Origin of the sequence: Chitinophaga sp. OAE865 (assembly GCF_040546735.1) — a bacterium.
GTDB lineage: Bacteria > Bacteroidota > Bacteroidia > Chitinophagales > Chitinophagaceae > Chitinophaga > Chitinophaga polysaccharea_A.
The window spans coordinates 5,782,145-5,897,487 of the sequence record NZ_JBEPOF010000001.1; the positions used below are offsets into that span (position 1 = coordinate 5,782,145).

Sequence of the window (115,343 nt, forward strand, 5' to 3'; positions counted from 1 at the left end):
TGGCTAAAGAATAAAATGATCTTCCGTGCTGCAAGATTCCGCGACATTGCGAATGAACTGCAACGAAAATTCAATGTAGATATCTATTTCAGTGATACTACATTCCAGGATATCCGCCTCACGGTAACATTTTCAGAAGAATCTATCCAGGAGATCCTTTCTGCATTACAACAAACTATTCCTTTTCATTATACTATTTCAGGCAATAAAATTTATATAGAACAATAAACACCAGCTGTGCAGGCACTAACCCTCACGGCAGTACGATTTCTTAACTGCAACTTCTTTTATAAATAAGATACGGCGAACGTCATGAAGTCCGCAGGTATCCGCTTTTACCTATTATGTTCATTTTATAAACCAAAATTTACATGAATTTGAAAAAATTCTGCAAGCTACTGCTGTATCTTGGCGTGATGCTATGCTTATGCCCCGCCCTCCGGGCTTATTCACAGCAGGTGAGCGTTCCCGCCGGTAAAAAGTCGATCCGGGAAGTGCTGGAATATATCGAAAGAACCACTTCATACAGGTTCCTTTATACGGAAGACCCGGCATTCGACCGGATCGCAGCCCCTTACGAAGGAAAAGGCGGCAACATCACTACGGTATTAACCGCCATCCTGAAAGAAACCGATATCTCCTTCCGTGTCAATGCCAATAAACTGGTGTCGCTACAAACACCGCGCTCTGCACTGCTGTCAACAAGAGACAGCAGCGGTTCAAACGTCACCGTTTCCGGTACCATTACCAATCTTCAGAACCAACCGCTAACTGCAGTCAGCATTTACCTGAAAGAAAATCCACTGGTAGGAACAGTTTCAGATAAGAACGGGTATTTTATCCTCAGTAATATTCCCCGGTATTCCACGCTGATGTTTTCATCAGTAGGATACCGGTCCCAGGAAGTGGATATTAAAACAATCCCGAATGCCAGTCTCCGGAAATTCCCCGTACTGATGGAATCAGAAAGCGTTACAAAAGACGAGGTAGTAGTAACCGCCATGGGCGTGCAGAAGAAAGTAAGCGTAGTAGGCGCCATCACTACGGTAAACCCTACAGAGTTAAGGGCCCCCACCCGCTCCCTGACCACGCAACTTGCAGGAAGAGTGGCCGGCGTTACCTTTGTACAGCAATCCGGTCAGCCAGGGCAGGATGGCGCCTCCTTCATTATCAGGGGTATCAACTCCGTTACCGGCAACACCTCCCCTCTCATCCTTATCGATGGTCTCCGCAGAAATATCGACGACGTTGATCCAAACGACATTGCTACTTTCTCCATACTGAAAGATGCATCTGCCACTGCAGTTTATGGCCTCGAAGGCGCTAACGGCATCATCATTATTACCACCAAAACCGGTAAGATCGCCTCTCGCCCTACCATCCGCCTCTCGGCATCATCTTCCATCAACAACGCGTCATACAAACCACAATGGGTAGATGCGCCTACCTATGCCCGGATGAAGAACGAAGCGCTCGCAGTACGCGGTAAACGCCCTTTTTATACAGATGAAGAAATTGCAAAGTTCGCCGACAATGATATGGATTTTTACCCGGATGTAAACTGGTACAAAACCATGGTGAAGCAAAACAATCCCGCCAGTAAAGCCAACTTCAATATCAGCGGAGGTGGTAATGCAGTTACGTATTATATGTCCGGCGGTTTCTATAATGAAAAAGGCATGTTCAACAGCAAAGGCGCCTCCAATGCCAATTACAATCAGTTTAACTTCCGCTCCAACCTGAAAGCGGATCTGTCGCCCACCACCACACTGGGCATCGGTTTCGACGGAAGATATAACACAACCACGGAACCCGGGCAGGGAGTAGACAAACTGCTCGATATCATGAACATGATCAACCCTACCCTGTTCCCGGCAGAGTATTCTAATGGCACCGCCCCGGAAGAACCTATCGGGATCGTGAATCCCTACTCCCTCCTGAATAAAACAGGCTTCATCAAGCGATACGCCAATTATATGTCGACCAACGTAAACGTAACCCAGAAGCTGGACTGGATTACCAAAGGACTATTTCTTAACGGGATCGCATCTTTTACTAAAAGCAATTTCTATGCGCATCAGTATATTAAAGACTACCAGCGGCATGCACCCGATTTTGCCAACAGCTACATGGGCTCCGGCAGGGATAAAGACGGCAACCTGGTCACTATCAATAAAACACCGGATCTCGATGATAAAATGCGCTTTAACTATGTAGCTCCCACCGGCAACCGGGTGATAGAACTCCAGGGCAGTATGAATTATGCACAAACATTTTTTAAGCGCCTGGCTGTAACAGGGTTATTACTTTACAAGCAACGTGAATTCCTTACCGATGCCCCGGACGGCAACGGCGCCACCTTACTCATTAATGCCTTGCCAGCCCGTGAACAATCCGTGGCTGGGCGGTTAACATTAGGCTGGGCCGATAAATATTTTACAGACGTGAACTTCGGCGCATCCGGATCACAGATGTTCACGCCTGATAAACGATGGTCCACCTTTCCTTCCATCGGCTTCGGCTGGGTACCTTCCGGGGAGAAGTTCTGGGGCAACATTGCTGAAGTGGTCGACTTTCTCAAATTCAGGATATCATACGGCACAGTAGGCGCACCCGGCAATGCCACCCGCTTTGGCTATATGGCCACCACCGGCCCGGTTGCCGGTTACACCTTCGGCTTTGGACAAGCCGCAGGCAGCGGCACTTTCATCCCCGGTGTGGGGGAATCAAGACTGGAACAACTGAACCTTACCTGGGAACGCAACCAGAAACTGAATTTAGGCGCTGAAATAGGGCTCTTCAGGGAAGTGAAAATAGTGATAGATGCATACCAGTATGTGAACAATGATCAGCTCATCGATTTAAGCCGGCTGCCTGCTACCCTGGGTTTACCTGCTGTACCAAAAGCGAACCTCGGGAAAACGAGATCAAGAGGCATCGACTTCGATATCACCTACGCCAGATCATGGAATAATTTCAGGATCAATTATATCAAAGGCATTATCAGTTATAATACCAACACCATCCTGGAAAACGGGCAGCTGGACCCTAAAGTGGCCTACCAGAGCGGTATTGGGCTCGACTATGGCCGTGACCTCAATTATATTGCGCTAGGTTTGTTTAAAGATGAGAAAGATATCGATAACAGCCCGGTGCAAACCTGGAATAAAGTGATGCCCGGGGATATTAAATATAAAGACATCGACGGTGACGGGGTGATCACACCCAACGACAGGATCTGGACCGGCAATATATACCCCAAATGGAGCTACTCCCTTGCTATTGATCTCCGCTACAAAAAATGGACATTGGCCACCCGCGCCATCGGCAAGTTCAATATGTATAGAAGCATTACCGGTGGAAGGATACCTTTCAATCCCTACAACGGGGGCGGTAACGAAAACGGCGCGGTGTATACGGCTGCCGTTAAAAACCACTGGACACCAGCCTCCTACTCCGGTAACACAGCTACAGAAAATTTTGATGCCACCTATCCCCGCCTCGGTTTTGGTACAGATAACCAGAACAACGCCCAGCGTTCCACCTTCTGGCTCAGGGAAGCGTCTTACCTCCGCATAGCCGATGCTGAACTGGGTTACAACTGGACGCCCCGGTCAAAGAAATCGCCGTTCAAAAGTATTTATTACTACGGAAGATGCGATAACGTGATCACTTTCTCCAGGTTTAAAGACTGGAATCCTGAACAATATTCATCGTATGCGTATCCGCTGAAAAGAACGCTTTCACTGGGACTGGAAATAGGATTTGATCTTTAAAAAGTTATTCATGAAAAATAATACATCAAAATTGCTCATCCTCCTGCTGCTCGTTTTTCCTGCTTTCAACTGCCACTACCTGGAAGCCGATGAATACCTGCACGAGGTAAATAATCTCAACAATATCTGGACACAAAGGATAGATATCCGCAAGGCCTGGGCGGCCTGTTATGGCGGCATTCCCAATTATACAGATATGGTGGGATCATGGCCGTTTAATACCAATTACGATGAAGGCCACGGTGGACTCGACAATTACTCCAATCTCATTTTTGCCCAGGGAAAATTCAATGCAGATAATCCTATCTATAATTTCTGGAGTAACTATTATAAGGCGGTCCGCACCTGCAATCTTTTCCTGGAAAATTATCATAAAGCAAACGACAAGCTGCTGGTACAGGGCGAGGTAGAAGGATACGCTGCAGATGCCAGGTTCCTGCGGGCATTTTTTTATTCGCAGATGCTGGAACTATATGGGCCTTTTCCCATCGTCAGCAAAACGATCGATTATTCCAAAACCGAAGAACTACCTACCAACAGGAATACACAGGAAGAATGTGTGAATTTTATTATTGCGGACCTGGATACCTGTATAAAACAATTGCCGGTTAAAGAAGATATTCTCAGCTCCGAACTGGGCCGCCCTTCCCGCGAAGCCGCCATGGCCCTCAAAGCCAGGGTACTGCTGTGGGACGCAAGCCCGCTGGTAAACGGTAACCCAGATTATAGTGCCTTTAAAGACGCTAAAGGAAGGCCCTATTTCTCCCCCGCCGCCGATCCGCTGAAATGGAAGAAAGCCGCAGACGCTGCAAAGGCGGTGATCGACCTGGGAAAATTTGAATTGCATACCGTTCCTGCCAATAACGGTTATACCACGGTTCCACTTGGCAACTTCCCCGGCAACAATGTGGCCTGGCCCAACGGGCCCGCCGGTATTGATCCCTACCGCTCCTTTAAAGGATTGTTCAGCGGCGGCAAATCATACTGGAATAAAGAAGCGATATGGATAGTGAATTTACCCGATCAAACCTTTAACCTGTCCATTCTCGGGTTCCCCAGGAATTATAACAACGGGGAAGGCGCATTGTACACCGCGCGCGTATGTGCCACGCAAAAACTGGTGGACGCATTTTTTATGAACAACGGGGCAACCATTGAAGAGGAGAACAGGAAATTATACAACGATATGGGGGTATCCGAAAACGGCGATAACTTTTATATTAAAGGATCTGGCAAAGATCCGTCAACTCCCCTTATTACCGGCTTCCATCTTTCAAATACCAATGCCAAAGTGCCTAACCGCTGCCTTAACCGCGAAGCCAGGTTTTATGCCACCATCGGCTTTATAGGACGCGGGTATGAGCAAAATAACGGCACGCTGTACTACGCCGATTATAAAGCCAATGCACTCGATGGCTTCCTGCAGTCCGACAGGCCCTCTACCCGCTCAGGCTATCCCATTGTGAAGTGGGTGGCAGACGATGATCAGAAAGCCGGCGGCAGTTCCGATAAACCCTATCATGTAATACGGCTGGCAGAAATTTACCTTTCCTATGCAGAAGCTTTGAATGAATATGCTCCCGGTGACGCCGATGTGTTAAAATACCTTAACCTGGTACGGTTCAGGGCCGGATTGCCAGGGTATTCCCCGGCCAGCAAGGAAATCATGCGGGAGAGAATTAAACGGGAAAGGTATGTGGAATTTGCTTTCGAAGGGAAACGGTATTTCGATTCCCGCCGCTGGAAAGACGCCGCCAAAACCACCCGCGATACCTGGGGCAACAGTACCGGCATGGGCGGCCTTGTATACGGATGCAACTTCACGGCAGCCGATGGCAGCTTCTACGACAGGGCCGTTATAGACGGGTATGTTTTCAGACCCAAAAACTATTTCTTACCTATTCCCTTCCAGGAAGTAGCCAACTACTGGGGCACACTCACTCAAAATCCCGGATGGTAGATCACTTAAACTCAGATATCATGAAACGCATTCCCGCTATATTCTTTATCACAACAGCTACTGCAGCCCTGAACAGCTGCGGTAAACCCGACTACGAAAACAAGGAGTTCTACAAACAGGAAGCCTATATTATTTCCTCCGCATCCACCTCCGCCACAGAAAGGGAAATATCCGACCTGCCGGCACATACTTTTGTAGACACATTGAAGTATATCAATGCCCAGTATGATTCGGACACCATCATCGACAACAAAACATTTACAGCGCAGGTGAAATTCAAAATAGGCATAGGCGGTTCGCTACCCGCTGCCCAGGATGTACGGCTGGTAGTGGGCTTCGACCAGGAAGCCCTGGATGATTACAATATCCTGAAAAATACAGTCAGGGAAATTCCTCCCGCATCGGCCTTCACATCCAATGTCCCTTACAACGAAAAAGAAAAAGGATTTGTGATAGACATCAAAAAAGGATCTTCTTCCACATCACTGATCTTCGACGTACCTATCGAAAGGGAAAAGATGAATATCTACGAAAACTTTGCCTTTCCATTGAAAATACTCCGCGCGGATAATGTGCCCCTGAGCAGGCAATACACCGGTTTCATGATAGCCGGCCTGCTGGTTACAAAAGATAAAACAGTAAACTGGTCAGGCTTCCCTATACCTAAAATTCCCGCGGGAAAATACTTCTCCGTACAATTAGCCAGTAACGCGGCAGAGAACAGCCCCGACGGAAGAACCCGGAAGTATAAATACATCACCCCGATGAGTATCACAGATGATCCAAAGCTCAACGACAAATACATCATCTGGGGTACCAGCGCATGGAGCTTTGAAGTATTTGGCTTCCATGGCGCAGGCTGGATGTATAATGTACTAAGCCTGGTAGATAAAGACTTCGGCATCTACCGGGTGGAGCCTGTGCTGTCCGGCAACAGCAACTTCCCCGCGCCAACATTTGCCTACTCAACAGTACAACAACCGAGCGAAGACAACTTTTATGATCCCCGGCTCAAAACACTCACCATCCACTATAAAAACGTGATCGGCCAGGATTATACAGATGTGCTGACCTTTGAGAGCGCCGATTTCACACTGGATGTGGTCCGGAGCGGCGGACCGGCCCCCCAGAGCTGGGCACAGGTAAAAAGTAAAGGATTTAATTACTGGCTGCCCCTGTAAAACGAATGAAGTGATGAGAGAAGATAAAATCATAAAGCCGCTTTCCAGCGGCTTTTATTTTTGACACAATTTAACTTATTATCAAAATTTACCCATTTCCTGGCCGACAATAAAAATATCTGGCAACAATTTGTCCAAATACCGGTTATCGATTGTTATATTATATACAACATACTCACATTTCAGTATGAAAAAAACAAATAATACAACTGCCGCAGCCACTATCTCTGCTGATACCGGCGCCGGAGAAATGAATAACCGTATCAGCTTACTGGAAGCAGAACGCCGTATACTCCTGGAACTGGGAAACGAAATTACCAAGGCCCGGGAAAAAAACGACCTGATCACTATCTTTTCCTCCAAGATCAGGGAAATGTTCCCGTTTTCCCATACCATCGTTACGCTTATAGACCATGAAGCAGGCACCTACACCCCCTTCCTGCTGGACCCGGAATCATCTCCCATCCAGGGCCATGAGCTATACCCAATGCTGGTGGAAGCCCGGTTCCCCCTGTATGAGCCTTTTATCCAGAAAGTGCTGACAAACGGGGAACCTACCCTTTATAAAATGGAAGACATTGTAGATGCCCCCGGAAGCCCGGTATTCCTGAAAGTGAATTACGAAGCGGGTATCAGGGTACTTTTAATGACGCCGCTGAAAGACAATGACCAGGTAATCGGCTTCCTGCACATCTACACAAAAGATCCCGCCGGGTTCACCGCAGAATTTATAAATATCATTGCCAGTATCGCTCCGCAGATCTCCAGCGCCGTGGCAAATATCAGGAATAACGAAGCGATGAGCCATGCCGAATCCATCAACGAAGTGCTGCTGGCGCTGAGTAATGAAATGGTGAAGGCGAGAGACCGGCAGCAGCTCCTTAAAGTGATCAGTTCGGGGCTCAGGGACATCGTTCCTTTTTCCGGCAGTATGATCACCATTATGAATGAAAAGGAAGAATACTATAAAGCCTGCCTGATCGATGCAGAATTGAAGCTGAAAGAGCTTACAGATACCGGCAACGCCCTCCGCCTGAGCTCCCCCGCCGAAGACGGGATCTACGATGTTGCCTCCCTGTACTACAAGCCCCTGGTTTTTGACATGCGATCATTTGAACCGGAAAATACCCCGCTTTGGTTCAGGCTGCATTATGAAGCCGGCGCCCGTGAAATGATAGTAAAGATCCTGGGCACCAACGGCCCTTCACAATACAGCCTGATGCTGTTCGCCAACCAGGCAGGTACCTTTAACGCGGAAGCCGTTAATATCGTGAACCGCATTTCCAGCCAGCTGTTTGCCGCCGTGAGCAATATTTCCGCCAATGAGGAGATCCTGAAACGGGAAAATGAAAAATCATTCCTGCTGGATTTCAGCAATGATATAGCTGCGGTAAGAAGCAAGAACGACCTGGCCGAAGCCGTACGCAAAAGCCTTAAAAAACTGGATGCACTGAAGGGTTATGTGATCCGCAGGATCAATGAAGACCAGCTTACCTCTACTACTTATATTTATGATGAAAGTATGGTAACCGGGGAAGATGAGCTGGTACAGGAGATGCTTACCGCAAAGTTGCCTGTCAACGACGGGCTTCAGAACAGGGTACTGAACAGCAGCATTCCCCTGTTCTTCAGCGTGAATACTGAGATCAGCCGCGGCAACCAAACGGCGCCCTACCTCGCGCTCTGGAAAAAAACAGGATTTAAAACCGTTATCGGCACTCCCCTCCGTACCGGAGATGTAACCCTCGGCATTTTGTGGCTTGGTCTCGAAGAAATAAATATGCCGCTGTTACAGGGCATATGCGCCCAGATCTCTATCGCCATGTATAACATCATTGCTAACGAGGAAATACTGCGCCGCGAAAGGGAACAGACCTTTCTCCTGGAATTCAGCCGGGACATTGCCGCACTGCGCTCAAAAGAAGACCTGCAACACGCTATATCAAATGTGCTGAAGAATGTATTGAATATTAAACTTGCCATTATCCGGGTGATAGAAGACGACGGCGTTACACTCAGTCCCTACATGGTGGATGAAAGCATGTTTGAAAACGGGAACACCGGGTTCAGGGAAGTGACCTCGCGGAATATAGACATACATGACGTATTAAACGCCCGGGTACTTAAAAACGACGGACCTGTTATTTTTAATGTGGAAGAAGAAATAGCAAACGGTAATAATAACCCCGTAGTGGTATTCTGGAAAAACACAGGGCTGAAAAGCGCTTTCGGAGCGCCATTGCGCGCGGGCAATACCAACCTCGGCACACTCTGGCTGCTGATGGATGAGGTAAACCTTACCATCCTGAAAGGCATCTGCGCACAGATCTCCATTGCCATCTCCAACATACGCGCAAGTGAAAAAATTCTGGCTTACAAACAAAAACTGGAAAATGAAAACGACTACCTGAGAGAACAGATCAAAACCATCTATAATTTTTCCGAGATAGTAGGCAATGGTACTGAAATGCAGAAAGTATACCGGCTGATAACCCAGGTGGCAGCATCTTCCTCCACTGTGCTCCTGCTTGGCGAAACCGGCACAGGTAAGGAACTGATTGCACGCGCCATACACAACGCCTCTCCCCGTAAAAGCAAGTTAATGGTAAAAGTAAACTGCGCCGCCCTGCCTCCGCATCTCATCGAAAGCGAATTGTTCGGGCATGAAAAAGGCGCGTTCACCGGTGCTATTGACAGGCGCATAGGCAAATTTGAACTGGCCAATAACAGTACCCTTTTCCTGGATGAAATTGGCGAGATGCCACCAGAGCTACAGGTAAAATTATTACGCGTGCTCCAGGAACGCGAGCTGGAAAGAGTGGGCGGAAAAAATACAATCAAGATAGATGTGCGCATTATTGCAGCCACCAACCGAAACCTGGAAGCAGAGGTACAGGCAGGGCGCTTCAGATCCGATCTCTACTACCGCTTAAATGTATTCCCTATTCACCTGCCTCCGCTCCGCGACAGGCTGGAAGATATTGAACCGCTCGCCAATGCATTTATTGCCAAGTTCAGTAAGAACATCGGGAAAAAAGTAACAGGTATATCGGCCAAAGTATTGAAACAGTTAAAAAGCTACGACTGGCCCGGTAATGTGCGTGAACTGGAACACCAGATCGAAAGAGGTATACTGCTCAGTGAAGACGATACACTCAAAGAAATACATCTGCCCCAGCGGGGGCACAACGGGCAGGAAGGACAGGCCCCACCCGTTTCAGCAAGAACACTGGAACAGATAGAACGGGCCCATATTATAGAAGTATTGAAACGGTGCAGCGGCAAAATCTCCGGCGTTGGAGGCGCCGCCGAAATACTTGAGATCCCCGGCACCACCTTACATTCCAAAATGAAAAAACTGAAGATCTCAAAAGCAGATTACTTTATCAGTTAAGCAGGGATAAATAAAAAAGGCCGGGGCACATTTCGCTGTTCCGGCCTTTTTTATTTATCCGTAATAATACACGGTATTTCGTGAAACCCGGGCCAATCCGCTGTATTACGTGAAATAAAAAAACATGAATTCATCTTAACAAAGTGATTAACATACAATTATATGGATGGCACTTCACTTGCCTGTTAACCTGCAAAGAAGAAGACCAGTAAAGCGATTAAAAACTTATTTAACCACCGCCTGCACGCAGGCATTATAACATGCAAAACCATGAAAATTGTAGTTATCGGCGGGACCGGCCTTATCGGGTCCAAAACAGTGGAAAAGCTCCGCCTCCTGGGCCATGAAGTGATTGCCGCTTCCCCGGCATCCGGTGTAAACACTATCACCGGTGAAGGATTGGCCGAAGCTTTAACGGGCGCCCACATTGTGATAGACGTAGCCAATTCCCCTTCTTTTGAAGACAAAGCCGTGATGGAATTTTTCCGGACTTCCGGCAACAACCTGCTTACAGCAGCCGCCAACGCCGGTGTTAAACACCATGTTGCCTTATCGGTAGTAGGAACCGACCGCCTGCAGGAAAGCGGTTATTTCCGCGCCAAGGCAGCACAGGAAGAGCTGATCAGGAAATCAGGCATCCCTTATTCTATTGTTCATTCCACGCAGTTCTTTGAGTTCCTTGGCGGTATTGTAAAATCGGCAGCGCAACAGGAAGCCATTCATTTATCACCCGCGCCAATACAGCCTATCGCATCAGACGATGTGGCGGCAGCCGTTGCTGACGTTGCACTTGGAACGCCGGTGAATGGAATAGTTGAAATTGCAGGCCCTGAAAAGTTCCCCCTCTCCGCCCTTGTAACAGATTATTTAAAAGCAACCAACGATCCGCGCACCGTAATTACTGATCCCGAAGCCAGGTACTTCGGCGCCATGCTTAATGAACAGTCGCTGGTACCCGGCGCCAATGCACGTTTAGGTTCCATCAATTTCAAAACATGGTTTGCCGCTCAGTCTGTAAAAGCATAAGGCGGCAAGCCAGGAGCGTCCCGACAACAATATGATCATCTTTCAAAAAATAAAAACAACATGCAAGAATTCCTTTTAGTGATCCACAGGGATCTTACCAGTGATAACCCGGTGCCTACGCCCGAACAAATGAAAGAGGCGCTTAAGCCTTACCAGGAATGGGTAGCGGGAATTGCTGCCGAAAACAGGCTGGTGGCGCCTCCCAAACGTTGGGATGCCGATGGCAGGGTGATCAGGTTTGAAAAAACGAAGGAGCAGGTACACAACGGTCCTTATGTGGAAGGCAAAGCATCTATAGGCGGCCTGTTCCTGATCCGCGCAAAAGATTATGATGATGCTGTAGAGGTGGCAAAAGGCTGCCCTATTATCCGGTATGGCGCCATCGTTGAAGTACGTATGGCCGTACCCGTAGCCTAAATACGGAAATGAAACTGCACGTTAAAGCCCTTGCGATATCGCAAGGGCTTTAATATCTCCGGTAATTAATTACAAAAGACTTTTGATATAGAATACTACCGGCATCGATGCAAAGGCCAGCGGGATAATCACTGCAAAAAGCCATATACCGGTAGATTGTATGATGGGCGTATATCTTTGATGTACCAGTCCTGCCGTCCGGAAGGCGCTTTGAAAGCCGTGGTACAGGTGATAGGAAACTGCCACCATAGCCGCCAGGTAAAGCAGTACATACCAGAGCAGGCTAAAGCTGTGCGTCACTATCACATACAGGTCTTTTACCCTTACTATTTCGGTATTGCCTTCTGTTGTTACCGCGTACTCAAAATCAGGTGAGGCCGGCACGTATACAGAAGACGTTAGCTTACCGGTTAACAGCTCTTTCCGGTACTCACGGTAAGTGCCTTCTGTAAATTTATATCTTCCCCAGAAATTACTCATATGGATCACAAGGAACAGGAAAATAATACTGCCCAGCAGGCCCATGTTCAGGGATGCCCAACGCACCGGCGTTCTGGGCGCCACCGCATATTTCACCGGTCGTGCTTTCCGGTTTTTTAATGTTAATGTTAATGCGTAAAACGCGTGTACAAGTATAGAAATATACAGCGTATAGGCAGCTATTTCCACCGGTGGGAAATGCGTCATAAAGTGCGCATAAATATTAAATGTGTAACCCTCATCCCCGGCAAACAACGTGAGGTTGCCGCCCAGGTGTACAATAAGGAACAGGCAGAGGAACAGACCAGTCATAGACATGATGAGTTTTCTGCCCACTGAGGAGCGGAAAAATTGTTTGAAGTTAAGCATGATAGTAGTTCTTTTGATTAATTATTCAGCCTGCGTTTTATTTGCCCGATATTTTTTTCTATCAGGGCGATGTCTGCGGGAGTAGTAGCCATCTTCAATGCGGTTTCATAGTGCTGCACCGCCTTCCTGTCGTCAATATCTGTATAAAGATTACCTAACAATGCGTAATAAAAATAGTTATCCGTCAGTTGCAGTCTTTCCGCTGCCATGATAGCCTCCTGTTTGCTTCTTGCTTTGGCAATAGCATAGGTCCGGTTCAATGCAGCAATGGGTGAATACTCCAATATCAGTAGCTGGTTATACAGGTCCAGGATATTATTCCACTTTTCGCTGGAATCTTCCTTGTGCGTATGCCACCAGGCGATAGCCGCTTCCAGGTGATACCTCGTTAACGCGGAACTGCTGCCGGCCTGGTTCAGGTAATATTCTCCCCTTTCGATCAGCTCCCGGTTCCAGCGTGTTTCGTCCTGCTCCTGGTAAAGGATCATTTCCCCCGTGTCATTTACCCGTGCATCAAAACGGGAAGCATGAAAACACATCAGGGCCAGTAATGCGTTCACAGCCGGCTGGTTGGTTTGCGGCTGCTCTATCAGCAGGTAGTTAAGCCGCATAGCTTCCACGCACAAATCTTTACGCAATACGGTATTATGGGAAGTGGAGTAATAGCCTTCGGAAAAAAGAAGATATAAAGTTTTCAGTACAGTTTCCAGCCGGTCGTTTATCTCTGTAAATGTAGGCTGCCGGATCTTTATACCTGCTTCTTTCAGTTTCTCTTTTGCCCTGCTGAGCCGTTTATAAATAACTGTTTTTGTAGTGAGATAGGCATCCGCTATTTCCTGTGTACCAAACCCGCAGAGCAGGTTCAGTGCAAGGGCCACCTGCGATTCAGCAGGAATGGCCGGATGACATACCGCAAAGATCATGGCCAGCTGACTGTCTGTAATATTGCGGGCGGAAAGATCTATTTCTATTTCTTCTCCCTCCGGGAGATTATACCGGAGGTCCGACAATAATTTCTGCTGAAAGAAGGTGTTTCTCTTCAACCAGTTCTTCGTTTTATTCTTGGCTACCGCATATAGCCAGGCGGTTGGATTTTCGGGCAATCCTTTCGCGCTCCACGATTCAGTGGCAGCCAGGAAAGTATCGCTTACAATATCTTCCGCCTGTTCTATATGCTCGATGCCAAAAAGGGAGCCTAACACCGACACCATTTTCTGATACTCCGTTCTGAATAAGTGCGGTAATAATTCTTTCCCATCCATGCTACAAATAATAATGCTGTTACAAAAGTAAGAAAGGCATTCTTATTTGTTGCTGTGTTATCCCACTGCCATACGTATCTCCACCGTTCCTCCAAGTTCCAGGATCGGCGCTTCACCGGCTATTTTCACCGCTTCGTCATAGCTCTCTGCCCTGATCACAATAAACCCTCCGATAGATTCCTTGATCTCCGCATAAGGGCCATCCGTTACGCTCTTGTCGTGCTTCACTACCTTTCCTGCACCTTCCCACGGCTGGAGCGGCCTTGCAAGCACGTCGCGCGCCTTCAGATCATCAAACCATTCCCTCCACCTGCTCAGATGCGCCTGCAGTTCTTCCGGTGATGGCTGCACTTCCTTTGTTTTGTAGTCTCTGCGGAATACCAATAAGAAATCATTCATATATCATGGGTTTTAATATGCCTTGGCGATGCTTCACCCGAACTGTCCTACCTGGTAAGTACCAACAAAGGCAGGCGTGGTGAAAGCAATGTTAAAACGGTTCCAGGTATTGATGGTGGTAACAGCCAGCGTCAGGTCTACCAGTTCCTCATCAGTGAATTGCTCTTTTACCCTGGTATACACTTCATCCGGTACATGGCAGCTGGTTACCGCCTCCGCCCACGCCAGCGCGGCTCTTTCCCTGGTGGTAAAGAACGGTGTTTCCCTCCATGCGTTTAAAGCATATAAACGCTGCTCTGTTTCACCATGGGCGCGTGCATCTTTTCCATGCATATCAAGACAATAAGCGCAGCCATTGATCTGCGATACCCGGAAGGAAACCAGTTCCTGTAATTTCTCCTCTATAGAGGACTTTTTCAGATACGCACCGGTATGAAAAAGTGTTTTCACCGCCCCCGGTCCTTTTTCCTGAAAGTTAATTCTTTGTTCCATTTTACTTTATTTGATTTATTGGTTTATTATCTTAATAACAACTGACTTTTCCGGATTAGACAAATTCCAGGATTTTTTTTTCAGAGATGAATATTAAACAAGGATATCATTCTGCGGAGCTACCGGAGCCGGCAGTTCAGTTTCGCCCAGCATCTCCCGCAGATCTATTTCAATGGCCCTGCAGATCTGCGATATAGGCACATCATTGGCGCTCCCTTCAAACGGGTATTCCGTGCTTTCCCCTACCTGCTCCAGGGAGGTATACATCCAGGATACGATCACGCAAAAAGGGATCAGCAGCCAGATCATATGTCCTTTCATCAACCCTGTTACCGCGGCATTCAGCTGGTCAAACTCCTGCAGCAAACCATACGGCAGCAGGAAACAGAACATGCTCACAAAAATGGTATTGACGATCGAGTACTGCCGCGGGTAGGGCGTATCTTTAAGCGATTCACATAATCCCTGCTGCGTAATAAAGCCATTAATAGTACGTTGCAGCTCCGCATATTGGGCCACTACTATTTCCTGCTTCTCATATACTGCTTTAAGCGCCTGGCTTTGCAGGGCCAGTAACTGGATTCCCTGGCTGCGGGTTCCTGCAACGTAAGACCACTCTTCTGCCGTTATATATTTCAGGATCTCGTCTTTGAAGGCATGCTTCCGCTCCGGGATGGTGTAATAACGCTGGTACTCCGCATTGTAACGGGCATCCGCCACTTCCCATACCCGGCCTTCCCGCATCTGGTAACGCAATACCGTAAGCCACGCAAAATGGCGATACACCAGCAGGCGGACAAATTCCCCGTCCTTAAAATAATCACGGCACAACATTCCCCAGCTGATACTAAGATTGCGGATGTTGGTCCATATATCATGGCCATTACCGGTACGGTTATACGTTTGTGTGTTTTTAAACCCTACTATAAAGGCGGTAGCTGTGCCCAACAGCGCCACCACTACCCATGGAACCACCAGCCACTTTATTCCCACGAGCTGGTAAAGTACCACCGGTATGGTGTCCAGTATGATCAGTGTATAAATCCTTCTCCTTGTCCAGAAGAGAAAATCAACCAGCTTATATGATTTACCTATATGCATGTACCTTTCATTAAGAAACCTGTGGATTTACTTCTCCTTCTTCCTGGTCATCTTCCCTGATAAGATCATCCAGGAATTCGCCCCCCTGGTAGGTATCCTTTTCATGAGTGGGTTCCAGGGCTGTTTGCACCGTGATAACCGGCGCCTTTACATCGTCGCGCGAAAAGAACCGCTGCAGGATCTGAGGAAGAGCTTTCATGTTGTTTGTTTTTTGTGATAACGCAACACTATTATTGCAACATGGGATTTACAACCCTTGTGCCACCAGGTTAACACATTTCAAATCAATCATTTAATCAAAAGCGCCGGTATATCGTGTCACGATATATCGCCAGTAAACGGATTTTACGCGGTATTTAGTGAGGTTTATGGACGGGGTACTAAACGTACACGCCGTGTTGCAGAATCTGCAACACGGCGTGTACGTTATAATTTATGATAATGCTATCTTCAAAACTCTTCCCAGCCACCATTCTGCGGGTCATATTTTTCAAATTCCCCGCTATCTGTAAATTCAGAGGCGGCCATCCCTGCTTCAAAAATATTCTCTTCGCCCCAGCCGGCGGTGAAATATAATCCCCTGCCGGTGAGCAGTGCACTGATGCCATATTCTGCATGCCTGAACGTTAACCCGTTCTTATCTTCTCTCTCCAATATATAATCATAATTTATTAACCTGTCTTTTAACTGTTGAACCTGTTCCTTACTAAAGGGCACAAGGTTATCTTTATTGTCGAGGAAATTCTTGTCGCCTGACTGTTGTTCCTTCGCTTTGGTTTCGCTGCTGTATAATTGTATATCATAGCTCATATTGGTTACGTTTAATTGTTTCTGTTTAAAAATAACACAAGAGGAAGGTAACAATTTTATTCATGATATATGTCCGGATATTTTATCTTTAAAAGATAAATAACAGACAGTTATTCATGATAATTTAACACTTAAAGTATAATGAAAAAATACCTGGTACTGGCAACAGGCATTATTGCCTGCCATACTCCTGTTAAAGAAAAGCTCCATACGATAGATTATGTTACAGTAGGCAAAATGATGGATACTATTAAGCCGCCTTACATCATTGACCTGGCTAATAAAGATAAGCGGCTGGTATTTATTGGCTGTGACCACAACAGGGATTCTACCCATCCACAATTTAAGGCGATAGAACAATACTTTAATGACCTGAAACCCGGGATCACCTTTAATGAAGGAGGACAAATGCCGGACAGTACGCACTTTTCATCGCTGAATGACGCGGCTTCGCGGAGAGGGGAACCGGGCTGCCTGAAATACCTGAGCGATAAAGCAGGCATCCGGATGATGAACGGTGATACAGAGGATAGTGTTGAATTTTCCATCACCCTGAAAAGATACCCGCAGGACCAGCTGTTGCTTTACTATATAATGGAACGCCTGGTAATCCCTTACCTGTATGGCGCCTACGGCAATGAGCCTTTTGAAACAGTTTACAGTAAAGCCATTGAGGACTGGTTTGTAAAAGAAGGCTTCCCGGTAACCGCCCAACAAAAATCATTCGGAGGTTTTAAACAGTTATACCAGCAATACACCGGAGTGCCGTTTGAGGCTAAGCTCACACCGGAGATAGAAAAATTTGACTACATCAACGGGGGCGATTGCAGGTTCTGCGCCATAGGCCGTACCTCGAAAATGGTGAGGGACAGTATACTGCTCGACAAAATAGACCATGCGCTGGATAAATACAACCGCGTGATGGTCACCTTCGGGCATGGGCACGCCCTGGCGCTGAAACCTGCATTGCAACAAATAATGGACAGAAAATAATTCCCTACTCCGCACCAAATTTCACTTCATTGGCCCAATGCGCTTTCCAATCGGGATGAAAGGCTCTTGCATTCCGTTTTGAAACGCTACGCTCCTTCGCCAGTTCCATGCAGCTGCCCGGCGCACCGTTATCATTCACCCGGAACGATAACTTCACCGGCTGTCCTTTGTCAATGGCGGCTTTTACATCCGGCAGCTCAGACCAGGGAATAGCGCATTCCGTGATCAGGGTATTGCCTTCTCTCCGCACTGCAAGGCGGCCGTTCTTCACCGGTCCCTCGCCGTCCGACTCAGGCTGCCTGGGGAAAAAGTGTTTCCGGTTCAGGCCCGGGGCCAGCAACCGCCAGATCTCAGTACCGCCGCCATATTCCGGCGCTACCTGGTTAAGCGCATATTCATAATCGGTACATTTGTACCCGGTATAACGCGGCATGGTGCCGGGCGGATATGCCAGCATGCCATCCTTTCCTTCCGGCAACACATTAAAGGCCAGCAACACATTATCATAAGCGTATCCCAGGCCGGAATTATCCGGCGTTACAGGATTTTTACGGTAAGTATAATGCCGTACGCCGGAGGGCCATATCAGCGGAAATTTCACCGGTTTATCTACCAGCGATAACGTTACTCCATCCGGTAATTGCGGCGGAGCACCCACTATATAATGCCCTGCCCTGCCGTATACACCTTTCCAGTTGCCCCGGGTGTCAAGGTCTTCTTTCACAAAAATATCCCTGGTGGCAAACGGTGCATCAAACATCAGTGCGGCCAGTTTGGGTGTATACCACCAGCCGTTGCTGTGCAGTACAATCCGCACTTTGCCCTGCAGCTGCAATACCTCCCAGGCGCCGCTCCAGAGGTTGGTAATGTTACGCTGCAACAGGCGGCGGTTGTCACTATACACTTCCAGCACCAGGTTAGGCACCCGTAGCGCCGGCAGGTATAATGCTACCTGCGTGGGCGCATCCAGCTGAAGATCCACACCAAAGGAATTGGTATTATCACTGCTTTCCAGGTAATGCATAATGCGGCCATCGCCGGTGGGCAGCTGCAATGCGGAAGCCCCTTCTGCCGGCGCGTTGCCTTCTTTGCTGATCAGCGACTCCTGCATGTCCATGGCATAAGCGGTATCGGGATAAAAGAACTCGTCGTCCGGGCGATGCTCAAAACGGTAAGTACCCGGATGCGGCGTACTGTCGGCCGCTTTAGCGGCAAAATAAAAATAGTGGTCATCGTAGGCAAAATAGCCGTTGGCATAACCATTGGCCCGGGTATCGAAATTTGCGAAAGGGTACCAGGCAGCTTCCGTTAAAGTAACAGCTGCATTGCCCTGGCTGCTTACTGTTTGGGGCAATGCCGTTTTCCAGTCGTCCAGCTGCCCGTCTACGTGTATACTTAACCGTGAGATAAGGTTTACGTGCATATCTTCATAATGCACTGCGGAGCCATCCGCTCCTGCATCAAAGTGAACGGACAACGGGTAGGTATTATTTACCGAAGCAGCCCCGCTTTTTATCTTTACAGGAATAGTAATGGTTTCATGCGGCGCCAGTTTCACGGTAGCCGGCGCTTCAACACGCAGGTTGCCCAGGCTTACCTGTAAACGGCCCTGTACCGGGCGGTTCAGGATATTGGTCAGTTGTAACGGCATCACCGGTTGTTGCTCAATACGGGCCGTCATATCTTCCGGGATGATCTCCACCGGTTCATATCCTTCTATGCGCGCGGTTTTCAGCGCAGCAAGCATAGCGGCAAAGGAACCTTTGGCGCCATTGGTGCGAAGATAATATCCCTGGCTGTTCAGCGGTATTTCCAGCTTACCCGCTACCGGTAAAACAGGATTGCCATAAAAATCAAACAACCGGAAATTGGCTGGCAGGATCATCTTCCCGCCCGACAATGGCTCATAAGGCGTTGGCTGGCCGGCGGCCCGCAGCTTTTCAGCCGCGGCCGTTTGTGCAAGTCCGCGCACTTCCCTGAACAGCACCTGTTCCGGGCCAAATGCCTCGCCTATGTCGCCACATATCACTACGGTGCCATCATCCGCATTCTTTTCCAGGCCGTCGAACACCATTACCCAGGGCAGGCCTTTGGTAAACAGCAGCTGTTTAAAATCCCGCTCCCCTATCAGGTGCTGCACTGCGCCCAGGGCAGCGGCCTGCGACCAGGTATCAGGAATGCGCGTAATCTCTTTCACGCCGGAAGGCGTATATATTTTACGGGTAAAATGTTCGCTGCCCCTGCCGCCGGTATACATGTATCCCGCGTAAATGCCCATGGAACGGTCGTATCCTGCGGAGCGGTTAGTGGCTACGGTAAGGCCTATACGATCGTCGGTATTGCCTACCCAGCTTTCTGTGTCCCAGATCTTTACCCGGCCATGAGGCGATTTGCGGTTCACCCATTCGGGATAAAGAGCGGGCGACTCCATCCCCTGGTAGTGAATGGAACAGAAATCGAAGATGGGCAGGAACGTCATTTTTCCATCTGCAAAAAGTTTATCCCAGGCATTGGAATTGGAATCGCCGCCGCCTACCAGCACATCAGCCCCCTTTTTACGGGCGTCCAGCACGGCATCCGCCATTACGGTATATATTTCGCGATAACGCAGGATATCCGATTGCCACCCGGAAATAGACAATCCCTCCCAGGGCTCATTCCACAGAGAAACAGCCGTAACCGGTCCTTTGGGCCAGCCATACTGCACACAGAGACGATGCACAAATTCCCTGAAATCATTATCAGACGAAGGCATCCATACCATGTCCTGCTTGGTTTTCTTCATCACCCCAGCGGAGTCGAGAAAAGAACGTGGCCTTCCAAAAGGCTGAGGAGCGGTGCCTGCACCAAACATCAGCAATACGGTAATATTCTTCTCTTTATATGCTTTTAACTTACGGTCTATCTCTTTCATTTTTGCCGTATAGTCTTCCGCGTTAGCAGGCGTATAATCCACTCCCATACGGATAGCCTGCACGCCTACTCTTTGCAGGAAATCAGCGCCCATATCATCGAGCGATTGTTTGGGATACTGGATACGTTGCGGATTGGCAGCGAAGGTGCGTACCAGGCTGGTAATAAAACGACGACCGTATTTACCGAGGTCCATCACCAGCGCATAACCGCCAAAGCGGGGTGGTATAATGGGAAGATGATCGATATTGATATATCCTTTCGGAGAGATATTCACTTTCACCGGGGTAGTGCTGATAGTGGCAAACTTTACCATCTCCGGCAGCCATATATCGCCAGGACGGCCTTTGGTACCATAGCTGATCAGCTCTATTTTTCCTTCGGCAACCATTGGTTCATCCAGCCGGTTCACCACCTGTATGGTGTAGGAAGGCTGCTCACCGGGCCATAACACGTTGGCAGGATTGGATGCACCTGCCAATACCACATCATAATCATAATGCCGCTGGTTATTTCGTACGCCCATTACCGTTTCATAGTTCACCCAGTCTTCCGGCGCTTTCATCTGGGCCATACCACTCCCTGCACTGATCATCATCAGCGCTGTAATCCATAAATATTTCATCTGTTATTGCTTTATAAACTTACGCTGGCCTATTATCCGGCCATTACCCGCATCTGTGATCACCAGTATGTAGGCGCTTTGCGGCAGGCTGCTTACATCTATGTTCCATGGCCCGTTGCTTTTTGCTGCGGTTGTTTTCACCACTTTCCCGGAGAGATCATAAATGCTGATCATACATGCTGTGGGCTTTGCCAGTTTGATGTTGATGTTCAAGGTGCTCACTACCGGGTTCGGATATACGCTTAGCCCGGAGGTAGCGGGCAACAGTTTTCCGGCGGCAAAGCCGCCTGAATCTGCTGCTGCGGCTGGCGGTGTCCACAGGTACAATACTATCTTGTTGGCGTTGTAATCGTCTTTGGTGATCATGTATTCACCGGTGGACCGGTGATAGGCTTTGATCCCATACTGCGAGTCCACGTCATTGCCCACGTATACATTGGGATTGCTGCTGTTCATGGTAAGTACCAGTGCGCCGGTGCTAAGGTCAAATACATCGATATCAGGAATAGCATAATAACCCACAAAAAGATAATTGCCCGCAGCCGACATCGACTTCGCCTGGGCCCTGCTGAGCGTAATAACGGTATCGGGGGTACGATTTCCGGCCAGCCAGCCATGATATACTTCTATGCGGTTACCGATCAGTGTCCAGTCGGTGCTGCCGCCGGCCAGTACCATTACATCGCTGGCAGGGATGTATTGCAGCTGGTTCAGCCGCGCAATGGAAGCAGGCGTAGGTGTTGAGATCACTGGTCCCCAGATGGGTTTTCCGTTAGCCGCAAATCCTGTAAGCGGGTAATGCTGGATGGCATTTGTTTTATCCTGTGAGATCCAGATATCTCCCAGGGAATCCAGGCAAAAGCCGTTCCTTACTTTCGTGATCGTATCGCCGGGGATAGCGATATATCCGTCTGTAGCAGGATTGAAATAATAGGTATAGAAAACATCTGCGTTCTGGTTATTGGCCACCAGGATACGGTGCCCTCCTACATTGGCGAGGTGCCCAAAATGTTGGCCCCGCGCGCGGTCGCTCATCTGGATGCGCGCATCCCAGGGGTAACGGTATGGGTCAACAGTGTTGGCCACATAAGCCCCACCGTCGGTACCGGTATAGGAGTAAATGATATTGCCGCTGTAAAGTAATTCGCCATCTGTGCCGGCATCTGCGGCGGCGCAGCCTTCAAAGTTAAGCGCCTGCAGGGTCCACATCAGGGCGCCGCCGGTGCTGTAGCAATGAATATCGGTAGCGCCGTTGCGGCCCAGGTCCCAGGTGCCTCCCCATGGATTATTCAGTACATATAGTTTTCCGGAAGCATCGCGTCCAATACCCACTACCCTTGTGAAACGCTTGTCGCCCGTGGCGCCGCGGATACCGCCGGTTTCATTGAGATAACCGCCTGACGCGCCGAAGGTGCTGCTCAGTACGGGCGTTCCCGTTAGGTTTGTATAAATTTTGATATTCATATCCGGTCCCTGGTCGCCCACCAGTAGTTGTCCCCGGGCGCTGTCGGCATACAACGCCGAGAGGCGGGATGTGGTACCCACATTCAACACGATGCCGGCCACGCCGGTGGAGTCGAACCGGCGGATGTTGCCGCTACCCAGCTGCACTACCCATACCGCGCCGGAGCTATCGATAGCAATGGGGCCGGGCGAGGTAACCGCCCATTGCCTTATCAGTGCGCCGCCGGTGGTGAATACTGCCACCCGGTTGCCGCTGGAGTCGCTTACAAACACGCGGCCGGCCGAAACAGCAATGCCTGTAATGGCATCGCCCGTGCCTGTACTGGCGGTAAACAACAGGTCGCGCAGTTTGGTGCTGCGGTTGTAACGGCCTATTTTACCACTGTTGGGGGCCTGCTGTGCGGTGAATATATAGGTGGCATTGCCGCCTATAGCGCTGCCCTGCGATTCTTTGGTACCGCCCATGCCTCCAATGGTAGCTCCGTTCTGATAGATACCTATATTGCGGCCTTTCTCATCCCATAAGGACGCTGTATATATTACTCCCTCCGGCGATACCCACATAGAGCGGGCGCAATTGCCTACATAGTGGGTAACATCAGAAAAAGTATTACCCACCCAGGTAGTGGTATACTGTGCATAGCTGAAACCGGCTGTTAACAACAGCCATAACGTGGAGATAATATGTTTCATCTTTATCAGTTTAGATGTTAGTATCCGTTATTCTGTACCAGTCGCGGGTTACGGCCTATTTCCCTCAAAGGAACGGGCCACAACGTCTGGTTGGCCGTAATGCCTAACACGGCTTCTGCCCTGCCGGTGCGCACCAGGTCATAAAAGCGGTGCCCTTCAAAAGCCAGTTCCTTGAAGCGTTCATTTTCTATTGCCAAGGCAAGATCTGTTTCACCGCCATAAGGAAAATCGTGCATGCCCGGTGTGGTCAATGGCTCCGCGAAAGCCCTGCGGCGTATGATGTTCAACGCTTCAATAGCCTCGGCTGTTTTCCCCAGGTTGTTCAGCGCTTCTGCTCTTACGAGGATAATATCTGCCAGCCGCAACGCAATAATATCAGGCTCTGTGCCGCTGGTTAAGCGGGTATATTTATTTACGTAGGGCAGCGCAGGATCAGAAGTGGTGAGCCCCAGGGCGGCATTCTTCCGGATATCGCCGGTTTCATAGGCGTTAATGATCTTTGTGGTGGGCGTTATCTGGTAACTGCCCGGTTGTATGCCTGCGGGAATACCATTCACGGGCACGTATAAACTAAACAGTCCATTGGCCTGCGAAGAGGAGCTGACAAACTGTATTTCAAATATCGCTTCGGTGCCGTTTTTACCACTGGGAGAAAACATATTACTGTAGGCAGTGCTGCCACTTACCAGTGTGTACACGGGGCTGTTCATTACTTCAAGGGCTTTGGCGGCTGCAGCGTCATAATTCTTTATACTCAGGTAAGCCTTTGCCAATAACGCTTTAGCCCCACCCTGGCTGGCCCTTCCGCGGGTGGCTGAAGCAGCCGCGAAGGTAGCCGGCAACATGGCTTCGGCCTGTTTCAGATCCGAAATGATCTGCCCGAAAACACTGTCAACCGATGAGCGCGGCACCGTAAAATCAGCATTGAAAGAAGTATAAGGTTCCAGCACCAGTGGTACAGGACCGTATGCCTTTACCAGGTTAAAATAAAAATATGCCCGCAGGAAATAGGCTTCTCCCAGCAACTGCTGTTTCCTTCCGGCTACAAACAGGCTGTCTTTCATACCGGGCACATGTTTCAGCAAATCGTTAGCGCGACCAATACCCGTGTAATTATTCTGCCAGTAACTGGCCACAAGAGGGTTATCTACCGGGATACCGTGATTGGTAAAAGGACTGTAATTGATCAGTAAGGCCGTAGTAGCATCAGACGCCGCATCGAAAGCTACGGGGAACTGCATGGCCATACTTTGTATGGCCGGGTAAATGCCTACTGCAGCGCTTTCCGCATCGTTGGCGGTTTGCCAGAAATTTTCATCTGCAATAGTGTACTCAGGTACCTGGTCCAGCACTTTTGTACAGGAAGCCAATACAATGAGAAGATATATGAGTCGTAATTTTTTCATAGTGGCTGCTTTTAAAAGTTCACATTTAATCCAAGCAGGAAGGTGCGCGCCTGCGGCTGTACTGCCCAATCGATCCCCAGCTGTGAGTTCTTCACCGACTGGTTCTGCGATTCAGGGTCCAGGCCGGAATAGCCGGTGATAATGAAAAGGTTCTGCGCGCTGGCGTATACCCTGGCGCTGCTGATCCTTACCTTCTTCAGCAGGTCGGGCTTAAAAGTGTATCCCAGTGTAATATTCTTCATCCTGATAAAGGAACCGTCTTCCACGAAACGGTGCGATACCTCTCCATTGGTCAAACTGTTAGGCGTAACAGGATCATTGAACACGGCCTTGGGGACATCCGTATTGGGATTTTGCGGGGTCCATCGGTTCAGCGTACGTGCGTCGCCGTTATTATAGCCGCTCATACGCTCCAGCATGCTGCGTGTTTGGTTATACACCTCGTTGCCATACGACCAGTACAGGAAAAAGCTCAGGTCTATTCCCTTATAGCCAAAGGTATTGGTGATGCCACCGGTGTAATCCGGCAACGCATTGCCCAGGATCACGCGGTCGGCTGCCGTTATCCTGCCATCGTTATTAATATCATCATACACCATGTTCCCGGTTTTCGGATCTACTCCTTTGCTGCGGTAGCCAAAGAAGGAGCCAACGGATTCGCCTACACGAAAAATACTGGTAGGCAATGTGGTGCCGAATGATCCGGGCAGACTTTCTGTGAAGTCGGAGCTGGAAGGGTCGCCGGCCACGGTTTCAGGCAGGCTGGTAATTTTATTCCTGTTGAAATACAGGTTGAAGTTGGTGTTCCAGGTGAACTTACCGCGGATATTATCGGTGTTGATCCCTATCTCCAGTCCTTTATTTACCATCTGCCCGATGTTGGCGCCATTGGTACGTGCAAAGCCGGAGGTATAGGGAAGATCCAGTTTAAAGATCAAACGGTTGGTCAGTTTACGATAGGCATCTACGGCAACACTGATCCTGTTATTCCAGAAACTCAGGTCCAGCCCGAGGTTGGTAGCGGTGGTCGCTTCCCAGCTTAAATCCACATTGGATAAAGAGGTGGCAGCAATACCGGCTTCAGCGCCATAGTTGTAACCGGTAGAATAGGTAGCGAGTGCGGGAAAGTCGCTCCCCAGCCCTTCGTTGTTGCCTGTAACGCCAATGCTTGCACGTAGTTTCAGCTCATTAATAAAACGCTGTTGTTTCATAAAAGCTTCGTTGGTAACCCGCCAGCCTGCAGCCACGGAAGGGAAGAAACCATAGCGCCTGTTTTTACCGAAACGGGAAGAACCATCTGTGCGTAATACGCCTTCCAGCAGGTAACGGTCGTCGTAGTTATAGCTCAACCGGCCGAAATAAGATACCAGCCCCCATTGCGAGCGGTAGTCAAGCGGCGCCGACAGCGAGGTAAAACCGGTTACCGACTGTATGATATCGGTTGAATTGGTGTTACCCGAAACGCTGATCCTTCTTACATTCGCTTCCTGCGCGCTCTGCCCGAGCAAAGCGGTTAACTTGTGCCGGCCTTTCAGCATGGGTGTATAGGATAAGGTGTTTTCATTCACCCATAGGAACTGTGTGAACACTGATACAAAACCGCTGGCTGCAGAGCCGTTGTTCACCAGTTTCGACTGGTATCGGTCGTCTGTTACCTGCTGATTATCGAAGCCAAAACTGGTTTTAAATTTCAGGCCGGGTAGTATGCTGTATTCGCCATAAATATTGCCGATATAACTGTTTACGATCGACTGGAACCTTAAATTATTAGCGATCATCACGGGGTTTGTCCAGCGGCGGTTCCTATCGGTGTAATATGTTCCGTTGGGATTATAGATGGGATCATTGGGATTTTCTATCAGGGCAAGCGCCAGTACAGATTGCCCGGAGAAGCTGTTGTCCATACGGTTATTGGTAGACCTTACCCCTGTTACGTTTACGCCGATCTTCAGCTTGTCGGTAGCGGCAAAGTCGAAGTTCACCCTCCCGTTAAAACGCTTGTAATGCTGCAGTCCGACGATGGTTCCTGTCTGATCAAAGTAACCCAGCGATGCGTAGTGTGATGTTTTGCCTGTTCCCCCGGAGATAGACAGATTATAGTTAGATACCGGGGCTGATCTGAAAATAGCATCCTGCCAGTCGGTATTACGGCCGGTAACCACTACCGCAGAATCTACCGGTAAGCCGGCATTCACGCGGGATTCTTTGAACAGCTCCACAAACTGTTCCCCGTTTAATAATGGCAGCCGTTTGGGGATATCAGCCACGCCGGTATACATATTGAAATTAAAGCGCGACTTGCCCTCCGCACCTCTTTTGGTGGTGATGAGGATAACGCCGTTAGCGCCCCTGGAGCCATAGATGGCGGTAGCTGCGGCATCTTTCAGAATCTCTACTGATTGTATGTCGTTGGGGTTGATGTTATTGGTAGTGGCTATCCTTTGCCCGTCGCCGGAAACGCCGTATTGTGCTGCAGGAAGGTTGCTCATAGGCACACCATCTATCACGTACAGGGGGCGGTTTTCGCCGAACAGCGACCCGTTACCACGGATACGGATATACGTTTCATCGCCGGGGGCGCCGGAGTTCTGCACTACCTGGATGCCTGCCGCTTTTCCCTGTAGGGCTGCGTCCAGGCTGGTTACCGCTACACCGGTAAGCTCACTGCCTTTGATGGAGCTTACTGAAGAAGTGAGGTTCTTTTTTTGCTGGGTGCCATAGCCAACCACTACCAGGTCGTTCAGCGAGGAGCTCTGTACCTTTAGTATGATGTTAAGGGAAGACTGGCCGTTAACGTTTACTTCTTTTGGCTCGAACCCAACATAGGAGCATACCAAAACGGCGTTGTTATCCGGCACGGCCAGTGAAAAATTGCCCTGGTTGTCTGTAGTGGCGCCCAGCGTAGTACCTTTTACGCGGATGCTTACTCCCGGCAGCGGGTATCCTTTTTCATCGGCTACTTTACCGGATACGGCGATCCTGTTTAACTCCTTTCCTGCCGGAACCGGTGATGTCTTTTTAGTGATCACCACTATTTTATCCGTTATTTCATACTGCAGGGAAAGATTGCCCAGGAAGGATTTCAGCACCTGTTCCAGCGGCTGGTCCTTACATTCCAGCGATACTTTATTGAGCGCTGCAGGCGGCTGGTCGCGCCAGATAAAAGAATAGCCTGTTTGTTGTTTTAACAGCGCGAACACTTTTTCCAGCGGAACATTTTTTACAGAGATAGTTACATTTTGTGCATAGGCGCTTATATGCAGCAGCAGGATGGCCATAATAATCCATAGCGGTTTGCCGGGCCATCTTTTTACAGCCGGGAGAATACCTGTGACAAGGAATTTCATATTTTAACTCGTGGATTTTAAATATTAGCAATCATAAACGTGGAAATTTAACCGGGTATGCACACAACGCTCCATGCCGGGGCCCCTCGGCGATTGGTTTTTCAGCTGATGTGCATACAATGTGTGATCCGTGCAGCGATCAGGTCATGACAAATACATTTAAAAGGTTGATTTAATTGGCCTCATGATAAGGCATCACGGTAATAGTTCTTCCCTGTATCTTAAAACGTACGATTTTGGTCAGTTCAAGTGCTTTCAGTAATTGTGATATAGTGGCTGTTCTGGCTACAATGCCCGACAGTTCAATGCCTGACATATCTCCCTCGTATTTTATTTCCACATCATACCAGCGTGCTACCTGTCGCATAATGGTGCTGATATTTGTCTCCTTAAAATTAAACTCCCCGTTTTTCCAGCCCAGTATTTCTTCCATAGCAGGCTTATTGATCACTAATTCGCCGGAGGTACTCAACACCGCCTGTTCACCGGGGTGTAATACCCTGCCGGCGTTTATTTTTACCGCGCCTTGTACCAGCGTGGTTTTCACAGCGCCTTCATCGGTGTAGGCCATAATATTAAAGGCGGTACCCAAAACCTGTACCTCCATGCCTTTGGCGGTTACGATGAATGGTTTGTTATCATCCTTAACGATATCGAAGTAGGCTTCTCCCGAAACTTCCACCATTCTTTTATCATCAGGAAAAGCAGCGGGGTAACGGATGGAAGATGCCGCGTTGAGCCACACATGTGACCCGTCCGGTAAAATAAGCTGGTACAGGCAGCCGTTAGGTGTTTGCATGGTATTGTATACCAGGCCGGTGTTCTTCTGTGAAAATTGTTTATAAGCCAACTGCCCGTTGGCCAGCTTAATTACCTGCGCGGAGCCCTGTTGGGCGATGGCGCCGTTAGCGGCACTGTCGAGCGCTATACGGGTGCCATCTCCCAGGATCAGCACCGGGCGTGCCGTTCCGGGTTTCAACTGTGTTTCCTGCGTTATCGCTCTTGTTCTTTTACGGGTATTCCATTCCCAGCTTACTGCCAGCAGCAATAAAAAGATAGCAGCTGCCGCCGCATACTTGAACCAGGAACGGGCAACAATGGGTTTTCTGGCCGGATGCAGCACCGGTATCATCTCGCTTTGTTTTGCCTTCATCATGATCTCTTCCGCCATTTCCCCTGCATCAAAATCCGCCTGCTCGGCATAGTCCGGATCATTAAAGGCTTCCTGCAGCAATTGGGAGAGCCTGGCCTTGTTTTCCGGCCGCAGGGCCATACTCCTGAACAAGCGGATCTCTTCCGCGTTCAGCGCTCCGCTCATATATCTTTTAAATAATTCCTCAAAAGTAACTTCAGACATATACCGATGCAGATTTAATACTCCCCGTTATAAGGACGGAAAACAAAACAGGGGTAAGACAGTAAAATTGAAAATTTCATAAAAAATAATTGGAAGCCAGGAACAGCAGCGCAAAAACACTTTCGGAATGCCGGCCCAGGTACTCCCGGATACCGCGCAGTGCCCTTACAATATAGGTTTGTGAGCTTACCACGGAGATATTCAGTTTCCGGGAGATCTGTACATGACTTAACCCATTGAAACGGTGCAGTACAAAAACCGTTTTCACTTTTTCCGGGAGGTGCTCAATGGCCAGCAGCAGGATCTTTTCCAGCTCCTTATATTCCAGCCCGGATTGGGCATCGCTGAAAGGCGCTTCCGAAAGATGATCGGCCAGGAATTCAATATTATCTGTATGCAGTACCTTCTTCTCCAGGTGATCCATGATAAGATTACGGGCACATACATAAATGAACGTGCCTACCTTTTCTACACCAGGTAGCTTTGCCCGGTTGTTCCATAACTTAATGAAAATATCCTGTGAGAGGTCTTTAGCCTGTTCTGGCGAGCGTGTGAGGCGCAGCGCCGTACCGTATACCTGTGGCCAGTATTGTTTAACGAGAACCTGGAAGCTCCGTTCATCTCCGTTGGCAACGGAGAGCAACAATTCCTGTTCATTAGCGTGGATCATAACGGGTAGTGATCCATGAAAATAGTATAAGTGAATGGAATTTGCAAAATTGGGAGGGAAGAGAAAACGGAGAAGCGTAAATAAACGCCCTGTTATATTTATATTATACCCTTAAGTAAAGCAGTAATGCGGCCACGATAGGCCATATCGTATAGATATAGGGTATATCCGGGGGAAATATGGCTTATATACGGGGGAAATATGGCTGAACCGGGGAGCATCCATGCCTTTGCCACACAATATCCATGCTGCAAGGCATACCAATTCTGTTAGAAACCAACAAGAAACTGGTGAGTGAATGGGTAGACCGGAAATAAATAAATAATTCCTTTTGATGATTATATTTGATGGCATTTGCTTTTAAATAAATATCAGATAATGAAGATTTCGATTGGATGTTTAGTGCTGACATTAGCCCTGTATACAAACGGGTTAACGGCGCAATCACGTACTTACCAGAACCCGCTGCCGGTGGAGTTCGGCGACCCGTATGTACTGCATGTTAACGGCGACAAATATTATATGTACGGCACCGGTGGTATTGCCAAAAATGGGTTTGCTGCTTATTCCTCTACCGACCTGGTGAACTGGAAAGATGAAGGCCAGGTATATTATGCAGGTAACAAAGGCGGCTGGAGCGATTCTACCGCCGCATGGAACGGGGCTTACTGGGCGCCTGAAGTGTACGAATATAAAGGTAAGTTCTATATGTTCTACAGCGCCCAGTGGAAAGAAAATCCCAATAAAGAACTTGAGAATTTCCGTATAGGCGTGGCTGTGGCCGACCGCCCTACCGGGCCATTCACCGATATCAACAACCGCCCTGTTTTTGATCCCGGTTATCCTGTTATTGATGCCAATGTACTCTTTGATAAGAGCGGTAAAATTTATCTTTACTACTCCCGCTGCTGCTACAAGCACCCTGTAGAAAGCGAAGTAGCCACCTGGGCCAAACAAAAGGGATGGTTTGATACCATAGAGGAAAGCTGGGTATACGGCGTGGAACTGAAGCCTGATTTCAGCGGCGTAACCGGAGAGCCTGTGCTGTTATTACGTCCTCCTGTTAAAATGAATGATAAGCATTCCGAATGGGAAAGCCGCTCCGTTACCTCAAAAGAAGTGAACCGCCGGTGGACGGAAGGTTCCGTTGCCTTTAAAAAGGGAGATACCTATTACATGATGTACTCTGCCAACTATTTTGGCGGTAAGAACTACGCCGTAGGATATGCCACTTCCAAAAGCCCCCTGGGCCCTTTTGTAAAAGGCGCCAATAATCCTGTGTTGCAGAAAAACGTGGAAAAAGGCGGCACCGTTACCGGAACAGGGCATAACAGCATCACCTACTCCCCGGATGGAAAAGAAATGCTTTGTGTATATCATGCCCGCACTTCCGCCACAGGCGATCAGCGCGTTGTTTTTATTGACCGGATGAAGATTTTAAAAGATGGCAGGCTGGTAGTGGAAGGGCCTACCACTACCCCACAGGCGGTGCCCGGAAGCAAATAAATTTTGGGGCTTCCCTCCTTGCAGCCCCCGGGTTTCCTTCCAGGTAAACCCGGGGGCTTTTTTCAACCTCATAGAAACATTTATATGTTTCTATATTTTTTTTCTTATCTTTGCTCCCGAAACAATTTGTTCCCGGATATGGACAATAGAAAATTTGAAAAGATATCCCGTGCACTGAGTGATGCCAGCAGGATCACTGTCCTCCAGCAATTCAGAAAGAAGCAGGGATGTTTATACTGTGCAGAGATAACCGATATGCTGGATCTTACCCAACCTTCCATTTCCCACCATTTGAAGCAGTTGGTAGATGCAGATTTGCTCATACCTGAAAAAGAGGGACGCAATGTAAAGTACGTTTTAAATCAGAAAGTGCTGGACGATTATATTGATCGCCTTAATGCCTTCAAGGCATAACACTTTCTTCCCCGAATAGGCAATATTTATTATCATAAACATATCGAAACATTCAAATATTCAAATTGTTACATCAATGAAAAAGTCGATCTACGCAATGGCCCTGGGAGCCTTTGGAATTATCACCACCGAATTTGGCGTTATAGGCGTACTACCTAATCTGGCTAAGGTATTTGATGTTTCCGTGGATACGGCGGGATGGTTATTAAGTGCATTTGCGTTAACGGTGGCAGTGTCGTCCCCGTTTATCACCGCGCTAACCACCAATATAAACCGCAAGCTGCTGATGACGCTTGTACTGGCTGTATTTGTAGTATCCAACCTGCTTTCCGCCTTCTCGCCCAATTTTACGGTACTGATGATTGCCAGGGTTTTACCGGCTTTTTTACACCCGCTGTTCTGGAACATTTCACTGGCAGTGGCGTATAAAGAGTCCGGCAGTAAAGCGGTTTCCGTAGTAATGTCGGGAGTTAGCATTGCCACCGTAATGGGTGTGCCGATCACCACTTATGCGGCGGAATTTTTCAATAACTGGCAGGCCTCCTTTTTCCTTGCCAGCTTTGTGAGCCTGGTCGCATTTATGGGGCTGCTGCTTTTTGTTCCCTCCATGCCCGCCACCAGGAAAACTACGGGCGACAGCCAATTGTATGTATTAAAGAACCCGCAGTTATGGCTGAACCTCGTTTCCACCATTTTGATGCTGGCGGGTATGTTTTCAAGTTATGGTTACCTGGCGGCCTACCTGGAAAAGATCTCCCATATGAATGGTACCCAGGTGAGCCTTATGCTGCTTTTATTTGGCGGAATGGGCGTATTGGGTAACTGGATCACCGGCATTGCGCTAAGCAGGAATGTGATGCGCACCACCCGCATATTTTTCTCTTTGCTGATCCTCGTACAGGTGCTGGCATATTTCTTTGGCGGTATCTTTATTCCGATGGTCATTATCCTTTCCTTCTGGGGCGCCATTCATACAGGTGGCTTCTTAATAGGAAATATACGTACCACCCGTTCTGTACCACACAGTGCGCTGGAGTTTGTAAACAGCCTGCTTACCTCCTGCTATAATATCGGCATATCGCTGGGCACCATGCTGGGAGGCTTAATTATAGCCAGTTATGGCGTTCATAACGTGATCTGGATGAGCGCAGCGCTGCTGGCTGTTAACCTTGGACTGAGCTTCGTTACTTTTGGCGAGAAGCACCAGGCAACAGCTGTAGATGCTAATGCAGAAAAGGAATTCCCTGCTCCTATGCTGCATGCTTAAACCAACCATTTTTTTAAAATGCCGCTGCAGCTGTTAAAGGCTGCTGCGGCATTTATGTTTACTGAATACCGGCAGATTCATTGCTTTCGCATGCCGGCTTTTTTTAATCATTCCCAGGAGGCCTTCATTTTTGTTTGCACCGTCATACAGGCTATTATTATATAAAATGTATATTTACGTCCTTATCCCTTATACTGTATGAAACGAATTTTTACTTTTCTTATCCTGTTGGCAACAGGAACAATCACACCAGTTTTTTTGAAGGCCCAGGAGGTCGTAAAAGGAAAATTGGATTTTCTGAAAGGTACCACTGAAATGAAAGTGGTATTTACCTACAACAAACTTATTGTTGGCGAGGACGGACGGGAGGCCAGCTATATTAAGCGGAGAAAGGCAGAAAAAGAAGCCAAGGAACCCGGATCCGGCGCTGCCTGGGAACAGAGCTGGTTTGCCGACCGGGAAAAACATTATGAGCCCAGTTTTATCGAGCTTTTCAAGAAGTACGCCGACATTACCTTATCAAAAGACAGCACTCCCAAATACGTAATGGTAGTGAATACCAGGTTTATTGAAGTTGGTTACAACGTTGCAGTCTCCTCCCGTAAAGCAGCCATCAACCTGGATGTAGAAATTTTTGACCAGGCCAATATGAAAAAATCCATCTGTAAAGTTATGATGGACGACATGAAAGGAGGAAAAGGCCAGTTTGCTACCGGCCTCCGTATAGGAGATGCCTATGCCAAAGCAGGTAAAGAGCTGGGAAAAATGATCAGTAAAAAAATAGATGATTAAGCATCTGTTGTATAGTAAGCACCGGTAAATACGCAGTTACCGGCATTGCTGTTCCCCGTAACAGCGAACGTCTCTTTACCGGTGCTTAACTGAATTACAGCCTGAACTGTTCAGCATTAGGTGCATAGCCAAAATGAAAATATATTTCTTCTAAAACCCAAAGCCCCCCTTATTTCTTTCACGGATAGCTTCTTCTGTTCCCGGCAGCAGGAATTCCAGCGTTGCCTCTGCTTCTGTCTGCACCTTTTCTATAAAAGGCCGCAGTTGCTTGTTGTACTCATTAAAAGCTGACTCATAATCACCGTTGTGTTTAGCAAAAGCATCTGCCAATGCGGTTGCGCCTATTATTGCCAGCGAGCCGCCCATGCCCGCGGCCGGTGAAGCGCAATAACCAGCGTCGCCTACCAGCGCTACCCTGCCTTTTGTCCACCATGGCATTTTTATCTGGCAGAATTTGTCGAAGTAAAAAGTTTCTGCCGCCATCACTTCTTTCAATAACTCTGTAGCCCTCCAGCTCACTCCTTCAAACTGCGCTAAAATTATTTCCTTCTGTTGCGCTTCATCCCGGTAATTGTAGGGGATTTCCTCTTCCGAACGGAAAGAGAGCACGATGTCTGTTTTATGCCGGTAGGCATTGAGCATTATACCTTTATTGGGCTCGCTGTACAATTGCAGGGTGTTTTGCCTTATCAGCAGTTTGTTAACGATAGTGATAGAAAAATACTGCCCAAGGAAATGGGAGTATGCTGTTTCATCTCCAAACCAGATCCTTCTTACGGCCGAATGGACGCCGTCACAACCAAACACCAGGTCGTATACGTGATGCGAGCCATCTTTGAAAGTAACTTCAATATTGTTCTTTGTTTCATTCAAAGCTGTGATGCTGTTGTTAAAAATAAATTCAACATTATCTTTAACTTTATCAAACAACATATTCAGCAATGTATCCCGTTCAATTTCAAATTCATCATCCGGGTGTTCCAGTATCCTGATACTTTCAGTGACATCATCTGCGTTTCTAAATTCCGTTGACTCCAGGCTTAACCTGTTGGCTTTTATCTGCTCAAAAAGCCCCATTCGCTTTACAATATCAACGGTGACATCTTTTATATCCACGGGCGTGCCTCCCTTTTTAAGATGGCTTCCAATTTCAACAACAGTTACGCTGTATCCCATTTTATTCATCCACCAGGCAGTTGAAAGCCCTGCAAAGCTGGCGCCTGATATAAGCACTTTTAAGGATCTCATTTTTATACAATTTTATCCGGCAAAGGTGCATTACCCGGCAAAGTACAGCAATAGCAAAAGAGGGTAAGTATTGGACTATTAGTGGTTTTTGTTCCGGAAAGCCAGCGCAGTTATACCTGCAACTTTGGTAAACAGGCGCGAAAAATAGGGATAATCATCATAGCCTAACTCAATGGCAATTTCTTTTACCGATTTAGGGGAATGATAAAGCAAACGCTTTGCCTCTAAAATAATGCGTTGCTGTATATGATACGAAACGGAGCGCCCTGTTGCATTTTTCACACATTCATTCAGGTAATGCGTGGAAATATTAAGTTTTTCCGCGTATGCTGCCGGGCGTTTAACAGTGGTATAATTATGTTCCAATATTTCATTGAAGGATTTGGTCACTGTTTCAAAGCGGGAAAGCTTGTCCGGCGATACTGATTTCTCCAGGTATAGTGAAAGGATCAGTGCTATCAATGCATTGCAGCTGTCTTTTAGTATGAAGCTGTACAGCCTGTCATGTTTTCTTTCATAAAAATTCATGCAAAGCGACCATGCAGCTTGAATAACCGGAAGCGTTGCTTTACCCGGCGTCATTGGCTTTGCAGGCATTATTTCTTCCAGCAATTTCAGGTATCCCGGATGCAGGTTTTCATTATTGATAGCACAGGCGCTAACAGTTACATTTTTATATGCTTTTATAAGATGTACCTGGTTAGGATGCATATAGATCACAGAGGGCGCCTTGATATGATGCTTTTTGAAATCAATTTCAATGGTAACCGTTCCTTTTTCAAGCAGGAAAAATGAATGGTAGTTGTGACGGTGCGCTTCTTCTGCTTCCCTGAACATCTCCAATTCCCCAATTTGTATTCTGTCTACAGTAATACCAACGTTTTCCCCTTCGTCAAAATAATTTACCGGGATAGATGTTTTCTTTGCCATTGCTTCAATTCATTTCGCGGTTGAAATATACATCTTTCCCAGAGAAGAATCCTTCAGTGCTTCTTTCCTCCGGAAAAGAGAATCGGCTAAATCAAAAGCGGATTTGGATAAGCCGGATTGATGGGTGTAAGTGATCTTTGCTGTATCAAAAGAAAAACATCATGCGTGTATTTGTTACAGGAGCCACTGGCTTCGTTGGTACTGCCATAGTGCAGGAATTGATAAGCGCAGGCCACCAGGTGCTTGGTTTGGCCCGCTCGGAAGCATCTGCCCAAAAACTGGTAAAAGCCGGCGCGGAAGTGCTTTATGGTGACCTGGAAGACCTCGACAGCCTAAGGGCTGGCGCCAGCCAAACCGATGGCGTTATCCATGCCGGTTTTATTCATGACTTTACCCGGTTCGCAGAAGTTTGCGAAGCAGATAAGAAAGCGATAACAACTATTGGCGAAGTATTGGCCGGTTCCGACCGTCCATTGATCGTTACTTCCGGTACAGCGCTGGTAAGCCCGGGCAAACTGGCTACGGAAGACATTATCCCTGCGTTTAACCCCGCCTGGCCTCGCGCTTCCGAACAGGCAGCAGATGCCGTATGCGCGTTGGGCGTACGTGCGGCGTCTGTCCGTTTATCACCATCCGTGCATGGCGACGATGATAAGCACGGATTTGTTCCCATACTGGTCAATACCGCGCGGGAGAAAGGTTTCTCCGCTTACATTGGCGAAGGGCTGAACCGGTGGAACGCCGTACACCGGCTGGATGCCGCTCACCTGTTCCGCCTGGCCCTGGAAAACGCCGCAGCCGGCGCGCGTTATCATGCCTGCGCCGAAGAAGCGGTAACCGTTCGATCTGTTGCGGAGGCTATAGGCAAACAACTGGATATGCCGGTGAAATCGATAGCGCCTGAAGCCGCTGCTGAACACTTTGGCTGGTTTGCACAAATGGCTGCCATCGACTGCCCCGCATCCGCTAAACTGACGCAGGAACGTTTGAACTGGCGCCCCGTGCATTCAACATTGCTTGCTGATATTGAAAACGGTATTTACACAAGGTAACAGCTATGAAAATCATTGTAACCGGTTCTTTAGGGAACATCAGCAAACCGCTGACAGCAACCCTGGTTGCCCAGGGGCACCAGGTAACCGTAATTAGCAGTGATCCGCAAAAACAGCCGGCTATTAAAGCAATGGGCGCCATACCCGCCATTGGCTCCATCTCCGATGCCGGTTTTCTGACAGATACCTTCAAAGGTGCAGACGCCGTTTATGCCATGATCCCCCTGAGCTTTACCGAACCAGACCTGGGCGATTATTTACGCAGGATAGCACAAAATTACGTGCAGGCGATAAAACAGGCGGGTATTGGGCGCGTGGTGCTGCTGAGCGGCTGGTCGGCAGACCTGATCCGTGGCGAAAATACCGAGGATGTTTTTGATGATCTGAAAACGTCTCTTACGATTATGCGCCCTGCTGCTTTTTATACCAACTTTTACCAGTCGATGGACCTGATCAGGGGCAAAGGCCTCATTGGCAAAATCCTGACACTGCGGTATTCCGGGATCGGCGCACTGCTTACCGGGAAAACAGGCCTGCTGATGGGAAATTACGGCGGCAACGACAGGATCGTTTTTGTATCGCCGAAAGATATCGCGGATGCTGTTGCTGAGGAACTGTTACTGCATCCTGAAAAGAAGACGATCCGTTACGTAGGCAGCGAGGAAATGACCTGTAACCAGGCGGCAAAGATCATTGGCGAGGCTATAGGGAAGCCATGGCTGAAATGGGTGCTGCTATCGGACAAAGCCATGCTGCAGGGGCTGAAAATGGCCAAAGTGCCGGAGAAACTGGCTGAAACCCTTGTAGAAATGCAGGCAGTTATGCATAGCGGTAAACCGCTTGAAAACTTTCACCGGAACAACCCAAAAATGGGTAAGATCAAACTGGCCGATTTCGCCAAAGAATTTGCGGAAGCCTATCACAGAAGTAATTAACTTTATAAAGATGAACAGCCCACAGATCCTTCGCTTCAGTACGATCACCGAATATCACCGGGCCGCAGGATTACCCAATCCTGCGCACCCGCTGATCAGCGTGGTTCATATGGACGACATTAAACAACCCATCGCCGATATTCCGTTCAGCCTGATCTATGACTTTTATTCCATCTCGCTGAAAAAAGTAGGTAATGCCAGGTTTAAGTACGGGCAACAGGCAAGCGACTTCGACGAAGGGGTTTTATTCTTCATGTCGCCCGGTCAGCTATTCGGTATTGATATGCCGCACGATATCAGTGAGATGAAACCTCCCGAAGGCTGGATGATACTGTTTCACCCGGACCTTATATGGAATACACCGCTGGCAAAAAACATCAAGCAATACGAGTTCTTCAGCTATTCGGTGTACGAAGCGCTTTATCTTTCTGATAAGGAAGAAGCCATGCTCACTGCCATTGCCAACCAGATCGAGCAGGAGTATAATACGAACATAGACCGCTTCAGCCAGAACGTGATCATTGCCCAGATCGAACTGCTGCTCACCTATTCCGAAAGGTTTTACCAACGCCAGTTTGTTACCCGCAAAGTAGCCAGCCATGAAGTGCTTACCCGCCTGGAAGACTTTCTATCTGAATATTTCAACAGTGGCGCCCTGGCTCAAAAGGGATTGCCAAGTGTTACGCTCATTGCAGAAACTTTAAATATTTCCCCGGGTTATCTCAGCAGCCTGCTTAAATCGCTTACCGGGCAAAGTACACAACAGCATTTGCACAACAAGCTGATAGAGCTGGCAAAGGAGAAGCTTTCCACAACGAACCTTTCTATCAGCGAGATCGCTTATGAACTGGGATTCGAGCATCTGCAATCGTTCAGTAAATTATTTAAAACAAAAACAAATCTTTCCCCAATGGAGTTCCGGCAGTCGTTTAATTAATATTGTATCTTTGCCGGCATGAAATGGCTTGTTTACCTGTTTTCATTATACGTGCTGTTATTATCGGGCGTTCCCTGCGACGCCGATGATGACTGCTGCAGTGATTTCACCACCCAAACCAGCCATCACCCCGGAAGCGAAACAGGCAAAAACCATAAACCGGTATCTCCCTGTTCTCCATTCTTTGCCTGTGGCGCCGTTCACGCCATAGTTGTGCCGGAGGCTTACAGGGTAAAACCGTTACCTTTACAACCCCTGGCCGAGCTGCATAGTAACTATACAGCGCCACAGTTAGGCGACTTCTCCCCTGCCATCTGGCAACCACCCAAACAAGTTTAGGCTGCACAACTGTTAACAGGCGGGCACTTCTTCCTGTACTATATTTTACTGCTTAAACTTTGTTTCCGGATAATGAAACTTATACTTACACTGCTGCTGTTCTTAGCAGCCAACATCTGCATGGGGCAACATGCGCTTACCACTGTTGTAAAAAATGCAGATACTAAAGAAATATTACCAGGCGCCACTGTGCTGCTCCCTGGTTTGAAAAAAGGCGGGCAAACCGATGCCAGCGGTTTTGTCACCATCACAGGCATTCCTCCCGGCCCGCAGCAGGTGAAGATCACCTTCACCGGGTTTGAAGCCCATACAGAAACGCTGACCTTTCCCCACAACGATACCCCGATCGTACTGCTGGAACCGGGAGAAGAGGAGATCGAAGAAGTAGTGATCAGTTCTACCCGCAGCACCAGGACTATCCAGAACATCCCGACCAGGGTTGAATTTATTGGCGGAGAAGAACTGGAAGAAAAAGGGAATATGAAACCGGGCGATATCAGGATGATGCTTAATGAGAGCACGGGTATACAAACCCAACAGGTATCGGCCACTTCCGCCAATTCCAGCATCCGCATCCAGGGGCTCGACGGGCGTTACACACAATTACTGAAAGATGGCTTTCCACTGTACGCTGGCTTCTCCGGCGGGTTGGGATTGTTGCAAACACCGCCGCTGGACCTGAAACAGGTGGAAGTTATCAAAGGCGCCTCTTCCACCCTATACGGCGGAGGAGCCATAGCAGGGCTGGTGAACCTCATCTCAAAAGCACCGGAGGAGGAAAGGGAACTGCGCTTCCTGGCGAATGGCACATCTGCCGGAGGGCTTGACCTGAGCGGCTTTTATGGGCAAAAGTTTGAAAAGGTGGGACTGACCATCTTTGCTTCCAGGAGCAGCAGCAAGCCCTATGATCCATCGGAAACCGGTTTTACCGCGATACCTAAAACGCAGCGTTACGTTTTCAACCCAAAACTGTTTGTATACTTTACTCCGCAGACAAAAATGATGGTTGGCGTGAACACTACCTTTGAAGACCGCACCGGTGGCGACATCGCTTATATTAAAGGGCATGGCGATGATGTTCACAGCTACTTTGAGAAAAACAAAAGTAACCGCTTCTCCACACAGTTCTCTTTCGATCACCAGTTCAGTGAGCATAGCGGCCTTACTGTTAAAAACTCCGTGAACAATTTCAACCGCACCATTACCATCCCTGGTTATGTGTTTGATGGAAAGCAATGGTCTACCTACTCAGAAGCGAGCTATCATACCGGCAATGAGCGCATGGATTGGGTAGCCGGCGCCAACTATTATACCGATCAGTTCCTGGAATACCCGAAAGACAATTTTCCAAAAAGAAATTACCTGCAGCAAACTGCCGGCGCCTTTGTACAAAACACCTGGAAAGCTACCGGCTGGCTGCAGCTGGAAACGGGGATCCGCGGAGATTATATTACGGATTACGGCTTTGCTTTCCTGCCAAGGATCTCCTCGTTGTTTAAATTCTCCGATAAATTTACTTCCCGGCTGGGCGGCGGTTTAGGTTATAAAACGCCGACCATCTTCACAGAAGAAACAGAGCGCCTGCAATTCCGTTCCGTATTACCCATCAATGCTGACAACAATAAGCTGGAAAGATCTTACGGGACCAACCTGGATTTTAACTACCGGAGCTCCCTTTTTGAAAAACTGAGCTTCAGTATTAACCAGCTGTTTTTCTATACCCGTATTAACGATCCGCTTCTACTGGAGAACAAAGCCGGCAATCTTTATGAATTGGTGAACGCCGATGGCTTTGTTGATACCAAAGGATGGGAAACGAATGTTAAATTCGGATACAATGATTTCAAACTTTTTGTTGGCTATACTTTTACGGATGCTGTTTTGCATGAAGGCGCCGTTAAAAGACCTAACCCGCTTACCGCAAAGCACCGGTTGAACAATGTACTGATGTACGAAGCGGAAGACAAATGGAAAATTGGCCTGGAGGCTTATTACTACAGCAGCCAGGCGCTTAATGATGGCAGTACCGGCAAACCTTACTGGACATTTGGCTTTATGGCAGAAAAGCTATGGGAACATTTTTCCCTGTTCATCAACTTTGAAAACTTCACGGATACCCGTCAGACCCGCTTCGACAGCATCTATACCGGAACGGTTACCAATCCTGTGTTCAGGGATATTTATGCGCCGCTGGATGGTTTTGTTGTGAATGGGGGATTGAAGATTAAATTATAATTTCTGAAGATGGCCGCGCAATTGCACGGCCATCTTGTGTGAATGCATTGCAGTAGCATTTTATTTTATTTTGTCTCACTGACAATATACGTCAGGACCGGATCGTAATTTAGATACCAACCTTTTTTCACTTCCTAAAAACCCAAATTATGAAAAAGACGATCCATTTGTTACTCGCTACCCTACTATTGTTAATTGGCACTTCTTTTATCGATGCTCCTGCGTTTTCTGAAAGCAAGCCCATTCCTGCAAAGAACACCGCCTTTGCACGTGTGCATGCAAATCTGCGCCTGTCGCTGATAGACGTAAGCAATATCGAAGTACAGATCCCCACGCTGATCTACACGGTGTTCAATGTGCAAACCAGCACATACGGCACTGCTATCGGCCTTTACAATTACGATGTAGAAGTGCAGGAAGGCGATGTGTTATATCTCAATTCATTTTCTCTCCCGTTGGCGGTTAATTATACCGTGACGGCTGATGATGTGGCTACAGGGATTATTCATGTGAAAGCGATACAGTAAAGAAATATCACCGCAGTTCTCCGGAACTGCGGTGATTTCTAAAAACAACAGCAGTAACCGCTTATTCCCGTTAACAGGCTTGTTTAGAATAAAATTGAAGGATTGTCTACTGTAGAATTATACCAGCATACCTATGTAACCATCTTGCAGCCCCCTGTCATACAAGCATAAACAGTGCTGAACCCAGATGAATTTTGTGTATATCCTATTTGGTTGTAAATTTAATAGTAGTAAATCTGCTGACATATGGAATCAGAATTATATAAGGGGTGCCCTGTACAATTCACGCTGCAATTTCTTGCGGGAAAATGGCGGACCGGCATTCTCTGGAACCTTCGGGAGAAATCCATGCGATTCTGTGATCTGAAAAAATTATTGCCAGGTATTACCGACAAGGTTTTAATGAAAGAATTACTGCATTTCACCAGCAAGGGCGTGATCCATAAAGAAAAATTCCGCGAGTTCCCTCCCCGTTCCGAATATAGTTTATCTCCTACAGGTGTTAGTCTCATTCCTATTATTCAGCAAATTGTTATTTGGGGATATGACCATTTACAGGATGAAAAATTAAATAAGAAAATGTTTATGACGCCTGCCGGGATTATGGAAAGTCTGGCATCTTTGGATAATAAACACTGACCTTTAGGTTAATCAGTAATTTTATTTTCCGGGAACTTTATTCCATACTTTGCTGACACAGTTATCAATCGCACTATATCAGGAGGGCCGGAAGGCAACGGGGCCTGCTTCATTTCAGGTGCCGGTTCGCTCATCTCAATAAAGAATTGCTCAAACCCTCCGGGAGTAAGGAGTATCAACACTTCAGATTCCGCTGTTAATACTTTAAATGAATGCTGGATATTACGCGGTAAAAACATGGTATCTCCTGCAGTGGCATGGTATACCTGGTTATTTACAGAAAATTCAATTTCTCCGGTAAGCAACATGAATGTTTCATCTTCCTTTGTATGAGTATGCGGCGGGGGCTCAAGTCCTTTTTTCTCCGTCATTTTTAACAGTGAGAATAACCCGTTTGTATCAGCAGACTTGAGCAGAACAGACAATAAATGACCGATATACCAATAGGAATTGCCTAATGAGGGCCTTGTTAACAGTGGTTGATCATTTGTGCAGATCATATTGAATGGAAGAAATGAATGTGCCGGCAATAAGCTGCTGAAAATGCCGGTGGTTGTTAGAAAAGATCTCCTGTTTAACATGGTATAGAATTTAGAACTTTGCACAAAGTACTATTCTTCCTTATGAAAAGGCATATACTTACCTGATGGGAAGTAATGGAGATTTTTCGCGATTGTTATTTCTGTACGCCTGCTGGTAACCTATTGATAATGATACTATTGCAAACCTATTTTCAGGACGGGTCACCTAAGTATCCAGGAAGTATGCGATACAATCATCATAACGGGAAGCTGACAATAAAGATACTTCCTTTGTTAACGGCTGAAGAAACAGTGATCTTTATTCCGTGGTATTGGGCAATAGTATTGGCAATAGAAAGCCCCAGACCATAGCCTTCCAGCCCTGTTCTGGCTACTTTTTTAAATCGGTTGAAAATGGTGCCGATTTCCTGTTCGCTGATGCCGATACCGGTATCGCTGATGATAAGCTGGTACATTTCCCCGGGAAGCAGCTGATCGCGTACAGTTATACTTCCCCCGGGCACATTATATTTTATGGCATTATTGAGCAGGTTATATACCAGCTGGAATATCAGGTCGTGATTGAGATGATGAAGCATTATATCCCCGGAAAGACGCATGTTAAACTGCAACTGCTTATCTTCCAGGCGGTGTTCCAGTTCTTCCATTAGCTCTGTCAGTAACAGGTGCGGCGATACGCTGTCGGTTTTGGGAAACTGGTCATTTTCAATACGCGAGATGAGTAGTAATGAATGGACAATTTTTTTCAGCCGGTTTAATGTCTTCATCATACCTATAATCTTCCTTTGCAGTTCCTCGTCCGGTGAGTCTTCTGCTATCAGGTTCTCCATCTTATTCTGAAGAATGGTGATAGGCGTCATCAGCTCGTGGGATGCATTGGAGGTGAATTCCCGTTCTTTCTCAAAGGCTTCATTGATTTTACCCATCAGCTCAACGAGCGAATCATCAAGATAACGGAAATCGGTGGTAGATGTTTTGATGGAAGGTACATGATCTTTAAAGGGGAATTTCCGGTTAACCAGTCTTGTACTGATAATAACGCCGAGCGGGCGTAACAGCAGCCGGGTGAATATAAGATCTGCCAGCGTAGTGATCACTATCAGGCCAAACAGTACGTACAGGGCCACCTTTTGCAGGGGGCGGTTATACTGGCTGATGGTAGCTGTTTTCTTTCCCACTTCCAGCATATAGCGGCTATGCTGATAGGTGAAAATGTGGCTTAACACACGGTAGGTAAGCGTATCACCCTCCACTACACGTTGCAGGGTAGCGATGGTATCAGGCAGATGTGCGTTACCGGCGGGCTCCAGCGAAATATACTCTTCCTTCAGCATAGTGTAACTGCCATAGTTTTCTTCGCCCTGGAGATAAGCATCGATACCGTTCTTCCAAATTACGCTCAGCACTTTTTTCTTCTGTTCTTTCAGGTAGTTGTCGTTATACCTGAAAGCGATATCCTCAACAAGGAATGGCAATAGCAGTACGAACAGAACGGCGATTGCCATTTTGGACAAGGTAATAAAAAGGGTAAGTTTGGTAAAGAGTTTCACGCTCAAATCTTTATTTTGTACCCTACATGCCGGAGGGTTTGCAGCCATTCCACGGAAGCGAAGGCCGATAATTTTTTCCGGATATTCTTAATATGCACATCAATATAATTGGAATCGTAGTCATCGTCTGAATAATTTCCCCAGATATGTTCACTCAGCTGCATCCTGGTGAGGGGCCTGTTCTTATGAAGCAGCATATAGCTAAGCAAATCAAACTCCCTCCTCGACAAAGGAATTTCCTTGTCTTCAAAGAACACGCTTCTCTGGTGCAGATCAATGTCAAAATCACCTAATGCTATCTTATTATCTGTTAACCCAAACTTTCTCCTGGAAATAGCCTGCATCCTGGCCTGCAGTTCCGGCAGTGAGAATGGTTTGGGAAGATAATCGTCGGCCCCCATATGAAGACCTTTTATCCGGTCTTCCAATTGCCCACGGGCGGTGAGAATAATATAGGAAGCTTCCGGGCAATTTTTTCTTGCCTCCTGCAATAGCTGCAGGCCATCCCTGTCTGGCAATCCCAGGTCCAGCAGGATAAAATCATATTGATTCTCTTCCATTTTCTCCAATCCCTGTCTTGCTGTATAAGCCAGATCACAGGAGTATGCTTTTTCGAGATAGACCTGCATTTCTGCGGCCATCGCCTTTTCATCTTCTATAATCAGTACTTTCATCTTATTAAAACTGGTAATAAAAACTGCAGTTGAAGAAGGAATTGGTATTTCCGGCGCCACTGAGCGCCTTATCGCTTAATACAGACAGCTGGTAGGCCAGTTCTATCATATACTGAGCCCTGTTATAGGCCAACGGCACCTTGAAACTATAAGACAACAAATCGAAGCTGGTGGCTTCTTTTGTAATTGTTTCCGATGTGCCGGGAATACCCGGTAACACGGGTAAAGGCAAACCCAGTAATTGTTTCTCCTGTACATAAGTCTGGTAAAAATGCTGGGTCCCACCTACTGCTTCTGCCGAAGGCGTAAGGGTGATAAGGTCTTTCCCTTTAAAGATGCTGCCCAGTTGAATCGCTTTTTCGGTGCTCAGGGTTACAAATACATCCTGTTGTTTTCCGAAAGCATAATCCACGTTAACGCCGGTAGTCATCCAGTAATGATACTTCAGGCTGGCAGCGGCGTTATCCGTATTGGCAGCCTGCAGGAAGGGGGAATTTGAAGGAAAGAACGTATGACTGTAGCTGAGATCCGCCACCAGTTTTTTCCCCATCTTGAATGAAAAGCCCGCCCCTGCGCTGGTGGCCGAAACCACTGCTCCGGAATCGTTCAGTAAACGGTAGCCTACCCCTGAAAAATAGAACCCCGAGCGGAATTGCAATGTGGCGCTGGCCGCCAAATAAGGCATTGGAGCAGCGGCAGTTTGACCATAATAATTAGCATTATTGGAATATAATGCGCCCAGTGTCAGTGTAACTTTCTTGTTGTCGGTTTGTGTGCTGTCGGCCTGCGTGCGCGCCGTATCTGCTTGCGCCTGCGCATTGCTGTGCCATAGCCAGAAAACTGGCAAAATCAATAGATATCTCATGTCATCCTCTTTAACCCGGTTATAATATTTTTCCCGGAACGATCTTAGGCTTAATGATCCTGATGGGCTTTATGGGCAATGGAGAAGGAACAGCCATCGGTTTGATCAGACGCCTCGATTTTGGTACTTCTTTTATCTCCGGCAAATGCTCCTGTAATGTGGCCACAGGTTTTTCAGCCGGCTTGCCGGCTGCAGTCTTTACGGGCTGCAAGGTATCGGCAACAGGTGCATATCCGTAGCTGTTACCTGGTTTTAGCAGCAACAGGGCCGGAACAATAACGAGCGTAGATAAAAGAAATTTGATCATCGCCATAAAAATAACAGATTTTTGCCGCTATCCCCGGCAAAAATCTGTTTTTCTGTTGAAATTACAGGATACCTGATAACACTCCTCCTGCAATATGCGTATTAATGCGGATAGGCGCCGCCTGTATTTTCATCGCCTGGTTCACAGTTGCATTAATTTGCGAAGCCGCTTTAACGTTGCTGGTAGCCGTATTTCCAAGTTTGGTCCCCGTGGTGGCAACGGTTTGTAAAGTACTGTTTACAGTGTTCTGAGCGCCCGCACTGGTGGCAGCAGCGGTGGTTGTCACCGTATTTAGCTGGCTGTTAGCGGTTTGCGCAGCTTGTTCCGTGCCGTTGGACTGCATTTTAACAGTAGCGGCATGGCTGGCGCCCACCCCGGCGTTCCCGTCAGTGGCGCTGGCATTGGTTTGACCGCCTGCGGCCACTTTTCCTTCCGTTGCACTGGTTTGACTGTTCACGGTTACTTTTCCATCCGTTTTTACGGAAGCCTGTTGGGCGAAGGCGGCACCTGAAAATAATAGTGCAATAGCCATTAATCCTTTTGCTTTCATGATCCTGGTTTTTTAGGTTGTTCAATATTGTATGTCGGAACAAAACTAATACGGTAAGATGAAGCGAAAATGAAGATACCAGACCTGAAGCCAATCTGTTTATTTGATAGACGGGGATAATTTGTAAATATTAGATGGAAACACTAGTTTCGGGGCTATTGAACACTCAATGCACCACATTATAGCTTATACAAATAGGTTATAGAATATCTGAAAAAGAAAAATAATCAATGAAGAAAGCCTTTATTCTAGTCCTAATACCAATAATAACAATCGTTTTAATTTACGCCCTGATTCATTATACCGGCATGCAAAGTTTTGCATTTGCATGGGCACTTAATTTCCTGTTAATGGGATGTACGCTTACTTTTACTGAAACATTGAAAGGGCAGCTTACATCTTCATACTATAACGAAAAGACCTGGGAACGGAGAGGGAAAATATATGAGTTTCTTGGAATAAATCTCTTCAGAAAATTACTGGTTCTGATTGGTTGGGAAAAGCTAAACAAAAAATCCAACCCCATAAAAAAGGATACCCAGGCTTTAATACAGCTACATTACAGGACCAGACAAAATGAGTTAGGACATATCATCATTTTCATTGTAGTACTGGGGTTCAATATTTTCGTGGCATTCAAATATGGATTTCTCAAATCGTTGTGGTTGTTGATATTGAATATACTGTTAAACTTATACCCTGTTTTGCTTCAGCGGTATAACCGGCCACGCATAGAAAGGGCGATAGCCCTCAGTAAACGCAGGTAAATAGCTTTACCTGGTAATCCTGTGTAGAATTTAATAGCCTATAGAACAAACCGGCATTATGGACACTGGTACCCCGTCTTCCGGGTACTTTTCTTAAAATATGCAGCTTTAAAAAGAAACGGGATGTCATATTTTCTGCTTCTTATAAATCAATCAAAGTAAATTTTTTTAATTTCCTTTCTTGATGCTTCCGCACCTATTTCCATACGCCTGTCGTAAATTGCCTGTGAGCTTTTGCCGGCAAAATAACGAAGTTGGTCTTTGTTGTCTGTTGCCGCTTCGTAGATAACTTCAGCTATTTCTTCCGGTGTTGAGGCAGGCTTAATCTTACTCAACATCTTTTCCTCAGCTGCTTCATAAAATGGAAGTGGTTTCACGTCCGAATTGTGGCTAAACAAATCCGTATTTGTAGCACTCGGTGCAACAGTTTTAACACCAACGCCAAACATTGACAATTCGATCGACAAACATTCACTCCAACCTTCAACCGCCCATTTTGTGCCGTTGTAAACACTTGTGAATGGGAAACCTGTATGTCCTCCAATAGAAGTTACATTAATAAATAAGCCGCTTTTCCTCTGTCTGAAATGAGGTATGAAAGCTTGTGTAACGCGAACTGTCCCTAAAAAATTGGTGTTTATTTGTTTTACGATATTCTCGTCGGTAAAGGATTCCAGGGAGCTCATCAAACCATATCCTGCATTATTCAATACCACATCTATTTCCGTTAATGAAATGGCTTTTGCTACTGTTGATCTTATTTGTTCAGGATCCGTAACATCTAACGGCAAGATACTTACGTTTTTTAATTGCGTTAGTTCCGTTTCTTTTCCGGGATTCCGCATTGTTGCGATCACATTCCAACCTTTTGATTGAAATAATTTCGCGCTTGCTTTTCCGATTCCTGATGAAGCCCCTGTAATGAAGATTGTTTTCATTTTACGCTATTTTTATTGTTTACACGGCAAAGCTAAAATGAAAATAGTATACCTTTGATACTTGTATCCAAAAGGATACTTAATATTATGACGACAGAAGAAAAACGGTTTCAGGAGAAAATAAAGGCGATTCAGGATACCATGTTTGTAATTGGTGGTAAATGGAAAATACCGATAATTCTTTCTATTTACAGCGGGAACAAGCGGTTTAATGATATTTCAAATTCAATTCCGAAAATTACCAATCGTGTTTTGTCAAAAGAATTGAAACATTTAGAAGAAAATTTTTTGATTGCAAGACGCATAGTGAGCGATTATCCTGTCCGGATTGAATATGCTGTCACTTCTTATGGTTTGGGACTTGAAGAAATTGCAAAACCATTGGAAAGCTGGGGTAAAAAGCACAAGCAAAAAATTAAAGGAAAATAATAATCGTCTTCATTCCAAAAATACGGGTAACAATACTTCATCTGTCATTATGGGCATCCGGCTTTTGTTGATATTTCCGGGGCAGATTAAACTTTCTCTGCGGATAAGGTCAAACGAAGCATTAACGTAACACGGTTTGCTTTTTCTTCCTTTCGCCTCCCCTTCGGCATTTTGCAAGATCTTCCCATTTCACCCAAATACTTTTCAATAGCTTTTTTATGCTTTCCGGTTTCCTGGCCGGGAAATCCGGAGCACCTGGTTCTTCCCTACTCTTATGCGGCAGTTTAACCCCCAGGCATATCTTACCCAATCAACGCTAAATTCCTGGAAATACAAGCTGATAAGATCAGGAAATCACCATGAGAATGCTCGCCGGGAAAACCTGCCTGCCAATTCGCAGCTGGTATTTTCCGGTTCGGGGGTGAATATGTCCACTTGAACTGATTGCCTGTTTCAGAGGCGCGCCAGCGCACCTAGTTTTGTTGCAACAAAAAGAAACCAGATCGCAAAAGCTAAAACAAAAAAGCAATGAAAACAAAAATGACCACAATACTTATGTTATCCGCATTCGCACTAAGTATTCCTACAATTACCAATGCGCAGGCTATAAAGTCAGAAACGGAATCCTTAAAAACTGATACAGCTATCAGACCCTTCAAGATCAACATTCCGCAGTCCAAACTTGATGAGCTCAAAAGACGTATAGCCGGGACCCGCTTTCCGGATAAAGAAACGGTTAAAGACGAGTCCCAGGGCATTCAGCTGGCACAGTTAAAGGAACTGACCGACTATTGGGGCAATGGTTATAACTGGCGCAAAGTGGAAAATAAGCTGAACGCGCTTCCACAATTCGTCACAAAAATAGACGGGCTTGATATCCAGTTCATTCATGTACGCTCAAAAGAAAAAGGTGCATTGCCTGTTATCCTAACACATGGCTGGCCCGGTTCACCACTGGAGTTCATTGACGCCATTGGCCCACTTACCGATCCTGTTAAATATGGTGGAAAGGCAGAAGATGCGTTTGATGTTATCATACCTGCAATTCCGGGATATGGCTTTTCCGGGATCCCAAAGGAAGTGGGCTGGAATCCTGACCGTGTCGCCAAGGCCTGGGACGTACTTGTAAAACGTCTTGGCTACACAAAATACGTGTCTGAAGGCGGCGACCACGGCTCGGTGATCTCCGATGCACTGGCAAGACTGGCACCTTCCGGGCTTTTGGGCATTCACCTGACCATGCCGGCCACTATTCCTGCAGAACTGGTAAAACCGATCAATGCGGGTGATCCTGCTCCAGCCGGACTTTCGGAATCCGAAACCCAGGCTTACAATTCCTTAAGCACCTTCTTCGGTAGAAATGCCGCCTATGGTGGAATGATGGTAACACGACCACAGACAACCGGCTACCTGCTTTCAGATTCGCCAAGTGCACTGGCAGCATTCCTCTATGAAAAAATTGCGGAATGGACCGAGAGCGACCTGAAACCGGAAAAGGTCATCAGCCGCGATGCCATCCTTGATGACATAACATTGTACTGGCTCACCAATACCGGGGCATCCTCCTCGCGATTCTACTGGGAAAACAATAATAATAATTTTAGTTCTGAGCATCAGAAAACAAAGGAGATAAAGGTTCCCGTAGCTATTTCTGTATTCCCGCATGAAATTTACCAGGCACCTGAAAGCTGGTCAAGAGCAGCCTATCCATCTCTTTATTATTATCATAAAGCATCCAAAGGCGGTCACTTTGCAGCCTGGGAACAGCCACAGATCTTTACGGAAGAGCTCAGGGCTGCATTCAGATCTCTGAGATAATAATAATGATCATGGGCGTAACGGCGTATCAGAAACTGATTTACCTGAAAAGATAACTACTCTAAAGCAGCAGAAAATAGAATAGCAATTAACAGAACATACAATAATATTTAACAACATAAAAATAAAAAATGAACATCGAAAAAGTACTATACACAGCAAAGACCCATACTATCGGGGGCAGAGAAGGAAGTGCAAAAAGCAGCGACGAAAAGCTGGATATCCTACTGACTCCTCCCGGGCTGAACGGGAAAGGAACAAACCCTGAGCAGCTGTTCGCAGCCGGATGGTCGGCATGCTATATCGGCGCATTGGGACTGGCAGCTAAAAAATCAGGAATTGTATTTCCAAAAGATACCTATGTAGATGCAGAAGTGGATCTTGGAATGACCGGTGAAGCATATTTGTTACAGGCCAGGCTGTTTGTACACCTACCGGGAATCGGCAAAGACACGGCAGAGCAACTTATCGAACTTGCCCACCAAACCTGCCCATATTCAAAGGCAACAAGAGGAAACATCAATATTTCAACAATTATAATCTGATATAGTCATGGTTAAAAACATCCGCCTTTCACTCTTAGTTTTACTGACAGCATTTTTAGGCCTTTCAGGTGTAAGTGCACAAAAAAAAGATAACAGTGCAAAAATCAAAAATGTAGTTCTTGTCCACGGTGCTTTTGTTGATGGTTCTGGTTGGAGAGGGGTCTATGACATCCTGACAAAACGGGGATACAATGTAACCATAGTTCAGATTCCGTTGACTTCCCTGAAAGATGACAACGCAACTGTCCGCAGAGTACTGGATAAACTTAACGGGCCGGCAGTTCTGGTGGGCCATTCATGGGGCGGAACGGTAATTACCGAAGCCAGCTCCCATAGCAATGTAGCTTCGCTGGTATATGTTACTGCTTTCCAGCCGGATAAAGGCGAAACTACAGATACCTGGTATTCTTCCCAGCCGGGACTTCCGGAAGCGGGCATCTTGCCTCCGGACAGCGAAGGATTTGCCTATTATGACGTAAAAAAATTCCATGCGGGATTCGCTGCGGATCTTAGCCAAGACCAGGCTACATTTATGGCACATTCGCAAAAGCCGATACTGGCATCATCTTTTACTACAGCAGTTACAGCTGCTGACTGGCATACAAAACCGACTTTTGGAATTATACCTACGGCTGACAAAAGTATCAATCCCATTATCCTGAGAAATATGTACAAGAGATCGGGAACAAAGGTTACTGAAATCAATGGAGCCAGTCACGCGGTATTCATCTCACATCCACAGGAAGTGGCAGATGTTATTATTATGGCTTCCAGATAACAGCAGTATAAACCGGGAGCCTTGATTTTCTAATTTTCAAATCAAATTGACATAAATATTATTGTAAACGAAAGAAGCTGCCTCAATGCATATGAGACAGCTTCTCTTGTGTGAATATTTTGTTCTTAATGTTAAAGCTATTCCTGTAATGTGTCCAGCTCCAGCAAATCATTAGCGTCGAGCTCAATTTCCTTCGCCCTGATATTCTCCTCAAGATGGCTCAAACTGGCGGTTCCCGGGATGAGCAGGATATTATCTGCATGATGCAGCAGCCAGCTCAACGCCAGCTGGTGCATGCTCACCTGTTTACGGTTTGCGATCTGCTGCAATTTCTCCGTCATTGGCGTCATGCCACCTCCTATTGGGAACCATGGGATAAACGCAATGCCTTCTGCTTTACAATACTCCAAAACGGGCTCCCATTGTCGATCCAACACGCTGTAGCGGTTTTGTACCGATACTACTTTGAAAAATTGCCGGGCATGTTTGATCTCATCCACCGATACTTCAGATAGGCCGAGATGCCTGATCTTTCCCTGCTGTTGCGCTTTGGCTAAAAATTCAAAGCTGATATGCGCCGGCACTTTAGGATCAATACGGTGTAACTGGTAAAGATCGATGCGTTCCAGTTTAAGCCGGCGCAGACTGCCGTCGAGCGCATCCTGCAGGTGCTGCGGGCTTGCATCGTTGTTAATATCCGCCCATGGCCCGAAACGGACCAGGCCTCCCTTAGTGCCGATGATAAGGTTATCTTTATAAGGATGCAGAGCTTCCGCAATCAGTTGTTCTGAAACGAACGGGCCATACTGATCGGCTGTATCAATGAAGTTAACTCCTAACTCCACTGCACGGCGTAACACATTGATCGAGTTTTGCGGATTTACCGGCATGCCAAATATCTCCGGACCTGTAATGCGCATTGCTCCATAGCCCATACGATTGATCTCCAGGTCGCCTCCTAAAAGAAATGTTGTCTTCATACTGTTTTATTTATGAAGACAAAATTACCGGTATACCCGATCATCCATCAATACTTTTCAAAGGACTATTTATACTTTTCAAAGTTTTTCTAAAATCCGACGGCGGGATGCCCGCGTATTTTTTGAAGAAGCGGTTAAAATAGCTCTGGTACTCAAAACCAAGTCCGTATGAGATCTCTGCTATGCTGTAGCTGGTATAGCTCAATAAGGACTTCGCTTCGGCAAACAGCTGCCCGCCGATATGTTGGGTGGTAGACTTACCTGTGGCCTTCTGTACGGCCATATTCAGATGGTTCACGTGCACGGCTAAACGATCCGCAAAATCCGACGCTTTTTTCAGCTTAACAGGCTGTAAAGGCAAATCCACGGGGAACTGTTGTCTGAGCAGTTCAATAAACGCCGTTGCTATCCGGGAGCCAGCATTATCAGCCCTGTTCCCTGCGGGTTGCATTTGTAAAGCCTTATGCAATATGAGACTGAGGTAACTACGGAAAAGATCGTCCTTATCGTTATAATGGATTTCTGCTTCTGCGCGCATTTGAGCAAACAGGCCTGTTAAAAAATGTAATTCCGCCTGATCAGGAAGATAAACAGGTGATTCCTGTGCAGTAAATAAGCGGTTGGCCAGCCCGTTTAATTGTACACTGGTGTGGATGAATTTATCATCAAATACGCAAAAATAGCCTTCTGCAGGCACTGTTTGCTCGGGGACCGACCAGGAATGCGGAACCAATGGATTGAGCAAAACAAGGGCCGGCCTGTCGACCTCTATCGGTTCAAGAGAACCATAAAACAGCTGGCAGGGCGCTCCTCCGGCCGTCACCAGGCTGATCTTACAAAAGTCCCTCCTGTTATAGGACTCCAAGGTGCATTTATTTTCGCCGATAGCTGCCACCCGGAACTGTCCCTGGTTTTCTTTATGTGCTGTCATGCCCAAATTTATACATTTCAAAGGTCACATACACCTCCGTTGTAAAATTAAATGTGGCCGTAACCTGGTTTTAACTTAAGTTAAAAACTGTTGCCGGCATCCTGCGGACATTTGCCGGACCGTTGCACCGGTGAGGTTCCCGTGCAAAGGATTATTTGTAAATTTATTGCTGTTTAGATATCACTTGCCATTCATCCGGGCAAGTCAAAATTAATTGTATGAGCGACCATTTTGAAACACTCAGGATACACCTGGCGAACTTTGCTGCGTTAAATGAAAAAGATATCGCAGACAGCAGCATATTCTGGAAGACGCGAAAAATCAAAAAGGGTGATTTCTTTAATATGCAGAACATGGTTTGCAACGATCTGGGCCTGGTAGTGAAGGGCATCTTCCGGATTTATTACGCCGACCCGGAAACAGACGAAGAAAAAAACATCTTCTTTTTTTCAGAAAATCAATTCCTGGTTTCTTTCCGCAGCTTCATTACCCGTAAGATCTGTCATTATTACATCCAGGCCATGGAAGATTCGGAAATCATCTATATAGCCTATCGCGATCTTACCAACCTTTACGATACCCATTCCAACTGGGCAAGGTTTGGCCGGTTGCTGGCCGAATTGTTTTTTACCTATTCACAAACCCGCACGGAAGAATTACTTTTTATAACGCACGAAGAACGGTTTATACGCTTACTGGAGGAGCATCCGAACATTGTTAACCGTATCCCGGCATATCATATATCTTCCTATCTCGGCATCACTAATCCTTCTTTAAGCCGTATACGCAAAAGGATCAACAGGTAATAGTTGTCTTATAAATGCGGCCCGCTTAATAAAGGTTACATTTTTATGCGCCTTAAGCAACAACCGGAGCAGCCTTAATCGTTTTAGATAACCTCAGCGCCGCCAGGATGAAATAGAAGGCGCCAAACGCAGCGTAACCGGCTAAGGTAGTAATACCAGCATTAGGAGCATGTGTCATATTGATAAAAGCAGCTCCCGCCAAAACAGACTGACCTCCGCTGATGATCATAGGCCATTGCCCTCCCAGTTGTTTACGCCGACGCACTCCCAGTATCAACTGTATGAGGCCGGTAAGAATTGCCCATGCACCAAAAACTATAAAGGCTCCGGGGATGCCATTTTGCAATGCCAGGATCACTGCAATAGTGGTGATTATACTGATGGTCGCATTTATATACTGCGGCGTTTTGGACGTAGCAGGCGGATTGGCTTTTATATCCAGGAAAGTGGCTGCTGCATCCCAGGCTGGGTAAATAATAAAAAGAAAAGTGGCGATCCCGGGATTGTTTTTAGCAAGCAGGGAAACAAGTATCACCCAGATAATGGAAAATGAAGCGCGTAAAAAATAGAGATTGCGCAGGGATCTGGCAGTTTGAATAGTTTGAGATTCTTCTAATGTGGTCATAACACAATACGTTATTTGTTATGCCAAATGTCATGGATATTTTGGGGCTGTTTTTTAACTTAAGTTAAAAGCGGGAAAAAAAGGCGGAGGTAGTTTGTCATAAAGCCAAACAAAGTACAGGTACGCACGTGAGGCTACCTGTACTTTGTCATTTCCATGTTCACCATTAAAGAAAGTTCACAACTTAAAATATACCAGCGTAGTGCCTATTTTAACGTAAGCGTTTCTTCTACCTCGCAATATTGGTTATTCAAATTAATGTAGGATGATTTCAAATAAATCTGTTTCAATGCGGGATCAGAAGAAAATGTAAGCATCTTAAAACTACCAGGCCTGACCTTATCTTCCAGGAACTTACCTGGGGCAACCGCGGTCACCTTGTTGGTACCAGGATCAAAAGTAATGCGATACATGCCGCTGAAGATCTCCTCATTGGAATAGTCCAGAAGTATGGCATTATCTTCGGCAAGAGGAACCGCTGCTTTCCGCCTGGAAATGGATATAGTATCCGGTACTCCAACAGGCTCAGGACCGCTATAGCAGAGCGCTCTGCCAACTGCGTTATAAGTACCGGCGTGTGGCGCCAGCATGCTGCTGTTAGTAGAATCTGTAGGGGATGCCCTTAACAATATGGCCTTGCTCCCACTATATTTCCCGTTAAGTATGATGGAATCTGTAGTTGCCGAAATGATCTCAAATTCAAAATCAAAAAGAGGGACCTCAGAACCAAAATAAGCTGCGAATATTGCTCCAACGGGATCAATCTTGTCGTCCAAATATGTATAGGTATCAAAGATAAGTTCCGGCCTTTGCAAGGCCTTCAGGCGATAACTGCTTTCAAGCGGTTCTTTATTATCAAGCCGGCTTATTACGCGATTTCCATCATTAAAGCGCATCCAAAAATAATAGCTATGGACATCGCCCGATACACCGGCCGGTATTACTTTCATTTTCCAGCCATAAGGAGCGGCAGTCAGTTTGGCAGCATAATCTTTCAACACCTTTTCGATCCGTTGATCTGGGGTTTCAGGGAACACACTGTCATCTTTACTTTTCCCACATGAAAAAAAAGTGGGAAGCAACAGTATATATAACAAATATCTCTTCATATATCTTATCTTTTAATGATCCTGATAGTGGTTTTGGCTGCATCAATCCATGAACGCTTTTTTGGCCTGTTGTACACGGGTCTGCAGATCGTAAAAATCAACGTGATAAGCGTCTTTGAAGTACTGTACCACCAATGCCTCTTTTTCACGAAGTTTTGGTATGCCATTCTCATAATCCGGCGCAGCATGCAAATACGCCTCATATTCCTCTTTGCCTTTCACCAACATATAGGCAACCATTTCTGCAAAGTCTTCATCGGGGGCCTTCATGGCATATTTGGAAACAAAGCCCGAACCAACGGGATTCTCAGCTAGCAGCCACCCATCAGTATAGCTACCAGCGCTGACCTTCTTAAACTCGACAGGATAGGCTTTTTTCTGATTAAGAATATGTGTAAACTCATGATGCAGCAAGTGCATAATTCTGTCTATTGATGCCTGATCTTTTTTGTTAAATGAATTGACGTCATATAGTATTATTTTAAGCCCATCTTCAGCCACGCCCGCAAGGCCTGTACCATCTGTTCTTGCAGCAGGGATACCGGATAGCACCACCAGCTTGGGGCTATACATTTTCATAAAGAGCACCGCGCCGGTTGCCTGGTTATAGGGTTCTATCCATAAATTCCGGATGGCCTGGGCCACAGGTATCACCTGTTCTTCCCTGGGTGGCACCAGGGTATATGACATGTCAAACTCAGATTGGTCCCATTTATATTTCAGCTCAATATTATAAGGCGCCGTTAGTGAATCATATAGCCAATTATCCAGGGCTGTTCTTTTCCAGGTATCACCACCCAAACCGTTTAGTGCTACATCATCCAGTTTATCATCTTTCTTACAGGATATAATTATTGCTATCAGTAACAAAGAGCAGATCAATAGATATTTCTTCATAATATTCACGGTTTAATATTTATCGGGGATTAGGGGTAATTCCATTACTCTGCGCAAACTGCGGTATTTGCAATACTTTCCGCGGATCATCGGCTGTTAGTGTTATTACAGCTCCGTCTTTCGTTCTATGTGTAACCGGCAGGCGATGCCGAAGTATATCAAACCAGCGAAACCCTTCCCCCACAAACTCCATCCTTTTAAAATCCAGTATAGTACTTATAAGCGCAGTTTTTAGATCCGTGGTTTTATAAAATGCTTTCACTTTGTCCGGTGTCAGGTTATCCCCTGTTGCATTATAATTCCGCACTCTTGTGCTTACAAAAGCATTCAGATCGGAAAGCGCCGCATCAAAATTCCCTGACATCACATTGGCCTCTGCCCTGTTAAATAGTGTCTCCTCTGCAGAAAATAAAGGAATGTATATCAAAGCATAACCTATACCCGGGCCAGTTTCCACAAAGTTTTCCTTAAATTTTGGCAGTACCTTGGCCTCTGGATTTGAGGATTCTAAAATGATATAGACGAAAGTAGTACCAGTGACATTAGGCTTACTAAACAACCCCTTGGCAATAATCGAATTCAAGCCATATTTATAATAGAAAGCTTCCCTTGCCCATGCGGAGCTTGCACCGGCAAGCAGGAAATTGGCCTTTTCTGTGGAATTAGTATATCGCGCAAACAGCTCATATATTATCCGTAAGCGGCAGATAAACGGTATTCCATTGCCGCAGACTGCCAGCGGGATTCCCGGCAGGCAGGGCTTTACCAGCATGTTCAATCACTTTATCATACTGACGCTTAAAAAGATAAAAGCGGCTGGCAAAAGCGTGCGCTGCTCTATTGGTGAAATGGAATGCCGGTATTTTATATGCGTTATCATCTAGAAGGGATATGCCTTCAGTGAGATCCTTTTCTATCATTTCGTATACATATGCCACCGTTTTACGTTCATATTGCTTGTACAATGTTTTTTCCGGTTCCAGCACATAAGGTATCCCAGGGTCTGTGGTAGCGGTAGCCGGATCGTATGTTTTAGCAAAGAGGGCAGCCAGCATAAAATGCAGGTATGCCCTGGCTACCAGCGCCTCTCCCTTGTAGGCGGCGTAAGCATTGTTGGCAGATTGCCCCTTGCAGGCCTCCAGTGCCTGGTTGGCTGCAGCAATAGCCGCGTAACAACTGCTCCAGTAATAATTGGGAGTACCAGCACCAGTGCTGGGAAAATCTCTGAACAGATAAGGTTCTTCATTTTCCGGATTACCACCCGGCGCTCCACGGAGGCCTGCATTATCAGACATTGCCTCACAGAAAGTGATATAATCAGCTATCGGGTAAGCTGAGGTAAGCAATTGCGCTACCTTTTCCGGGCTATCGAGCTCCGTTCTGTTGTCAGGAACCTGTTCCAGGTATTTTTTACATCCTGACACCGATAGTGCGGCGCTTAATACGAATAGCCATATCCGCATTTTACAGCTACTGCCCGGAATAATTGTATAAACGTTGATTTTATTATACTTCATAACAGATTTCCTTATAAGATTTAAAACGCTGCTTTTAATGTAAGGGCCAACTGCCGCTGTAATGGCTGTGCAACACCTCCTGTGTTAAAGAACTCGGGGTCCTGCCCTTTCAGTTTCTTATCAGCATATAATAGCCAAAGGTTGCTGGCGGATGCAGTAACGGACAAATTGCTTAGGCCCGTACGGGTTATGGCGGCAGGTGGCAACAGGTAGGTAAGCGATATGTACTTAAGCCTTACAAAACCGCCATCGGCCACCCTGACGGTGGAATAATTATAGTTATTATAAGGGAAATTGTTTCCAATTCTATAATTGGTTAAGGCATCCATCAGCGAAGGTACATTGGTAATATTTTCATCGCCCGGTAAGCTCCAGCGGTCCTTGAATTCGCGGGGCAACGCATCCAGGTCCGAGTAAGTGGGCTTGAATATGGGCGTTAACCTGATCTTGTTCCCGGCCTGATAGGTTAACAGGATATTGAGTGAAAGATTTTTATACCGGAAAGTATTGGACCATCCGCCGTTGATGGGTGGATCAACCGGCCCCTCGTATACCAGGTAGCGGGTTTCATTATCCTGTAAATACACCCCCCTGGATACTTCCCCTTTTTCATTTGTAAAATTTGGAATACCTGTTGCCGGCTCCAACCCTTTAAAATCCAGGGAGAATAATGATTTCACAGGATACCCCTCTTTATTGCCCCCTTCAGCCGCAATCTGGTCAAAAATGATGGGAGTGTTCCGGGCATTTGTAATGCGATTCCTATTATACCCAAATGTAAGGTTGGAAGTCCATTTCCAGTTCTTTTGCCGTATAACGTCGCCGCCCAGGGTTACTTCTGTCCCATGCGATCTCAGGTCCGCATAGTTGCCTGTTTTATCCAACTGCCCGCCAATACCGGAGGTTCTGATAGCTGCGATAAGATCAAATCCCCGTCTTCTGTATACATCCAATACCAGTGTAAGCCTGTTGTCGAAGAATCCTGCGTCCACGCCAATGTTGGTGGTATAATTTTTTTCCCAGGTAAGGTCGCTGTTCTCCAGGCCATCGATCCAGATCCCGGGTTCTATGTCGCGTAAGTATTGGCGCATGGTACTATATGGCCTCAATATAACGGAAGAGTTAGTAGCCGTGCTATAACTTGCAGTGAGCCCATAACTGGCTCTGAGCTTTAAGTAATCGAGCCAATTTATACCTCCCAGCCATTTCTCCTGCTCCATGTTCCAGGCGCCACTCACTCCCCAGGTTGGCAACCAACGGGCGTTGGAAGATTTTCCCAACTGGTTTGAACCATCATACCGCAGATTCGCAGTTAAGTTGTATTTGTTACTTAATGTGTAATCAAGTTTGGAATAAAACGCGGCGAAACGATCATATTTTCTTTCCATTCCAAAATAGGAAGTACCCTTTTCCACATCCTTCTTAATCATCATATAATTGATGAATGGAAGTCCGCCATAATCATATTGGTAGCCATAGCCGTTACTGTATGCATTTTGCCTGTTGGCGCTTTTCAATTCCTGCCCTACCAATATATTCAGCGCCTGTTTACCAAAACTGTTTGAATAGCTCAATTGATTCCTGACATTGTAATTACTGAGGCTATTTTCTGCACGGTTGTAGAACCCGCCTGCCGGGAGCACTATTTGTGGCAGTGAATTTGGCTGGTCCGGATCTTTGTAAAGGAAGTTATTTTTTTGAGCAACTACAGCATTAACATAAGCTCTGTACGCCCCGGCCTTGTTTGACGTTTCATGTACCAGGTTTTCCTGTGTAGTTTTTGCATAACGAAGCGCTCCCAGAAACTCATAACGGAGATGTTTGTTAATCTTATAAGCCAGTGACGCCTGTAACTTTACATCTACCACAGATAGCTTGATCTTATTATTGTTAAGCTCATGAATGATATTGAACGGTGCGTAGTTGCGTGTAAAGTATTCCAGGTTTCCATCATCGCCGTACGCAGTCATCGTTCTGCTGGTGCTCAGTGCATAATTAAAGGGATTAATATCAAAGTCGCGGCTCATTCTGCCATATACCGGATCCACTGTCCGATTTACTGTTCCCGGGGCGTCCTGCTCTCTTACGGAACCCGTAGCAATGAAAGCTCCCGATAATTTATCTGTGAAGTTGTAGTTGGTTTGCGAGTTAAAGGTGAACCTTTTTACCTTGTCCGCAATGGTCCATCCATTATCGCTATAAAGGCTGGCAGAAACATAGGACTGCATTTTTTCTGTTCCTCCGGAGAGGCTAATGGCGTGCTCCTGTATCAGAGAGTTCCTGAATAACACATTGAACCAGTTGGTATTAACTTTTGCGTAACGCTCCAAAAATCCCGTCCTGCCTTCCGGCGTATTCTCCAACTTAAACTTTCCGGTGGCGCTATCCACTTCCTGTAACAGGTCGTACATTTTGCCGAATACCCCTTTGTCGGCGCCATTACCTATAATGGCCAGGTTGAGAAAACCTTTCCTGTAAAGCTCCGAGTAAACAGACATTTGTTCCGCTGAATTCATGATATTAAAATTGCTGTAGCTGGGGCGTAACTGGGAACTGAAAGTGCCGGAATAATTCACCAGGAGCTTACCATCACGCCCCTTCTTTGTATTGATCACAATTACGCCGTTCATGGCTCTTGCTCCGTATAAAGAAGTAGCCGCCGCATCTTTCAGAATATCGAAGCTCGCAATGTCGTTCATATTCAACCCGGCAACCGCAGACGCCAGCAATGTAGATGGGTCCCCACTGGATAACTGGTCATTGGTTACATCAATTACATCTTCCAGCACAATACCATCTACTACCCATAAAGGTTTGTTAGGGCCGGTAAGCGAGGTAGCGCCACGGATACGAAGCTTGGGAGCGGAACCAAAAGTGCCGGATACATTCTGTACGGAAACGCCCGCGGCACGGCCTTCCAGCATACGGCTCACATCCGCTATGCCGTCCATTTTGATGTCTTCAGCCTTTAGCTTTGTTGCCGCCCCGGAAAACTTACTTTTATCTATCTGCTGAAAACCGGTAACAATTACTTCCTTCAAGCCGCTCACGTCTTCCTCCAATACCAGGTCCAGTGGCGGAGATGCCGGCTCAGTCTTTACTTCTATTGTCTTGAACCCTACCATTCTGATAACTAATACCGCATTCCTTTTCACCTTCAAAGTAAATTTTCCGCCGGCATCGGTTACGGTACCATTACTGGTGCCTTTTTCCAAAACACTGACACCCGGCGCAATGGCATCCTTTACATGCCTGCCATGGAGGCGGATTTTGCCGTTTACTACCACTAACGGGTCTTGTTGTGCGAGAACGTATGATGCGCTACAGATGATGAGCAGTAAGATAAAAAAAAGCCTAAATGGCAGACTTGCCCTGTAGAAATTGGTTGGTTGCATATGTTGTTGAGAGATCTGAATTGAATATTGTTAACTAGGATAGGTAGATACATGGGGACTTCTTTTTTACCCCTGATGTTAAAAAAAAATTGCTGCGACATCAGCCTTGTGAAAAAAAATGTCTCCCGGGAGGGTAAATTGTCTCCTATGATGTCTCATAGGTATACATAAATAGAAAAACATGTATCGGAGGGGAAGAAAAAGAATCTGCCTCCAGATGAATAAGAAAATAGTCATCATTTTTCTTCTGCAACAGTAAAATAATAAGGAACAATAATTAATACATAAACCAACAACCAACCAGCAGGACCACAGTTGACGGGCGCAGCAGCAACGCGCCTTTCAACCTGGTCCTTTAAGATCTTTATTTCACCATCCCATCACTCAACCAAAACTATATATGGACTTTAACGTCAAAAAACCCTGTTATCACCGCGTGGTAATCCAACCACAGCTGCTGTGGCGCCGGCTGTTAGCCAAATCATTGTACATGATAAGATTTACGGCCGTTTTGCTGCTCCCCTTTTGCCTGCGGCTATCAGCCCACAACCTGGTAAGATATAAACCCGTACAGGCGCCGGCCCCGGTAGCGGGCATCAGCGGCACTGTGACCGATGAACAAGGCAAACCGCTGACCGGCGTTTCTGTTATGGTGAAAGGCGCCCAACACAGGACCTCCACCAATGAACAGGGACAATTCCACCTTCCCGGCGCCAACGCCGGCAACGCGATTCTTGTATTCACCATGGTGGGCTACGAAAGAGCAGAAGTTCCGGCCAAAGGTAGTGAGCAGCTGCTGGTGCGCATGCACCGCGTAGTCGCCAATATCGGGGAAGTAGAAGTGATCGGAAACACAGGCTACCAGAAGATCCCACGGGAAAGGGCTACCGGCGCTTTCGATGTCATTTCTGCCAAACAATTGTCCAACCGTGTACAAACCAATGTACTGGAGCGTTTGGAAGGGCAGGTTCCCGGTCTGGTGCTCATCAACGGTAAAGACAACGGCAAAGACAACGGCGATGGGCTCACTATCCGTGGCGTATCTACCCTGTATGGCGCCAAACGCCCGTTGATCGTGGTTGATAATTTTCCCTTCGATGGTACTTTAGATGCCATCAATCCCAATGATGTAGCCAGTATCACCATTCTGAAAGATGCCGCCGCATCTTCCATCTGGGGCGCCCGTGCTGCCAATGGCGTGATCGTTATTACTACTAAAACCGCCAGACAGGGTAAGATGCAATTTTCCTATTCGAATAGTTTTCAATTTGAGCCCAAACCAAACCTTAGCTATCTGAACCGGCTGGGTACTGCGGACGATATCGCTATTAGTAATATGCTTGTTACGCCTGGTATTGAATCAGAGCTACGTGGCAGGAACACTGCATTTTCCACCTTTGAAAAGTTTTACATGGATTCCGTTGCCAGACGTATAACGCCTGGACGGTATGCCGCTTCAGTAGACTCGCTGCGTCTTCTTGATAACAGCCGGCAAATCAGCGATCTCCTGATGCAATCACCCTTTACCCAGAACCATAGCCTGTCATTTATGGGTGGCAATGAGAAGAACAATTACTATGGGTCCATCCGGCTTACTGACACCAGGGGATTGGCTTTAAAAGACCGGAAAAAAAACTACGGCTTCCTGTTCAAGAACAATTATAACGTTTCTTCCAAACTATCATTCAACGTCAGTACCAACCTAAACTATACTGATGCTACACTTCCACCGGTCGACCCGACATTTATCTACCGGTTGAAACCCTATTCCATGCTGCAAAACGCGCAGGGGCAGCCACAGATTGCAAACCTGGTCACAGATCCGATCGGGTTTAATAGTTCCAATGCATTCAGCATCGAAAAACGGATGAAATGGGGTTTGGGGGATGAATCTTTCTATCCGCTCAAACAGGTAAACCTTATTGAGAACAACACCAATAGCATTTACGCCCGTTTGCAGGCAGAACTGAAATACAACATCATTCCTGGTGTAGATGTGAATATCAGCTACCAACTGGAAAACAGTTATTCCTACAACAAGGTGCTTACCCATCCGGACGAGCCCCTGCTCGTAAAGCAGGTGAATGATTTCATTCTCCCGCAGAGAGATGCTCGCTATAATATCCTGACCAATCCCGATGGCACCTTGATCAATCCTGTCTATAATATACCCCTGGGCGGAAAAATTACCGAAAGTCGCAATGATTTTTCTTCTTATACAATAAGAGGATTGATTAATGTCAATAAAAATATCCGCCATGATCATAACATCGCCGCTGTAGCGGGTATAGAAAGAAGACAAAGCAAAGCCACCGGCAATCATTTTACAAAATACGGGTACGACGATAACAGTCTGCAATTTGTGGACATTGACATACAAAGGCTGAAATCCATTCGTGGTATTTTAGGGCCTGCAGCGAGCGCCTTCTTCGGTCTGTCGGATGGCTATAACTATACCCTTGACCGCTTTGTATCTGCATTCAGTAATGCAGCCTATACGTTCCGCGGAAAATATGTAGCCAGTGGCAGCATCCGCATAGACGCCACCAACCTGTTTGGCACTGATCCGAAATACCTGTATCGCCCTATGTGGTCTGGCGGTGTGAGCTGGATAGCCTCCAATGAACCTTTCGTGCAACAATTGGGCTTTGTAGACTATCTGCAAACAAGGATCACCTATGGCATAAACGGTAACATTCCCAAAAAAAGTGGCCCGTTTATGATTGCCACAAACGGGACCAACTTTCATAACAACCTGCCTTACAATGAAATTACCACACCGGCCAACAATCAATTAAGGTGGGAGAAGACTGCCATTACCAATCTTGGTATTGATTTTACGTTGTTGCATAGCCGCATTTCCGGTAAAGTGGATTACTATAAAAAGAAAAGCACCGACCTGTTGGGTGATCAGGCAATAAACCCCGTACAGGGCTTCCAGACAGCTTTGGTTAACACCGCCAGTATGACCAACAACGGATGGGAACTGCAATTAACCAGTAAAAATATCAATACTCCCCGGTTTGAATGGAGCACTACCTTAAGCTATGCCTATAACAAAAATAAGATCACTAAAGTAACGCTTAATAGCAATAATACCTCACCTCTTAGTATTGCCAGTGACAATCCATTTGTTGAAGGCGCCCCCTATGGCGCTATGTACAGCTTCCGCTTTGGCGGGCTAACACATGACGGTGGCCAGATTCAACTGCTGGACCCCAACGGGAAGATAGCACCGGACAAAGACCATACGGATCCGAACATGATATATTACTCCGGTACCACCAGGCCCGTCAGTACCGGCGCCTTCTCCAATAATTTCAGCTATAAAGGATTTGATCTCAACTTCATGTTCGTCTTCTACCTGGGACAGGTAGCACGTCAGTCAATGCCGCGGGCCTCAACAGGTGTCTATAGTTTTGACAAACGATTGGAAAACGCCTGGAAACAACCCGGAGATGAAGCAACCACACATATTCCTAATGTGATCGCAGACAATGACGGTTACGGTTATACAAATAACTATTACCGCTACTTCCTGGATGTAAACGTATTTGACGCCGGTTACATCAAGCTCCGCGACGTAAGCCTGCGTTACACCTTCTCACCAAAGGCCATCCGCAACTGGGGCATTGTAAGAGGGTTGCAATTAACAGCCAATGCAAGAAATGTGTGGACCATCACCCGTAACCACGAAGGTATAGATCCTGAAGCATTTAGCGGCGGGATCCGCACACTGCCCGTAATGCCATCCTATTCCTTTGGCCTTAACCTTGACTTCTAAATCCGGTAACCATCATGAAAAAAATAACAATATTTCTTGCAACCCTAATGGGTTTAGCGGCTTTCTTCTCCTGTAAAAAATACCTGGATGTAAAACCTAAAGGCTACATAATACCGCAAACGACAGACGATCTGGAACGCGTGCTCAATGGGTTGGATTTGCAGCAGGTAATGCCTATTGAGCTGGAAAAGTTGTCGGATGATTACTTCTTAAAAGATGTAGACAAAGCATCCCTGCTAAAAGTGAATAGTGTTGACAGCCGTATTTATCTGTGGTTGGCGGGAATTTATTCCACGCCTGATGAGTGGACTGATAATGCTATCTGGAACATGATGTATAAGAACATCTATCAATACAATGCCGTTATTAACAACATTGATGCGGCAGACGGAGGCACTCCCCAACGCAAAGCCATCGCCCGTTCCCAGGCGCTGCTGGGCCGGGCCTGGTGCTACTGGTATCTGGTCAACTTATATTGTAAACCGTTTGATCCTGCCACCGCATCCGATGCCCCGGGAGTGCCCTGGATAACCACGAACGACATCAGCGCGCCGGTGCCCGGCAGAAGCACTTTACAAGCCACCTGCAATCTCATCAGGGCTGACCTGGAGGAAGCGCTTAAAAACCTGCCCGCAAGCACCACCAATCCCTATTTATTCACCAGGGCAGCCGGGCTCGGCCTCTTTGCCCGCACCATGCTGATGCAGCGCAACTATGCCGATGCAGCAAAAATGGCGGATAGCGCATTAAAATACAATGACCGCCTTATCAACTACAACACCGTTTACCAAACATCGGATGGCCGGTATACGCCAATTATCGATGCACCCTTTGGCAATATGCTGACATCTCCGGAAAATATTCATGTACATATATATTCAAACACCAGAGGCTTGTCCGGGCTCGATATCAGCCCTGCCACCGCCAGAATGTTCGAAACACACGATCTGCGTAATATATTCATTAAGCCGGATACCGCTACCAACACAACAACCGGTAAACTGGACACCAGTTATATTTATAACGCCGATGTAGTTTTTATCAACAACATCAGTATTACCACCCCGGAGATGTACCTGGTGCGCGCAGAATCCAATATACGCCTGGGGCGCCTCTCTGATGCCATGGCCGACATCAACCTCCTCCGCAAAAACAGGATCGTTAGCGCCTATTATAAACCACTGGAAGCTGCCAATGCCACACAGGCAATGAATATTCTGCTGGCCGAAAGAAGAAAAGAACTGCTGGGCCATGGGGCGCGCTGGTTTGACATGCGGCGGCTTAACAACGATCCGGTCTTTGGCTTCACAGCACACCACTATCTCCAGGATGGTACCAGCATCGATCTGCCGCCTAACAGTAACAGGTATACGTTATTGATACCACCAACGGCGCTCACAAAAGACATCACGCAAAATCCATAATAAAAATCAGGCGATATGCTTAAATAGCAGGCAACGCTATTGGGCTTATTTTTACTGACCATTTAAAAAGAAACATAGAACAGTACAAAGGAAAGGCCTTCAATTGAATTGAAGGCCTTTCCTTTGTGCTCCCTATGGTACAAAACCCTAGCCTTTTTCCAGGACTGGCGCCGTAACCGTTGCGGTCTCTTCACTCTTTTGTTTCTTATCCTGTAAGCCCGTTTCTAACCGGTATATCTTTAACTTTAGCAGTTGGGCCAATTGGGCAATGGTTCCGGCGCCCAGTACTTCCATCACGGGTAAATCAATTCCCAGCTTAGATTGAATGGCTATGACCAATTCAACAGACATAATGGAATCAAATCCCAGGTCATTTAATCTGGCTTCCGGTTGCAGTGAATCTGCGGCAGTGCGGGTTATTTCAGCAATTAGTTGTTTAACGCCATCCAGTACAATAATATCCCATTGATCTCTTCCCTGAGCCAGAAGGCTGCATACAAAATCGGGCAATGATCCATGCTGTCTGTTTCCCAGTAGTCCAGCTATTCTTTTCCAGGCGCCAGGGAGCGAAGCGGTCATTTTATTCCAATCAACATCGATGATGCCGATGTGGTTTTGAGAGTGACTGATGGCTTCACCCATTAGATGAAGACCAATGGCTGGTGTTATGGGTCTGTAGCCAATGTTAACCACATGAGATTGCGCCAGATGATTCCTTACCAGCATGCCTGTTTCACCAATAGGTCCCCAACTGATACTGATTGCAGGCAAACCCCGTCGTATTCTCTCCAGCACCAGTCCATCCAGAAAGCAATTGGCGGTGGTGTAGGCCAATTGCCCGGTATTACCTGTATAGCTTGTTACAGAGGAATAACATACAAAGAATTTTAAGGAACAGCCTTGAGTTTGCTCATGCAAGTGCCATGCGCCTAATGCTTTGGGCAAAAACACCTTATCAAAAACAGCGGGCGTAATTGATTCGATAAGGCAATCTTCCAGCACAGCCGCGGCGTGTATTATACCTGTCAATTTCAATCCTTTATCTAAAGAACATTGCAGGGCCTTTTTTACCGAAGCGGATTCGGTTACATCCAATTGAACAGGATAAACGGAGCAATTGTAAGATTCAATTTTCTCCCGGATATGTTTTTCCTCATCAGGAATGCGTCCGCTCCTACTTCCCAATATAAGATGTTTCACTCCCTGCTCTGCCATCCATAGGGCGGTTCGTAAACCAAAGCCGCTGCAACCACCCGTTATTAAGACGCTTTCATTTTCATTGAACCTAAGCTTCTCCCCGACCTCCGGTACTGTTTCCAGGTCATGATTATTGAAATCAACTACCACTTTTCCATAATGGTTACCTGACGCCAGCTTTTTAAACGCCTCCCGGCATTTGGCCCCATCAAGAACTTCATAAGGAAGTGTAGGCAATAATTTTCTGGTATAATCCCTGAGGAAATTCAGGAAAAACCGGCGGGCGATCTGAGGAGATACAGGAAGTATTTTATCCAGATCCAATGCAATGAATTGTATACTTTGATTGAAGGGAAGAAGTGAAAGTCTGCTGTTGGTAGTAATATCCTGTTTGCCTATTTCAATAAACCTGCCGAGGGTGCGGATAAGACGGAGACTTTTATGCAGGGCCGCTCCTGAAAGGGAATTTAGTACCATATCCACCCCTTCTCCATTTGTATCCCTCAGTATTTCATCGTAAAAATTCAGCGATCTTGAATCATACACATGTGCGATACCCATCGATTTCAATAAAGCTCTTTTCTCGCTTGTACCGGCAGTAGCAAATACTTTGGCTCCCCTGGCCAAGGCTATATTGCACGCCGACAATCCCACTCCGCCGGCAGCCGCGTGAATCAGAATGCGTTCGTCTTTTTGCAAGTGCCCCATTTCAATCAATGCAGTCCAGGCGGTATAGTACACGAAAAAGCAAGCCGCCTCTTCAAAAGAAATGTCATCCGGCAATTTGAATACATACTGTTGGTTAATGTTAATATGTGTACGTAACCCGTTGCCAATAAAATATACCCTGTCTCCCACCTGCAGCTGTTCAACAGACGGATGGACCTGCGTAACAACACCAGCGCCCTCCAGTCCAAATTCAGTACCAAAGAAAGTATCTTCCAGGGCGGCCTCATTCAACATACCCATCGCCTTCATGACGTCTTTAAAATTGATTGAAGAAGCTGCCACTGCAACCTGTACCTCGTTTGCGCCAGGTGCATCAATCTCTATGTTTCTGAAAGCAAGGCTTTCCATTTTTCCTTTTTGCAGTATATCCAACCGGTATGCCCTGTTGTCTCTTCTCTTTACCGGCGTTTGAGCCCTTTGCGGAAAGCTGATGTCGTCCCTGACCAAAGCGCCCTGGTACCAACCAGATGCGGTATAGATCAATTCCTCTTCTTCAAATGAGCTTTGCACCAGAGTTCTCAGGTCACTGTCCGTCGGTGGATGCTGCAAATCAATCGTTTTTAACTGTATATGAGGCATTTCAGTTGTAACTGTTCTGGCAAAACCTACTAAGGCAGTGTGATGTGGATTTATCTTTTCAACTACAGGATTGATTTCGTCGGCGAGACCATATTCTATCAACAGTAATAACCGTTGCAGCTGTTTTCTTTTTACCGGGCTTTGTAATAAAGCAATTAACCGGTGACAATCTGTTAGGGTATCAGTTATACCGTTACCATCGGTAGCAGCTATGTAGAGTAACTGGAAATCTTTATCTTTTATCTCCACCAGTTCATCAATGGGTATAAACTGAATGGGCAGCGCAGACTGCAGCGAAAGCTTGTCGAATGTTGAACGATCACCTGTTGCCAATAAAGGAGTATGCGCATAATCATGGTTATAAGCAAACCGGTACGGCGAAAAGGTATACTTGTATATCCAGTTTTGCAGTGGATCCAGTTCATTGCTGATAGCTACTTTTTTGCAGAAGAGCCCCTGCAGATCTACCAGTACATTGCCGCTATCATCCAACAATTGCAGGTTGCCGGAAAAACTGTTGGCATTTTGCCTGGTAATTTCACCTGTGCAGTAAACAAGAGGGGGAAGTGCTTTAAACACCCTAATGGCATCAATTTTAACAGGCAGGTAGGCTTTACCCGGATAGGTGTTGGCCAGTAACAGCAAAATCGACTGAAAAGCACCATCCAGGATCGCCGGATGCACAATAGATTGCCGGCCGGTTGGTTCACCTGTATATTGTAAAACAGCGAACACCTCGTTGTTATTAAAAAATGAATAAGATGAAATGGTCTGGAAATGTTCTTTATAATTTAATCCTATCGATGCAAAATATTGATAGGCATCAGCTTTGGTGAAGGTGCGGGTAAGCGCCAACAGGGTGTGTACATCTTTGCAGGGTAACGTGGCATATTTATCGGAAGTCCAGGCCATCCCTTTTACATGAGTTGTCCAGTTATCATTTACTTTTGACGAAATTGAAAAACTACCTTCCGGATACAGGGAGGTAACCAATTCGGGGTACTCTTCTTCCTGAAAGGAAAATGCCGCGTTAAATTCCAACTGCTCAACAATAAGTGTTCCACCGGAGAAGTCGGCAGACAACAGGGATAGAATACTTTCTACGTAGCCTGCCCCCGGGAAAACGATAGTGTTCCCGATCTGGTGATCTTTCAGGTAATGCAAAGCCGGCCGGTTGATCTGGGTCCTCCAGGAGGTGCCCGGGCCAGTCATTTTTTCCTGCAAAAAAGGATTCGGATTATTTTCACCCGACCGGAAACTGGCAATTTCCGCTGCCTGCGTCCAGCAATATTCCTTATCCCAGGCATAGGCTGGCAGCTTTATTGTTTCACCTTTAATGCCTGGGTTCAATAAAACCGGCACGCCAGCGCCAATCAGCCCCTCTATGTTTTTACAGATGACTTCAGATTCGTTGGTTTGCCGTTTCAAAGTAAAGAACGTGCTCACATTTACGCCGGATGCAGCGGCAATTTCCTTGATGGCACCGCCCAATACCGGGTGGGGACCAATTTCGATAAAATTAGTATAACCCTGTTTTATCAGTTTTTCAAGCGCCTCGCTGAAGAATACCTGCTGCCGTACATTCTTCCACCAGTAACCGGCATCATGTGTAGCTATATTCACAGCTGCTCCTGTTACGGTTGAATATATAGGTATGGCCGGCGGGCGGGGTTGCACAAAGCCGAAAGCCTCCAGCAGTTCCTTCTTAAGAACATCGGTTTGTGACGAATGATAAGCTACCTGTACACGAACAAACCTGGAAAAAAATCCTTCCGCAGTCAATTGCTGGTCGAGCAGGCCTAAGCTTTCCTCTGTTCCGGCGATAGTAACCGATTGAGGAGAGTTGATGGTAGCAATTTCAAGATCCGGAAAGGATTGCAGGTACTCAGCTGCCTTTTCCTTGCTTAGCCCCACCGACAGCAAGGTGCCTTTACCGGCTATTTTTTCCAGAATATTGCCCCTATGGTAAATAATGCGCACACCTTCTTCCAGTGTAATTGTTTTTGCGATTACTGCTGCGGCAATCTCTCCTACGCTATGCCCTACTATCACGTCTTTAGGAACGCCTTTCGCGGTTAGCATTTCACTCAAGCCAATCTGGATAAAGAAATTAGCTGCCTGAGCAAAATTGTTGCTGGTAATTTGCGAAGTTGCTGCATCTTTCTGCATTTCGGTCAGTAGTGAATAACCCGCAATAGCGGTAAATATAGCATCACAATTATCTAACGTATTTCTGAACACAACATCACACTTGTAAAGCTCCTGCCCCATTCCGTACCATTGAGGGCCCATACCGGTAAATACCCAGACCAGTCTTGGGTCTTTATTTGCTGTTATTCTGGGGTATTCTGCGTTTAGTATTTTCATCTCCAGGGCAGTTACCAGTTCCTGCCGGCTGCCGGCCTCCACAAGCCATGAAAAATCATGTAGTGTTTTCCGCCGGGTTAGGGAATAAGCCAGATCATGCAGCGGCAGCTCTTTCTCTTTTTCCAGGAAACCCAGTAGGTTCACTGTATTCTCTTTCAACGCTCCGGCAGATTTTCCGGAAACAATGAACTGATATTTAATGGACTGCCCAGGTACGTTAACCGGTACTGATGCATCGGGGCTAAACCTGGATAGGATGGCATGACCATTTGTTCCGCCATAGCCGAAAGAATTAACTGCTGCATATGCCGGTTTATTTTCCAGATACCAGGTGGCGCCCTGAAGAGGAATGTCGATGTTTAATTGGGTGAATGGTATGCCTGAGGACAACGGACCCAGGTTCATGTGCGGCAAAATTTCCTGGTATTTCAGTATCAATGCCGCTTTAATTACACCGGCTACACCAGAAGCCGCTTCCGTATGGCCTATATTGGGCTTTATTGAACCAACAGGTAATGCATGCGGTCTGCCTTTGCCGTATATGCTGCCCAGGGCGTTCAGTTCAATAGGATCGCCTGCCTTTGTACCGGTTCCATGCGCTTCAACATAGTCAATTTTTGACGGGTGTATGCCGCTTACCTTCAGCGCGTCCTGAATCACTTTTACCTGCGCATTCAGATTGGGAAGCGATATGCCTTCTGTTCTCCCATCCTGATTAATCGCGGTGCCTTCAATCACCGCATAAATGGCATCGCCATCTGCAATAGCTTTGTCCAGCGACTTTAAAACGAGAATGCCAGCGCCCTCCCCCCTGCCATATCCGTCAGCCTGTTCAAAAAAAGCTTTGGATCGGCCGTCTCTTGCCAAATATTTCCCTTTGCACATGAATATACTCGCTGCAGGGTTGAGCATTACATTTACGCCACCCGCAATAGCCAGCTCCGCTTCTCCGTTCTTTATCGCCTGGCAGGCCAAGTGAATGGCTACCATGGATGAAGAGCAGGCTGTATCAATGGTAACAGAGGGGCCCATAAGGTCAAAGGCATGGGAAATTCTGTTAGAAAGTAAAGTAGCGGAACCTGCTACCGCTGTATGCGTATTCATATATCGCAGCGCATCTCCGGCCACCCGCAGCATCAGGTTATCCAGCATAAAGCTGCCGATAAATACACCGGTATTTGTTTTCCTGAGCGTACGTACGTCCAGCCCCGCGTCGTCAAATGCTTCATATGCAGTTTCCAGGAGTAGTTTTTGCTGAATGTCGAGCGTCAGGCTTTCTCTGCGGGAAAGGCCGAAAAAATTGTAATCAAAGTCGTAAATATTTCCTCCAAGAAATGCCCCCCGCTTTACATACATTTTTCCCGGCGCTTCCTCATTCGGATCATAAAATTTGTCCAGGCTCCACCTGTCTTCCGGTACGTCACTTAATCCATCATGGCAACTTCTTAGCAGATGCCAGAAACTTGCAGGATCAGTAATATTCCCTGCATACCTGCAGCCGATACCTATAATAGCAATTCTTTTCTTTTCCATGGCATGATTGATGAGAATAGTAATAGCAATTAAAAAAGATGTTTACGTGCGGGAAATTTCTTTTTTCAGAGCGACCTGAATTCGTTTTCATAAGCAAATTCATACAGGTCCTTAAATCCCTTCACTACATCTGCCTCAACAACATCAGACATAATTCCCCGAAGTCTTACAGTATCAAATTGATGAACCGGAGTAGACAGATAGCTGGAAAACATGGGACCTATTGTTTCATAATATTGCTTTTCCAATACTGACATGCTCCCGGGCGGGGGCTCGCATGCTGTCAGATCACATTTTATTCCCGCGTAATTGCACATAGATTGAAATAAATAAGCAACGGGCACATGCCGGGAGCTAACGGCATTCAGCTGGCCAATAGCATCATTTTCAAACGACCTGACAATAGCTTTGGCTACGTAATCAACCGGCACAATATTCATGCTGCCGGCAGGATTCGCCGCTATCCTGATCTTCTCGCCCATACGAAGGATATTTGATAAACTGCACGCGTATAGAAATTTTCCAAACAGGTAAAACACGTTAAAAGTGGGAGTATAATATAAGGGTTCATCCAACATACGGCCACATATACTTGATGGCCTAACAATCTGCCAGGCTTTACCGTGTTGCCGGCAATATTTGATGAGTTCAAACTCCATTTTTATTTTAAATCTTTCGTATGGGTTACGGTTTTTAATCTCTTCATTTAAAACAGGGTCACCAGCGGCATCGAATTGTATATACTGATCGGTGATCACACCTTCCTGATGACCTATTGAAAAAGCGCTGCTGATAAAAATGAATTTGTACAATTTCGGCGTACACCACGCCAGTAGATGTTTTGTGGCCAGATAGTTATGAGTAAAGGCCTTTTCATTCGCAGTGGAGGTATTGGACAGGTCGGTTTCCGCAGCGGTATGAATAACATGCAGGTTATCAAAATTTTCCAGTGTGGCAAGGTGGGCGGCATTTAATTCTTCAATACCTGCTTCAATCAACGTTATATGCTTCAATAGATCATTTACGGCATATCCTTTTAAATATGCCGGTCTGTAACGATGAGCAATAATCGTCTTTAACCGTTCCAGGCCAGTTTGGCCTGACCTGGTGCGTATTACAACACCCAACGCACCCATTTTCCTCCCTGATGCATATAGATACAATAATTCATACAATACGTGCCTCCCAAGTATACCGGTAACACCTGTGAGCAATACATTTGTATTGGTCATAAAGAACAATAATTGGTAGTCATAAAATAAGAAGACAGTTAATCTATCGGGTTTTCACTGGAAAAATAAATAGCGGTTATTCTGAGTAAATTAGATTATTGCCGGTTCAGCAAAAATTTGTCTATTTGCATAAACCACTCAGGAAGATAATGGCAGAAATCGTTGTGAAATTTTTACTAACTAGCTTAACATTCCAAAATCTTGCTGTGCAAAAACTTAAGCAAGTAAAATATTTTCCGGAATTAAGTAAACTATCTTTTTGTTCATTCTGCTGCAGAACTATTCATTTTGTTCATTTAACAAATGCCGCTTCAAATCAGATTCTCATTTAGACATCGTTGAAAGTCAAGGATGATTTTTACATTGACCTCATCACTGAATAACCACACAAACCCAGCTTGAAAGCCGAATACTTAAGCACTGCCGGACAATTGGGCGGTGAGGGTATTGCAGCAGGCCATGAGAATTGAAGTATGTTTCAAAGCTAATGGGACTAGCTCCGTAAAGCATACAGAGATCCTGGATAAGGAATTGGACAAAGCCATGCGCGTATTTGATAAAAAATAAGTGAGGGAACGTTTTCCAATGTATTTACTGTGTTGCCCCTAAAAGAAAAAAGATCTTGTAAAGAGTATTTACAAGATCCTGCAAGTATTTTTTTGTGAACCTTATGGTACAAAAATCGAACCTCTTTGTTTTTGATCTTAAAGAATCAGCTGAATTAACTGATCTATGCTCATTTTACGCCGGATGCTTTAGATGGTTTCTGTCCCGGCGGTTTTTCCAGGAAACACCGTATGGGAAAACATTCAACCGGAGCATGCCGTAGCCTTGTATAGATTTCTGGGTGGCCGCAGAAGTGGTGTTGCCTGTCTTAACTAATTTCTTAAAATCTTAAAGCTAAAACCATGGCACAGAAAGCGATTGTAAAGCTCAGAACAAAACTGGTGGTTGGCACCGGCAAAGGCGCCTGGACCTATATTATATGGGACGGCGTAGGAGATACCTTTGGCCCAAGGCCTGGATTTAGATCCAGGTACTAATAGTTGAATGTTTTAAGACATCTATAGAGAGAGCAGAAAAACAAAGCCACAGAACGCGTTTAGTAGTTTGTAGCTTTGTTTTTCTATATACCGGTATACCGGCTGATTTCTTCCCCTTATTTTGACAACGCTTCCCTGATTTTAGTTTCAGTAATGGCGTCACTGGGACGGGGAGCATCATTATCAAAAACGCGACCTTCCTTATCAAGGATGATGTACCGCGGGATGCCCTCAACGTTGAATATTTTGGCAATCTTGCTTTCACGCGCACCTTCTGCCAACACGTGTAGTCCTTCTATTTTGTCTTCTGCGATAGCGCGTTTCCATTTTGAAATATCGTCATCAAGACTGACATAGAGGAATACCACGTCTTTATTGTTGCCGAATTTTGCATGAAGTCCCGGGGCGCCATTTTTCATCTGGTAGCGACAGGGGCCGCACCAACTCGCCCAGAAGTCGAGGTATACGGCCTTTCCCTTGAAATCGGACAGTTTCACCGACTTGTTATCCTGGTCTTTTAATTCTACAGGAGGCGGTACCGTGCCTACTTCTACGGCGGCATACTTTTGGTATACCGACTTCAACTCCTTATACCAGGCTGGAAATCCAACATTTTCCTTATGATATTCTTCTATCATATTGCGGTATTCGGATGGTTTCTTAGCGCTTCCCAACAGCATTTCCAGGGAGCGTGCCATTGCCAGTGCACGGAGCCTTCCGGGACGATAAATTTTCGCGGCGATGCCGTAAAGGCTAAGTGACCACTGCGCATTTATTACTTTTTCATCTAATTGATGCTGGCTGAACATTTCCTTTTCACGCAGAAATGCAGGATAAGCGTAAGTCCACAATGAAGCTTCAGCATTACTTTGAAGTTGTTGGCCCGCAGCAGCCACTTCCTTTTCAAACGCCCAGTAACCCGTTGGCAATAACGCTGATTTTTTCTTATGCTGATACATAGACAAAAGTCCAGGCGCCTGTAACAGCGCTTTAATATATTCTGACTGGATAGACGACACAGCATACGTCAGGAAGCCCTTGGAAAGACCCGTTTTATTTTCCTGCAGAATTTGTTGTTGTTTTTTATAACAATCCTGTATTGCTTTCACCCAGTTGTCCGGCGTTATTTTCTCGATATCAGACTTTTTATACTGATCGGTTTTACATTGATTGAGCAGCGCTAACACCTGATTATTCGCGGCGCCTTTACCGGAGAACAGCACAGGGGCGCCGTCTTCCTCAGACTGGCAAACAATTTCAAGACTATCTTCCGGTTCCAGGAAGAGATCAATCCGTTTCCTAACCGGAGCCGCATACAATATACCTTCAATTGCCTTCCCCAACCCGAAAGAGAGCCTGGCAACACCGGCTGCATCCGGGCGAGCTTCCTGCAGAATTATCCGGAAAGGAAAATCAGTATGATCGGAGAGTGCTACTCCGATTTTGGCTGAATCACCTGTTGCGCCCTTTATTCTGGCGATGATCACCGTATTTTGCTGTGCCAGCGTATAGCTGGTAATTCCCAACAGCATGCTCAAAAATAAACCCTTCATAATAATCGATTTAAACGTTTATCAACTATTTATTTACCATCCCGGGCTCTGCTGAAACCGGGGTATAACGGTTTGTATTTTCTTTACTTCATCCAAAGGCACTGGCATACGATACATCTGCGGAGCACGGAATACCCTTTGTCCTACTTCAGTTTGCTGATACCGAAAAGAGCCATCCGGCTGTCTGACGATCCGGGTACCGTGCACGGGTCCTGACAGTATGGTTGCAGCAATGTTCCAGCGGCGCAGATCGAAAAAGCGCTGGTCTTCAAATGCCATTTCCACCCGTCTTTCATTTACGTAACGTTCCCAGGTATAGTCGCTCTCCGCAATGGGCGGCATTCCGCTTCGTTCCCGTACCTTGTTTACATATTGGAGCGACTCTCCGATATTACCCAGTTGCCATTGCGCTTCAGCATAATCCAATAAAATTTCTGTATAACGGAAAAGGATATACGGTTGAAAGCTGTAGGGAAGCGTCCGGGTATTACCAGAGGAAAAATATACAGGATCGAGAAACTTCTTCAGGTAATAGCCGGTTTGCGTGGAGGTGGTCAACAGCTTATCTTTTCCACCATCAAACGTCTCCACTGCACGTCCTGCCCAGGGCGCTCCATTATATAAAATGCTGGCATAAAACCGGGGATCGCGTCCTTCGTAGGGTTTAGCCGGGTTGTACCCCGACACCGGATCTGTGATGGGTCTCCCGTTTTGCATCTCATAGGCATTCACCAGGTCCGCCGTGGGAGCACAATCGCCACGACCGCCATAACCAGTAGGCTGGGTAAACAAATCCAGCATCGATACAGGCTTACCGTTGATCGAATATTCCCGGTAAAAAATCAGCTCTTTGTTGGTTTTGTCGAGGAAAATCCGCTGATAGTCATTATGCAATGTATAACCATCGGTCAGTTGCATTACCTTCTTAGCAGCATTTGCAGCATTTTCCCAGCGTTTTCGTTCACGGGCCGGGTTATTGAAAGGGCTGGCGGCATATAGCAGTAAGCGCGTTTTGTAAGCCATGGCAGCGCCTTTGGAGGGGCGACCTGAAATTACAGCCGACCTGTCAGGCAGCAATAGCGCCGCTTTATCCAGGTCAGCCACAATACTGTCGACACAAGTCATGTATGGGCTCCGGTCTGTGAATACATCACCACCAACTTGTTGCACGTGAAGGATTAACGGTACGCCCAACTGCTCCGGGCCACCACCATATAGCCGTAATAGTTCCTGGTAAAACAGGGCCCGCAAAAAATAGGCTTCACCGGTCAATACGGACTTGCTCTCCCCTTCCGGTAGTTTAGCAACATTTTCCAAGAAGATATTCGTTTGCCGGATACCCATATACATAGTTGCCCACATATAATTCAGGTTGGTGGATTCTGCATTGAAATTCCCCATAGCCAACTGATTGGCCCGGGAAGCTGCTGAGGAAGACACGGCTTCATCTGTGGCCTGGGCCAACATCAGCACATCCAAATAGGATGTGCCCATTCCGGCCCAGGTACCGGAATAACCCGACGGTACCAGGTTGTAAATGTTGTTCATAAAAGCGCCGGCCGCTATAGCATCTGCAAATACCGCGTCTGTACTTAGACTGACGGGCTTGATATCCAGCAGTTTCTTTCCGCATGCGGTTACTATTACCAGGCAAACCGGCAATATGCCTCGAATAATCTTTTTATAGCGCATAAGTAAATTTTAAAATCAGAACTTCACTTCCAGCCCGCAGTTGTAGGAACGTTGTATTGGATATACCAGTGCGCCAAAGCCATCACTCCTGATTTCCGGATCATAAAGCGTTAGTTTACTCCAGGTCGCCAGGTTCAGCGCGCTCGCATAGATCCGTATATGACTGATGCTCAGAGGACGTAGCCAGCGTTGTGGCAACGTATAACCCAGCACGACATTTTTAATGCGCAAGTAGCTGGCGTCCGTGAGCCAATAGGTGGAACGCTGCTTGTTGTTCAGGTTATTGATGAACAAACGCGGGTAAGTGACCTGTGCATTTTCCTCCGGCGTTTTATCCGGAGACCATCTACCCAGGTGTTGTTCAAAGGCATTTCCATTGAAAACCGTGTTGCCTCCCTGAAAGGCCCATGCGGGCAGTGACTGCAAATATTCAGAGACATCGGCCGTCCCCTGCAGTAAGATGCTAAGATCAAAACTCTTTAGTCCAATCGTAATATTAGCGGCATAGGTAATAGCCGGTACTGGTGAATGACCAATACGGCGCATATCTTTTTGATCAATGATTCCATCGCCATTCAGGTCTTTGTAGCGGATATCCCCAGCTTTGACAGTGGATTTGGGAACATTATAGGGAGTGGGTGATTTTTGAGCTTCTTCATCCGTCCGAAACAAGCCATCGGCGATATATGCGCCCCGCTCCAGCCCACTGGTAGGGTCAACAAACTGATAGTAGTCCTGTGTTGTGCCGGAACGCGCCAGTACAGGATTGGGTTGACTCTCCGGCACATAATCCAGTATACTTCTGGAAAAGCTTACATTTGGGCTGATGCTGTAATGCAATTTGCCCAGGTCATATTCATGTTTTAATTGTATCTCAAATCCCCGGTTGGACACGATGCCTGCATTCATCAGTGGTAACTCCGCCCCAAAAGTAGCCGGGTATGTAGCTATCGGTTGGGCTAAAATGTCGGTAGTACGTTTATAAAAATAGTCTGCTGTCAAGGTCAGGACGCCGTTCCAAAAAGACATATCCAAACCAAGATTGGTAGTGGTGGCTTTCTCCCAGGTAATGCCGGGGTTAGACAAAGCGCTGGGCGCCAACGTAAAAACGGCATCGTTATTAAACGTTGGTCGCGCCATGGTGCTATTGAAAAAATCCAGGAAGGGAAAAACGGAACTGATTTTGTCGTTCCCTAAGCGGCCCCAGGAAATACGCAGTTTCAACTGGTCTATAAAAGAGAGTGCAGACGCTCGTTTAAAAAAAGGCTCCTCCGCTACATTCCAGCCGGCGGCCAGGGAAGGGAAAAAGCCCCATCGGTGTCCCGGTGCAAAATTAGCGGAAGCATCATAACGGAAATTCGCTTCTGCCATATAACGGTCAGCATAACTATAGCTCGCCCGGCCAACATACCCTACCCTCGCGTTCTGATAAATATTGCCGGAGTTGACAGCTGTCTTCGCATCTCCAAAATCCAGGTAGTCCAACTGCGGGCTAATAAACCCACTCCTGCTGCCGTTCAGAACTTGTTGTTCTTCCTGTGATTGTGTGTATAAAAACAGGCCATTCCAGGTATGTTTATCAATTGTGCGATTATAACGCAAATGGGCCTCCAATGTTTTGGTTACATACTGGTTGGCATATTCTACCAGGAATAACCTATCGTAGTTAAGCTCCTTGAAATAGAGTGTGGCAGCATCTCCAAAAACCCGTGGATTTTTACTAAAAGTTTTTGTGTTACCATAGTTCCTGTTGTAGGATGCTACTCCTTTAACAGACAACCCCTTTATAAACGGGAGCTGTTGTTCTGCCGATAACGTTCCCTGGAGAGAAGTAGTTCCAATTCGCTGATAGCCGGTTTTATCTTCACTGGTGCTCCATACAGGATTAACAGCACTGCTCAGGTTTCCGACGGCCCCCCATTTGGATGGATCATTGCTAAACCTGTTGGGAACAACCGCAGGCGTCTGAAACAGGTCGTTAAACATTTCGTAATTATTTCTGGCCGGCTGATTTTGTATGGAATATACTGCATTCAGGTCCAGCGCCACAGTCAGATTTTTGTTGACACGCGCATCGAGATTGGAACGAACATTATACCGTTTGTAGTGATTATTGGAGGTAAAGCCTTTTTCATCTGCATAGCCCAGAGACAGATAATATTTTGCCGATTCAGCGCCACCGCTCAATGACAGATTATGCCTTGTCTGGCTTCCATGAGATTTAAGTGCTGCTTTCCACCAATCGGTATCAGGGTACTTATCAGGTTCATCACCGTCTTTAAAATGCTGCAAGGCAGATTGGCTCCAATAAGGCTCCAGCCCTTCGTTTTCCAATGCTTCATTGTACAACGCAGCAAAATCATAAGCGTTCACCGGTTTAGCCATACGGGTATACTGCTGGATACCGGTTAATATGCTGTACCCCAGCACCGGTTTGCCCGATTTGCCCCTTTTTGTGGTGACCAATATGACCCCGTTAGCCGCACGTGCTCCATATACAGCAGCGGCAGTGGCATCTTTCAGCACGGAAATACTCTCCACATCGTCCGGATTAAGGTTGCTCAGTTCATCCGTTTCCTCTAGCCCATCGTATGTCACATTTCTTGGGACGCCATCGATAATCACCAGTGGTTTATTGCTATGATTACGGTCATTAATAGTGTTCATTCCACGCACAGTAAGATTCGAACCGGCGCCGGGAGCGCCTGCATTATCGCCCGCGATGGAAACGAGTCCAGGTAAACGGCCTGCCAGCGCATTAGTCAGGTTCACGGCGCCGCTCTTTTTGATTTCGTCGCCGCCAACGGTCGCCACCGAACCCGCATAGGTGATTTTTTTTGCTGTACTATAACCTATTACCATTACTGCTGAGAGATTTCCAGACTTGGACTGCATGGCTACGTCAACAACCGTATCGTTCTTTACGGGTAGCGTCCGCGAAATATACCCTACACAGGAATACAATAGGCTATCTGCTGCCGTAGACAGGGCTATCTTATAAAAACCGTTGCCGTCTGTAACTACTCCATTGGCATGGCCCTTTTCACGTACCGAAACACCCGGCATCCGCTCACCGGCACTATTCGTTACCACACCGGATATAATGCGGGACGTTTGACCTCCTGCCTTCTTACAAAGGATGATTAGAAACACTAAACACCCGATCGCCCCTGACAGCGCGAATTTTCTGTTCATCTTCAAAAATTTGGAGATAAATGGAAACAATTGGCTTTTATACTGGTACCAAATGATCGTTATAACAACGAGATACAGAAAAACAGATTTTTACCCTCCGCTTTGTGATTTTTTGATTTTTTCCCGGATAATAAAGGAATGACCAGGAACTTCCCCTAATGTGAAGCTGACCTCTTAGCCACCCCTTTATTTCAATTGTCAATCATATACCAACGCAGATTCCCGCGTGACTTATTAAACAAGTATAATAAGAGGCTCTCTGGTAAAGATTAAGTCTGACCGGATTTTGCGCTAATCACAATTTCAGCGAAGCGTCCAGCAGGTTAAATACAAAAGAAATGCTCGATTATAAAGATCTTCTTGAACATGCGCTGCCCCCTCCCTGGTAAACTGTACCGCGGAATTGATCCTGGCCGGCCCCTCAGCAAAACAAGCAGGGCTAATTTTAATAAAAGTTTGGATCAACGATAGACAGCAGGATACACTACAATTCTATTTGATACGGGAGCCGAAGCGACTGTTATTGACTTCACGACTGCGGTACGCCTGGGACTTCATGCTACATCAAAAGATACGATAGCAGGGTTTCAGATGTTGAAACCATAGTAGGTACTATAGAATATCAAGCAATCAACATTCATAACAGCGTTAAGTTAAGAGATTTAAAAGTGCATACTGCCCAAAGAAGTCACGATATTAACTACTCCTCCACAGTACATCAGATACGTAACAGCTGCCGCTATGTGGTCTGGAAAGATAAAAAGGAATTTACCACAGACATGAAAGATGTTTATGCGGCACCGACCAAACAGTCTGCTATGGCTACTCTTGACGCACTGTATGCTGAGTGGAGCGCAAAGTATGCATACGCCATAAAAAGCTGGCGCAAAAACTGGGAGGAACTGACTACCTTTTTTGACTCCCCCTGGAGATCAGACAGATCATCTACACGACAAATCTCATCGAAAATCTGAACGGTAAAGTTAGAAAATACACCAAAAACAAGCTATCCTTCCCTACCGATGAAGCCGCGCTCAATTCTGTATACCAGGCTTTAGGGGAAGTATCAAAAAAATGGATCATGCCCATTAGAAACTGGGCATGATCCTAAATCAGTTTTTAACTATTTTTGATAAAAGGGCAAGAATCTAATTATTATCCTGATTCCCCGATTTTTAAGTTTACACATTTATTGAAATAGTCCCAAACTAAAAGTAAAACTGTTTTGTGTATCCTTTTTGTATCCTTCCAGGTTCATTTTGTATAATTTACTTTTCTGTGGTAAAAATACAAAAGCGCTTAAATCCTACGATTCAAGTGGCTCTAATTTCCTTTGATAATCTTGTTGTGATCCCGCCGATACTATATAATAGTCTTTACTGGAAACACTTCTCACGTTTTTTTCAAGGTACTGCATGGAACTACTAGTTTCGTATCAGATCCTGAACATGTGTCAGCACTTCTTCAGGAGTATCAAATGCAGTACCTTCCATGTCTTGCATCCTTATAAAATATTTTTTATTGCCATCGTGATTGTAGACAATATCAAGTTGTTGATTTTTTAATTGCGTTATCCCATATTGTTTGAGCGTTTCTATATAGGCCATTTTTATTTCCTGCTCCTGAATGCCCTTACCCAACAGTAATTCCTTCAGCAGAAGGGATTTAACCTCTGGGTCACTATATTTATTGTATTTCGTCTTATTAAGTATGTAGATGTAATCTTCATTAAAGAACTTAATAAACTTATTCTGTGAAGTGTTCATCAATACTGGATGATCAACCAGATCCTTGCGCCAATCAGTGCAGGTATGGTCCAGAATGATACGTTGCAGAGATCCTTCAATATCATTGATCTGAATGTCATCCAGGAGGTGCTTGAGATACATAGCTCTTTCATTAGATGCTTTATTGGTAGTGTTTCCGGATTCCCTGAGCAATCTCTTCCAGCTGATATCCCTACCGTTATCTATTACCAGTGAGTAATTGTTTGAATACAGGAGGTAATCTCCCTTAGCCAAAAGCGCCCTTCTGAAGATCTCGTTCTCAAATGTTCTCAATCCGAAATCTGTAAATAAACACTGGAATTTTTCGAAGTATAATTTTGCGCTTTCCAGATAGCCATTTAGTGATATCGTTATCCAATTAATTTCTTTTGCCTGATACGATTTGAAGATGCCGGAATATGCTAATAGGAAAATAATCTGTCCGTCCAGATATTGATGCGCTTCCGCTGTTGTTATAAGATCAACCCAATCTGTTGATCTGGTCATCAACTCAATCTTTAATTTTTCTTCTGCTATTTGCTGACCATCGAATCCGCGTATTGTCAGATGTAAAAAATCGCTGTAAATATCACCAGAATAGGCTTTCAGCATATTATCAATTGAGACGATACTTTCCTGATAATCCTTTGAGGAGTCATATATGGTATGTGTCACCAGATTTCGTATAAGCCGATCCCATCTGCTAAGCTCCTGGCTATTCAGACTGTTCTTATTGGCATTTAAAAACCTGAATATGCCATAATGGAAGATTCTGTCTGCATATCGTATATTAAAACTGTCATCAAAAGCATTCTTAATTATTGCTTGTTTTTTAAAGTAGGTTTCATCATTCAGATAAGCTTGAATATCGCTATTGGAAGATACCAACAAGTCAAGGATATCGATGTATGAAATGATAGTACTTTCTCCTAGTAATGCTAAATTATTAAATTTATAATACGTCAGATCCGCTTTATTATCCAATGCTTTTATACTGTTGTCAAACTTAGACAGATCCTCACGCACGGTTTCATTCAAGGCGACAAAGGCCAGCAGGTTCAGTAATTTATCGTCGAATTCCTTTGTTTCCGGGTTTTTCAGATGCCAGAAATAATCGGACCAGACCGTATCTATCCTGGTCATGAAATAAGTTTCTACATCAACTTCTGTATCTCCATTACTATGAGATAATCTATAGGTATGTTTTGTATTAAAATCCGAAGTTTCAATAAATCTGCATAATTCGGCTTTTAGATTCTCAAAATTCGTAAGCGGTTTTCCCCTTGCATTCATCTTAATATATAAATCATCGGAAAGCCCAAAATCTTTGACATCCAAAAAGTGGAATACGATAGGAGGTTCTTGTGGTTGAATCAGATCAGTAAATAAAATGCTTGTATCGCGGAATACCATATCGATCTCGTCTAACATTGTGATCGCCGACTGGATAGTGAGATCGTGGTTCCACGACATATAATACCAGTTTTTATTAGTAATTATGGTCTTAAAGGATTGATTATCCCCGAATGCCTGTTTATGGTCTTGTTCGGAAAAACCATTTACTAAATTCTTGATAAAAGAATCGGACGATTGCCTCGTGAGATATGTGAATTTAGAAAATTGCTCCTGATACCCTGGTAGCTGTTGATCTTTAAAAGCCAGGTACCAATGTAACAGGTATAAAGTTGTTAAACGTTGTTGCCCATCCAGAGGAATGAACATGCCGGTTTCCAAATAGCCATATATAAAGTCCAGTTCCAGTGGTGGAAGCTTTTTCTCCAGCACGGATCTGATTCCTGAAAGTATTTTGTTTAAGAATGCCTTACGGATCTCGGTTGCTTTACGATTATTTCTGCCTTGTGCAAAATCCCGCTGTATCATTGGAATTTGTATGCCGCCAGGTATGCTCAGGCCTGCCACCTTGTTATTTAGTATATCCCAAAGCGTTATATTATTCATGATTGGCTATTTAAAGTAATTTAGGGATTGATTAATGCTTTCTACATATGCTTTTCTATCTTCAAATGTCCAATAGGCCAGATGAGCTGGATCCGTCGTGTAATATTTCAAAAACACCTTTTTGGTTTCTCCGGGTACAAATAAACCCTCTTTATCTTTCTGTAATATCAGGCGCCGCTTTATATCAAACAACGAATTTTGCAGGGATGAATTCATATTCAGGTCTAACAATGCCAGGTTGGCAATGGAATCATCATCATTGATCCAGTTAATATCCGGAAGGCCTTGTTCATTCTCTCCCGAAGTATCGAAAGCGATGGATTTATCATGGTTATCATTGTTAATATCCTGGATAATGTGCTGGATATAGTCTGAGATCTTTTTGAAGCATTCTTCAAAAAGGTTTCTGTTTATTTTTTTCTCTCCGGCATTCAGCAGGATCTGTATCTGGCTGATAATGGCTTTTGCATCATCACTGGTATTATTCTCAAAGAAATACAAATGATCACGTAGCCAGCTCTCATAGTCTTTTTCTTTTAACTCATCAGAATTCTGTGCAAAAATATGCTCGAGCGACCATGTCTTTCCATCCAGTTTCTCAAATGGAAAATTAATGTTGTTATCGCACACGAGCAGGCTATTAGTGACATTGTGCAATAGAAGGATGCTCATAATTTCTTCGTTGTGTGCTCCATATCGCAGAGAAGAAAGATCATCACAGTTTATCGTCCTGGTAATGGCATTTTTAAGATATTCCCAAAATTCTTTCCTGTCTTTTCCTTTAAAAACCTCTATGAGAGACAGAACAGCATACTTCCGTTTTATGAGAAAACCAACCAGATGATTGAATTTCTTATCCTGATACCATTCCAGCAAAATATCAAAGATATCTTTCAGGCGATTCCATTCCTTTTCAATTGGGTATTGGCTTGGGCCGGCATTCGTTGTCTGTTTTATACGGCTGTTCTTAACCTGGTCGTAAAAAAATTTGAAGGAATGATATTTGTTCCTGTCCGTCGCACTTCTTCCAGCACAGAGATCTAATATATAATCGATCCGGGTTTCGTACTCATGAGCGCCTCCATATACGAAGCCCCACACCTTGGGATCCTGAAGGGTTTTCTCCATACGATCCCATTCCAGTGCAATGATATTCTGCCTTAATAAAAGCACTTTACTCAGATCCTGGGGCTGATTGTTGTTATCATTATTGCCTGGAGTCAAATTATTCTTACTGAGACATACAGCTTTTACTAATTCCGCGTTGGTTAATGGGATCTTTCCAATGTTAATGCGGGTAAATACATCTATAGGATCTATATCCGTCTTGATCTCAAACCAGATAAATTCAACCGATCCGGAGATTGTGCTAAACAAGCTGTTGCCGATGTGCGGCATTTCATTTCTTTTCTTCTTCAGCCAATCGTTGATGGTAGTATACGCAAGGCTGATATAATAATAATCAGGATTTTTATCACTAATGCCGGCACTGAGCTTCCGGAGAAATTCTTCACTGTCAGACCTGGTTTCATAGGTTAACGAAAAGATGTCTATATCGCTATTAGTCTCTTTTAGCCTTGATAGCAATATGAAGATGGTAGTAAGCCGCTGCTGGCCGTCTAATACTTCATACCTACCATTGGGTAATTGTTTCACTACAATTGGCTGCAGACAGTACTTTTCCTTGTTATTCTGCTTGTTAATGAACTCAAATAGATCATCCAACAGATCTTCTACCTGATCTTTGTCCCATCGGTATCCACGCTGATAGCTAGGTATGAAAAATTGGTATACGGGCTTATCGTTTTTCTGTCTTAATAAGTTGCCGACAGGCATTATGTCTAGTATATTCTCCATATGGTGGATGCTGTTAATAACAAAATTTAGTGCTCAGTAAAATGGCTGCTGTCTTTTGGGCATTTGTTCAATAAAATTTAGTCCCTTATGAGAGAGGTTTACAAATTACTAAATATTGTTAAGTAATCTTCTAAAATGAGACAAGTATATTTTTAGACAACCTCTACGTTCTGATTGAACGCGCATAATGAAAGAAACCGTCAAATGGAGTCCCTCACTCGCCCGGGGATACGAAACTCCTTGCTAAATAAGCCTAAACGGGTATAGATTATATTTCAAACCATTAACAGTATCGTATACACGCCTGGAACCAACCGAGAACCCTCGCCCGTTATGCATTATATATCTGCACCATATTTTGAAATTATTTACTTATCTTCAGGACTTACACAAACCAATCTATATGGGAAAATTCGTTATCACCAAGGACGCCAAAGGCGAATTTTAAACTGAATGCTGGCAACGGAGAAACCATTCTCACCAGCGAAGGCTACACCACAAAAGCAAATTGCGAAAACGGCATTGAATCTGTAGGGAGCAATTCCCAACATGATGAAAGGTTCGATAAGAAAACTTCCTCAAATGGGAAACGCTATTTTAACCTGAAGGCCACAAACGGCCAGGTGATCGGCACCAGCGAAATGTATGAAAGCACCAATGGCATTGCCTCTGTTAAGAGCAATGCCCCTGCGGCTACTGTCGATGACAAAGCCGTATAAGTCTTTTTCGTACATGGCTGGAAGTTATATCCGGCCATGTGTCTTTCTCCTGCTACTTTAGAAACTCCTGGACACTGCTCTTCTCCAGTCCAGCGTAACGGCAAAAGTCCCCCGTTATGAAAATCTACGACCTGCAACAGTGTTTGTTTTTCCTGATGAACACCCAGGTAAGCGTTTTTGATCATAGTGGGGGTAACAGTTGATCCCTGCTTCTTCAACAGGTTGTAGTGCCGGAGCAGCTCACTTCTGACGTGCTGTATCTGGTTGTTGATTTCAATAACCTCCGCAGATCTGCCAATTACGGCACTACTTCTTTTATCAAATTTGGAAGGGATCAACCTGATAGCCGATAGAAAAGCCATCTTTGGGTAATCCGGTGACGGTGATACGGACGCAGATAGTTGCTTTGCCGCTGGGTTCATGGTATCGTACCGGAGATATAAGAGGATTGATAAATCCTGACTTACTTTCATAGTCTACTAAGTTTTGGTTACCGATTTTTGGTGTTGTTTGGTGTTTTTTGGATTGGTTTGCAAGTCGCCAAACCCTTTGCCGGTAAGCATCTCAGAAAAAATCGTCTACAGTAAATTAAAAAAATTTACTATAGACGATTTTGTAGACTCTCAAAATCGTTTGATATGATTTATCTTTTTATCATAAAAGCAAAAAAGCCGCTTAAATCCTACGATTCAAGCGGCTTTAATTTCCTTTGATAATTTAGTAGTGATCCCGCTGGGACTCGAACCCAGGACCCATACATTAAAAGTGTATTGCTCTACCAACTGAGCTACGGAATCCTTTGCTGTTAAGCGGTTGCAAAAATAGGAATATTTTTATTCCTACCAAACTTTTATTGAATTTTATTCCCAAACCCAATCCCACAAAGTATTATAACACCTCATACCCAAAAATAGTTCATCACATTTCTGTAAATGACCTGTAATAAATTGATGTTACTCACCTATTTTTGTGGGGCTAAAATATACCCATGAAAACATACTTTCAGAATAAAACCGTGGTTATCACCGGCGGATCATCAGGAATCGGGAAAGCGCTGGTTACGGAAATGCTGGCGCATGGCGCAAATGTAGCGGTGTGTGGCAGAAAACAGGCAGCGCTCAGTGAGCTGCAGCAACAGGTGAACAGCAAGCAGCTGTTTACTTTCGTGGCGGATGTAAGTGTAGAGGCCGACTGTAAAGCATTTATTGAAAGCGTGATCAGTAAGTTCGGGAAAATAGATATCCTGGTGAACAATGCAGGTATTTCCATGCGGGCATTGTTCCGGGATCTGGAGGTGAGTGTATTGAAATCGCTGATGGATATTAATTTCTGGGGCACGGTATATTGTACCAAGTTTGCGTATACTTCTATCCTGGCTAATAAAGGAACTATTGTAGGCGTATCTTCTATTGCCGGCTACCGGGGCTTGCCGGCACGTACCGGTTACTCCGCTTCCAAGTTTGCCATGCAGGGTTTCCTCGAAGCACTGCGTACAGAAAATTTACATACAGGCGTTAACGTGATGTGGGTATGCCCCGGCTTCACTGCCTCTAATATTCGTAACACCGCGCTCAACCCACAGGGGCAGGCACAAAGCGAAACCCCGCTCGATGAGGGTAAGCTCATGAGCGCAGAAGCGGTGGCTGCTGAAATTGCCAGGGCCATTGCCAGGCGTAAGCGTACGCTGGTGCTTACAGGCCAGGGCAAACTGACAGTGCTGCTAAGTAAACTTCTCCCCGGCTTCCTCGACAAAATGGTGTACAATCACTTTAAAAAAGAACCCGGTTCCCCCCTGCAGTAATAAACTGTAGCCGTTAACGTTAGTGCAAAAAATTCCGTTTAAAATACCGCTGCCTCGGCTTTTTTATCGTTATTTGCACTAAGTTTATTTCACTTAACCCCCAATGGCATCTTTTTTGGAAGGAAAGCGCACTTTTAATTTGCCATTCCGGATAATTGAAAAACTGCAGACGACGCGTGAGGACAGGAATTGATTGGTGGGGTTTTGAACACTGGGATTTGGATTTAGATTTTCGGGCATGTCCATTATAACTTTAACATCAGACATAGGAATGCAGGATTACCTGGTAGGTGCCATCAAAGGGCAACTCTGGCAATACTGCCCGGAATGTCATGTTACGGACATTACCCATCATATCAGCCCTTTTAATTTACCACAGGCTACTTATATCTGCAAAAGCGCCTTCTCCTACTTTCCACTGGGTACCTTTCATTTTGTTCTGATCAATTTATTCGACAGGCGGCCGGACCATGTACTGGTAGCCGAACATAACGGGCAATACATCGGCTGCGCGGATAATGGCCTGCTTACCATGATTGCCGGCGGTATGCCGGAAAAGGTAATTAAGATCCCCCTTCCGCCGGAGGCGCCTAAAAATACTTTCACCATCATACAGCTGCTGGCAGTAGTAGCCCGGGAACTAAGCCGTGGCAGGGCGCTGGGAGAACTGGGCCCGCTCACACAGCAGATCCAGGTAAAGCACAACCTGCAGCCGCTGGTGGGCGACGACTTTATAGAAGGACAGATCATTCATATCGACAGCTTCGAGAACGTGGTGGTCAATATCACCCGGCAGCAGTTCGATATGCAGTGCAAAAACCGGAAGTTCCGCATCTTCTTCCGCCGCGATGAGGTGATCAGCCAGATCAGTGAAACCTATGCGGACGTGCCCGAAGGCACCAAGCTGGCCCTCTTCAATGCAGCCGGTTACCTGGAAATAGCTATCAATAAAGGAAATGCAGCCGGCCTGTTCGGCCTGCAGGGCTTCCGCCGCGATCAGCTCACACAGCCGGCCGGCTACCAGCAACTATCATACTACCAAACTGTTAGAATAATCTTTCAATGATTAACCGTATCGTTAAAATGGAATTCGACCCGGGAAAAGTAAACACCTTCCGGGAGCTCTTTGCCAAACAGCAGGAGCTGATCCGCCATTTCCCCGGATGCCTCCACCTCGAGCTCTGGGAACACGCCGCCTCCGGCAACACCTGGTTCACCTTCAGCCAGTGGGAATCAGAAACCGCACTCGAAAAGTATCGGCAATCCCCCCTCTTCCGCGAAACATGGGCCGCCACCAAGGTGCTTTTCAATGCCAAACCCGCCGCCTGGACTGTGCAAACCGTCGTAAGCCTGTAACTATAATGCTTTTTTAATCTCCCGGAAAACGCCCTCCCGGCGCCCGGATACTGCTAGCCAAAGGCTAACAGCTAAAAAGATATTTACAAAAAGTTAAAACTGTTCACCAGATTAGCATAATTTGCTGTTTTTTATATTTTTGTCGGACCTTAAAACAACCTTATGAATTTCAAAAGGACCAACAACATGGTCGGCTGGATCATTTGCATCATTGCCTGCTTTGTTTACCTTAAAACGATGGAAGCTACAGGCAGCTTGTGGGACTGCGGCGAGTTTATTTCAAGTGCTTACAAAGTACAGATTCCCCATCCGCCCGGAGCACCATTGTTCGTGTTGCTTGGAAGATTGTTTAGTATGTTCCTGAAACCATCTCAGGCCGCCCTGGGCGTAAATACCATGACAGCCCTGGCCAGTGGTTTCACTATCCTGTTCCTGTTCTGGACCATTACCCACTTCGCGCGCAGGCTCATGGTGAAAGCCGGTGAAGAGATCTCCCGCGAAAAAATGATCGCTATCATGGGCGCAGGCGCTGTAGGCGCACTGGCCTATACCTTCTCCGATTCATTCTGGTTCTCCGCTGTGGAAGGTGAAGTATATGGAATGTCCTCTTTCTTTACCGCCATCGTGTTCTGGGCCATCCTGAAATGGGAACATGAAGCCGATGAACCCTATGCAGACCGCTGGATCGTACTCATCGGGTACCTCCTGGGCCTCTCAATCGGCGTCCATCTCCTCAACCTCCTCACCATCCCGGCAATGGTAATGGTGTACTACTTCAGGCGCTTTAAGGTTACCGGCTGGGGCACGTTCTGGGCTTTTGTTATAGGTTGCGGCATCACCGGCCTGGTACAAAAATACCTCATCCAGGACACCGTTAAGGCTTCCGGGTATATGGACGTATTCTTCGTAAATTCCCTCGGAATGGGATACTTCTCCGGATTTATCTTCTATTTCGTACTCATTATAGCATTGCTCATTATAGGATACCGCAAACCAAAGTTTGGTATCTACGCCCCATTCATCGTTATTGCCACCATCATCGTGGTACCAGCATTTAACGAGGCAAGCGGCGGCACTATCTTCTTCAAATTCTTACTGGCAGCTTTCTTTGTAGCCATCCCCTACCTGCTGAAAGCAGTAGGCGTGAAAATGGACGTATCCAAAACTGCGCATTTCAGCCGTCTTACTATCTCCTTCGTGCTGTTCATGCTGGTTGGTTACTCCACTTATATTACTACCATGGTCCGTTCTACCGCCAATCCTTCGGTAGATATGTACAATGTAGATAATCCCATCTCCCTGGTAGGTTACCTGGGCCGCGAACAATATGGCGATTTTCCGCTGGTATACGGCCAGGTGTTCACCGCCCGCCCAACAGGGTACAAGGAAGGTGGTAACATCTACGCCCGCGGTGCTAAAAAATATGAGATCGCAGGTAAGAAGATGGAACCGGAATATGATCCGTCTGATATGATGTTGTTCCCCCGCGTATGGGATGCCAGCAACGATCAGGGCCACGCTGATTACTACCGTACCTGGCTGGGCCTCCAGCAGGGTGAAAAACCCAGCTTCGGCGATAACATCAAGTTCTTCCTCCAGTACCAGGTGAATTTCATGTATGCCCGCTATTTCTTCTGGAACTTTGTAGGTAAACAAAACGATACCCAGGGCTATGGCAACGTGCGCGACGGTAACTGGATCTCCGGTATCCCATTCATCGATAATTTCTTATATGGCGATCAGTCCATGATGCCGGATAGCCTGAAAGATAACAAGGCGCACAATACCCTGTTCTTCCTGCCATTCATTCTCGGCATTATCGGTTTCTTCTATCAATATAATAACCACCGCAAAGATACCCTCATCGTATCCCTGCTGTTCTTCTTCACAGGTTTCGCTATCGTCATCTACCTCAACCAGGCAGGTAACCAGCCGCGTGAACGTGACTACGCTTATGTAGGCTCCTTCTACGCCTTTGCTATCTGGATCGGGTTAGGCGTGCTGTCAGTATACAATTTCCTGAAGAAGAAAACAAAGAGCGCACTCTCTCCTGTACTGGCTACCGCCATCTGCCTGCTGGCAGTACCGGTGCTGATGGCCTTCCAGGAATGGGACGACCACGACCGCTCTACCAAATACGTAGCACGCGATGTAGCAAAAGATTACCTGGAGTCCTGCCAGAAAAATGCGATCCTCTTTACCGTGGGCGATAACGATACCTATCCCCTGTGGTATGCACAGGAAGTAGAAGGCATCCGCCCGGATATCAGGGTGATCAACCTCAGCCTCCTGGGTGTGGATTGGTACATCGACCAGATGCGCAGAGCTGTAAACCAGAGCCCCGCTATTCCAATGACCTGGTCGGCCGATAAATATAAAGGCGAAAACCGCAACTATATCCGCTTCTTTGATCCGGGAAATATTCCTGCAGATAAATACTTTAACCTGAAAGAGATCATGAACTTCATGGGAAGCGATGATGTCAACAGTAAAGTAACCACGCAGGATGGCGGATCAGAAAACTTCCTGCCTACCCGCCAGCTGTTTATCCCTGTCGACAAACAGGCGATCCTTGCTAATGGCGTGGTTGCAGCAAAAGACAGCGCTAAGATCCTGGCCTCTATGCCATTCAAGATCAGCAAGAGCTACCTGCTGAAAAATGACCTCGCAGTATATGATATCATCGCTGCCAATGACTGGAAACGGCCTATCTATTTCACCAGCCCTACCGATCTCGGCTTAAATGATTACATGCAAACCGATGGTCTTACCTACCACCTGGTGCCTTTGCCTAAAGCTACATCTACCGATCCGCTGGGCATGGACATCAATGCGAACGTAGGCGTGATGTACGATAACCTGATGCACAAATTTGAATTCGGTGGCGCACAAACCCGCGGTACCTACTTCGATGAGCCTAACAGGAAAATGATCATGTACCTGCGCCAGGCGTTCACCAAACTCTCTGTAGCCATGACACAGGAAGGAGCTGCGAAAGACAGCGCACTGAATGTGCTCCGCTACATGGACAAGAACATCATGGAAACCAACTTCCCGTATGCTCTCACCACACCGGGCAATATGCACAACTATACTTCTATTCAAACCATCTACGCTTATTACATAGCCGGCGATGTGAAGAGAGCAGAAGAGTTGTCGAACCAGGTGATCAAAGACTGTGAACAGCAGCTGCGCTACTACAGCTCCCTGCCGCCAAGCAGAATGACCAACGACTTACAGCGCGATGGCCAGAATGCACAGCAGTTCATTACCTGGTTAAACAAAATGAAAGATGATTTTGGCCCTAACGGCACCCACAAAAATAAAGACGACGTCATACAGGTGAATACGGAAGATTCCACCCCGGTACCCAAACCGGCGGATTCAGCGAAATAACCTTATTATAAAACAGGAAGCCCGGACTAAATGGTCCGGGCTTCCTGTTTTATACGGATAACATTACTCTGCTCTCAAACTCTTCACCGGGTTGGCAAGCGCAGCGCTTATCGCCTTATACCCCACCGCTATCCAGGCAATCAAAATGGATAACGCTATAGCCAGTACGAAAATGCCCCAGCCTATTTCGGTGTGATAGTGAAAACCAACCAACCACTTCTTCATAAAATAATAGCCTACCGGTGCAGCCATCAAAAATGCAATACCTATTAAAGTGGTAAACTCCCTGGAAAACAGGTACAATATACTTTGTACTGAAGCGCCCAATACTTTACGGATGCCCACTTCCTTGGTTTTTTGCACCACCATAAAGGAAACGAGCCCATATAACCCAAGACAGGAAATAAAAATGGCGAGGAAGGCAAATACTTTGAACAATGAGGCCGTAATGGCTTCTGTCCTGTAAAAGTTGCCTATCTGGGCATCAAAAAAAGTACATTGGTATATATAGGTAGGATACACGGCGGTGAATATCTGTTCTACCTGCTTTAAAGTGGCAGGCACTTTTTCAGGATCCAGCCGGAGCGCCAGGGTACTGTAGTCGTTATAATCAGAGGAGATAACAGCGGGTGAAATTTCATCTCTCAGGGAATTATTATTAAAGTCCCTTAAAACTCCTGCCACAGGGAATTTACGGGCGCCGTTGTCAAAAGCAACCATCTTGCCGATAATATCTTCTGCTGAACGCAACCCTAACTTTTTAACCACCGTTTCATTCACCAGCACTTCCCGGGTGGTATCGTTGGAAAATGGGTAACGCCCAGCCGCCAAAGCTAAGCGGAAGGTATTGAAATAGCCTGTGTCGGCACTGATACGCTTTACGCTGTACGGTTGTCGCTCTGGCCTGTTGTTATAAAAGAAATCAGTGAACCATCCGAAGCGGGAAGAAGGTTCTATCGAGCATAAACTACCCGCCTCTACACCCCGAAGCTCCAGAAGCCGGGATTTCAGGTAGCCGTATTTTAGTTTTAAGGTACTGTCGCTGGGCAGGTCAAGTAACACTACTGCTTTTTTCTCAAAGCCCATGGGTTGTTCCCGGAAAAATTTCATTTGCTTCACTACTACCAGGGTGCCTATCACCAGCAATTGCGCCACAACAAACTGGAACACCACCAGGGCCCTGCGCAACGAAATACCGCTAACCGGGCGGGTATTGATCCTGCTTTTAATAGCGGCCAGTGGATTGAATCCGGATAAAACAATGGCAGGATAAAATCCAGCCAGGAAAGTAACTGCTATACCGGATAATAATAAAAAGAGCAATATCGACGGGTATCGCAGGAGGTTCAAAGTCAGCTGCTTCCCTACCAGGTTACTGAGGTAAGGAACTGCTATCCAGGCCATTATACTGCCCAAAATTATGGCCAAAGCCGTTATCAGGGCTGTTTCTCCGAGGAACTGTTTTAATAGCTGGAGACGGTTACTGCCCAGTACCTTTCTTATACCAATTTCTTTGGCCCTGTTCACCGATTGCGCTGTGGCCAGGTTGATGAAATTGATGCAGGCCACCAGCAACAGGAATAAACCGATGATGGCTAACGCCCATAGTTCCGTTGGCGACAACGAATCGTCTTTTACAGTGCCAAATCGTTTGTCGAGGTGCATATCTTTCAGCGGCTGAAAACTCAGGCTGGTAACGTAGGTGGTCTTGTCGGCATCTTCCCGGTAATTATTCTTTACAAAAGCCGGTAACTGCGCCTGTAAACGTTGTATATCTTCCCCGGGAGAGGTGAGCACAAAACACTGTGTTCCACCGGAAAGGGAGCGCCAGTCTTCATTGGTTTGCCGTTCGTGCCCGTCAATCTTCAGCCAGGTGGCGTGGGAAGCTGCCATACGCACCGGCAGATCTGTGTTATACGGGAGGTCCTTAAAAACGCCCGTCACCCGCAACGGCACGCGGTATGACCATAGCTGTATCGTTTTCCCTATAGCGCTCTGGTAGTTGCCGAAGTAGGTTTCAGCCATACTTTGTGTCAGCGCTACAGTATTTGGCTCTTTTAGTTCCGCCGCATTTCCCTGCAGCCAGGTAAAATCGAAGATGTCGAAAATAGCGGGTTCCACAAAAAAGAGGCCGCCGCTTTCTTTAAATTTTTTTTCCTCAGATCCGTTTTTTCCGGGAACATAGACCTGTGCTCCCCCGATATGCTCTACAGCTGCTATTTTTTGGAAGGAAGGAAAATCCCTGCGCATGGTATGTGCAAGCGGCGCCGGCACCATACTATGCCGCCACTTTTCGCCGTTGCTGCGACTGGTGGTGGTAGTCACCACCCGGAAGATCCGGTCCCGTTTACTTTGAAAGTTGTCATAGCTCATCTCGTTGCGGATCACGAGGAAAATCAGCAGGCTGGCGCCTATGCCCACTGCCAGGCCAACGATATTGAGCAGGGAGAAAGATTTCTTTCTCCATAGGGCCCTGAAAGATAATTTAAAAAAGCTGTTCATCATAACAGGAAAGTATTGCCGCCTTACCTGCAAAAACCGGGACGAAAATGTATTTATTTAATTATCAGGGAGATATCACAAAGATAGTGGCTTTCAATGTTCAGTAAAGAACAGGACATGTCCGGTACCGGACAGCTAAAAAAATCCGAAGCTCCCTGCCGGGAGCTTCGGATTCATTATTTGTGATGTACAAAAGTTATTACAGGTTGCTAACGATAGTTCTCCAGAAAGCAGCGCTGGCTTTCACTTCAGGCACATTGTTATCCCAGTCGTATTCGTATTCCACGGAAAACAGGCCTTTGAACTTCTGCTTTTTCAATGTCTCCATTACCTTGGGCATCTGGCTCACACCGTTACCCCAAACCACATCATGGGAATCAGCTGATTTGTTGTTCAGGTCCTTGAAGTGCAGACTTACAATATGACCGTCCAGTTTCTTGATGCATTCAACAGGATCCAGTCCTGAGCGCACCCAGTGACCAATATCCGCGCAGGCGCCCATTAATTTGCTTCTGCCTTTGATGGCTGCCAGCACGATATCCGGGTTCCAGTAATGGCTCGGCTTCGGGTGGTCGTGGATAGCCAGTTTGATCTGGTATTGATCGCAGAGGGAAGAGATCAGGTCAAGGTCTTCTTCCTTAGGTTCGGATGTAATGCTCTGGATACCCATCCTGTTGGCGAAGTCGAACAGCATGCGCCATTCTGCTTCAGACCCTGGCACTACCACACCAAATGCGATCAGCGTTTTGTGCTTCTTTTTAAACAGGGCTTTTACTTCCTCCTGTTTGGCAGGCGACATATGGTAATCGAATTTACCTTCAATACCGCCACCAATTACTTGTCCGGGAAAAGCTTCCACATACTGGATCCCGCAGCTGTCCATTTTATCCAGCGCCTCTGCCAGTGTAAAATGATTGAACGTCCAGGCCTGCGCCCCCAGCTTCCAGCCCAATGCATCTGCCCTGGCCTGTGCAGCTGCTGAATTTGCAAATAATGCAACCGCCAGACCGCCTGCCAGCATCAACGCATTTCTCAGTTTTTTCATATAGTCATTTTTTTGATGATTGAAAGTAATTGCTTTCAATGTAAAATGCAAGCTTTAAGCGAATTTTGTCTTGGAACACTGATTACGCTGATTATGATGATTTCGCTGATATTCTTTTGAACTTGTTGGATTTTAGTAGAATGATAACTATTTATCTTCCAAAATACCTAAAAATCAAACCAATAAAAAAATATCAGCGAAATCATCATAATCAGCGTAATCAGTGTTCCAAGACAAATTCCGCGTTCCAAGGCAAATTCCGCGAAAAGTGGTAAATTTAATGCAGAAGACGAGCTAAGCTATGAGAGGAATACAATTTACCAGGTTCAACCCGGACGACAACAAAAAACCACCTTTCCAGAAATTACTGGATCTTTTCACCCAACTCCTTACATACACCAGCGGAGACATATCAGAAGCCCTGCAATGGCTTACTGAGCTGGACAAGGAGTATAATCTCACCAACCAGGAGTACGGCATCGGCGATTTTATACAGGAGCTGAAAGATAAAGGGTACATCCGCGAAAACGAGGAAAGCGGCGCCATAGAAATCACTTCCAAAGCGGAACAAACTATACGCAAAAACGCATTGGAAGAGATCTTCGGCAAACTGAAAAAGTCAACTACCGGCAATCATAATATCCGCAAATCCGGCATGGGCGATGAGCTCAATGCAGAAACCCGTCCCTTCGAATTTGGCGACGGCGTGGACCAGCTGGATATTACCGCCTCTATCCGGAATGCGCAGATCAATCACGGGATCGACAGTTTCTCCATCCAGCAGGACGACCTGGAGGTGAAGGAAACCGACTTCAAAACGCAAACGTCTACCGCCCTGATGATCGATATCTCGCATTCCATGATCCTTTACGGGGAAGACAGGATCACGCCCGCTAAAAAAGTAGCTATGGCCCTGGCGGAACTGATCACCACCCGCTACCCGAAGGATACGCTCGACATTATTGTGTTTGGAAACGACGCCTGGCAGATAGAGATCAAAGACCTTCCCTATTTACAGGTTGGCCCCTTCCATACCAATACCGTGGCAGGGCTGGAACTGGCTATGGACCTGCTCCGCCGACGGCGTAACCCGAATAAGCAGATCTTTATGATCACAGATGGAAAACCCACCTGCCTGAAAATAGGATCACAGTATTACAAGAACAGCTTCGGGCTCGACAGGAAGATACTTAACCGTACCCTCAACCTCGCTGCCCAATGCAAAAAACTGAAAATACCTATCACCACCTTCATGGTTGCCACCGATCCGTGGCTACAGAAATTTGTACAGGAATTTACCGAAACCAATGCCGGTAAAGCCTTTTTCTCCGGCACCGATAAACTGGGACAATTCCTTTTCCGCGATTTTGAAAGCGGCAAAAGGAAATTTTATTAATAGTAAACAGCAGCATAGTTAAAACGGATCCAGCATCCGACGCCAGCTACTGCCAATTCGTAATGCGTAATTATCAAAGATGAATACAAACATAAAAACACTGGGCGAACTAAAGAAAAGTGGCTATAAACCGGTTTCAGTAAAAGAAGAGATCAGGCGTAACCTGGTCAAAAAACTACAGGACAAAGAAGGTACCTTCCCCGGCATCATCGGTTATGAAGACACGGTGATCCCCGACACGGAAAGGGCCCTGCTGTCGAGACACAATATCCTTTTCCTCGGCCTGCGCGGCCAGGCCAAAACACGCATGGCCCGCCAGATGACCGACCTCCTGGATGAATACATTCCCGTAGTGGAAGGCTCTGAAGTAAATGATGATCCCTTCCACCCGCTATCACGCTATGCTAAAGACCTGATCGATGAAAAAGGCGACCAGACCCCCATCACCTGGCTCCACAGGAGCGCACGGTATGGCGAGAAGCTGGCCACACCGGACGTGTCCGTGGCCGACCTGGTAGGCGATATAGACCCTATCAAAGCAGCCAATATGAAGCTTAGTTATGCCGATGAAAGAGTGATCCACTTCGGTATCATTCCCCGCTCCAACCGCGGCATCTTCGTAATTAATGAGCTTCCGGACCTCCAGGCGCGCATACAGGTATCCCTGTTCAATATCCTCCAGGAAGGAGATATACAGATCAGGGGCTTTAAAGTAAGGATGCCGCTGGATATCCTGTTTATTTTCACGGCTAACCCGGAAGACTATACGAACCGTGGTTCCATTGTAACACCGTTGAAAGACAGGATCGAAAGCCAGATCATTACCCACTACCCTAAAACAATTGAAAACTCCCTGCTCATCACCGAACAGGAAGCCGATATACACGAAGACCAGCAAGCCAAAGTGCAGATTGCCGATATGGTGAAACGCCTCATCGAACAGGTATCATTTGAAGCACGGTCCAGCGAATACGTGGATAAGAAAAGCGGCGTATCCGCCCGCTTAACCATTGCCGCCTACGAAAACGCAGTGAGTGCAGGCGAACGCAGGGCCATCATCAACAAGGAAAAAGAAACACAGGTGCGCATTGCCGATCTGCAGGCCATTATCCCTGCTATTACCGGCAAAATTGAGCTGGTATACGAAGGTGAACAGGAAGGCCCCCTCCAGGTGGCGCATAACCTGCTGGATAAAGCCATCCGCACCCTCTTTGCTATCTATTTTCCCAACCCGGACTCCTTTAAGAAAAAGAAAGCCGGCTCCCCTGCTGAAAATCCTTACCGCAGTGTGATACAGTGGTTCGACAAAGGCAACTCTGTACAGCTGCTGCAGGATATCAGCGATAAACAATACGAAACTACGCTCAGTAAAGTGGAAGGACTGAAAGATCTTATCAAAGCCCGCTTCCCTAAAGCCAACAACAAGGAAGCCCTGCTGCTGATGGAATTCGTGTTGCACGGTTTATCATCCTATTCACTCATCAGTAAAAAAGTAGTGGAAAACGAAACCCGCTTCAGCGACCTGCTGGGCACCATGATGAACTTCAGCCTGGGCGGCGAAAGCGAGGAGCCGGAGGAGTAAGCGGAGGGGATCGCCTTCGGCGATGTAAATTGTCTTGGAACACTGATTACGCTGATTATGGTGATTTGTGGATTGGATAATGTGATGATTTTATAAATAAGGGAGATATACGCAGCTTTTGCATATATCTCCCTTATTTATAAAATCCAAAGAAATAAAATCAAACCAATCATCATAATCAGCGTAATCAGTGTTCCAAGACAATTTACATCGCCGAAGGCGATCATTACACCAAAATCTCCCCGATCCTGTATAAATCCCAAAAAATCAATCAAGCTAATCATCATAATCAGCGTAATCAGTGTTCCAAGACAAATTCCACAATCCTCCGCTAAAATCTCCTTGTTTTTTTCTATTTTGTATTTTTAATTGTCATTTTAACAATTCCACAAAACGTTTTATTACATGAACAATTCCCGTAGAAACTTTATCAAATCCGCTTCCACGCTGATGGCCGGGGCAGGATTGGCATCCGCGCTGCCCGCCGGATTACAGGCATTTCCGTTACGGACCGTAGCACCCAGCGACCGCCTCAATGTAGCCGCCATTGGCATCAACGGTATGGGTTGGGCCGACCTTACGTCTATGCTGAAAAACCCTGCTGCACAATGCGTAGCCCTCTGCGATGTGGACAAAAACGTGCTGGACAAAAGGGTGGCCGAGCTGGCCCAGAAAGGCATTAAAGTGAAAGCCTACAGCGACTACCGCAAGCTCCTGGAAGATAAGAACATTGATGCGGTAGTGATTGGCACACCCGATCACTGGCACTGCCTGCAAATGACAGATGCCTGCGCCGCCGGTAAAGATGTGTACGTAGAAAAACCAATGGGCAATTCCATTGTAGAATGCCGCTCTATGGTTGCAGCACAGCAGAAATACAGTCGCGCTGTGCAGGTGGGCCAGTGGCAGCGCAGCCAGCAGCACTTTAGGGACGCTATTGAATTTGTGCACTCCGGTAAGCTCGGCCAGATACGCCTCGTGAAAGCATGGGCTTATATGGGCTGGATGAAATCCATTCCGGTAAAACCCGATGGCACTCCACCAGCTGGCGTGGACTATAAAGCCTGGCTGGGCCCCGCTACCACCCGCCCTTTCAACCCCAACCGCTTCCACTTCAACTTCCGCTGGTACTGGGATTATGCCGGTGGTCTCATGACCGACTGGGGCGTTCACCTGCTCGATTATGCACTGCTGGGTATGAAATCCGCTGCACCAAAATCCATCATGGCCGCAGGTGGTAAGTTCGCCTACCCTGACGACGCTGCTGAAACACCGGATACACTCACTACCGTATACGAGTTCGACGACTACAATATCCAGTGGGAACAGGCGATAGGCATCGATGGCGGCCCTTACGGACGCGATCACGGCATTGCCTTCATTGGCAACAATGGTACGCTGGTACTGGATCGTGGCGGATGGGAAGTAATACCAGAAAAAGATAAAATGGAAGCGGTGCCAAGGCAAAAGTCGGTCGACAATGGCCTGGATCTTCACACCACCAACTTCATAGAAGTAGTGAAATCCCGCAAGCTTGACGACCTCCATGCCTCTGTACAGGTAGGTTCCCTGGTGGCTACCACTGCACAGATGGGCAATATAGCCTACCGCACCGGCAAAAAAGTATACTGGGATCAGGCATCTGGCAAATTCACAGATAGCGACGCCAACAAACTGTTAGCAGCACAATACCATAACGGGTATCACCTGCCTAACGTTACTGCCTGAACGAAAATATCTTCCTAACATCTTTATAAAAAAATATAAAAGACATATGCGTACGCTACTGTTATCTGCCTGTACCCTGCTTACGGTGGCCGCCACCGCGCAAAACAAGGAGCAGATGAAACCTGAAGCTACAGAGGTTTGGGAACCGGTGCCAAAAGTAATTACGCCGGGCACAGAAACCCTCACCGCTCCTTCCGATGCCATTGTGCTGTTCAACGGTAAGAACCTCGACAACTGGGAATCAGAAAACGGAGGCCCTGCAAAATGGGAGGTGAAAGATGATGCTATGACCGTTGTAAAAGGAGGCGGTGTTATTAAAACAAAGCAGCAGTTTGAAGACTTCCAGCTGCATATTGAATGGCGCACGCCAGCAGAAGTAAAAGGCGAAAGCCAGGGACGCGGCAACAGCGGCGTTTTTATGCAGGAGCAATACGAGCTGCAGGTGTTGGACAACTATAATAACCGCACCTACTCCAACGGACAGGCCGGCAGTTTTTATAAACAAAAAATTCCTTTGGTAAATGCCTGCAAAAAACCAGGCGAATGGCAAACCTATGATGTGATCTGGACCGCTCCCCGCTTTAACGATGACGGTTCCCTGAAATCTCCGGCAAGAGCCACCGTACTGCAAAACGGCGTACTGGTACAGAATAATGTGGAGCTGGAAGGCAAAACAGAATATATAGGCAAACCAACTTATGTAAAACACGGTGCTAAATCTATCGCACTGCAGGATCACGGAAACCCCGTGAGCTTCAGGAATATCTGGATAAGACCCCTGTAAGCTATCATTCTTATATTATTGCAGCGGAGGTAAAGATCCTCCGCTGCATTTTTTTTAAGTTAAAGTATCGGCCGCCTCGATATTCAATGATAAATACACCGCATCACTGATAGGGTTATCGTAATACGCTGCTATCGGCTGAAACCCGAGCGATGTGTACAGGTCGATTGCAGGGCGCATATGCGCTAATGTATCCAGCAGGATCCGCTTATAACCAAGCTCCCTGCTTTCTGTAATAGCTGCACTGGCAAGGGCTTTTCCCACACCGTGGCCTTTAAATGCGTCCTTTACAAAAAGACGTTTCATTTCTGCAGTACTGTTGTCGAATGATCTTATGGCCACACATCCGGCCAGTTGTCCGTCTACCAAGGCCAGGAACAATGCTCCGGTGGGGGGCACATACACACCCGGCAGGTTTGTTAGCTCATCTTCAAATTGCTGAAAACTCAGGTCTACATTCAGCCAGTTGGCATATTCGCGGAAAAGCAGCTTCACCTGGTTCAGGTGCTTGGAATCTTCGGCGGTTACTTTAATAATCTCTGTCATAACCACTTCTTTTTAATGTATATAAAACGCAACAAGCCTTCTGCATGCAGAAGGCTTGTTGACCGGAAAATGTTGGCAGCTCCATGTTTTAGTGGAAAATGCCGCCGATATCTTTATTATCAATTACACACGCTGTGTTTAAATAGCTATAGTAAATTATTGATAAATCTCTTGCCTTCTGATAACCTCACCTGCCTCTTGCGGGGTATGCAATATAAGCTTTTGGGTTGATATTTCAACATAGTTTGTATTATTTCTTTTTTATTCCTGTAAGCGGCCACCAGCACATATTTCAGGCGCAAGAGCATGGTTGGGGGGCTGTTGTAAAAAAGAAAAGCCGCGTAAACCGCGGCTTTAAGAAAGAAAACAGGTAGAGGTTCCGAGCGGATTCGAACCGCTGTACGAGGTTTTGCAGACCTCTGCCTAGCCACTCGGCCACGGAACCATCATTTTTAATATGTTCGCCGGAAGTTCCCTACTGGCGTACATCTCATTCGTTTTGTGGGATTGCAAAAGTAGTGAATTTCTGATAACCACCAAATATTATTTAATAAATATCTGAAAAAATATTTTGATAATATAGCAGAACAAAGGAATATTGGCACTGGAAATGTTGATTTGCGAATAATAAAAATTTAATACAAATGGATAATCGTATTGCAGAATCAGAACTGATCATCAACAACCGTGGAGCCGTATATCACCTGGATGTAAGACCGGAAGAACTGGCTCATACCATCATCACCGTTGGCGACCCAGACCGTGTAGGCGCAGTAAGTAAACACTTTGATAAGATAGAAAGCAAACATCAGCACCGCGAATTTGTAACGCATACCGGCTATATCGGTAATAAACGCCTCTCCGTGGTTTCCACCGGTATTGGCACTGATAACATCGATATCGTATTCAATGAGCTGGATGCACTCGTAAATATAGATTTTGAAACACGCCTGGTAAAACCTGCCCTCACTTCCCTGCAAATCATCCGCCTCGGTACTTCCGGCGCGCTGCAGGAAAGCATCCCGGTAGACAGCTTCGTGGTATCGTCGCACGGTCTTGGCCTCGACAACCTCATGAATTACTATGCGTTCGAAAATACCAGCGCAGAAAAACAACTGCTGCAATCTTTCCGCGGACAGGTATTCCTGCAGCCCGGGGGCGCTAATCCGTGCCTCTTTGAAGCATCCGCCAGGTTGCAGTCACTGTTCACAGAAGGTTTTCATACAGGCATCACCGTTACCTGCCCCGGTTTCTATGCGCCGCAGGGCCGCGTACTCCGTGGTCCCCTGTCGAACCCCCACCTGATCGATAACCTGACCAACTTCAACTACGAACATCACCGCATCACCAACTTTGAAATGGAAACCTCTGCCATCTACGGCATGGGCCGCGTGCTGGGCCATGAATGCCTTTCCATCAGCGCTATCGTTGCCAACCGTATCCGCAAGGAGTTCAGCAAAGATGGCGGCGCAGCGGTGGCGGCGCTTATCGAAAAAGGACTGGGCGTGATTGCTGGTATGTAGTCGCCTTAATTTTTTATCTTTGTACTTATGAATAATATTCACTTTTATAAATACCAGGGAACCGGCAATGACTTCGTCATTATGGATAACCGGGAAGGGCAATACGACTGGCTCACAGACGAACAGGTGAATGAACTGTGCGACCGCCGCTTCGGTATAGGCGCCGACGGTTTAATGCTGCTCAACAAAAGCGAGGAATACGACTTCGCCATGAAATATTACAATGCCGATGGCCGTGAAGGTACCATGTGCGGTAACGGCGGCCGATGCCTCGCCGCATTTGCCCATAAAATGGGCGTGGGCGACGGTAACCTCTATTTTATTGCAGTAGATGGCGAGCACCAGGCCACCATGGACGGCAACAACTGGGTAAACCTGAAAATGCAGGATGTGGACTATGTGGAACATGGCCCCCTCTATTATTACCTCAATACCGGTTCACCGCATTTTGTAAAGTATGTGGAAGATGTACAAGCCGTGGATGTGTTTAACGAAGGCCGCGGTATCCGCTACAACGACCGCTTCGCAGCAGAAGGCACCAATGTGAACTTCGTACAGAAATATGAAAACGGCATCTTTGTACGTACCTATGAAAGAGGTGTGGAAGACGAAACCTACTCCTGCGGTACCGGCGTAACCGCTGCTGCGCTTACTTTTGCGGGGGCAGAAGAAAAAGAATACATCGTACCGGTGCAAACCCTGGGCGGACAGCTGGAAGTACGCTTCACCAAAACCGGTGAACGGACGTTTGAGAATATCTGGCTCTGTGGCCCCGCGACGCTTGTGTTTGAAGGGGAGATATTGAAATAACTGAAATTATATATAAAAAGAGAGCCTCCCCGATCGGGGAGGCTCTCTTTTTATATAACTACGACCTTAATTCCTTTTGAACACCTTGTTACCGATCTTCCGTACTGTAGCTGCAGCCGTATGGTTGATATCTTCCGATACCTGCATCAGCAAAATAGCTCCGCCAAACAACACCAGGTATAATAGCCCGTGGATCACTATACTGATAAAAGGATGCCCCGTGGAAGGCAGCAACCTGCACACATAATAAATAGCCACACTGGCCGCCAGTGCTTTCAGTGTATTAATGGAAAATGGCTGTAATCCAAAACGCTTACGGATAAACAATAAACGGATCCCGTTAAATACAAACTGAGAGATCATCAGGGAATAACCTGACCCTACCATTCCGTACTTTTTTATGAGGAAATAATTTAGCGGGATAGACAGGATCACCAATACCGTGGCCGATGTAAGATCAAAACGCCAGTAACGGGAAGTAGCCAGCAACTGCTGGTTCACCCCTGTACCCATATCGATGATCTTGGCAATACCCATAAAAAATACAAGATACTTGGCGGAAGAATAGGCCGAAGGCATAATCCGGTATATATCATCAATATTCAGCCATATCTCCCAGAAAATAAAAAGCGCCGCCACCAGCTGCAAAATAGATGACTTCTTATAAATTTCATCGATCTTCACCATGTTCTTATCCTTCCACGACTGGGCAATAATAGGCGTGGCAATAGCCGAAATACTTCTTTGTGGCACCTGGATCAGCTGGGCCATATAAGTGGCGATAGTCATATACGCCGCCTCATCTAACCCTCCGATACTGGCAATGATCAAAGCCCCGATATTTTGTGAAAGGAGGTTAAAAATCGTAGCCGATGTAAGGGAAAATGCATAGATCATCATCCGCTTATACAACCGCGAGGTAACACTGCTCATCTTTACGGTGAAATATAGCAGGTCCTTGCGCCACAGGTAAAAGAGCAACAATAGCAGCGCAATAATATACAGCAGGCTGAAAAGCCACATGAAAACAATAAAACTGATCATCTTCAGTACATACAAGCCAATAATGGCCGATGTCATGATCCTGATCAGCAGCTCCTTCAGAAAATTAGGCACCACTGTTTCGTGCCGTGACCAGCTATAGCTTTCGAATACTGAAAACAGTACAATTCCCGTTACGAACGGGTAAACAAAATAAAAGTATTCTATAAGCAGGGGCGACTTCGTTACATATTTACGGACAATCAGGTCCTTAAACACCACTGTGCCAATAAAAAACAATGCCAGCCCTGCCAGCGTAGCGATCGCCACCCAACCCATCAGGTCGTTCTTTTTCTCCTCCAGGTGGTACGCGTAATAAGGATAAAAACGGTTGATCATCAACCCGGTGCTGAAGGTACAGAATGGCACCACAATCACCCCTATATCCCCTATGATCCGGGTTAACCCGAATTGATCCCCGCTAAAAAATATGGGAAACAGTAACAACGTATTGATCCCGCCTATCGCAAAGCCCAGATAAATCAACACCGACGACCGCAGACTCTGATGTTTTACAACTCCCATTTATATATAAAATATTTTAACTGTTTCCTGTTGCACAATATTACGTCAAATGGAAACAGGATTCAACATTTTAACTACCTTTGCGCCCGATGATCCAGTATTTTACAAATATAGATTCCAAAACTGTTGAAATACGCCAGCCCGAAAACGGCGCCTGGGTAAATATTACCCCGCCGCTGAAACAGGCCGAATTTGAACAGCTGTCAGAGGAACTCGATATTCCCCTGGACTTCCTCACTGACTCCCTTGATATTGACGAAAAAGCCAGGTTTGAGCTGGAAGACAATGTAAAGCTCATTGTACTGAAAACACCTACCGAAAACAATTCGATCAATGAAAGCGAAGCTTATTATATTACCATTCCTATCGTAATTATCCTGACCCACCACCAGATCATTACGGTAAACTCTTTTGATAATACCGCCATCAAAAAATTCCTGAATACTTTTCACAACCGCTCCCCGGAAAAAAGGAATATGATGGTGCTGAAAATATTTGAGAAGGTGGTTATCAATTTCCTTGATTACCTGAAGGAAATTAACCAGCGCAGGAACATGCTGGAAGCTAAATTGTACGATTCCAACCGGAACGAGGAACTGCTGGGCATCATGCGTATCCAGAAAAGCCTGGTATATTTTGTAACCGCCCTTCGCAGCAATGAACTGTTGCTGATGAAGCTGGAACGTACCAATTTCCTGGGCCTCAATGAAGATGAAAAGGAATTTCTGCAGGATCTTATCGTAGACACCTCCCAGGCCCTGGAAATGGCCAATGTGTATACCAACATCCTCAGCAGTACCATGGATGCCTTTGCCAGCATCATTTCCAACAACCTGAACGTGGTAATGAAACGCCTTACCTCCATTACCATTATCCTTACATTTCCCATGCTGGTGGCCAGTATATATGGCATGAACGTGGATATCCCTTACCAGCACACCCTTCACGCCTTTTACATACCCATTATCCTGTCTATCGCCATTTCTGTAGTCATCAGCTGGTATTTTATGAAGAAGAAGTGGTTCTAACCTTTATTAAACAAGTATATGCAAACTGGATTTAACGTAAGAGTATACGGCATCATGATCAACGATCAGAAACAGGTGCTGGTAAGCGATGAGTATATCCGTGGGGGTTATTATACCAAATTCCCCGGCGGTGGCCTGGAATTCGGGGAAGGTACCCTGGAATGCATTGTTCGTGAATGGCAGGAAGAACTTGGCCAGGACGTAAAAGTAGTGGAGCATATTTATACGACCGATTTCTTCCAGATCTCTGCATTCGACAACGTGACACAGATCATCTCTATATACTACCTCGTAACGCCCTTATCGCCTTTTACAGCTTCTGTAAGCAGCAAACCTTTCGATTTTACCGTGCCTGAAGGTGTGGAAGAAGTGGAACGCGCCCGCTGGATCAACTGGGATGAATTCTCTTCTGAGGCGGTTACCCTGCCTATTGATAAAGTAGTGGCGGATATGGTGAAAGCAAAATATTAATTTAATTTATAACCCATCCCTAAACAAATGAAAAAGATCACATTGTTCCTGATTGCAGGTCTTTGTTACCTCGCATCCTGTACTGTCAGCCCAAATGATGAAACTCCCCCGGTAAATGACACCGTTAAAGTTCCTGCATTAGTTTCCACTACAGCCGCTATCTCAAGACATAACACCAACATAGTGGACCTGTTTGGAATGAGCGTTACGAACACACTCCTGCACCGTACCTGGTCCTCATCAACAGGTTGGTCTGCCTGGGAAAATCTTGGAGGATATATTACCTCCGTTCCGGCAGTAGCTTCGCTGGATAGCGCATCTTTGCTTATTTATGCAAAGAGTGCCACCAACACGCTGATAGAAAAAAGATGGACAGCTGCTGCAGGATGGTCTGGCTGGACCGACCTCGGAGGCGCCCTGGCATCTGGTCCTACAGCCATAAGCAGGGATGGTTTGCAGATCAATATTTTTGCACGCGGCAACAGCAATACACTAATACAGCGCTATTACCAACCGGGCCTGGGATGGTCTACCTGGCAGGATCTGGGTGGTAATATTACCGGTTCTCCCGCAGTAGCGTCGTTACATCCGGATAATGTGTATGTATTTGCCAAAAGTCCGGGCGGGCACCTGTTACTCCGTAAATGGGCACTGGGATTAGATTGGCTGCCCTGGACAGATCTTGGAGGAAATATTGTTTCCAGTCCGGCTACTGTTTCAAGACGCCCCTGGATCGTAAATATCTACGCGCAACGCACCGATAATCAAATGGCGCAGTTATATAATATTACTTCTTCCGCTGATTCCGATACCTGGTCTGACTGGCAAACCCTTGGTGGGAACATCTACGGCGCACCTGGCATCGCTGCCAGGGATGGCAATACCCTTGATATTTTTGCTTCAGGACCAGGCGGTGGTTTATCCCGGATATCATGGCAGTTTGGATTAGATTGGAGTTCATGGTCTGCCATACCTGAATAATAAAGTAGTTAAATAAAAAGAGAGGATAAGGAACAAATTGTTTCTTATCCTCTCTTTTTTAGCAATAGCGGATGCCTTATGCCACCGGCAATTCCGGTGATGGCTCCTTCCCCATCGCCGCCGCTTTCATTTTCTTCGCGGTATCATGCCCCAGGTAACGCTCTATCCGGTGCTCCAGCAAATAGATCAGCGGTGTAAGCAATACTGCCACTACAAACTTATAGCTATAGTTCACCAGGCAAATGGCCAGTACCCGCTGCCAGCTCCAGTCGTTCCCCAGCTTAAAGGCAATGTACAGCACTATAAAGCTGTCTACCAGCTGCGATACAATCGTTGACCCTGTAGCCCTTAACCACACGTGCTTTTCCCCGGTGCGTTTCTTGATTTTGTGAAACACGGTCACATCCACGATCTGGCTCACCAGGAAAGCAGTAAGGCTACCCAGGATGATCCACATACCCTGTCCGAAAATACTGGTAAAGGCATTCTGCATGTCGGGGATGCCGGCATCTGCGCGGCTACCCTTCCACCAGCCATCAGCAGGCACGCTCATGGCTACCCAGAACATAATGAATGCGTAGGAGATCAGCCCTACCGCGATGTAAGAAATACGACGCACCGCTTTGGGCCCGAAGTACTCATTCACAATATCCGTCATCACAAACTCCAGCGGCCATAATAATACGCCTGCCGTTAAGGTATACGACAACCCGCTCTGACCAAAAAGCGTGAAGGTGTGTAGGGGTAATCCCAGCAGCTTCTCCAGGGAAAATAATTTACCACCAATACATTCTGCAATGAGTGCGTTCGCTACAAAGAAGCTGGTGAATATCACGAACAGTTTGGTGGGCTTATCGTTTAACAAATTCCTGAGCATCAGTAATTAACTATAAGTTGAAATATAAGGATAGCAATATTGAACAAATATAACCAGGGCGGTAGTGTTTTCCATTGTATTTTTTTTAACAATAATAATACACCGGTGAGCACACACAAAAGGGCATTCAACGGAACGGCAATCCCCACACCCAATACCAGTATATGATTCACTACATTATCAAAAGAATGATCATATGCCGTAATACGCAGGATTTCACTGATTATAAAGCACAGATTGCATATAAATGCAAATTTTAAAAGAAACCGGATCCAGCGCATATTGAAATTTCGGATAAATTACAGTTATTTTTGTTTCTTTAAAACTAAATCCAAAATATCCGATGAAGCAAAACTGGCTAAAAGCCATTCTTCCACATATTGCAGCAATAGGGCTCTTCCTCCTGCTGGCATTTGTGTATTGCGCTCCTGTCCTCGAGGGCAAAGTGGTGAATCAGAGCGACATGAAGAATGTAAAGGGAATGGCGAAAGAGGCAAAGGACTTTTATGAAGCAACCGGTGAGCGTCCGTTATGGACCAATAGTATGTTTTCCGGTATGCCCTCCTACGTGATATATACAGGTCCGGGCGCCAATAAAATAGCGTATATGAACAGGATTATAACGCTGTATACGCCGGATCCTGTAAATATGCTGTTCCTGGCCATGATATCCATGTACCTGCTTCTCTGTATACTGGATTTTAAATACTGGATCAGGGTGATGGGCGCTATTGCCTTTGCATTCTGCTCTTATAACGTGATCCTCATTGATGTGGGCCACGTTACAAAGATGTACGATATTGCCCTGATGCCCGCTGTACTTGCCGGTATAGTGCTCACCTACAGGGGCCGCCTTATCACCGGTGCTGCGTTGACGGCCCTGGCCACCGCCATGCTGATCTATAATAACCACCTGCAAATTATTTACTACACATTGATCATGGTATTGTGCCTGGCCGTGTGTGCATTTATACATTTTTTCCGGGAGAAGCAACTGGTACAGTTCTTTAAAGCATCCGCCCTGCTTGCCGTGGCCGGCGTGCTGGCAGTGCTCACTTCTATGGACAGCCTCATGATCCTGCGTGAGTATACCAATTACACTATGCGCGGCAGCCAGTCGGAGCTAACCCTCGATAAAGACGATGTGAACCAGAAGAAATCCACCGGCCTGGACATCGACTATGCGTACGACTGGAGCTATGGTAAAGCGGAATCCGGTACCCTCCTGATCCCTGGTTATGTAGGTAATTCCTCCGGGCAAAAACTGAAGGTAAGCTCTAATTTCGGCCAGCAGATGATCAGTCTTGGTGCCAACGAAGCCCAGGTAGAGCAATACCTCAGCCAGCAAAAACTGCCGCTCTACTACGGCGCTCAATCTAAAGGCACTTCCGGTCCCGTGTATGTAGGCGCTATCATCTGTTTCCTTTTCGTATTATCATTACTGTTAGTAAAGAGCTGGCATAAGTGGTGGCTGATTGCCATCACCGTTATCGGCTTTATACTGGCCTGGGGTAAAAACATGTCGTTCATCAACGATCCGCTGTTCTACCACCTGCCGTTGTATAATAAGTTCCGCGCTCCCGCACAGGCGCTGGTATTACCATCGCTCACCTTTGTGGTGCTGGCCTGCTGGGGCTTACAGGAAATTGCCAATGGTAAGCACACTACAAAAGAACTGCTGAAAAAACTGAAAGAGTCCGCCATCATCACCGGTGCGTGTATCCTAGGTTTTATCCTCATCAGCTACTTCTTTGTAGGCTTTAAATCTGCCAGCGACGATAGTATGCTGCAGTATTTCGCCCAGCTAATGGGCGGCGAAGAAAATGCCAAGCTCCTTATCCGCGCACTGGAGAAAGACCGTGCCAGCCTGTTGCTTACAGATGGATTGCGCTCCGCCTTCTTTATCCTTGTAGCGGCTGGCGCTATATGGGCATACCTCACCGGTAAAATGAAATGGCAGGTATCAGCCATTATCATTACTGCTGCAGTGACCATCGACCTGTGGGCGGTAGACAAAAATTACCTGGGCAGCGAAAGCTTCGTGGATGACATGAGCTATATGCAGGAACTGCAGCCTTCAGCGGCCGATCAGCAGATCAAACAGGATCCGGACCCATACTACCGCGTATTGAATCTTACCACCGCTCCGTTTGATGATGCATCGCCGTCCTACTTCCACAAAAACATCGGCGGCTACAGCCCGGCTAAGTTGTGGATATACCAGGATCTCATCTCACACCAGATTGCCAAGAATAACATGCATGTGCTGAACATGCTCAACACGAAATACTTTATTGTTCCGGATCAGAAAACGGGTCAGCCTGTTGCCCAACGCAACCCCGA

Annotated in this window: 84 protein-coding genes, 2 tRNA genes and 2 pseudogenes (2 of these 88 running past the window's edge); 44 read left to right on the forward strand and 44 right to left on the reverse strand. The window is 46.4% G+C overall.

Features of this window, described 5'->3' with window-relative positions:
• The 7 genes from ABIE50_RS23170 to ABIE50_RS23200 form a co-directional block, all read left to right on the forward strand.
• Positions 1-228: the 3' portion of a FecR family protein gene (locus tag ABIE50_RS23170; RefSeq protein ID WP_209859213.1), read on the forward strand. It extends 837 nt beyond the left edge of the window; the window shows 228 of its 1,065 coding nt (coding positions 838-1,065); its start codon lies off the left edge, out of view; the stop codon is at positions 226-228.
• Positions 229-371: 143 nt separating this feature from the next.
• The gene (locus ABIE50_RS23175; RefSeq protein WP_209859211.1) at positions 372-3,776 is read left to right on the forward strand and encodes a SusC/RagA family TonB-linked outer membrane protein; all 3,405 of its coding nucleotides are present in this window, start codon (positions 372-374) and stop codon (positions 3,774-3,776) included.
• Positions 3,777-3,786: 10 nt separating this feature from the next.
• A complete protein-coding gene (locus ABIE50_RS23180; RefSeq protein WP_209859204.1) occupies positions 3,787-5,736 on the forward strand; it encodes a RagB/SusD family nutrient uptake outer membrane protein in 1,950 nt (649 codons plus the stop codon).
• Positions 5,737-5,756: 20 nt separating this feature from the next.
• Entirely contained in the window at positions 5,757-6,917 is a 1,161-nt protein-coding gene (locus tag ABIE50_RS23185; RefSeq protein WP_209859203.1) for a DUF1735 domain-containing protein, read from the forward strand.
• A gap of 187 nt (positions 6,918-7,104) precedes the next feature.
• Entirely contained in the window at positions 7,105-10,311 is a 3,207-nt protein-coding gene (locus tag ABIE50_RS23190; RefSeq protein WP_354028140.1) for a sigma-54-dependent Fis family transcriptional regulator, read from the forward strand.
• Between the two features lie 270 nt (positions 10,312-10,581).
• Positions 10,582-11,337 (forward strand): SDR family oxidoreductase, encoded by a 756-nt coding sequence (locus ABIE50_RS23195; RefSeq protein WP_209859202.1) that lies wholly within the window; start codon positions 10,582-10,584, stop codon positions 11,335-11,337.
• Between the two features lie 60 nt (positions 11,338-11,397).
• The gene (locus ABIE50_RS23200) at positions 11,398-11,754 is read left to right on the forward strand and encodes a YciI family protein (protein ID WP_209859201.1); all 357 of its coding nucleotides are present in this window, start codon (positions 11,398-11,400) and stop codon (positions 11,752-11,754) included.
• 69 nt (positions 11,755-11,823) lie between these two features.
• Here the strand turns inward: ABIE50_RS23200 and ABIE50_RS23205 are convergent, their stop codons facing one another.
• From ABIE50_RS23205 to ABIE50_RS23235, 7 genes are all read right to left on the reverse strand, one after another.
• On the reverse strand, positions 11,824-12,603 hold the full coding sequence (locus tag ABIE50_RS23205) for a succinate dehydrogenase cytochrome b subunit (RefSeq protein ID WP_354028141.1): 780 nt from the start codon (positions 12,601-12,603) through the stop codon (positions 11,824-11,826).
• Positions 12,604-12,620: 17 nt separating this feature from the next.
• Entirely contained in the window at positions 12,621-13,865 is a 1,245-nt protein-coding gene (locus ABIE50_RS23210) for an RNA polymerase sigma factor (protein ID WP_209859199.1), read from the reverse strand.
• Positions 13,866-13,922: 57 nt separating this feature from the next.
• Positions 13,923-14,264, reverse strand: coding sequence for a YciI family protein (locus tag ABIE50_RS23215; protein ID WP_142688172.1), 342 nt, complete (start codon positions 14,262-14,264; stop codon positions 13,923-13,925).
• 33 nt (positions 14,265-14,297) lie between these two features.
• Entirely contained in the window at positions 14,298-14,756 is a 459-nt protein-coding gene (locus tag ABIE50_RS23220) for a carboxymuconolactone decarboxylase family protein (protein ID WP_209859198.1), read from the reverse strand.
• Between the two features lie 93 nt (positions 14,757-14,849).
• Positions 14,850-15,857, reverse strand: a complete 1,008-nt coding sequence (locus ABIE50_RS23225; protein WP_209859197.1) for a bestrophin family protein — start codon at positions 15,855-15,857, stop codon at positions 14,850-14,852.
• 10 nt (positions 15,858-15,867) lie between these two features.
• Positions 15,868-16,056, reverse strand: coding sequence for a hypothetical protein (locus ABIE50_RS23230; protein ID WP_209859195.1), 189 nt, complete (start codon positions 16,054-16,056; stop codon positions 15,868-15,870).
• Between the two features lie 251 nt (positions 16,057-16,307).
• Entirely contained in the window at positions 16,308-16,667 is a 360-nt protein-coding gene (locus ABIE50_RS23235; RefSeq protein ID WP_209859193.1) for a hypothetical protein, read from the reverse strand.
• A gap of 141 nt (positions 16,668-16,808) precedes the next feature.
• Between ABIE50_RS23235 and ABIE50_RS23240 the strand changes: the two genes are divergently transcribed.
• Positions 16,809-17,660, forward strand: coding sequence for a hypothetical protein (locus ABIE50_RS23240; protein WP_209859191.1), 852 nt, complete (start codon positions 16,809-16,811; stop codon positions 17,658-17,660).
• 4 nt (positions 17,661-17,664) lie between these two features.
• Here ABIE50_RS23240 and ABIE50_RS23245 read toward each other — a convergent pair whose 3' ends face one another.
• From ABIE50_RS23245 to ABIE50_RS23270, 6 genes are all read right to left on the reverse strand, one after another.
• On the reverse strand, positions 17,665-21,198 hold the full coding sequence (locus ABIE50_RS23245; protein ID WP_209859189.1) for a DOMON domain-containing protein: 3,534 nt from the start codon (positions 21,196-21,198) through the stop codon (positions 17,665-17,667).
• A 3-nt stretch (positions 21,199-21,201) separates the two neighbouring features.
• Entirely contained in the window at positions 21,202-23,355 is a 2,154-nt protein-coding gene (locus tag ABIE50_RS23250; RefSeq protein WP_209859187.1) for a T9SS type A sorting domain-containing protein, read from the reverse strand.
• 17 nt (positions 23,356-23,372) lie between these two features.
• Positions 23,373-24,761 carry a RagB/SusD family nutrient uptake outer membrane protein gene (locus tag ABIE50_RS23255; RefSeq protein ID WP_209859185.1) on the reverse strand — a complete coding sequence of 463 codons (1,389 nt, stop codon included), beginning with the start codon at positions 24,759-24,761 and terminating at the stop codon, positions 23,373-23,375.
• An 11-nt stretch (positions 24,762-24,772) separates the two neighbouring features.
• On the reverse strand, positions 24,773-28,108 hold the full coding sequence (locus tag ABIE50_RS23260; RefSeq protein ID WP_209859183.1) for a TonB-dependent receptor: 3,336 nt from the start codon (positions 28,106-28,108) through the stop codon (positions 24,773-24,775).
• A 172-nt stretch (positions 28,109-28,280) separates the two neighbouring features.
• Positions 28,281-29,465, reverse strand: a complete 1,185-nt coding sequence (locus tag ABIE50_RS23265; RefSeq protein WP_209859181.1) for a FecR family protein — start codon at positions 29,463-29,465, stop codon at positions 28,281-28,283.
• A gap of 76 nt (positions 29,466-29,541) precedes the next feature.
• Entirely contained in the window at positions 29,542-30,135 is a 594-nt protein-coding gene (locus tag ABIE50_RS23270) for an RNA polymerase sigma factor (RefSeq protein ID WP_209859179.1), read from the reverse strand.
• Positions 30,136-30,513: 378 nt separating this feature from the next.
• Here ABIE50_RS23270 and ABIE50_RS23275 point away from each other — a divergent pair, with 378 nt between their 5' ends.
• The 4 genes from ABIE50_RS23275 (at position 30,514) to ABIE50_RS23290 (ending at position 34,114) form a co-directional block, all read left to right on the forward strand.
• Positions 30,514-31,641: a glycoside hydrolase family 43 protein gene (locus ABIE50_RS23275; protein WP_209859178.1), complete on the forward strand. Its 1,128-nt coding sequence runs from the start codon at positions 30,514-30,516 to the stop codon at positions 31,639-31,641.
• Between the two features lie 138 nt (positions 31,642-31,779).
• Positions 31,780-32,055: an ArsR/SmtB family transcription factor gene (locus ABIE50_RS23280; protein ID WP_142688160.1), complete on the forward strand. Its 276-nt coding sequence runs from the start codon at positions 31,780-31,782 to the stop codon at positions 32,053-32,055.
• A gap of 76 nt (positions 32,056-32,131) precedes the next feature.
• Positions 32,132-33,322 (forward strand): MFS transporter, encoded by a 1,191-nt coding sequence (locus tag ABIE50_RS23285; protein WP_209859176.1) that lies wholly within the window; start codon positions 32,132-32,134, stop codon positions 33,320-33,322.
• 198 nt (positions 33,323-33,520) lie between these two features.
• A complete protein-coding gene (locus ABIE50_RS23290; protein ID WP_209859174.1) occupies positions 33,521-34,114 on the forward strand; it encodes a hypothetical protein in 594 nt (197 codons plus the stop codon).
• 150 nt (positions 34,115-34,264) lie between these two features.
• On the opposite strand, the gene ABIE50_RS23295 is transcribed toward ABIE50_RS23290, so the two are convergent.
• Both ABIE50_RS23295 and ABIE50_RS23300 read right to left on the reverse strand, forming a co-directional pair.
• Positions 34,265-35,362: an FAD-dependent monooxygenase gene (locus tag ABIE50_RS23295; protein WP_209859172.1), complete on the reverse strand. Its 1,098-nt coding sequence runs from the start codon at positions 35,360-35,362 to the stop codon at positions 34,265-34,267.
• 78 nt (positions 35,363-35,440) lie between these two features.
• Positions 35,441-36,292 carry an AraC family transcriptional regulator gene (locus ABIE50_RS23300; RefSeq protein WP_209859170.1) on the reverse strand — a complete coding sequence of 284 codons (852 nt, stop codon included), beginning with the start codon at positions 36,290-36,292 and terminating at the stop codon, positions 35,441-35,443.
• 161 nt (positions 36,293-36,453) lie between these two features.
• Between ABIE50_RS23300 and ABIE50_RS23305 the strand changes: the two genes are divergently transcribed.
• The 7 genes from ABIE50_RS23305 (at position 36,454) to ABIE50_RS23335 (ending at position 42,956) form a co-directional block, all read left to right on the forward strand.
• Positions 36,454-37,344 carry an SDR family oxidoreductase gene (locus ABIE50_RS23305; protein WP_209859169.1) on the forward strand — a complete coding sequence of 297 codons (891 nt, stop codon included), beginning with the start codon at positions 36,454-36,456 and terminating at the stop codon, positions 37,342-37,344.
• A 5-nt stretch (positions 37,345-37,349) separates the two neighbouring features.
• A complete protein-coding gene (locus tag ABIE50_RS23310; RefSeq protein ID WP_209859167.1) occupies positions 37,350-38,279 on the forward strand; it encodes an NAD(P)H-binding protein in 930 nt (309 codons plus the stop codon).
• Positions 38,280-38,289: 10 nt separating this feature from the next.
• On the forward strand, positions 38,290-39,216 hold the full coding sequence (locus tag ABIE50_RS23315) for a helix-turn-helix domain-containing protein (protein WP_209859165.1): 927 nt from the start codon (positions 38,290-38,292) through the stop codon (positions 39,214-39,216).
• An 18-nt stretch (positions 39,217-39,234) separates the two neighbouring features.
• Positions 39,235-39,555, forward strand: coding sequence for a hypothetical protein (locus tag ABIE50_RS23320; RefSeq protein WP_209859163.1), 321 nt, complete (start codon positions 39,235-39,237; stop codon positions 39,553-39,555).
• Positions 39,556-39,627: 72 nt separating this feature from the next.
• Positions 39,628-41,790, forward strand: coding sequence for a TonB-dependent receptor (locus ABIE50_RS23325; RefSeq protein WP_209859161.1), 2,163 nt, complete (start codon positions 39,628-39,630; stop codon positions 41,788-41,790).
• 149 nt (positions 41,791-41,939) lie between these two features.
• On the forward strand, positions 41,940-42,317 hold the full coding sequence (locus tag ABIE50_RS23330; RefSeq protein WP_209859159.1) for a hypothetical protein: 378 nt from the start codon (positions 41,940-41,942) through the stop codon (positions 42,315-42,317).
• A 246-nt stretch (positions 42,318-42,563) separates the two neighbouring features.
• Entirely contained in the window at positions 42,564-42,956 is a 393-nt protein-coding gene (locus ABIE50_RS23335; protein ID WP_209859157.1) for a winged helix-turn-helix transcriptional regulator, read from the forward strand.
• An 8-nt stretch (positions 42,957-42,964) separates the two neighbouring features.
• Here the strand turns inward: ABIE50_RS23335 and ABIE50_RS23340 are convergent, their stop codons facing one another.
• From ABIE50_RS23340 to ABIE50_RS23365, 6 genes are all read right to left on the reverse strand, one after another.
• Positions 42,965-43,537: a cupin domain-containing protein gene (locus ABIE50_RS23340; RefSeq protein WP_209859155.1), complete on the reverse strand. Its 573-nt coding sequence runs from the start codon at positions 43,535-43,537 to the stop codon at positions 42,965-42,967.
• 197 nt (positions 43,538-43,734) lie between these two features.
• Positions 43,735-45,003, reverse strand: a complete 1,269-nt coding sequence (locus tag ABIE50_RS23345) for a sensor histidine kinase (protein ID WP_209859153.1) — start codon at positions 45,001-45,003, stop codon at positions 43,735-43,737.
• 47 nt (positions 45,004-45,050) lie between these two features.
• Positions 45,051-45,722: a response regulator transcription factor gene (locus ABIE50_RS23350; protein ID WP_209859151.1), complete on the reverse strand. Its 672-nt coding sequence runs from the start codon at positions 45,720-45,722 to the stop codon at positions 45,051-45,053.
• A 4-nt stretch (positions 45,723-45,726) separates the two neighbouring features.
• Positions 45,727-46,587 (reverse strand): hypothetical protein, encoded by an 861-nt coding sequence (locus ABIE50_RS23355; protein ID WP_209859149.1) that lies wholly within the window; start codon positions 46,585-46,587, stop codon positions 45,727-45,729.
• Positions 46,588-46,606: 19 nt separating this feature from the next.
• On the reverse strand, positions 46,607-46,900 hold the full coding sequence (locus ABIE50_RS23360) for a hypothetical protein (RefSeq protein WP_209859147.1): 294 nt from the start codon (positions 46,898-46,900) through the stop codon (positions 46,607-46,609).
• Positions 46,901-46,955: 55 nt separating this feature from the next.
• The gene (locus ABIE50_RS23365) at positions 46,956-47,444 is read right to left on the reverse strand and encodes a hypothetical protein (protein WP_209859145.1); all 489 of its coding nucleotides are present in this window, start codon (positions 47,442-47,444) and stop codon (positions 46,956-46,958) included.
• A gap of 350 nt (positions 47,445-47,794) precedes the next feature.
• On the opposite strand from ABIE50_RS23365, the gene ABIE50_RS23370 reads away from it, so the two are divergent.
• Entirely contained in the window at positions 47,795-48,211 is a 417-nt protein-coding gene (locus ABIE50_RS23370) for a glycosyl-4,4'-diaponeurosporenoate acyltransferase CrtO family protein (RefSeq protein ID WP_354028292.1), read from the forward strand.
• A gap of 149 nt (positions 48,212-48,360) precedes the next feature.
• On the opposite strand, the gene ABIE50_RS23375 is transcribed toward ABIE50_RS23370, so the two are convergent.
• The gene (locus ABIE50_RS23375) at positions 48,361-49,149 is read right to left on the reverse strand and encodes an SDR family oxidoreductase (protein WP_209859143.1); all 789 of its coding nucleotides are present in this window, start codon (positions 49,147-49,149) and stop codon (positions 48,361-48,363) included.
• A gap of 87 nt (positions 49,150-49,236) precedes the next feature.
• Here ABIE50_RS23375 and ABIE50_RS23380 point away from each other — a divergent pair, with 87 nt between their 5' ends.
• The 4 genes from ABIE50_RS23380 to ABIE50_RS23395 all read left to right on the forward strand — a co-directional run bounded on the left by ABIE50_RS23380 (position 49,237) and on the right by ABIE50_RS23395 (position 52,719).
• A complete protein-coding gene (locus tag ABIE50_RS23380; protein ID WP_209859141.1) occupies positions 49,237-49,578 on the forward strand; it encodes a winged helix-turn-helix transcriptional regulator in 342 nt (113 codons plus the stop codon).
• Between the two features lie 540 nt (positions 49,579-50,118).
• Positions 50,119-51,396 (forward strand): epoxide hydrolase family protein, encoded by a 1,278-nt coding sequence (locus tag ABIE50_RS23385; RefSeq protein WP_354028142.1) that lies wholly within the window; start codon positions 50,119-50,121, stop codon positions 51,394-51,396.
• A 131-nt stretch (positions 51,397-51,527) separates the two neighbouring features.
• The gene (locus tag ABIE50_RS23390; RefSeq protein WP_209859137.1) at positions 51,528-51,941 is read left to right on the forward strand and encodes an organic hydroperoxide resistance protein; all 414 of its coding nucleotides are present in this window, start codon (positions 51,528-51,530) and stop codon (positions 51,939-51,941) included.
• A gap of 7 nt (positions 51,942-51,948) precedes the next feature.
• Positions 51,949-52,719 (forward strand): alpha/beta hydrolase, encoded by a 771-nt coding sequence (locus ABIE50_RS23395; RefSeq protein ID WP_209859135.1) that lies wholly within the window; start codon positions 51,949-51,951, stop codon positions 52,717-52,719.
• Positions 52,720-52,856: 137 nt separating this feature from the next.
• Here ABIE50_RS23395 and ABIE50_RS23400 read toward each other — a convergent pair whose 3' ends face one another.
• On the reverse strand, positions 52,857-53,699 hold the full coding sequence (locus ABIE50_RS23400; RefSeq protein WP_209859133.1) for an aldo/keto reductase: 843 nt from the start codon (positions 53,697-53,699) through the stop codon (positions 52,857-52,859).
• 40 nt (positions 53,700-53,739) lie between these two features.
• Complete coding sequence (locus tag ABIE50_RS23405; RefSeq protein WP_209859131.1) at positions 53,740-54,630, reverse strand: helix-turn-helix domain-containing protein; 891 nt, start codon at positions 54,628-54,630, stop codon at positions 53,740-53,742.
• Positions 54,631-54,848: 218 nt separating this feature from the next.
• Here ABIE50_RS23405 and ABIE50_RS23410 point away from each other — a divergent pair, with 218 nt between their 5' ends.
• Positions 54,849-55,436 (forward strand): Crp/Fnr family transcriptional regulator, encoded by a 588-nt coding sequence (locus ABIE50_RS23410; RefSeq protein ID WP_209859129.1) that lies wholly within the window; start codon positions 54,849-54,851, stop codon positions 55,434-55,436.
• 52 nt (positions 55,437-55,488) lie between these two features.
• On the opposite strand, the gene ABIE50_RS23415 is transcribed toward ABIE50_RS23410, so the two are convergent.
• The 6 genes from ABIE50_RS23415 to ABIE50_RS23440 all read right to left on the reverse strand — a co-directional run bounded on the left by ABIE50_RS23415 (position 55,489) and on the right by ABIE50_RS23440 (position 62,979).
• On the reverse strand, positions 55,489-56,061 hold the full coding sequence (locus ABIE50_RS23415; protein WP_209859127.1) for a DUF308 domain-containing protein: 573 nt from the start codon (positions 56,059-56,061) through the stop codon (positions 55,489-55,491).
• Positions 56,062-56,267: 206 nt separating this feature from the next.
• Entirely contained in the window at positions 56,268-57,170 is a 903-nt protein-coding gene (locus ABIE50_RS23420; RefSeq protein ID WP_209859119.1) for a DUF4302 domain-containing protein, read from the reverse strand.
• Between the two features lie 42 nt (positions 57,171-57,212).
• Positions 57,213-58,067, reverse strand: coding sequence for a zinc-binding metallopeptidase (locus ABIE50_RS23425; protein ID WP_209859117.1), 855 nt, complete (start codon positions 58,065-58,067; stop codon positions 57,213-57,215).
• 19 nt (positions 58,068-58,086) lie between these two features.
• Positions 58,087-58,839 carry a RagB/SusD family nutrient uptake outer membrane protein gene (locus ABIE50_RS23430; protein WP_354028143.1) on the reverse strand — a complete coding sequence of 251 codons (753 nt, stop codon included), beginning with the start codon at positions 58,837-58,839 and terminating at the stop codon, positions 58,087-58,089.
• Positions 58,751-59,491: a RagB/SusD family nutrient uptake outer membrane protein gene (locus ABIE50_RS23435; protein WP_354028144.1), complete on the reverse strand. Its 741-nt coding sequence runs from the start codon at positions 59,489-59,491 to the stop codon at positions 58,751-58,753. The genes ABIE50_RS23430 and ABIE50_RS23435 overlap by 89 nt, the downstream gene beginning before the upstream one ends.
• Before the next feature lie 113 nt (positions 59,492-59,604).
• A complete protein-coding gene (locus ABIE50_RS23440) occupies positions 59,605-62,979 on the reverse strand; it encodes a SusC/RagA family TonB-linked outer membrane protein (RefSeq protein ID WP_209859115.1) in 3,375 nt (1,124 codons plus the stop codon).
• A gap of 490 nt (positions 62,980-63,469) precedes the next feature.
• On the opposite strand from ABIE50_RS23440, the gene ABIE50_RS23445 reads away from it, so the two are divergent.
• Together ABIE50_RS23445 and ABIE50_RS23450 are read left to right on the forward strand one after the other, a co-directional pair.
• Positions 63,470-66,763: a SusC/RagA family TonB-linked outer membrane protein gene (locus ABIE50_RS23445; RefSeq protein ID WP_209859104.1), complete on the forward strand. Its 3,294-nt coding sequence runs from the start codon at positions 63,470-63,472 to the stop codon at positions 66,761-66,763.
• Positions 66,764-66,777: 14 nt separating this feature from the next.
• Positions 66,778-68,187 (forward strand): RagB/SusD family nutrient uptake outer membrane protein, encoded by a 1,410-nt coding sequence (locus tag ABIE50_RS23450; protein ID WP_209859093.1) that lies wholly within the window; start codon positions 66,778-66,780, stop codon positions 68,185-68,187.
• Positions 68,188-68,334: 147 nt separating this feature from the next.
• On the opposite strand, the gene ABIE50_RS23455 is transcribed toward ABIE50_RS23450, so the two are convergent.
• Both ABIE50_RS23455 and ABIE50_RS23460 read right to left on the reverse strand, forming a co-directional pair.
• Complete coding sequence (locus tag ABIE50_RS23455) at positions 68,335-74,592, reverse strand: type I polyketide synthase (protein ID WP_209859085.1); 6,258 nt, start codon at positions 74,590-74,592, stop codon at positions 68,335-68,337.
• Between the two features lie 65 nt (positions 74,593-74,657).
• Positions 74,658-75,824, reverse strand: coding sequence for an SDR family oxidoreductase (locus tag ABIE50_RS23460; RefSeq protein WP_209859079.1), 1,167 nt, complete (start codon positions 75,822-75,824; stop codon positions 74,658-74,660).
• Positions 75,825-76,732: 908 nt separating this feature from the next.
• Here ABIE50_RS23460 and ABIE50_RS23465 point away from each other — a divergent pair.
• Positions 76,733-76,867 carry a hypothetical protein gene (locus ABIE50_RS23465; RefSeq protein WP_260607604.1) on the forward strand — a complete coding sequence of 45 codons (135 nt, stop codon included), beginning with the start codon at positions 76,733-76,735 and terminating at the stop codon, positions 76,865-76,867.
• Positions 76,868-76,983: 116 nt separating this feature from the next.
• On the opposite strand, the pseudogene ABIE50_RS32240 reads toward ABIE50_RS23465, so the two are convergent.
• From ABIE50_RS32240 to ABIE50_RS23480, 3 genes and pseudogenes are all read right to left on the reverse strand, one after another.
• Positions 76,984-77,388, reverse strand: a pseudogene (locus ABIE50_RS32240) (TlpA family protein disulfide reductase); the annotation flags it as partial.
• 1,065 nt (positions 77,389-78,453) lie between these two features.
• Positions 78,454-80,112, reverse strand: coding sequence for a RagB/SusD family nutrient uptake outer membrane protein (locus ABIE50_RS23475; RefSeq protein ID WP_209859077.1), 1,659 nt, complete (start codon positions 80,110-80,112; stop codon positions 78,454-78,456).
• Positions 80,113-80,127: 15 nt separating this feature from the next.
• A complete protein-coding gene (locus ABIE50_RS23480) occupies positions 80,128-83,307 on the reverse strand; it encodes a SusC/RagA family TonB-linked outer membrane protein (RefSeq protein WP_209859075.1) in 3,180 nt (1,059 codons plus the stop codon).
• Positions 83,308-84,050: 743 nt separating this feature from the next.
• Between ABIE50_RS23480 and ABIE50_RS23485 the strand changes: the two are divergent.
• Positions 84,051-84,412, forward strand: a pseudogene (locus tag ABIE50_RS23485) (transposase).
• A 319-nt stretch (positions 84,413-84,731) separates the two neighbouring features.
• Here the strand turns inward: ABIE50_RS23485 and ABIE50_RS23490 are convergent.
• Positions 84,732-87,032 (reverse strand): GmrSD restriction endonuclease domain-containing protein, encoded by a 2,301-nt coding sequence (locus ABIE50_RS23490; protein WP_209859071.1) that lies wholly within the window; start codon positions 87,030-87,032, stop codon positions 84,732-84,734.
• A 6-nt stretch (positions 87,033-87,038) separates the two neighbouring features.
• Complete coding sequence (locus tag ABIE50_RS23495; protein WP_209859069.1) at positions 87,039-88,889, reverse strand: DUF262 domain-containing protein; 1,851 nt, start codon at positions 88,887-88,889, stop codon at positions 87,039-87,041.
• A 473-nt stretch (positions 88,890-89,362) separates the two neighbouring features.
• Between ABIE50_RS23495 and ABIE50_RS23500 the strand changes: the two genes are divergently transcribed.
• Positions 89,363-89,608 carry a YegP family protein gene (locus ABIE50_RS23500; protein WP_502913961.1) on the forward strand — a complete coding sequence of 82 codons (246 nt, stop codon included), beginning with the start codon at positions 89,363-89,365 and terminating at the stop codon, positions 89,606-89,608.
• A 724-nt stretch (positions 89,609-90,332) separates the two neighbouring features.
• Here the strand turns inward: ABIE50_RS23500 and ABIE50_RS23505 are convergent.
• Positions 90,333-90,405, reverse strand: a tRNA-Lys gene (locus ABIE50_RS23505).
• Positions 90,406-90,596: 191 nt separating this feature from the next.
• On the opposite strand from ABIE50_RS23505, the gene ABIE50_RS23510 reads away from it, so the two are divergent.
• The 4 genes from ABIE50_RS23510 to ABIE50_RS23525 all read left to right on the forward strand — a co-directional run bounded on the left by ABIE50_RS23510 (position 90,597) and on the right by ABIE50_RS23525 (position 96,161).
• The gene (locus ABIE50_RS23510; protein ID WP_209859067.1) at positions 90,597-91,409 is read left to right on the forward strand and encodes an SDR family oxidoreductase; all 813 of its coding nucleotides are present in this window, start codon (positions 90,597-90,599) and stop codon (positions 91,407-91,409) included.
• Between the two features lie 238 nt (positions 91,410-91,647).
• Entirely contained in the window at positions 91,648-92,475 is an 828-nt protein-coding gene (locus ABIE50_RS23515; RefSeq protein ID WP_209859065.1) for an SAM hydrolase/SAM-dependent halogenase family protein, read from the forward strand.
• On the forward strand, positions 92,472-92,765 hold the full coding sequence (locus ABIE50_RS23520; RefSeq protein WP_209859063.1) for a putative quinol monooxygenase: 294 nt from the start codon (positions 92,472-92,474) through the stop codon (positions 92,763-92,765). Before ABIE50_RS23515 ends, ABIE50_RS23520 begins: the two co-directional genes overlap by 4 nt.
• A 162-nt stretch (positions 92,766-92,927) precedes the next feature.
• A complete protein-coding gene (locus tag ABIE50_RS23525; RefSeq protein WP_209859061.1) occupies positions 92,928-96,161 on the forward strand; it encodes a glycosyltransferase family 117 protein in 3,234 nt (1,077 codons plus the stop codon).
• Positions 96,162-96,224: 63 nt separating this feature from the next.
• Here the strand turns inward: ABIE50_RS23525 and ABIE50_RS23530 are convergent, their stop codons facing one another.
• Both ABIE50_RS23530 and ABIE50_RS23535 read right to left on the reverse strand, forming a co-directional pair.
• Entirely contained in the window at positions 96,225-98,666 is a 2,442-nt protein-coding gene (locus ABIE50_RS23530) for an ABC transporter permease (RefSeq protein WP_209859059.1), read from the reverse strand.
• A 196-nt stretch (positions 98,667-98,862) separates the two neighbouring features.
• Positions 98,863-99,708: a sugar phosphate isomerase/epimerase family protein gene (locus ABIE50_RS23535; RefSeq protein ID WP_142688585.1), complete on the reverse strand. Its 846-nt coding sequence runs from the start codon at positions 99,706-99,708 to the stop codon at positions 98,863-98,865.
• A gap of 301 nt (positions 99,709-100,009) precedes the next feature.
• Between ABIE50_RS23535 and ABIE50_RS23540 the strand changes: the two genes are divergently transcribed.
• The 4 genes from ABIE50_RS23540 to ABIE50_RS23555 all read left to right on the forward strand — a co-directional run bounded on the left by ABIE50_RS23540 (position 100,010) and on the right by ABIE50_RS23555 (position 105,198).
• Entirely contained in the window at positions 100,010-101,104 is a 1,095-nt protein-coding gene (locus ABIE50_RS23540) for a vWA domain-containing protein (RefSeq protein ID WP_209859057.1), read from the forward strand.
• Between the two features lie 79 nt (positions 101,105-101,183).
• Positions 101,184-102,686 carry a sigma 54-interacting transcriptional regulator gene (locus ABIE50_RS23545; RefSeq protein WP_209859055.1) on the forward strand — a complete coding sequence of 501 codons (1,503 nt, stop codon included), beginning with the start codon at positions 101,184-101,186 and terminating at the stop codon, positions 102,684-102,686.
• Positions 102,687-103,091: 405 nt separating this feature from the next.
• Positions 103,092-104,414, forward strand: a complete 1,323-nt coding sequence (locus ABIE50_RS23550; RefSeq protein ID WP_209859052.1) for a Gfo/Idh/MocA family protein — start codon at positions 103,092-103,094, stop codon at positions 104,412-104,414.
• 46 nt (positions 104,415-104,460) lie between these two features.
• Positions 104,461-105,198, forward strand: a complete 738-nt coding sequence (locus ABIE50_RS23555) for a 3-keto-disaccharide hydrolase (RefSeq protein WP_142688581.1) — start codon at positions 104,461-104,463, stop codon at positions 105,196-105,198.
• Positions 105,199-105,252: 54 nt separating this feature from the next.
• Here the strand turns inward: ABIE50_RS23555 and ABIE50_RS23560 are convergent, their stop codons facing one another.
• Positions 105,253-105,744 (reverse strand): GNAT family N-acetyltransferase, encoded by a 492-nt coding sequence (locus tag ABIE50_RS23560; RefSeq protein WP_142688580.1) that lies wholly within the window; start codon positions 105,742-105,744, stop codon positions 105,253-105,255.
• A gap of 374 nt (positions 105,745-106,118) precedes the next feature.
• Positions 106,119-106,189, reverse strand: a tRNA-Cys gene (locus ABIE50_RS23565).
• 199 nt (positions 106,190-106,388) lie between these two features.
• Between ABIE50_RS23565 and ABIE50_RS23570 the strand changes: the two genes are divergently transcribed.
• Positions 106,389-107,267, forward strand: coding sequence for a nucleoside phosphorylase (locus tag ABIE50_RS23570; RefSeq protein WP_209859050.1), 879 nt, complete (start codon positions 106,389-106,391; stop codon positions 107,265-107,267).
• 27 nt (positions 107,268-107,294) lie between these two features.
• Positions 107,295-108,077 (forward strand): diaminopimelate epimerase, encoded by a 783-nt coding sequence (gene dapF / locus ABIE50_RS23575; RefSeq protein WP_142688578.1) that lies wholly within the window; start codon positions 107,295-107,297, stop codon positions 108,075-108,077.
• 66 nt (positions 108,078-108,143) lie between these two features.
• Here the strand turns inward: dapF and ABIE50_RS23580 are convergent, their stop codons facing one another.
• On the reverse strand, positions 108,144-109,643 hold the full coding sequence (locus ABIE50_RS23580; protein WP_209859048.1) for a polysaccharide biosynthesis C-terminal domain-containing protein: 1,500 nt from the start codon (positions 109,641-109,643) through the stop codon (positions 108,144-108,146).
• An 89-nt stretch (positions 109,644-109,732) separates the two neighbouring features.
• On the opposite strand from ABIE50_RS23580, the gene ABIE50_RS23585 reads away from it, so the two are divergent.
• The 3 genes from ABIE50_RS23585 to ABIE50_RS23595 are packed head-to-tail and all read left to right on the forward strand — an operon-like array spanning position 109,733 to position 112,123.
• Positions 109,733-110,671, forward strand: a complete 939-nt coding sequence (locus ABIE50_RS23585; protein ID WP_142688573.1) for a magnesium transporter CorA family protein — start codon at positions 109,733-109,735, stop codon at positions 110,669-110,671.
• Positions 110,672-110,689: 18 nt separating this feature from the next.
• The gene (locus ABIE50_RS23590; protein ID WP_209859046.1) at positions 110,690-111,142 is read left to right on the forward strand and encodes an NUDIX domain-containing protein; all 453 of its coding nucleotides are present in this window, start codon (positions 110,690-110,692) and stop codon (positions 111,140-111,142) included.
• A gap of 27 nt (positions 111,143-111,169) precedes the next feature.
• Positions 111,170-112,123 (forward strand): DUF8189 domain-containing protein, encoded by a 954-nt coding sequence (locus ABIE50_RS23595; RefSeq protein ID WP_209859044.1) that lies wholly within the window; start codon positions 111,170-111,172, stop codon positions 112,121-112,123.
• A 76-nt stretch (positions 112,124-112,199) separates the two neighbouring features.
• Here ABIE50_RS23595 and ABIE50_RS23600 read toward each other — a convergent pair whose 3' ends face one another.
• Positions 112,200-113,000, reverse strand: a complete 801-nt coding sequence (locus ABIE50_RS23600) for a queuosine precursor transporter (protein WP_209859042.1) — start codon at positions 112,998-113,000, stop codon at positions 112,200-112,202.
• A gap of 343 nt (positions 113,001-113,343) precedes the next feature.
• Between ABIE50_RS23600 and ABIE50_RS23605 the strand changes: the two genes are divergently transcribed.
• Positions 113,344-115,343, forward strand: partial view of a YfhO family protein gene (locus ABIE50_RS23605; RefSeq protein ID WP_209859040.1) — the 5' portion only. Its footprint extends 526 nt past the window's final position; only the first 2,000 of its 2,526 coding nucleotides appear in the window; it begins with the start codon at positions 113,344-113,346; its stop codon lies beyond the right edge, outside the window.

Coding starts and splice junctions, on each gene's coding strand:
- ABIE50_RS23210 (WP_209859199.1), bottom strand. CDS start 13,865: ATGGATGGGAAAGAATTATTACCGCACTTATTCAGAACGGAGTATCAG.
- ABIE50_RS23265 (WP_209859181.1), bottom strand. CDS start 29,465: ATGTCTGAAGTTACTTTTGAGGAATTATTTAAAAGATATATGAGCGGA.
- ABIE50_RS23460 (WP_209859079.1), bottom strand. CDS start 75,824: ATGACCAATACAAATGTATTGCTCACAGGTGTTACCGGTATACTTGGG.
- ABIE50_RS23440 (WP_209859115.1), bottom strand. CDS start 62,979: ATGCAACCAACCAATTTCTACAGGGCAAGTCTGCCATTTAGGCTTTTT.
- ABIE50_RS23215 (WP_142688172.1), bottom strand. CDS start 14,264: ATGAATGATTTCTTATTGGTATTCCGCAGAGACTACAAAACAAAGGAA.
- ABIE50_RS23375 (WP_209859143.1), bottom strand. CDS start 49,149: ATGAAAACAATCTTCATTACAGGGGCTTCATCAGGAATCGGAAAAGCA.
- ABIE50_RS23220 (WP_209859198.1), bottom strand. CDS start 14,756: ATGGAACAAAGAATTAACTTTCAGGAAAAAGGACCGGGGGCGGTGAAA.
- ABIE50_RS23400 (WP_209859133.1), bottom strand. CDS start 53,699: ATGAAGACAACATTTCTTTTAGGAGGCGACCTGGAGATCAATCGTATG.
- ABIE50_RS23275 (WP_209859178.1), top strand. CDS start 30,514: ATGAAGATTTCGATTGGATGTTTAGTGCTGACATTAGCCCTGTATACA.
- ABIE50_RS23430 (WP_354028143.1), bottom strand. CDS start 58,839: ATGCTGGTAAAGCCCTGCCTGCCGGGAATCCCGCTGGCAGTCTGCGGC.
- ABIE50_RS23380 (WP_209859141.1), top strand. CDS start 49,237: ATGACGACAGAAGAAAAACGGTTTCAGGAGAAAATAAAGGCGATTCAG.
- ABIE50_RS23245 (WP_209859189.1), bottom strand. CDS start 21,198: ATGAAATATTTATGGATTACAGCGCTGATGATGATCAGTGCAGGGAGT.
- ABIE50_RS23310 (WP_209859167.1), top strand. CDS start 37,350: ATGAAAATCATTGTAACCGGTTCTTTAGGGAACATCAGCAAACCGCTG.
- ABIE50_RS23420 (WP_209859119.1), bottom strand. CDS start 57,170: ATGAAGAGATATTTGTTATATATACTGTTGCTTCCCACTTTTTTTTCA.
- ABIE50_RS23175 (WP_209859211.1), top strand. CDS start 372: ATGAATTTGAAAAAATTCTGCAAGCTACTGCTGTATCTTGGCGTGATG.
- ABIE50_RS23205 (WP_354028141.1), bottom strand. CDS start 12,603: ATGCTTAACTTCAAACAATTTTTCCGCTCCTCAGTGGGCAGAAAACTC.
- ABIE50_RS23415 (WP_209859127.1), bottom strand. CDS start 56,061: ATGACCACATTAGAAGAATCTCAAACTATTCAAACTGCCAGATCCCTG.
- ABIE50_RS23560 (WP_142688580.1), bottom strand. CDS start 105,744: ATGACAGAGATTATTAAAGTAACCGCCGAAGATTCCAAGCACCTGAAC.
- ABIE50_RS23305 (WP_209859169.1), top strand. CDS start 36,454: ATGCGTGTATTTGTTACAGGAGCCACTGGCTTCGTTGGTACTGCCATA.
- ABIE50_RS23545 (WP_209859055.1), top strand. CDS start 101,184: ATGAATACAAACATAAAAACACTGGGCGAACTAAAGAAAAGTGGCTAT.
- ABIE50_RS23250 (WP_209859187.1), bottom strand. CDS start 23,355: ATGAAACATATTATCTCCACGTTATGGCTGTTGTTAACAGCCGGTTTC.
- ABIE50_RS23200 (WP_209859201.1), top strand. CDS start 11,398: ATGCAAGAATTCCTTTTAGTGATCCACAGGGATCTTACCAGTGATAAC.
- ABIE50_RS23300 (WP_209859170.1), bottom strand. CDS start 36,292: ATGGCAAAGAAAACATCTATCCCGGTAAATTATTTTGACGAAGGGGAA.
- ABIE50_RS23515 (WP_209859065.1), top strand. CDS start 91,648: ATGTCCATTATAACTTTAACATCAGACATAGGAATGCAGGATTACCTG.
- ABIE50_RS23590 (WP_209859046.1), top strand. CDS start 110,690: ATGCAAACTGGATTTAACGTAAGAGTATACGGCATCATGATCAACGAT.
- ABIE50_RS23450 (WP_209859093.1), top strand. CDS start 66,778: ATGAAAAAAATAACAATATTTCTTGCAACCCTAATGGGTTTAGCGGCT.
- ABIE50_RS23465 (WP_260607604.1), top strand. CDS start 76,733: ATGGCACAGAAAGCGATTGTAAAGCTCAGAACAAAACTGGTGGTTGGC.
- ABIE50_RS23350 (WP_209859151.1), bottom strand. CDS start 45,722: ATGAAAGTACTGATTATAGAAGATGAAAAGGCGATGGCCGCAGAAATG.
- ABIE50_RS23395 (WP_209859135.1), top strand. CDS start 51,949: ATGGTTAAAAACATCCGCCTTTCACTCTTAGTTTTACTGACAGCATTT.
- ABIE50_RS23530 (WP_209859059.1), bottom strand. CDS start 98,666: ATGATGAACAGCTTTTTTAAATTATCTTTCAGGGCCCTATGGAGAAAG.
- ABIE50_RS23285 (WP_209859176.1), top strand. CDS start 32,132: ATGAAAAAGTCGATCTACGCAATGGCCCTGGGAGCCTTTGGAATTATC.
- ABIE50_RS23525 (WP_209859061.1), top strand. CDS start 92,928: ATGAATTTCAAAAGGACCAACAACATGGTCGGCTGGATCATTTGCATC.
- ABIE50_RS23405 (WP_209859131.1), bottom strand. CDS start 54,630: ATGACAGCACATAAAGAAAACCAGGGACAGTTCCGGGTGGCAGCTATC.
- ABIE50_RS23290 (WP_209859174.1), top strand. CDS start 33,521: ATGAAACGAATTTTTACTTTTCTTATCCTGTTGGCAACAGGAACAATC.
- ABIE50_RS23315 (WP_209859165.1), top strand. CDS start 38,290: ATGAACAGCCCACAGATCCTTCGCTTCAGTACGATCACCGAATATCAC.
- ABIE50_RS23520 (WP_209859063.1), top strand. CDS start 92,472: ATGATTAACCGTATCGTTAAAATGGAATTCGACCCGGGAAAAGTAAAC.
- ABIE50_RS23240 (WP_209859191.1), top strand. CDS start 16,809: ATGAAAAAATACCTGGTACTGGCAACAGGCATTATTGCCTGCCATACT.
- ABIE50_RS23270 (WP_209859179.1), bottom strand. CDS start 30,135: ATGATCCACGCTAATGAACAGGAATTGTTGCTCTCCGTTGCCAACGGA.
- ABIE50_RS23480 (WP_209859075.1), bottom strand. CDS start 83,307: ATGAACAGAAAATTCGCGCTGTCAGGGGCGATCGGGTGTTTAGTGTTT.
- ABIE50_RS23570 (WP_209859050.1), top strand. CDS start 106,389: ATGGATAATCGTATTGCAGAATCAGAACTGATCATCAACAACCGTGGA.
- ABIE50_RS23595 (WP_209859044.1), top strand. CDS start 111,170: ATGAAAAAGATCACATTGTTCCTGATTGCAGGTCTTTGTTACCTCGCA.
- ABIE50_RS23185 (WP_209859203.1), top strand. CDS start 5,757: ATGAAACGCATTCCCGCTATATTCTTTATCACAACAGCTACTGCAGCC.
- ABIE50_RS23490 (WP_209859071.1), bottom strand. CDS start 87,032: ATGAATAATATAACGCTTTGGGATATACTAAATAACAAGGTGGCAGGC.
- ABIE50_RS23370 (WP_354028292.1), top strand. CDS start 47,795: ATGGGATGTACGCTTACTTTTACTGAAACATTGAAAGGGCAGCTTACA.
- dapF (WP_142688578.1), top strand. CDS start 107,295: ATGAATAATATTCACTTTTATAAATACCAGGGAACCGGCAATGACTTC.
- ABIE50_RS23390 (WP_209859137.1), top strand. CDS start 51,528: ATGAACATCGAAAAAGTACTATACACAGCAAAGACCCATACTATCGGG.
- ABIE50_RS23280 (WP_142688160.1), top strand. CDS start 31,780: ATGGACAATAGAAAATTTGAAAAGATATCCCGTGCACTGAGTGATGCC.
- ABIE50_RS23365 (WP_209859145.1), bottom strand. CDS start 47,444: ATGAAAGCAAAAGGATTAATGGCTATTGCACTATTATTTTCAGGTGCC.
- ABIE50_RS23455 (WP_209859085.1), bottom strand. CDS start 74,592: ATGGAAAAGAAAAGAATTGCTATTATAGGTATCGGCTGCAGGTATGCA.
- ABIE50_RS23230 (WP_209859195.1), bottom strand. CDS start 16,056: ATGAAAGCTCTTCCTCAGATCCTGCAGCGGTTCTTTTCGCGCGACGAT.
- ABIE50_RS23495 (WP_209859069.1), bottom strand. CDS start 88,889: ATGGAGAATATACTAGACATAATGCCTGTCGGCAACTTATTAAGACAG.
- ABIE50_RS23255 (WP_209859185.1), bottom strand. CDS start 24,761: ATGAAAAAATTACGACTCATATATCTTCTCATTGTATTGGCTTCCTGT.
- ABIE50_RS23555 (WP_142688581.1), top strand. CDS start 104,461: ATGCGTACGCTACTGTTATCTGCCTGTACCCTGCTTACGGTGGCCGCC.
- ABIE50_RS23345 (WP_209859153.1), bottom strand. CDS start 45,003: ATGGCAATCGCCGTTCTGTTCGTACTGCTATTGCCATTCCTTGTTGAG.
- ABIE50_RS23330 (WP_209859159.1), top strand. CDS start 41,940: ATGAAAAAGACGATCCATTTGTTACTCGCTACCCTACTATTGTTAATT.
- ABIE50_RS23320 (WP_209859163.1), top strand. CDS start 39,235: ATGAAATGGCTTGTTTACCTGTTTTCATTATACGTGCTGTTATTATCG.
- ABIE50_RS23475 (WP_209859077.1), bottom strand. CDS start 80,112: ATGCGCTATAAAAAGATTATTCGAGGCATATTGCCGGTTTGCCTGGTA.
- ABIE50_RS23360 (WP_209859147.1), bottom strand. CDS start 46,900: ATGGCGATGATCAAATTTCTTTTATCTACGCTCGTTATTGTTCCGGCC.
- ABIE50_RS23235 (WP_209859193.1), bottom strand. CDS start 16,667: ATGAGCTATGATATACAATTATACAGCAGCGAAACCAAAGCGAAGGAA.
- ABIE50_RS23510 (WP_209859067.1), top strand. CDS start 90,597: ATGAAAACATACTTTCAGAATAAAACCGTGGTTATCACCGGCGGATCA.
- ABIE50_RS23540 (WP_209859057.1), top strand. CDS start 100,010: ATGAGAGGAATACAATTTACCAGGTTCAACCCGGACGACAACAAAAAA.
- ABIE50_RS23195 (WP_209859202.1), top strand. CDS start 10,582: ATGAAAATTGTAGTTATCGGCGGGACCGGCCTTATCGGGTCCAAAACA.
- ABIE50_RS23585 (WP_142688573.1), top strand. CDS start 109,733: ATGATCCAGTATTTTACAAATATAGATTCCAAAACTGTTGAAATACGC.
- ABIE50_RS23295 (WP_209859172.1), bottom strand. CDS start 35,362: ATGAGATCCTTAAAAGTGCTTATATCAGGCGCCAGCTTTGCAGGGCTT.
- ABIE50_RS23325 (WP_209859161.1), top strand. CDS start 39,628: ATGAAACTTATACTTACACTGCTGCTGTTCTTAGCAGCCAACATCTGC.
- ABIE50_RS23260 (WP_209859183.1), bottom strand. CDS start 28,108: ATGAAATTCCTTGTCACAGGTATTCTCCCGGCTGTAAAAAGATGGCCC.
- ABIE50_RS23600 (WP_209859042.1), bottom strand. CDS start 113,000: ATGCTCAGGAATTTGTTAAACGATAAGCCCACCAAACTGTTCGTGATA.
- ABIE50_RS23580 (WP_209859048.1), bottom strand. CDS start 109,643: ATGGGAGTTGTAAAACATCAGAGTCTGCGGTCGTCGGTGTTGATTTAT.
- ABIE50_RS23340 (WP_209859155.1), bottom strand. CDS start 43,537: ATGTTAAACAGGAGATCTTTTCTAACAACCACCGGCATTTTCAGCAGC.
- ABIE50_RS23355 (WP_209859149.1), bottom strand. CDS start 46,587: ATGAGATATCTATTGATTTTGCCAGTTTTCTGGCTATGGCACAGCAAT.
- ABIE50_RS23550 (WP_209859052.1), top strand. CDS start 103,092: ATGAACAATTCCCGTAGAAACTTTATCAAATCCGCTTCCACGCTGATG.
- ABIE50_RS23410 (WP_209859129.1), top strand. CDS start 54,849: ATGAGCGACCATTTTGAAACACTCAGGATACACCTGGCGAACTTTGCT.
- ABIE50_RS23225 (WP_209859197.1), bottom strand. CDS start 15,857: ATGCATATAGGTAAATCATATAAGCTGGTTGATTTTCTCTTCTGGACA.
- ABIE50_RS23335 (WP_209859157.1), top strand. CDS start 42,564: ATGGAATCAGAATTATATAAGGGGTGCCCTGTACAATTCACGCTGCAA.
- ABIE50_RS23425 (WP_209859117.1), bottom strand. CDS start 58,067: ATGAAGAAATATCTATTGATCTGCTCTTTGTTACTGATAGCAATAATT.
- ABIE50_RS23190 (WP_354028140.1), top strand. CDS start 7,105: ATGAAAAAAACAAATAATACAACTGCCGCAGCCACTATCTCTGCTGAT.
- ABIE50_RS23180 (WP_209859204.1), top strand. CDS start 3,787: ATGAAAAATAATACATCAAAATTGCTCATCCTCCTGCTGCTCGTTTTT.
- ABIE50_RS23445 (WP_209859104.1), top strand. CDS start 63,470: ATGATAAGATTTACGGCCGTTTTGCTGCTCCCCTTTTGCCTGCGGCTA.
- ABIE50_RS23535 (WP_142688585.1), bottom strand. CDS start 99,708: ATGAAAAAACTGAGAAATGCGTTGATGCTGGCAGGCGGTCTGGCGGTT.
- ABIE50_RS23385 (WP_354028142.1), top strand. CDS start 50,119: ATGACCACAATACTTATGTTATCCGCATTCGCACTAAGTATTCCTACA.